General features: G+C 64.8%; 120 protein-coding genes and 3 pseudogenes (1 of these 123 cut by a window edge). 65 read left to right on the top strand and 58 right to left on the bottom strand.

Annotated features, from left to right (window positions below; translation table 11 throughout):
• The 3 genes from AC5ZFO_RS18530 to AC5ZFO_RS18520 form a co-directional block, all read right to left on the bottom strand.
• Positions 1–12, bottom strand: partial view of an SMI1/KNR4 family protein gene (locus AC5ZFO_RS18530; protein WP_282522175.1) — the start only. 468 nt of this gene lie to the left of the window's left edge; 12 of the gene's 480 nt are visible here — the first part of the coding sequence; the start codon lies at positions 10–12; its stop codon lies beyond the left edge, outside the window.
• A 346-nt stretch (positions 13–358) separates the two neighbouring features.
• Complete coding sequence (locus tag AC5ZFO_RS18525) at positions 359–1,129, bottom strand: alpha/beta hydrolase (protein ID WP_496122288.1); 771 nt, start codon at positions 1,127–1,129, stop codon at positions 359–361.
• Positions 1,130–1,294: 165 nt separating this feature from the next.
• A complete protein-coding gene (locus tag AC5ZFO_RS18520) occupies positions 1,295–1,420 on the bottom strand; it encodes a hypothetical protein (protein WP_282522428.1) in 126 nt (41 codons plus the stop codon).
• Between AC5ZFO_RS18520 and AC5ZFO_RS18515 the strand changes: the two genes are divergently transcribed.
• The 8 genes from AC5ZFO_RS18515 to AC5ZFO_RS18480 all read left to right on the top strand — a co-directional run bounded on the left by AC5ZFO_RS18515 (position 1,364) and on the right by AC5ZFO_RS18480 (position 9,979).
• Positions 1,364–2,308, top strand: coding sequence for an AraC family transcriptional regulator (locus AC5ZFO_RS18515; protein ID WP_282522417.1), 945 nt, complete (start codon positions 1,364–1,366; stop codon positions 2,306–2,308). The genes AC5ZFO_RS18520 and AC5ZFO_RS18515 overlap by 57 nt on opposite strands.
• Positions 2,309–2,567: 259 nt before the next feature.
• Positions 2,568–2,864, top strand: coding sequence for a hypothetical protein (locus AC5ZFO_RS18510; protein WP_282522177.1), 297 nt, complete (start codon positions 2,568–2,570; stop codon positions 2,862–2,864).
• Positions 2,865–2,965: 101 nt separating this feature from the next.
• On the top strand, positions 2,966–5,251 hold the full coding sequence (locus tag AC5ZFO_RS18505; RefSeq protein WP_282522178.1) for a hypothetical protein: 2,286 nt from the start codon (positions 2,966–2,968) through the stop codon (positions 5,249–5,251).
• A 242-nt stretch (positions 5,252–5,493) separates the two neighbouring features.
• Entirely contained in the window at positions 5,494–6,357 is an 864-nt protein-coding gene (locus AC5ZFO_RS18500) for an APH(6)-I family aminoglycoside O-phosphotransferase (RefSeq protein WP_282522179.1), read from the top strand.
• 118 nt (positions 6,358–6,475) lie between these two features.
• Complete coding sequence (locus AC5ZFO_RS18495) at positions 6,476–7,735, top strand: serine hydrolase domain-containing protein (protein ID WP_282522418.1); 1,260 nt, start codon at positions 6,476–6,478, stop codon at positions 7,733–7,735.
• A gap of 203 nt (positions 7,736–7,938) precedes the next feature.
• Positions 7,939–8,817 (top strand): AraC family transcriptional regulator, encoded by an 879-nt coding sequence (locus AC5ZFO_RS18490; RefSeq protein WP_282522180.1) that lies wholly within the window; start codon positions 7,939–7,941, stop codon positions 8,815–8,817.
• 137 nt (positions 8,818–8,954) lie between these two features.
• Entirely contained in the window at positions 8,955–9,617 is a 663-nt protein-coding gene (locus tag AC5ZFO_RS18485) for an SRPBCC family protein (RefSeq protein ID WP_282522181.1), read from the top strand.
• A complete protein-coding gene (locus tag AC5ZFO_RS18480) occupies positions 9,617–9,979 on the top strand; it encodes an ArsR/SmtB family transcription factor (protein ID WP_039149669.1) in 363 nt (120 codons plus the stop codon). Before AC5ZFO_RS18485 ends, AC5ZFO_RS18480 begins: the two co-directional genes overlap by 1 nt.
• Positions 9,980–10,091: 112 nt before the next feature.
• Here AC5ZFO_RS18480 and AC5ZFO_RS18475 read toward each other — a convergent pair whose 3' ends face one another.
• Positions 10,092–11,063 carry a LysR family transcriptional regulator gene (locus AC5ZFO_RS18475; protein ID WP_496122287.1) on the bottom strand — a complete coding sequence of 324 codons (972 nt, stop codon included), beginning with the start codon at positions 11,061–11,063 and terminating at the stop codon, positions 10,092–10,094.
• Between the two features lie 151 nt (positions 11,064–11,214).
• Here AC5ZFO_RS18475 and AC5ZFO_RS18470 point away from each other — a divergent pair, with 151 nt between their 5' ends.
• The 3 genes and pseudogenes from AC5ZFO_RS18470 to AC5ZFO_RS18460 form a co-directional block, all read left to right on the top strand.
• Positions 11,215–11,640 (top strand): hypothetical protein, encoded by a 426-nt coding sequence (locus tag AC5ZFO_RS18470; protein ID WP_282522183.1) that lies wholly within the window; start codon positions 11,215–11,217, stop codon positions 11,638–11,640.
• A 161-nt stretch (positions 11,641–11,801) separates the two neighbouring features.
• Positions 11,802–12,320 carry a DUF8737 domain-containing protein gene (locus AC5ZFO_RS18465; RefSeq protein WP_282522184.1) on the top strand — a complete coding sequence of 173 codons (519 nt, stop codon included), beginning with the start codon at positions 11,802–11,804 and terminating at the stop codon, positions 12,318–12,320.
• A gap of 42 nt (positions 12,321–12,362) precedes the next feature.
• A pseudogene (locus AC5ZFO_RS18460) lies at positions 12,363–12,521 on the top strand (GyrI-like domain-containing protein); the annotation flags it as partial.
• Between the two features lie 291 nt (positions 12,522–12,812).
• On the opposite strand, the gene AC5ZFO_RS18455 reads toward AC5ZFO_RS18460, so the two are convergent.
• Positions 12,813–13,322 carry a GFA family protein gene (locus tag AC5ZFO_RS18455; RefSeq protein WP_282522185.1) on the bottom strand — a complete coding sequence of 170 codons (510 nt, stop codon included), beginning with the start codon at positions 13,320–13,322 and terminating at the stop codon, positions 12,813–12,815.
• A 125-nt stretch (positions 13,323–13,447) separates the two neighbouring features.
• Positions 13,448–13,945 carry a peptide deformylase gene (locus AC5ZFO_RS18450; protein WP_282522186.1) on the bottom strand — a complete coding sequence of 166 codons (498 nt, stop codon included), beginning with the start codon at positions 13,943–13,945 and terminating at the stop codon, positions 13,448–13,450.
• A gap of 77 nt (positions 13,946–14,022) precedes the next feature.
• Here AC5ZFO_RS18450 and AC5ZFO_RS18445 point away from each other — a divergent pair, with 77 nt between their 5' ends.
• Both AC5ZFO_RS18445 and AC5ZFO_RS18440 read left to right on the top strand, forming a co-directional pair.
• The gene (locus AC5ZFO_RS18445; protein WP_282522187.1) at positions 14,023–14,607 is read left to right on the top strand and encodes a TetR/AcrR family transcriptional regulator; all 585 of its coding nucleotides are present in this window, start codon (positions 14,023–14,025) and stop codon (positions 14,605–14,607) included.
• 104 nt (positions 14,608–14,711) lie between these two features.
• Positions 14,712–15,289: pseudogene (locus tag AC5ZFO_RS18440) on the top strand (DUF308 domain-containing protein).
• 17 nt (positions 15,290–15,306) lie between these two features.
• Here AC5ZFO_RS18440 and AC5ZFO_RS18435 read toward each other — a convergent pair.
• Positions 15,307–15,768 carry a cupin domain-containing protein gene (locus AC5ZFO_RS18435; RefSeq protein ID WP_282522188.1) on the bottom strand — a complete coding sequence of 154 codons (462 nt, stop codon included), beginning with the start codon at positions 15,766–15,768 and terminating at the stop codon, positions 15,307–15,309.
• A 345-nt stretch (positions 15,769–16,113) separates the two neighbouring features.
• Between AC5ZFO_RS18435 and AC5ZFO_RS18430 the strand changes: the two genes are divergently transcribed.
• Positions 16,114–17,337: an MFS transporter gene (locus AC5ZFO_RS18430; protein ID WP_496122286.1), complete on the top strand. Its 1,224-nt coding sequence runs from the start codon at positions 16,114–16,116 to the stop codon at positions 17,335–17,337.
• 22 nt (positions 17,338–17,359) lie between these two features.
• On the opposite strand, the gene AC5ZFO_RS18425 is transcribed toward AC5ZFO_RS18430, so the two are convergent.
• Genes AC5ZFO_RS18425 through AC5ZFO_RS18410 form a run of 4 tightly spaced genes read right to left on the bottom strand, consistent with a single transcriptional unit; the run spans position 17,360 to position 19,572 of the window.
• Positions 17,360–17,746, bottom strand: coding sequence for an ester cyclase (locus tag AC5ZFO_RS18425; protein WP_282522190.1), 387 nt, complete (start codon positions 17,744–17,746; stop codon positions 17,360–17,362).
• A 54-nt stretch (positions 17,747–17,800) separates the two neighbouring features.
• Positions 17,801–18,673 (bottom strand): bifunctional helix-turn-helix transcriptional regulator/GNAT family N-acetyltransferase, encoded by an 873-nt coding sequence (locus tag AC5ZFO_RS18420; protein WP_282522191.1) that lies wholly within the window; start codon positions 18,671–18,673, stop codon positions 17,801–17,803.
• A gap of 52 nt (positions 18,674–18,725) precedes the next feature.
• Positions 18,726–19,139 carry a cupin domain-containing protein gene (locus AC5ZFO_RS18415; RefSeq protein ID WP_496122285.1) on the bottom strand — a complete coding sequence of 138 codons (414 nt, stop codon included), beginning with the start codon at positions 19,137–19,139 and terminating at the stop codon, positions 18,726–18,728.
• A 31-nt stretch (positions 19,140–19,170) separates the two neighbouring features.
• Positions 19,171–19,572: an Ohr family peroxiredoxin gene (locus tag AC5ZFO_RS18410; protein ID WP_282522193.1), complete on the bottom strand. Its 402-nt coding sequence runs from the start codon at positions 19,570–19,572 to the stop codon at positions 19,171–19,173.
• Positions 19,573–19,720: 148 nt separating this feature from the next.
• Between AC5ZFO_RS18410 and AC5ZFO_RS18405 the strand changes: the two genes are divergently transcribed.
• A complete protein-coding gene (locus tag AC5ZFO_RS18405; protein WP_282522194.1) occupies positions 19,721–20,191 on the top strand; it encodes a MarR family winged helix-turn-helix transcriptional regulator in 471 nt (156 codons plus the stop codon).
• A gap of 78 nt (positions 20,192–20,269) precedes the next feature.
• On the opposite strand, the gene AC5ZFO_RS18400 is transcribed toward AC5ZFO_RS18405, so the two are convergent.
• Both AC5ZFO_RS18400 and AC5ZFO_RS18395 read right to left on the bottom strand, forming a co-directional pair.
• Positions 20,270–20,425, bottom strand: coding sequence for a hypothetical protein (locus AC5ZFO_RS18400; protein ID WP_282522195.1), 156 nt, complete (start codon positions 20,423–20,425; stop codon positions 20,270–20,272).
• Between the two features lie 100 nt (positions 20,426–20,525).
• Positions 20,526–20,879 (bottom strand): MmcQ/YjbR family DNA-binding protein, encoded by a 354-nt coding sequence (locus AC5ZFO_RS18395; protein ID WP_282522196.1) that lies wholly within the window; start codon positions 20,877–20,879, stop codon positions 20,526–20,528.
• 69 nt (positions 20,880–20,948) lie between these two features.
• Between AC5ZFO_RS18395 and AC5ZFO_RS18390 the strand changes: the two genes are divergently transcribed.
• From AC5ZFO_RS18390 to AC5ZFO_RS18380, 3 genes are all read left to right on the top strand, one after another.
• On the top strand, positions 20,949–21,500 hold the full coding sequence (locus tag AC5ZFO_RS18390) for a carboxymuconolactone decarboxylase family protein (protein WP_282522197.1): 552 nt from the start codon (positions 20,949–20,951) through the stop codon (positions 21,498–21,500).
• A gap of 128 nt (positions 21,501–21,628) precedes the next feature.
• Entirely contained in the window at positions 21,629–22,255 is a 627-nt protein-coding gene (locus AC5ZFO_RS18385; protein ID WP_282522198.1) for a PadR family transcriptional regulator, read from the top strand.
• A gap of 19 nt (positions 22,256–22,274) precedes the next feature.
• Entirely contained in the window at positions 22,275–22,919 is a 645-nt protein-coding gene (locus tag AC5ZFO_RS18380) for an O-methyltransferase (protein WP_282522199.1), read from the top strand.
• Here the strand turns inward: AC5ZFO_RS18380 and AC5ZFO_RS18375 are convergent.
• The gene (locus AC5ZFO_RS18375; protein WP_282522200.1) at positions 22,900–23,133 is read right to left on the bottom strand and encodes a tautomerase family protein; all 234 of its coding nucleotides are present in this window, start codon (positions 23,131–23,133) and stop codon (positions 22,900–22,902) included. The two genes, AC5ZFO_RS18380 and AC5ZFO_RS18375, sit on opposite strands and share 20 nt — an antisense overlap.
• Before the next feature lie 117 nt (positions 23,134–23,250).
• Between AC5ZFO_RS18375 and AC5ZFO_RS18370 the strand changes: the two genes are divergently transcribed.
• The 10 genes and pseudogenes from AC5ZFO_RS18370 to AC5ZFO_RS18325 all read left to right on the top strand — a co-directional run bounded on the left by AC5ZFO_RS18370 (position 23,251) and on the right by AC5ZFO_RS18325 (position 31,586).
• Positions 23,251–24,144 (top strand): LysR family transcriptional regulator, encoded by an 894-nt coding sequence (locus AC5ZFO_RS18370; RefSeq protein WP_282522201.1) that lies wholly within the window; start codon positions 23,251–23,253, stop codon positions 24,142–24,144.
• Between the two features lie 344 nt (positions 24,145–24,488).
• Positions 24,489–26,144, top strand: coding sequence for an acetolactate synthase large subunit (locus AC5ZFO_RS18365; RefSeq protein WP_282522202.1), 1,656 nt, complete (start codon positions 24,489–24,491; stop codon positions 26,142–26,144).
• A gap of 210 nt (positions 26,145–26,354) precedes the next feature.
• Positions 26,355–26,702, top strand: coding sequence for a Lin0512 family protein (locus AC5ZFO_RS18360; RefSeq protein WP_282522203.1), 348 nt, complete (start codon positions 26,355–26,357; stop codon positions 26,700–26,702).
• 4 nt (positions 26,703–26,706) lie between these two features.
• Positions 26,707–27,398: pseudogene (locus AC5ZFO_RS18355) on the top strand (GNAT family N-acetyltransferase).
• A gap of 76 nt (positions 27,399–27,474) precedes the next feature.
• Entirely contained in the window at positions 27,475–28,659 is a 1,185-nt protein-coding gene (locus AC5ZFO_RS18350) for a serine hydrolase domain-containing protein (RefSeq protein WP_282522205.1), read from the top strand.
• 95 nt (positions 28,660–28,754) lie between these two features.
• Positions 28,755–28,964: a YgaP family membrane protein gene (locus AC5ZFO_RS18345; protein WP_282522206.1), complete on the top strand. Its 210-nt coding sequence runs from the start codon at positions 28,755–28,757 to the stop codon at positions 28,962–28,964.
• Positions 28,961–29,482, top strand: coding sequence for an RNA polymerase sigma factor (locus AC5ZFO_RS18340; protein ID WP_282522207.1), 522 nt, complete (start codon positions 28,961–28,963; stop codon positions 29,480–29,482). The genes AC5ZFO_RS18345 and AC5ZFO_RS18340 overlap by 4 nt, the downstream gene beginning before the upstream one ends.
• A gap of 3 nt (positions 29,483–29,485) precedes the next feature.
• On the top strand, positions 29,486–29,833 hold the full coding sequence (locus tag AC5ZFO_RS18335) for a carboxymuconolactone decarboxylase family protein (RefSeq protein WP_282522208.1): 348 nt from the start codon (positions 29,486–29,488) through the stop codon (positions 29,831–29,833).
• 28 nt (positions 29,834–29,861) lie between these two features.
• On the top strand, positions 29,862–30,527 hold the full coding sequence (locus AC5ZFO_RS18330; protein ID WP_282522209.1) for a DUF429 domain-containing protein: 666 nt from the start codon (positions 29,862–29,864) through the stop codon (positions 30,525–30,527).
• A gap of 354 nt (positions 30,528–30,881) precedes the next feature.
• Complete coding sequence (locus AC5ZFO_RS18325) at positions 30,882–31,586, top strand: glutathione S-transferase family protein (protein WP_282522211.1); 705 nt, start codon at positions 30,882–30,884, stop codon at positions 31,584–31,586.
• Position 31,587: 1 nt separating this feature from the next.
• Here the strand turns inward: AC5ZFO_RS18325 and AC5ZFO_RS18320 are convergent, their stop codons facing one another.
• From AC5ZFO_RS18320 to AC5ZFO_RS18310, 3 genes are all read right to left on the bottom strand, one after another.
• Entirely contained in the window at positions 31,588–32,370 is a 783-nt protein-coding gene (locus AC5ZFO_RS18320) for a sulfite exporter TauE/SafE family protein (RefSeq protein ID WP_282522212.1), read from the bottom strand.
• A 3-nt stretch (positions 32,371–32,373) separates the two neighbouring features.
• On the bottom strand, positions 32,374–33,006 hold the full coding sequence (locus AC5ZFO_RS18315) for a TetR/AcrR family transcriptional regulator (protein ID WP_282522213.1): 633 nt from the start codon (positions 33,004–33,006) through the stop codon (positions 32,374–32,376).
• A 215-nt stretch (positions 33,007–33,221) separates the two neighbouring features.
• Entirely contained in the window at positions 33,222–33,593 is a 372-nt protein-coding gene (locus tag AC5ZFO_RS18310) for a tRNA-binding protein (RefSeq protein WP_282522214.1), read from the bottom strand.
• Between the two features lie 104 nt (positions 33,594–33,697).
• Between AC5ZFO_RS18310 and AC5ZFO_RS18305 the strand changes: the two genes are divergently transcribed.
• Complete coding sequence (locus AC5ZFO_RS18305) at positions 33,698–34,051, top strand: ArsC family reductase (protein WP_282522215.1); 354 nt, start codon at positions 33,698–33,700, stop codon at positions 34,049–34,051.
• Between the two features lie 24 nt (positions 34,052–34,075).
• Here AC5ZFO_RS18305 and AC5ZFO_RS18300 read toward each other — a convergent pair whose 3' ends face one another.
• Entirely contained in the window at positions 34,076–34,768 is a 693-nt protein-coding gene (locus AC5ZFO_RS18300) for a PAS domain-containing protein (protein ID WP_282522216.1), read from the bottom strand.
• A 302-nt stretch (positions 34,769–35,070) separates the two neighbouring features.
• Between AC5ZFO_RS18300 and AC5ZFO_RS18295 the strand changes: the two genes are divergently transcribed.
• The 7 genes from AC5ZFO_RS18295 (at position 35,071) to AC5ZFO_RS18265 (ending at position 41,564) form a co-directional block, all read left to right on the top strand.
• Positions 35,071–35,826, top strand: coding sequence for an ABC transporter ATP-binding protein (locus tag AC5ZFO_RS18295; protein WP_014495850.1), 756 nt, complete (start codon positions 35,071–35,073; stop codon positions 35,824–35,826).
• Positions 35,819–36,565, top strand: a complete 747-nt coding sequence (locus AC5ZFO_RS18290) for an ABC transporter ATP-binding protein (RefSeq protein WP_282522217.1) — start codon at positions 35,819–35,821, stop codon at positions 36,563–36,565. The genes AC5ZFO_RS18295 and AC5ZFO_RS18290 overlap by 8 nt, the downstream gene beginning before the upstream one ends.
• 48 nt (positions 36,566–36,613) lie before the next feature.
• The gene (locus tag AC5ZFO_RS18285) at positions 36,614–37,834 is read left to right on the top strand and encodes an ABC transporter substrate-binding protein (RefSeq protein WP_282522218.1); all 1,221 of its coding nucleotides are present in this window, start codon (positions 36,614–36,616) and stop codon (positions 37,832–37,834) included.
• 72 nt (positions 37,835–37,906) lie between these two features.
• Positions 37,907–38,770, top strand: coding sequence for a branched-chain amino acid ABC transporter permease (locus AC5ZFO_RS18280; RefSeq protein ID WP_282522219.1), 864 nt, complete (start codon positions 37,907–37,909; stop codon positions 38,768–38,770).
• Between the two features lies 1 nt (position 38,771).
• Positions 38,772–39,740, top strand: coding sequence for a branched-chain amino acid ABC transporter permease (locus AC5ZFO_RS18275; RefSeq protein WP_282522220.1), 969 nt, complete (start codon positions 38,772–38,774; stop codon positions 39,738–39,740).
• A 156-nt stretch (positions 39,741–39,896) separates the two neighbouring features.
• Positions 39,897–40,541 carry a DUF47 domain-containing protein gene (locus AC5ZFO_RS18270; RefSeq protein ID WP_014495845.1) on the top strand — a complete coding sequence of 215 codons (645 nt, stop codon included), beginning with the start codon at positions 39,897–39,899 and terminating at the stop codon, positions 40,539–40,541.
• 15 nt (positions 40,542–40,556) lie between these two features.
• The gene (locus tag AC5ZFO_RS18265) at positions 40,557–41,564 is read left to right on the top strand and encodes an inorganic phosphate transporter (protein WP_008143644.1); all 1,008 of its coding nucleotides are present in this window, start codon (positions 40,557–40,559) and stop codon (positions 41,562–41,564) included.
• Here AC5ZFO_RS18265 and sugE read toward each other — a convergent pair.
• The gene (gene sugE, locus AC5ZFO_RS18260) at positions 41,557–41,871 is read right to left on the bottom strand and encodes a quaternary ammonium compound efflux SMR transporter SugE (RefSeq protein ID WP_282522287.1); all 315 of its coding nucleotides are present in this window, start codon (positions 41,869–41,871) and stop codon (positions 41,557–41,559) included. The two genes, AC5ZFO_RS18265 and sugE, sit on opposite strands and share 8 nt — an antisense overlap.
• A gap of 158 nt (positions 41,872–42,029) precedes the next feature.
• Between sugE and AC5ZFO_RS18255 the strand changes: the two genes are divergently transcribed.
• The 8 genes from AC5ZFO_RS18255 to AC5ZFO_RS18220 all read left to right on the top strand — a co-directional run bounded on the left by AC5ZFO_RS18255 (position 42,030) and on the right by AC5ZFO_RS18220 (position 50,963).
• Positions 42,030–43,649: a peptide chain release factor 3 gene (locus AC5ZFO_RS18255; protein WP_282522288.1), complete on the top strand. Its 1,620-nt coding sequence runs from the start codon at positions 42,030–42,032 to the stop codon at positions 43,647–43,649.
• A gap of 209 nt (positions 43,650–43,858) precedes the next feature.
• Complete coding sequence (locus AC5ZFO_RS18250; RefSeq protein ID WP_282522289.1) at positions 43,859–44,437, top strand: UCP034077 family protein; 579 nt, start codon at positions 43,859–43,861, stop codon at positions 44,435–44,437.
• A 167-nt stretch (positions 44,438–44,604) separates the two neighbouring features.
• Positions 44,605–45,189: an NnrU family protein gene (locus tag AC5ZFO_RS18245; protein ID WP_063983728.1), complete on the top strand. Its 585-nt coding sequence runs from the start codon at positions 44,605–44,607 to the stop codon at positions 45,187–45,189.
• 77 nt (positions 45,190–45,266) lie between these two features.
• A complete protein-coding gene (locus AC5ZFO_RS18240) occupies positions 45,267–46,859 on the top strand; it encodes a class I adenylate-forming enzyme family protein (protein WP_282522419.1) in 1,593 nt (530 codons plus the stop codon).
• Positions 46,860–47,025: 166 nt separating this feature from the next.
• Positions 47,026–47,679 carry a tetratricopeptide repeat protein gene (locus AC5ZFO_RS18235; RefSeq protein ID WP_496122283.1) on the top strand — a complete coding sequence of 218 codons (654 nt, stop codon included), beginning with the start codon at positions 47,026–47,028 and terminating at the stop codon, positions 47,677–47,679.
• A 44-nt stretch (positions 47,680–47,723) separates the two neighbouring features.
• Positions 47,724–48,278, top strand: a complete 555-nt coding sequence (locus AC5ZFO_RS18230) for a hypothetical protein (RefSeq protein ID WP_282522292.1) — start codon at positions 47,724–47,726, stop codon at positions 48,276–48,278.
• A 49-nt stretch (positions 48,279–48,327) separates the two neighbouring features.
• Positions 48,328–49,710, top strand: a complete 1,383-nt coding sequence (gene der / locus AC5ZFO_RS18225) for a ribosome biogenesis GTPase Der (protein ID WP_282522293.1) — start codon at positions 48,328–48,330, stop codon at positions 49,708–49,710.
• A complete protein-coding gene (locus AC5ZFO_RS18220; RefSeq protein WP_282522294.1) occupies positions 49,707–50,963 on the top strand; it encodes a TCR/Tet family MFS transporter in 1,257 nt (418 codons plus the stop codon). The genes der and AC5ZFO_RS18220 overlap by 4 nt, the downstream gene beginning before the upstream one ends.
• A gap of 95 nt (positions 50,964–51,058) precedes the next feature.
• Here AC5ZFO_RS18220 and AC5ZFO_RS18215 read toward each other — a convergent pair whose 3' ends face one another.
• The 7 genes from AC5ZFO_RS18215 to radA form a co-directional block, all read right to left on the bottom strand.
• A complete protein-coding gene (locus tag AC5ZFO_RS18215) occupies positions 51,059–52,285 on the bottom strand; it encodes an ABC transporter substrate-binding protein (RefSeq protein WP_282522295.1) in 1,227 nt (408 codons plus the stop codon).
• Positions 52,286–52,452: 167 nt separating this feature from the next.
• A complete protein-coding gene (locus tag AC5ZFO_RS18210; protein WP_282522296.1) occupies positions 52,453–53,631 on the bottom strand; it encodes an NHL repeat-containing protein in 1,179 nt (392 codons plus the stop codon).
• Positions 53,632–53,709: 78 nt separating this feature from the next.
• Positions 53,710–54,450, bottom strand: a complete 741-nt coding sequence (locus AC5ZFO_RS18205) for an SDR family NAD(P)-dependent oxidoreductase (RefSeq protein ID WP_282522297.1) — start codon at positions 54,448–54,450, stop codon at positions 53,710–53,712.
• A gap of 87 nt (positions 54,451–54,537) precedes the next feature.
• Positions 54,538–54,681 carry a hypothetical protein gene (locus tag AC5ZFO_RS18200; protein WP_282522298.1) on the bottom strand — a complete coding sequence of 48 codons (144 nt, stop codon included), beginning with the start codon at positions 54,679–54,681 and terminating at the stop codon, positions 54,538–54,540.
• 15 nt (positions 54,682–54,696) lie between these two features.
• Positions 54,697–56,202: an amidophosphoribosyltransferase gene (gene purF, locus AC5ZFO_RS18195; RefSeq protein ID WP_014495832.1), complete on the bottom strand. Its 1,506-nt coding sequence runs from the start codon at positions 56,200–56,202 to the stop codon at positions 54,697–54,699.
• A gap of 28 nt (positions 56,203–56,230) precedes the next feature.
• Complete coding sequence (locus AC5ZFO_RS18190) at positions 56,231–56,860, bottom strand: CvpA family protein (protein WP_011086837.1); 630 nt, start codon at positions 56,858–56,860, stop codon at positions 56,231–56,233.
• A 165-nt stretch (positions 56,861–57,025) separates the two neighbouring features.
• Positions 57,026–58,474, bottom strand: coding sequence for a DNA repair protein RadA (gene radA / locus AC5ZFO_RS18185; RefSeq protein WP_282522299.1), 1,449 nt, complete (start codon positions 58,472–58,474; stop codon positions 57,026–57,028).
• A gap of 202 nt (positions 58,475–58,676) precedes the next feature.
• Here radA and AC5ZFO_RS18180 point away from each other — a divergent pair, with 202 nt between their 5' ends.
• A complete protein-coding gene (locus AC5ZFO_RS18180; RefSeq protein WP_282522300.1) occupies positions 58,677–59,834 on the top strand; it encodes an ABC transporter substrate-binding protein in 1,158 nt (385 codons plus the stop codon).
• Positions 59,834–61,912 carry a putative bifunctional diguanylate cyclase/phosphodiesterase gene (locus AC5ZFO_RS18175; RefSeq protein WP_282522301.1) on the top strand — a complete coding sequence of 693 codons (2,079 nt, stop codon included), beginning with the start codon at positions 59,834–59,836 and terminating at the stop codon, positions 61,910–61,912. The genes AC5ZFO_RS18180 and AC5ZFO_RS18175 overlap by 1 nt, the downstream gene beginning before the upstream one ends.
• Before the next feature lie 6 nt (positions 61,913–61,918).
• Here the strand turns inward: AC5ZFO_RS18175 and AC5ZFO_RS18170 are convergent, their stop codons facing one another.
• The 8 genes from AC5ZFO_RS18170 to AC5ZFO_RS18135 form a co-directional block, all read right to left on the bottom strand.
• Positions 61,919–62,644, bottom strand: coding sequence for a sulfite exporter TauE/SafE family protein (locus tag AC5ZFO_RS18170; protein WP_282522302.1), 726 nt, complete (start codon positions 62,642–62,644; stop codon positions 61,919–61,921).
• Between the two features lie 104 nt (positions 62,645–62,748).
• A complete protein-coding gene (rpiB, locus tag AC5ZFO_RS18165) occupies positions 62,749–63,195 on the bottom strand; it encodes a ribose 5-phosphate isomerase B (protein ID WP_071914697.1) in 447 nt (148 codons plus the stop codon).
• A 68-nt stretch (positions 63,196–63,263) separates the two neighbouring features.
• The gene (locus tag AC5ZFO_RS18160) at positions 63,264–64,058 is read right to left on the bottom strand and encodes a transporter substrate-binding domain-containing protein (RefSeq protein WP_063983715.1); all 795 of its coding nucleotides are present in this window, start codon (positions 64,056–64,058) and stop codon (positions 63,264–63,266) included.
• 19 nt (positions 64,059–64,077) lie between these two features.
• The gene (locus AC5ZFO_RS18155; protein ID WP_282522420.1) at positions 64,078–64,836 is read right to left on the bottom strand and encodes an amino acid ABC transporter ATP-binding protein; all 759 of its coding nucleotides are present in this window, start codon (positions 64,834–64,836) and stop codon (positions 64,078–64,080) included.
• A gap of 1 nt (position 64,837) precedes the next feature.
• Positions 64,838–65,506, bottom strand: a complete 669-nt coding sequence (locus AC5ZFO_RS18150) for an amino acid ABC transporter permease (protein WP_282522303.1) — start codon at positions 65,504–65,506, stop codon at positions 64,838–64,840.
• Positions 65,507–65,513: 7 nt separating this feature from the next.
• Positions 65,514–66,197, bottom strand: coding sequence for an amino acid ABC transporter permease (locus AC5ZFO_RS18145; protein ID WP_282522304.1), 684 nt, complete (start codon positions 66,195–66,197; stop codon positions 65,514–65,516).
• Positions 66,198–66,207: 10 nt separating this feature from the next.
• Complete coding sequence (locus AC5ZFO_RS18140) at positions 66,208–67,107, bottom strand: NAD(P)-dependent oxidoreductase (RefSeq protein ID WP_282522305.1); 900 nt, start codon at positions 67,105–67,107, stop codon at positions 66,208–66,210.
• A 52-nt stretch (positions 67,108–67,159) separates the two neighbouring features.
• Positions 67,160–67,900 (bottom strand): FadR/GntR family transcriptional regulator, encoded by a 741-nt coding sequence (locus AC5ZFO_RS18135; RefSeq protein ID WP_282522306.1) that lies wholly within the window; start codon positions 67,898–67,900, stop codon positions 67,160–67,162.
• A 180-nt stretch (positions 67,901–68,080) separates the two neighbouring features.
• Here AC5ZFO_RS18135 and AC5ZFO_RS18130 point away from each other — a divergent pair, with 180 nt between their 5' ends.
• From AC5ZFO_RS18130 to AC5ZFO_RS18120, 3 genes are all read left to right on the top strand, one after another.
• Positions 68,081–68,398, top strand: a complete 318-nt coding sequence (locus AC5ZFO_RS18130; RefSeq protein ID WP_282522307.1) for a hypothetical protein — start codon at positions 68,081–68,083, stop codon at positions 68,396–68,398.
• 77 nt (positions 68,399–68,475) lie between these two features.
• On the top strand, positions 68,476–68,844 hold the full coding sequence (locus AC5ZFO_RS18125) for a GFA family protein (protein WP_248883013.1): 369 nt from the start codon (positions 68,476–68,478) through the stop codon (positions 68,842–68,844).
• A 101-nt stretch (positions 68,845–68,945) separates the two neighbouring features.
• Entirely contained in the window at positions 68,946–69,758 is an 813-nt protein-coding gene (locus AC5ZFO_RS18120; protein WP_282522308.1) for an SGNH/GDSL hydrolase family protein, read from the top strand.
• A gap of 121 nt (positions 69,759–69,879) precedes the next feature.
• Here AC5ZFO_RS18120 and AC5ZFO_RS18115 read toward each other — a convergent pair whose 3' ends face one another.
• Positions 69,880–70,650 carry an exodeoxyribonuclease III gene (locus AC5ZFO_RS18115; protein WP_282522309.1) on the bottom strand — a complete coding sequence of 257 codons (771 nt, stop codon included), beginning with the start codon at positions 70,648–70,650 and terminating at the stop codon, positions 69,880–69,882.
• A gap of 40 nt (positions 70,651–70,690) precedes the next feature.
• Between AC5ZFO_RS18115 and AC5ZFO_RS18110 the strand changes: the two genes are divergently transcribed.
• Positions 70,691–70,909: a cysteine rich repeat-containing protein gene (locus AC5ZFO_RS18110; protein ID WP_014495816.1), complete on the top strand. Its 219-nt coding sequence runs from the start codon at positions 70,691–70,693 to the stop codon at positions 70,907–70,909.
• A gap of 12 nt (positions 70,910–70,921) precedes the next feature.
• Here AC5ZFO_RS18110 and alr read toward each other — a convergent pair whose 3' ends face one another.
• Together alr and AC5ZFO_RS18100 are read right to left on the bottom strand one after the other, a co-directional pair.
• Positions 70,922–72,199 (bottom strand): alanine racemase, encoded by a 1,278-nt coding sequence (alr, locus tag AC5ZFO_RS18105; RefSeq protein ID WP_282522421.1) that lies wholly within the window; start codon positions 72,197–72,199, stop codon positions 70,922–70,924.
• A gap of 46 nt (positions 72,200–72,245) precedes the next feature.
• Positions 72,246–73,757 (bottom strand): replicative DNA helicase, encoded by a 1,512-nt coding sequence (locus tag AC5ZFO_RS18100; RefSeq protein ID WP_282522310.1) that lies wholly within the window; start codon positions 73,755–73,757, stop codon positions 72,246–72,248.
• Positions 73,758–74,809: 1,052 nt separating this feature from the next.
• Between AC5ZFO_RS18100 and AC5ZFO_RS18095 the strand changes: the two genes are divergently transcribed.
• The 3 genes from AC5ZFO_RS18095 to AC5ZFO_RS18085 all read left to right on the top strand — a co-directional run bounded on the left by AC5ZFO_RS18095 (position 74,810) and on the right by AC5ZFO_RS18085 (position 76,982).
• On the top strand, positions 74,810–75,799 hold the full coding sequence (locus tag AC5ZFO_RS18095) for a hypothetical protein (RefSeq protein WP_282522311.1): 990 nt from the start codon (positions 74,810–74,812) through the stop codon (positions 75,797–75,799).
• 107 nt (positions 75,800–75,906) lie between these two features.
• Positions 75,907–76,503 (top strand): TetR/AcrR family transcriptional regulator, encoded by a 597-nt coding sequence (locus AC5ZFO_RS18090; protein WP_028157568.1) that lies wholly within the window; start codon positions 75,907–75,909, stop codon positions 76,501–76,503.
• 11 nt (positions 76,504–76,514) lie between these two features.
• The gene (locus AC5ZFO_RS18085) at positions 76,515–76,982 is read left to right on the top strand and encodes a PaaI family thioesterase (protein ID WP_282522312.1); all 468 of its coding nucleotides are present in this window, start codon (positions 76,515–76,517) and stop codon (positions 76,980–76,982) included.
• 36 nt (positions 76,983–77,018) lie between these two features.
• Here the strand turns inward: AC5ZFO_RS18085 and rplI are convergent, their stop codons facing one another.
• The 4 genes from rplI to rpsF all read right to left on the bottom strand — a co-directional run bounded on the left by rplI (position 77,019) and on the right by rpsF (position 79,527).
• Positions 77,019–77,621: a 50S ribosomal protein L9 gene (gene rplI, locus AC5ZFO_RS18080; RefSeq protein WP_282522313.1), complete on the bottom strand. Its 603-nt coding sequence runs from the start codon at positions 77,619–77,621 to the stop codon at positions 77,019–77,021.
• A gap of 48 nt (positions 77,622–77,669) precedes the next feature.
• Complete coding sequence (locus tag AC5ZFO_RS18075; RefSeq protein ID WP_282522314.1) at positions 77,670–78,647, bottom strand: YybS family protein; 978 nt, start codon at positions 78,645–78,647, stop codon at positions 77,670–77,672.
• A gap of 128 nt (positions 78,648–78,775) precedes the next feature.
• Positions 78,776–79,015, bottom strand: a complete 240-nt coding sequence (rpsR, locus tag AC5ZFO_RS18070) for a 30S ribosomal protein S18 (protein WP_007592020.1) — start codon at positions 79,013–79,015, stop codon at positions 78,776–78,778.
• A 5-nt stretch (positions 79,016–79,020) separates the two neighbouring features.
• Positions 79,021–79,527 (bottom strand): 30S ribosomal protein S6, encoded by a 507-nt coding sequence (gene rpsF, locus AC5ZFO_RS18065; RefSeq protein ID WP_014495806.1) that lies wholly within the window; start codon positions 79,525–79,527, stop codon positions 79,021–79,023.
• Positions 79,528–79,874: 347 nt separating this feature from the next.
• Between rpsF and AC5ZFO_RS18060 the strand changes: the two genes are divergently transcribed.
• The 9 genes from AC5ZFO_RS18060 to gmk all read left to right on the top strand — a co-directional run bounded on the left by AC5ZFO_RS18060 (position 79,875) and on the right by gmk (position 88,482).
• The gene (locus AC5ZFO_RS18060) at positions 79,875–80,579 is read left to right on the top strand and encodes a TetR/AcrR family transcriptional regulator C-terminal domain-containing protein (RefSeq protein WP_282522315.1); all 705 of its coding nucleotides are present in this window, start codon (positions 79,875–79,877) and stop codon (positions 80,577–80,579) included.
• Between the two features lie 3 nt (positions 80,580–80,582).
• Positions 80,583–81,608 (top strand): fatty acid desaturase family protein, encoded by a 1,026-nt coding sequence (locus AC5ZFO_RS18055; RefSeq protein WP_282522316.1) that lies wholly within the window; start codon positions 80,583–80,585, stop codon positions 81,606–81,608.
• Between the two features lie 172 nt (positions 81,609–81,780).
• On the top strand, positions 81,781–82,740 hold the full coding sequence (fabD, locus tag AC5ZFO_RS18050) for an ACP S-malonyltransferase (RefSeq protein ID WP_282522317.1): 960 nt from the start codon (positions 81,781–81,783) through the stop codon (positions 82,738–82,740).
• Between the two features lie 13 nt (positions 82,741–82,753).
• A complete protein-coding gene (gene fabG / locus AC5ZFO_RS18045) occupies positions 82,754–83,491 on the top strand; it encodes a 3-oxoacyl-[acyl-carrier-protein] reductase (RefSeq protein WP_028147729.1) in 738 nt (245 codons plus the stop codon).
• A gap of 307 nt (positions 83,492–83,798) precedes the next feature.
• Positions 83,799–84,038, top strand: coding sequence for an acyl carrier protein (locus AC5ZFO_RS18040; protein ID WP_008130699.1), 240 nt, complete (start codon positions 83,799–83,801; stop codon positions 84,036–84,038).
• A gap of 108 nt (positions 84,039–84,146) precedes the next feature.
• Positions 84,147–85,412, top strand: a complete 1,266-nt coding sequence (gene fabF, locus AC5ZFO_RS18035) for a beta-ketoacyl-ACP synthase II (RefSeq protein WP_282522318.1) — start codon at positions 84,147–84,149, stop codon at positions 85,410–85,412.
• A gap of 125 nt (positions 85,413–85,537) precedes the next feature.
• A complete protein-coding gene (gene mltG, locus AC5ZFO_RS18030) occupies positions 85,538–86,815 on the top strand; it encodes an endolytic transglycosylase MltG (RefSeq protein ID WP_282522319.1) in 1,278 nt (425 codons plus the stop codon).
• A gap of 116 nt (positions 86,816–86,931) precedes the next feature.
• On the top strand, positions 86,932–87,819 hold the full coding sequence (locus AC5ZFO_RS18025) for a YicC/YloC family endoribonuclease (protein WP_282522422.1): 888 nt from the start codon (positions 86,932–86,934) through the stop codon (positions 87,817–87,819).
• A 3-nt stretch (positions 87,820–87,822) separates the two neighbouring features.
• Entirely contained in the window at positions 87,823–88,482 is a 660-nt protein-coding gene (gene gmk / locus AC5ZFO_RS18020) for a guanylate kinase (protein ID WP_028147733.1), read from the top strand.
• Here the strand turns inward: gmk and AC5ZFO_RS18015 are convergent.
• From AC5ZFO_RS18015 to lptF, 17 genes are all read right to left on the bottom strand, one after another.
• Positions 88,415–89,695, bottom strand: coding sequence for a hypothetical protein (locus AC5ZFO_RS18015; protein ID WP_282522320.1), 1,281 nt, complete (start codon positions 89,693–89,695; stop codon positions 88,415–88,417). The genes gmk and AC5ZFO_RS18015 overlap by 68 nt on opposite strands.
• Before the next feature lie 151 nt (positions 89,696–89,846).
• Entirely contained in the window at positions 89,847–90,359 is a 513-nt protein-coding gene (locus AC5ZFO_RS18010) for a hypothetical protein (RefSeq protein WP_282522321.1), read from the bottom strand.
• A gap of 28 nt (positions 90,360–90,387) precedes the next feature.
• Positions 90,388–91,731, bottom strand: coding sequence for a caspase family protein (locus AC5ZFO_RS18005; protein WP_496122282.1), 1,344 nt, complete (start codon positions 91,729–91,731; stop codon positions 90,388–90,390).
• 266 nt (positions 91,732–91,997) lie between these two features.
• Positions 91,998–92,219, bottom strand: a complete 222-nt coding sequence (locus AC5ZFO_RS18000; protein WP_282522323.1) for a hypothetical protein — start codon at positions 92,217–92,219, stop codon at positions 91,998–92,000.
• A gap of 61 nt (positions 92,220–92,280) precedes the next feature.
• Complete coding sequence (locus AC5ZFO_RS17995; RefSeq protein ID WP_496122281.1) at positions 92,281–92,457, bottom strand: hypothetical protein; 177 nt, start codon at positions 92,455–92,457, stop codon at positions 92,281–92,283.
• 36 nt (positions 92,458–92,493) lie between these two features.
• Positions 92,494–92,685, bottom strand: a complete 192-nt coding sequence (locus AC5ZFO_RS17990; RefSeq protein ID WP_282522325.1) for a hypothetical protein — start codon at positions 92,683–92,685, stop codon at positions 92,494–92,496.
• A gap of 106 nt (positions 92,686–92,791) precedes the next feature.
• A complete protein-coding gene (locus tag AC5ZFO_RS17985) occupies positions 92,792–93,007 on the bottom strand; it encodes a DUF6894 family protein (protein WP_282522423.1) in 216 nt (71 codons plus the stop codon).
• Positions 93,008–93,055: 48 nt separating this feature from the next.
• The gene (locus AC5ZFO_RS17980) at positions 93,056–93,766 is read right to left on the bottom strand and encodes a Crp/Fnr family transcriptional regulator (protein ID WP_282522326.1); all 711 of its coding nucleotides are present in this window, start codon (positions 93,764–93,766) and stop codon (positions 93,056–93,058) included.
• 242 nt (positions 93,767–94,008) lie between these two features.
• The gene (locus AC5ZFO_RS17975) at positions 94,009–94,242 is read right to left on the bottom strand and encodes a hypothetical protein (RefSeq protein ID WP_282522327.1); all 234 of its coding nucleotides are present in this window, start codon (positions 94,240–94,242) and stop codon (positions 94,009–94,011) included.
• Positions 94,243–94,316: 74 nt separating this feature from the next.
• Positions 94,317–94,484, bottom strand: coding sequence for a Flp family type IVb pilin (locus tag AC5ZFO_RS17970; RefSeq protein WP_282522328.1), 168 nt, complete (start codon positions 94,482–94,484; stop codon positions 94,317–94,319).
• 160 nt (positions 94,485–94,644) lie between these two features.
• Entirely contained in the window at positions 94,645–95,703 is a 1,059-nt protein-coding gene (locus AC5ZFO_RS17965) for an alcohol dehydrogenase (RefSeq protein WP_282522329.1), read from the bottom strand.
• A 22-nt stretch (positions 95,704–95,725) separates the two neighbouring features.
• Complete coding sequence (gene rsmA / locus AC5ZFO_RS17960) at positions 95,726–96,583, bottom strand: 16S rRNA (adenine(1518)-N(6)/adenine(1519)-N(6))-dimethyltransferase RsmA (RefSeq protein WP_282522330.1); 858 nt, start codon at positions 96,581–96,583, stop codon at positions 95,726–95,728.
• A complete protein-coding gene (gene pdxA / locus AC5ZFO_RS17955; RefSeq protein WP_496122280.1) occupies positions 96,583–97,617 on the bottom strand; it encodes a 4-hydroxythreonine-4-phosphate dehydrogenase PdxA in 1,035 nt (344 codons plus the stop codon). Before pdxA ends, rsmA begins: the two co-directional genes overlap by 1 nt.
• Positions 97,617–98,552, bottom strand: coding sequence for a peptidylprolyl isomerase family protein (locus AC5ZFO_RS17950; protein ID WP_282522332.1), 936 nt, complete (start codon positions 98,550–98,552; stop codon positions 97,617–97,619). Before AC5ZFO_RS17950 ends, pdxA begins: the two co-directional genes overlap by 1 nt.
• Positions 98,553–98,620: 68 nt before the next feature.
• Entirely contained in the window at positions 98,621–101,107 is a 2,487-nt protein-coding gene (locus tag AC5ZFO_RS17945) for an LPS-assembly protein LptD (RefSeq protein ID WP_282522333.1), read from the bottom strand.
• A complete protein-coding gene (lptG, locus tag AC5ZFO_RS17940; RefSeq protein ID WP_282522334.1) occupies positions 101,107–102,204 on the bottom strand; it encodes an LPS export ABC transporter permease LptG in 1,098 nt (365 codons plus the stop codon). The genes AC5ZFO_RS17945 and lptG overlap by 1 nt, the downstream gene beginning before the upstream one ends.
• Positions 102,201–103,370 (bottom strand): LPS export ABC transporter permease LptF, encoded by a 1,170-nt coding sequence (gene lptF, locus AC5ZFO_RS17935; protein ID WP_496122279.1) that lies wholly within the window; start codon positions 103,368–103,370, stop codon positions 102,201–102,203. The genes lptG and lptF overlap by 4 nt, the downstream gene beginning before the upstream one ends.
• A 341-nt stretch (positions 103,371–103,711) precedes the next feature.
• Between lptF and AC5ZFO_RS17930 the strand changes: the two genes are divergently transcribed.
• From AC5ZFO_RS17930 to AC5ZFO_RS17920, 3 genes are all read left to right on the top strand, one after another.
• Positions 103,712–105,211, top strand: coding sequence for a leucyl aminopeptidase (locus AC5ZFO_RS17930; RefSeq protein ID WP_282522336.1), 1,500 nt, complete (start codon positions 103,712–103,714; stop codon positions 105,209–105,211).
• A 6-nt stretch (positions 105,212–105,217) separates the two neighbouring features.
• Positions 105,218–105,670, top strand: a complete 453-nt coding sequence (locus tag AC5ZFO_RS17925; RefSeq protein ID WP_282522337.1) for a DNA polymerase III subunit chi — start codon at positions 105,218–105,220, stop codon at positions 105,668–105,670.
• 166 nt (positions 105,671–105,836) lie between these two features.
• Complete coding sequence (locus tag AC5ZFO_RS17920) at positions 105,837–106,325, top strand: hypothetical protein (RefSeq protein WP_282522338.1); 489 nt, start codon at positions 105,837–105,839, stop codon at positions 106,323–106,325.
• Positions 106,326–106,636 lie beyond the last annotated feature (311 nt).

The following is a 106,636-nucleotide window of genomic DNA, read 5'->3' as shown; positions in this document are numbered from 1 at the left end:
AAGGTAGTTCATTCGCACCTCTGGCACGGGCCGGGTCGGCGTCGCCTCCTGCCGCCCCGGTTCGATCTACGCCAAATTTCAGCGCGATGTAAGCTCGCTTTAATCGTCGGAGTACTCTATCATAGATTGTTCGAAGCTCCGGCCGTCATACCAGCAACGAGCGTCAAGAGCGGGCGGTGCGAAACCCATCGCGCTTGCAAAACGAGATTGATGGGTATCGCTGCGCTCTACCCATCCTAAGATCGACTGGCCCTTAACGCCGGTGCGCCGCCCGGAAGGTCATCGCGCAAGCAACCTCCCATTGTCCTCGACCAAACGTGGGGCTGCTCCCGACACCGACGTGCCGGGAGCAGGTTCGTCACTTCGCGAGCGCCGCCTTCTCGATCACCTCGGCGACTTGCTTCGCGTGGACGACGAGCGAGGCATGGCTGCCGGCGACGTCCGTCACCTGAGCCTTCATCCTGGCTGCGAACGACTTCTGGGCCTCGGGCGCGATGACCTTGTCCTTCGTGGTGATGACATCGAACGTCGGCTTGTCATGCCAGGCCGCAATGGTGACGGGGGCCTCGAACGCAGCGAGGCTCAATGGAAGCTGCGATTTGGCCAGGTGCTCGGCGATCTCAGGAGGAAGGTCAGCCGCGACCGCCGACGGAAACACCTTGGGATCGATGTACAGATTGCCCTTCGCATCAGGATGGATCGCGTTGCCGCCTTCGGTCGGTGGCCCGGCTTTGGCCAGCGACGCCAGGGATTCCCCGACGTCGGGCGCGAAGGCGGAGACGTAGACCAGCGCCGAGACCTTGGGATCATTGCCGGCTTGCGTGATCACCACGCCGCCCCAGGAGTGGCCGACCAGAACGGTCTTGCCGTCCTGCTTCGCGAGCGCCTGCTTGGTGGCATCGACATCAGCGGCGAGCGAGGTGAGTGGATTTTCCACGAGCGTGACGTTGTAGCCCTTCTTCGTCAGAATATCGGCAACGGGCTGCCAGCTCGTCGGGTCCACGAAAGCGCCGTGCACGAGCACGATGTTGTGGGCTGCTCCCTTGGGCAGCTCAGCGGAAGAAGCGGAGCCGGCCAAGGTCGTTCCGGCCAGGAGTACGGTGGCGGCTGAGAGAAGGATATTTAGCATTGATTGTTCCTGTTGATATGTCGGACGGAATAAGGTCCGGGGGAATGGACAGGCGTTTCCTGCAAGGTCGCGGTTTCTTCCATCCGCCGTTGGCGAAATGGTTGCCGCACATGACGTCGGCCCGCCGCGACATGACCTAGTTCGCGGGCTCCCGGACAGTAGGGATCAATCGTCCGGATGTTGTGTCCGACCGTCCACCGGACTAGCTTCGGCGGCATGGACATCCTCGCCCAAGTGCTCGATCGCGTTCGTCTCGGAGGGACGCTGCTCTTCCACTTCGAGCTCGGCCATCCCTGGAATCTGGAGCTGCCGGCGCGCCCCTACGCGTTGTTTCACTATCTCAGCCGGGGCTCCGCGACCCTCGCGCTCGAGCAGGGACAGGAAATCCAGATGACCGAGGGCGATTTCGTCGTCATCACACGCGGCGAGCCCCATGTGTTTTATTCGGATCGCCGGGCCAAGCCTTTGCAGATTGTGGACCTCGATCGATCGTCGGCACGTCTTGGCGTCGTTCGTCACGGCGGCCGTGCAAAGCCGCTCTCGACCATGATCTGCGGCAATTTCACCGTGTCGCGGCCCTCGTTCAGCAGCGTGCTGGAAATGCTTCCGCCCGTGCTTCTGTTGAAGCCGACGGCGGACGGTGGCTGGCTCGAAGCCATCCTGCGGCGCATGGTGAGTGAGTCCGCGCTCGAGCGTCCCGGCCAGCGCGTCGCGCTCTCACGCCTGACGGAAGTGCTGTTTGTCGAGGTGCTCCGAAGCTGGATCGCGTCTCTCAGTCCCGGACAAGGCGGCTGGCTCGGCGCCATATCGGACCCGCATATCGGACCGGCGCTCAAGTTGATCCACGATAACCCGGAGCGGCCCTGGACGCTTAACGACCTCGGCCAACGCGTGGGGCTCGGCCGCTCGGTATTTTCAGCGCGCTTCACCAAGCTCGTCGGCCAGTCCATGCATCGTTATGTGATCGAACGCCGGATGGCGGAAGCGGCGTTCCTGCTCGAAACCAGCGATGAGCCCATCGCACGGATCGCGAGCCAGGTCGGTTACGAGACAGCGGCGGCGTTTTCAAAACTGTTTCATCGACATCATGGCATGTCGCCCGGCCGCTACCGGACCGCTCAACGCCTTGATGGAAGCCAAGGACAACCGCACGGTGCGGAAGTGAACGTCTCCGATTGAACGAGCGTCAGTTGCTCGGCCGCGCTTTCATCTCGCTCTCATTGCCGGTGCTCAATTGTCGCACCTTCGGTGTGAAGCATCTCACACGCACGCTCGCGTCAATGCTGCGATAGAGTACCTGTTGTGATTGAACGTGGTGAATTTAGTCGATTTGACACACCCGTCATCACATCAGCCTCAAATGAGCTGCACACGCCAGAACGGCATGTTGAAATAGCCTCCAATCGGCCGCTCGGCCGATGAGAGCTATGGAGACACTATGGCTGACAAACACGAACAGAGCATGGTTGGTACGTGGACCAAATCCACGTCGGCTGCGTGTGCGGACAAGTATCCCGCCACTCTCACGTTCTCGACCGGCACCTACCGCGGCATGCGCGGCGAAGGGCAGGGCATGGTGTGGTGGGACGCGGGAATCTACCGTCTCGAAGATTCCAACACACTCGTCGTCGGGACGGCGACTGATGAACTTGTGACCTATCGCATTTCACTCAAGGCCGACCGATTTGAGTTTACGGATTCAGAGGGCTGTGTCGTGACCTATCGGCGCGCGTAGGACTGCGCACGCCACAGCTGACCGAAATAACGCGGGCGTACCCGCGAACGAGCCCGATGCTCACGTCGATCGCCTCCACCTTTCAACGAGGAGAAGACGACATGTGCAATTGCTCAGAGCATGAAGCGAGTGGCAGCCTTTCCAAGATGACCGCGGCATCGGTCGAGCCCGCGATGAAGCCGCAGGTCCCGCTGTCGCGCCAGATCAGCTTCAGCGACGAGGAGTCCGGCGATCAGCCGGCCTCAACCGATCTGCAGCCGTTTCCGCCGTTCAGGCTCTGCAGGCTCGACTTCCGCGAAGGCTGCTATCAGATCAACTTCAGGCCGACCGCGGGCTTCGTGACCTTCGAAGGCACGCTGCGCGTCGATCGCTCGGCGCCCGACGGCGGGGCGGATCATCTGATCGTCAGCGGCGATCTCTACTCGCGCCGGCCGGTGATCGGTCCGATCCCGCCGGTGGGGCCCGTGCTGCCGGTGGGCGACGCGGACGGAGATGAAGCGGCGGCGGATTCGGGACTGACGAGCCTCGCCGGTTCGCTCAGTGCGCTCGATGAACCCCTGATTCCGTTTCCGATCCGCAGGCCGCGGATCCCCATCTTCCCCCGCGCGCGCTATCATTCCTATCTCAGGGTGACCAGCGTGTCCGCGCCCGTCGCGGTCCCGCTGCCGAAGAAATGCGAGCTGACGATTGTCGCCGAGCAGTTCAATTACACGCAGCCGCCGGCCGGCCAGTTCAAGGGCACGTTCCCGGCTTCGCCGTCGCGCACCGTGACGATGAAGCTTGCAAAGGTGCCGGCGCCGTTTCCGTTCTCCCTGACCGGCGGGCCGTTCTACCAGGGCCGGCTGTTCGAGGGCGGCGTGGACAAGGGCAGCGTCACGCTCGCCTGGGTGTCGAAATTCTTCCGCCGCGCGACGCTGGAGATCGACACGCTGGTCGGAGCCGTCCGGCCCGCGCCGGTGCCTGACGGTGCCGGCGGCACCGAGTTCTTCGACACGGTCTTCGCGAAGACCGGCTGGCAGCTGTCGGTGGTGCAGGACCAGCTCAACGTCCCGGTGCCCGCAGGCGTGGTGGCGACCAATTGCTGGAGCTCTGCGGATCTGCACGCGCTGATGACGACCGTGCGCAATCCCGCGACGAATCTGGACACCGAATGGCACGTGCACATGATCGTGGTGCCTGCAAAACTCGGCTGCTCGCGCGGCATCATGTACGATCAGATCGGCGTTCCCCGCGAAGGCTGTGCCAGTTTCTCCGATGACGGCTATCCCGTCTCGGACTCCTCGAACTTCGGTCTCGCCGCGAACAAGAAGCAGCGCGACGTGCCGCGCGCGTTCCTGCGCAGCGCGACCCACGAGCTGACGCATACGCTGAACCAGATCCACCAGGAGCAGGAGACAGCGGCCGACAACTCGATCATGACCACGACGCCGAGCGTGGCGGACGTGCTCGGCGGTCCCGCGACCGGCGCGCCTGGCGTGTTCCCGGATCAGATCGCGCTCGCGCACAACACCAACGTCCGTCATCACCTCAACCACATGCCGGATCCGGTCATTCGTCCGGGCGGATGGCCGTTCGCAAGCTGGTTCCCGACCGGTGCGCCGCAAGCCGCCGACCGGCACGATTTCGAACCTTCCGAGCTGGCGCTGACGGTGACGGCCACCACCGACCGCGTCGCGCTCGGCCAGCCGCTGGATCTGACCTGGACGATGACGAACACCAGCGGCGTGTCGCTGCGCGCGCCGAACGACGTCAGCACCGAGGCCCTGTTCGCGTCGATCACCGTCACCGACGGCGAGGGGCGCGAACGCCCGGTCAGGCCCTTCGTGATCCTGTGCGAGCACGCGAAGCTGGCCGAGCTCGAGCCCGGCAAGAGCGTCACGGCTTCGGCGAAGGTGTTCTGGAGCACGGCGGGCTTCGCCTTCGAGAAGCCGGGCCGCTACCGCGTCGACGTCGCCGTGTCATGGTCGGCGCAGGGCGTGATGGTGGGCGTGCAGTCGGGGGTCGACGTGTTCGTCGACTATCCGACCAGCGCGAGCGACAACCATTCAGCCAATCTCGTGCTGCATCCCGAGGTCGGCAAATGGGTGGCGCTCGGCGGCGATGCCTATCACCTCGGTGAAGCGTGCCGGCGGTTGCAGGCGCTCAGCCAGACCGCCGCGCCGTCAGGCGCGCGCGCCGCAATGGCTGCGGCCGGCGACGATACGACCGCGCCGCGCGCGATCGACGGTTTTGCGGACATGCTGCCGGATCGCGCCAAGCTCGCCAAGTTGCGTCCCGAGTTGGCTGCAGAAACAGGCAGCCGTACGCCACGCGGACCGGCGCGAGCAGCCGCCCCAGGCCGCAAACGCGCGGCGAAGGCAAAGGGGCGCGCGGGGCGGAAGCGGTAAGCCGTTTCGCTGAAGCCCGGTGAAGACCGTTGGTGTCATGGACGAGCGCACCTGCGACTGTGTCGTCGCAGGTGCGCCGTCACCTCTGCCGACGGCGACGCGAAAGCGCGACTCTTTGGCCACGGGAAAGGAAAACGAAAACGTGGAAAGGGTATCGCTGCAACGAAACGGTGGCGGCCGGCCGCATTGTTGATCAAGTCTCGGCAGACAGAGCGCCGGACATGATCTCAGGTGATGACCCCATGGACTCGCATCCCCATATTCTGCCGCCAGTCGCAATTTGGCTTGAACGATGGCGTCTGGTTCCGGACGGGGCACTGCTGACCACCCATTCCAGCTGGGTTCTGCCGGTTCGACATGACGGCCGGCCTGCAATGCTCAAGGTTGCCCGTATTCCCGATGAGGGGGCGGGCTATCGCCTTCTGACCTGGTGGGACGGTCAGGGCGCTGCCAGGGTCTTTGCCTCGACCGCGGACGCTCTGCTGATGGAACGGGCCTCGGGAGCCGGCGATCTCGCGCAGATGGCCTGGTCGGGCCGGGACGACGAGGCATGCCGGATCCTCTGCGACACGACGGCGCGGCTGCACGCAACGCGGCCGGGCGCGCTTCCTGACCTGCACCCGCTGGAAGACTGGTTTCAGCCGCTCTTCCAGCTGGCCCCGGACCACGCGGCACTCGCGCCCGCCGCCGACATCGCCCGCGAACTCCTGGCCGCGCCACACGCCATCGGTCCGCTGCACGGCGACCTGCACCACGAGAATGTGCTCGACTTCGGTGAGCGGGGATGGCTGGCGATCGACCCGCACGGGCTCGTCGGCGAACGAACATTCGACTATGCCAACATCTTCACGAACCCCGATCTCAGCGATCCCAGCCGGCCGCTTGCGACCCTGCCGGGTCGACTGGAGGCCCGGCTGGATATCGTGGTCGCCGTGACGGGACTTCAGCCCGAGCGGCTGCTTCGCTGGATCGTTGCGTGGACGGGGTTGTCGGCAGCCTGGTTCATTGGCGACGGCGACGAGCAGGGCGCCGCTATCGACCTGACCATCAACGCAATCACTCGCCGCCTGCTCGATGAGCCTCGGCGCGCGAGTGCTCGCTCATAACGCGGACCCGCGCGAGCGGCCGCGCCAGGGCTGCACGGCCCCCCGGCGCAAACGCCGGATGTGGATCATGCCATCCCATGATACGTCATCCGCACCGCTGCCTCCGGAGTTCGTGTTCATGTCCGCCGCAACCGCCCCCAACCAACAGCCCGCGACTGCCACCGAATCCGACCCCGAAACGCTCGGCTGGATGAAGGGCTTTCCGCCGGCGCCGGAGCGGACGATCACCTTCCAGAACGGCTCGTTCCGCAGCTTCCCCGAGCTGCGCTGGGCCTGGAGCAATGTGCGCCAGCTGGTGCCGACCGTGAATGTCTGGCGTGGGGCAGGGCCTGCGTCCGTGTTGCCGCGGGAAGACCATGACATCGGCGCGGTCGCCTCGACCACCATGGACGGCCGGCCCATGACGTTCGCAAGAATGCTGGAGGAAACTTATGCCGACGGCATCGCCGTGCTGCATCGGGGCAAGCTGATCTATGAGCGCTATTTCGGCGCGCTGAAGCCGCATAAGCCGCATATCGCGATGTCGGTGACGAAATCCTTCACGGGCGTGCTGGCCGGCATTCTGGTCACCGAGGGCAAGATCGATCCGCAGGCACAGGTCACGGATTATGTGCCGGAGCTGAAGGCCAGCGCGTTCGGCGATGCGCGCGTGCACGAGGTCATGGATATGACCACGGGGCTCGAATACACCGAAATCTATACCGACAAAAATTCGCACGTCTGGGGCTTGCGGCGTGCCAACGGCATGGCGCCGATTCCGCCTGACTATGACGGTGCGACCAATATCTTCGATTTCCTCGTCGCGCAGACGAAGCAGGGCGAGCACGGCAAGGTCTTTGCCTACAAGACCGTCAATACCGACGTGCTGGCCTGGATCTGCCGGCGCGTCAGCGGCATGACGTTGTCCGAGCTTCTCTCCGAGCGCATCTGGACGCCGATGGGCGCGGAGGAGGACGCGCATTATCACGTCGATCGCATCGGTACCGAGAGCGGCGGTGGCGGCCTCTCGACCAGCTTGCGCGATCTCGCCCGCTTCGGTGAGACCATGCGCAATCACGGCCGCTTCAACGGCCGACAGATCGTGCCGTCACAGGTGGTCGAGGACATCGCGCGCGGCGGAGACCCCGAGAAGTTCAGGCCGGCCGGCTACAGCACGCTGCCGGGCGCGTCGTACCGCAATCAATGGTGGGTCACGCACAACGCCCACGGCGCCTATATGGCGCGCGGCGTTCACGGCCAGGGCATCTACGTCGATCCCAAGGCCGAGATGGTGATCGCGCGTTATGCGTCGCACCCCGTCGCGGGCAACGCCGCCAACGATCCCGTGACCCTGCCGGCGTACATGGCGCTGGCGAAGCAGCTGATGGCTGGCGGGTAACCGCGCACGACCTGGCATCCTCGTAGCCCGGATGGAGCGCAGCGTAATCCGGGACAGACCAGCCGCATCACGAGGCTGCACGTGTGGTAAGAATCCCGGATTGCGCTGCGCTCCATCCGGGCTACGGGGGCCCAAAACCGCAAGATCGGTCGAGCACTTCACGGCGATCCGCACCACACTAAAGCCGCCACGGAGGAGGGACGATGAAGGCGGCGCTGCAAAACTATCAGGACCGGATGCGGCGGGTGCTGGACCATATCGACCGGCATCTCGACGACGATCTGGACCTGGATACGCTGAGCAGCGTTGCAGCCTTCTCGAAATTTCATTTCCACCGGCAGTTCTCGGCGACCTTCGGGTTGTCCGTGCATCGCTATGTCCAGCTGGCCCGTATGAAGCGCGCTTCCTACCTGCTGGCCTACAGTGACGCCCCTGGTGTCACTGACATCGCGATGGACGCCGGTTACGACGCACCGGACGCCTTTGCCCGCGCCTTTCGACAACGGTTCGGGCAATCGCCGTCGTCGTTCCGCAACTCTCCCGACTGGGAGCCGTGGCTTGTGGCCTTCGGGCCTCTCGACAACGCGAGGAGCAAGCTCATGAAGACTTTTACTACCGACGACGTGACGATACGCGATGTGCCGCCGACGAAGGTCGCGATCATGGAGCATCGGGGCGACCCGGCGACGCTCGGCGACACCATCCGGCGGTTCATCGCGTGGCGAAAGAAAGCTGGCCTGCACCCCAGGACAAGTCCGACCTTCAATGTCTGGCGGTCCGAACGGCGTCCTTCCTCGCCCGCCGCTTACAGCACGGACCTCTGTGTCGGGACCGACCAGCCGATCGAGGCGAACGGCGAAGAGATCAAGGCCGGCGAGATCCCGGGCGGACGCTGCGCGGTGCTGCGGGTCGTCGGCTACACCGACAATCTGGAGCCCGCCGCGCTCTACCTCTATCGCGACTGGCTCCCGGCCAGCGGCGAGGAAGCACGCGACTTTCCGATCTATTGCCAGCGGCTGAGCTTCTTCCCGGAGGTGCCGGAGCACGAGACGGTTGCGGACGTTTTCCTGCCGCTGAAATAGCCCTCAGACGGCGGACGAACTGGCAATCAATTAATTCGCGCGCTGCACACAGCGGCACGGTCTCACTAATATAAGAGTTGACTTATATTAGTGAAGGCCGATACTCGCCATTGCGCGAAACGATGCGGAGGGATGCAATGGAAATCGACGTCGCCAGGGTCTTGGGGCTTGTCACGCGTTCGGTGAAGAATTTCGAGAAGGATGGAAAAGCAGCCAGCACGGTGACGCTGACGCGACTTTACGAGACCAGCGTCGACGATCTCTGGGACGCAGTGACCAGCCAGCAACGCATTCCGCGCTGGTTCCTGCCGGTCGAGGGAGACCTCCAGCTGGGTGGAAGGTACCAGCTGAGGGGGAACGCGGGCGGCACCATCACGGCATGTACGCCGCCGACGCATTTTGCAGCGACGTGGGAATTCGGCGGCGGGATGAGCTGGATCGACGTCAAGCTGGCAGCAGAACGAGATCAGGCGCGTCTGACGCTGGAGCACACCGCAATCATCGAGGACCATTGGAATCAGTTTGGTCCAGGTGCGGTGGGTATCGGTTGGGATCTCGCCATCGCGGGACTGGAGCGATATGTTGCGACCGGCGCATCGGTCGACCACGAGACGGCCGAGGCTTGGATGGGCTCTCCTGCCGGCAAGGAATTCATGACGACAAGCGGTGAATATTGGTGCGCGGCGCATGTCGCAAGCGGGGTCGATCCTGATACGGCGAAGCAGCGCTCCGACCGCACCATCGCCTTCTACCGCGGCGAGATGCCGCCTGACGTCGCACATCCGGGCGCAGGAAGCTGATGCACGTCTTCGAGGTCCTCGCCGATCCGGTGCGCCGTCGCATCCTCGAGCTGCTCGCTCCGGGGGAGATGGCGTCCGGTGAGGTCGTTGAAGTGATCGGGGCCGAGTTCGGGATCACGCAGGCGGCCGTGTCGCAGCATCTCAAGGTGCTGCGCGAGAGCGGTTTTGCGACAGTTCGGGCAGAGGCGCAAAGACGACTCTATTCGGTCGATGGTGCGGGGCTTCGGTCGGTGGATGCGTGGATCGGTCAGTTCAGGAATTTCTGGGAGCCGAAGCTGGACGCGCTGGCGACTGAGATCGCGCGCGGCAAACGGGAGCGTCGTCACGCGCCGATGACCAAACGGAGCGGGAAGAGGGCGTGAGCTCTATGATTTGGGATGGGTTTCGCTGCGCTCTACCCATCTGCCGCGCTCATCTGCCCAGCGCTATCGCGATGCGCGAGGCCAGCAGCTTGACCGTTCCGCGCTTTCCATATCAGCGCATTTTCGTCCCGCGCGTACGCTTGTCATCAACGTGAACGCGCGTTTTGCCGGCAGCGGCCGGGCGGGCCTTCACGTGATCGATGAAGGCTCTCAGTTTCGGCATCGTTTGATGACGGCTCGGATAGTAGAGAAATACGCCCGGCGCCATTGGCGCGAAAGACTTCAGGACCTGTACGAGCTTTCCCGTCTTCACCAGGCTGGCGGCGATCGGCGCGGGCACTTGCGCAAGTCCCATGCCTTCCACGGCGGCGCCAAGCATGGTGGGAAAGTCGTGAGCAATCAGCGGCCCCGAGACGATCGCTTCGACTGTCTTGTTGCCTTCGACAAGAGACCACGGCGCGATCGATCCGTTGCTGCGGCGAATGCGCAGGCATGCGTGCCGACGCAAGTCGTCGATACGCTCGGGCCGCCCGTGCCGGCGTAGATAGTCGGGGCTGCCGACGACCACGAACGGAAAAGGGGGCGTCAGCCGGACCGCGACCATGTCGGTGGCGATGAACTGGCCCATCCGGACGCCGGCATCAAACCCCTTGGCCGCGAGGTCGACCAATTCCTCGCCTGCGGCGATCTCCACCTCGACCTCGGGATAGGCCTGGCAGAAGGATGCGATCAGCGGCTCCAGCAGGATCGGTACCACCGCGCGCGGCACGGTGAGGCGCAACAGTCCAGTCGGTCGTTGCCCAAGATCGCGCGCAACCTCGCTTGCGGCGACGAGCTCCTCGAAAGCCGGTTTTGCGCGCGAGAGGAACCGCGCGCCGGCCTCGGTCAGGCCAACACTGCGTGTCGTGCGTATGAACAAAGCTGCGCCGACACGCGCCTCGAGCGCACGGACCGCCTGGCTGATGGCCGATGGCGTGACCCCGAGCTCCGCGGCTGCCCGGCGGAAACTGCGGTATTGGGCGACGCGCAGGAACGCTTCGACGCCATCGAGCGCGCCTTGTCTGACTGTGAAGTTCTGCTTCATAGCCTATCAACATTATCCCGAATAGTCGCTCGCGACAATCGATCGTATCTCTCGCTCGCAGATCGGGAGCGTCGCTGATGGCGGACATTTGCGACATCAGCGCCATCTCAGAGAACAAAGGAGACCGCCGTGGCTCCGGGAAGCGAAACCGATGAAAGTCATCCGTAAATTTGTCGTCATGCTCACCCTAACCCTGATGGGAGCGACTTCCATGACCGATCCATCCGTTGCCCAAGCACAAGCCATCTCACAAGCCATGTCGCCCACAACCACCGGGGTGATGGTGATCCTGACCGTGAAGGCTGGCGTCACGCGCGAGCAGGTCATGGCCGTCATGCCGGCTGAAATCCGGCAAACCGTGCAGCTCTATCTCGATGGGAAAATACGCGAGTGGTATTCGCGTGGCGATGGGCGCGGAGTTGTCCTCTTCGTCGATGCCAGGGATATCGCCGGGGCACACGCGATCATGGAAGACCTCCCATTGTCCAAGCAAGATCTGATGGACCACGAGTACATCGCAATCGGCCCGCTTTTGCCGCTCCGCTTGCTCATGGCCAATCCTGAGCGTCGGCAATAAGGGCGAGACCCGGATGGAGGACGGCCGATGACCACCGACGCTGCTCCCGCTGCGATCGTGCCGCCGCTTCGGGCCTGGCATAGCCTGCTTTGGACCGTCCCACTGACGGCACTGTGACGTGGTTGATCTGCGCGCTAGTCGCGATCTGATTGGAGGCCAACATGACGACAGAAACGCTCTTCCGGATACATCTTGCCCTCGGTTATGTCGCATGGCTACTTTGCTTCGGCACGTATGCCTGGCCCTGGCTCAGGTCGATGGACAGGCTCGACGCGCACCGTGCCATCGCCACTCTGCACAGCTTTCGCTTCTTCGGGCTCGTCTTCATCCTTCCCGGCGTCGTGAGCCCGGACCTCCCGGCTGGCTTCGCGGTGTTCGCTGCCTGGGGCGACTTCGCGACCGGGGTGCTGGCCATGCTGGCGCTTCTCACGGTGAGGATACGCACGCTCTTCTGGCTGTTCGTCGTCGCCTTCAATCTCGCAGGGGCGATCGACCTCGTCGTCGACTACTACAACGCCATCCAGGTCGGCCTTCCCGCGCATGCGGAGTGGCTTGGCTCAACCTACGCGATCCCGATCATCTACGTGCCGCTGCTGATGATCACGCACGTCACCGCATTCTATTTTCTGACACGCCCTCGGGTCGACGTCGGGGCCGTGGTACTGGCCGGCGCGGGCTGAGACGAACCAGGCCTCTCGTGCAAGGCGTCGTCGGCTACACCAGACAATCTGGAGCCCGCCGCGCTCCACCTTTATTGCGACTGGCTTCCGGCCAGCAGCGAGGAAGCGCGCGACTTCCCGATCTATTGCCAGCGGCTGAGCTTCTTCCCGGAGGTACCGGAGCGTGAGACGGTTGCGGACGTGTTTCTGCCGCTGAAGTAGCGCTCCCTTGTAGGATGGGTAGCGCGAAGCGAAACCGATCAATACCGCGCGTCGATCGCGATGGGTTTCGCTGCGCTCTCCCCATCCTGCGCGTTCTGCCTCAAGAACCCGTCCCCGTCACATGCACCTGAACCTTATCCTGAGAGCCCGCCACAGGCGGGCGTCTCGAAGGATGGCGTCAGGCGAGATAGGGGCCTGCATGGTTCGAGACGCGCTTCGCGCTCCTCACCATGAGGGTCTTCGAACCTTCGCTGCAAAGTTGCTAACCGGCGCTCTACCCATCGTGCGCGCTCATCTCCCCAGCGCCATCGCGATGCGCGAGGCCAGAAGCTTGACGATGAAGCCTGGCGAATAGCTTCGATAGCTCGGCACATCATCCGACAGCACGACGCCATCCGGTTTGAATTTCGTGCAAATCCGGGCCTGAAGCGGCGGGAGGTCGCCGTGAAATCGCGCCCGGTAGGCCGAGACCCAGTGCGGGCCTCGATCGAAATTCACGAACATCGCTGAATTGCAGCACGTCGCGACAACCCTGTTGGTCGGCGACGTGTCCTTCAGCTTACGAGGCTGCAAATGTTCGGCTCCCCTGGAGCATTCGAACCGGTCTTTGCGATAGAGCATATAGGCCGTCCCGCCGTCTGGATCGCGCACGGCGGGCGAATTCGGCAGCGCTTCGATCTGCGCTGCGCCGTTCTGGCAGTCGTCGCAATAGCAGGCGGCGCTGACAATCGGCTTGCCGGACGCTCGGACTTCGACGCTGCCGCAGGCGCATGTTGCGGTCATGGTAGGGGCGCTGGTCATGGGCTGGCATCTCATGGAGTTCGTGGAGGGTTTCAAGCTGCTTCAGCTCGTAGGACGGATGAGCGAAGCGGAATCCGACATTTCGGCGCGACGAAAATTGGCGGATTGCGCGTCGTTCACCCGCCTTACGGTCGCGACATCTTCTCGAACTTCTTCACCAGCCGCTCGCGCTTGAGCCGCGACAGCCGCTGGATCCAGAACATCCCATCAAGCTGGTCGATCTCGTGCTGGTGGCAGACCGCGCGCAACGCCTCCGATTCCTCGCTTTGCACGTTGCCGTCGAGATCCCAGTAGCTGATCCGCACGCGCGCGTGGCGCTGGACCTCGTCGTTGACGCCGGGCATCGAGACGCTGCCTTCCTTGTGCAGGATCATCTCGGGCGAGGCCCATGTGATTTCCGGATTGACGTAGATCTGCGGGCCCGCCTTGGCGTCGAGCTCGAGCACGACGACGCGCAAGGGCACGCCGATATGCGGCGCCGTGATGCCGATGCCGGGCGCGGCGCGCATCGTGTCCAGCAGGTCCGCTGCAAGCTCGCGCAGGCCCTCGTCGAAGGCGGTGACGGGGCGGGCGGGGATCGCGAGGCGGCGGTCGGGGTAGCGGACGATCGGGCGAATTGTCATGCAGGCTCCTACCACTCACGGATGGTTGAAGCACCCGTTCTTGACGCTCTACCAACTAGAAGGTAGTGAACTCCGCCATGACCAACGTTTCCTCGACGGCCGACGACATCCTGGCCTGCGCGCGCACCCTGATCATCGCGGGCGGCTATAACGGCTTCAGCTACGCCGACGTGGCTGACGTCGTCGGCATCCGCAAGCCGAGTATCCACCACCATTTCGCCAGCAAGGTCGATCTGGTCCGCACCCTCGTGTCGCGCTATCGCGCGGAAGCCGAGGCGGGACTGTCCGCGCTCGAACGCAATGTCGCGGACCCTCGCGAGCAGCTCAAAAGCTATGTCGGGTATTGGGAGGCGTGCATCAATGATGCGACGGCGCCTTTCTGCGTGTGTGCGTTGCTTGCTTGCGAGCTACCGATTCTGCCGGAGGAGGTGGCGCTTGAAGTCCGCGCGCATTTCCGTTCGCTCGCGTCGTGGCTGACCTCGGTGATGGAGCGCGGCAAGCGGAAGGGGCAGCTGCAGCTCTCCAGCGCAGCGAAGGTCGAGGCTGAAGGCTTCATGGCGACCATTCACGGCGCGATGCTGTCGGCGCGTGCCTATGGCGATCCAAAGATGTTCGGCGTGATCGCCGGGCCGCTGCTGGATCGGTTGTCCGCCAGGCACTGAAACATTTCGACGAGACGACAATGACACGCCCGCAGGCACGCTGGGGCGGAGGGCGACTTGTTGCGCGCGAAGACTACCATCTAGTAGGTAAAGGAGAAAGTGCAGTGACGCATCATCAATTGGATCTCGTTCGGGCCGACCGCGAGCAATGGCTGAAGCTCTACTACTTCATCCGGGCGGCGTTCTCCGTCGCCTGGGTCGTTGCCGCGTTTGCCGTCGGGCCGTCATCTGCGGCGATCGCCGGAGCCTTGCTCGTGCTCTATCCCGCATGGACGCCGCGGCGAATGTCGTGGACGCGCTCCGCAGCGGCGGCTTGAAACAAAACCGGACGCAGGCGTTCAACGTCCTAGTTAGCCTGGCGACCACCGTCGCGGTGCTCGTCACCTTGCAGATGAGCATGAACCTTGTGCTTGCCGTGTTCGGAGCATGGGCGATCCTGTCCGGCCTGCTCCAACTGGGGACGGCCATCCGGCGCTGGAAGAGTTTCGGCGCGCAGTGGGCCATGGTGCTCAGCGGTGGCCAGTCGGCCCTGGCCGGCGGCTTCTTCATCTTTCAGGCCACGACGCCGATGTCTCCAACGATCGCGAATGTCGCGGGCTACGCTGCAGTCGGCGCGATCTACTTCCTGGTCTCGGCGGTATGGTTGACCGTGACCGAGTGGCGGCGTGGCGCGGCCATGTGAGGCGTCGCTGTTGCCGTTCATTCGTGCGGATAAGGCGTGCCGTCCTTGTGCAGGAACCGGCCGCTGGAAGCCGGGCTCATCATGTCGACGTCGGAGCAGGTGATGAGGTCATCGGGCGAGCGCGAGCCGACTTCGAGGTAGACGGCCGTCGCATCGGACCGGTTGATCATGTGATGGCCGTTGCCGCTTCCCTTCGGGAAAGCGGCGCAGTCGCCGGCGTTGAGCACGGTGTCGCCCTCGTCCTCGACAAGCGTCAGCTCGCCTTCGAGCACATAGACGAACTCGTCCTCATGAGAATGCCAGTGCCGCTGGCTCGACCAGCCGCCCGGCGGCAGACGCATCAGGTTGACGCCGAAATCGGAGAGGCCACCGGCATTGCCGAGCCGCTTGCGGATGCGATCGGCGCAAGGGCCGGCGAAGGGCGCGGGATAGCCGGAGCCCTTGCGCGCCGGGACAGCAGCGATGTCGATCTTGGGCATGTAAATGTTCCGTTCAAATCAGCGCATCGCGCGCAGCGGACCGGTGACCGGCGCCATGATCGGCGTCCGTTTGTACGTGATGCAATGAGGCTTTCGGGATGATGACAGGATGCCAGTGTTTTGCCCGACGTGTCAAATTTCGGCCTGGCATCGCGAGTTCCCGATCATGCAATTTGGCCGCCCCGTAAGTCATTGATCCCGCGGGGGCTGGCTACTGTGCATGGGGTTGTTTTCGACATTTTTCTTGGCGGGCCGCAAAAGCCTGCTACGAAAAATGACGCGAGCCTGTCGGTCTCCGGCGTTTCCATTCGTCTTCCACCCAGACAGACCTGACGGGAGACCCAAATGAACGCTTCCTCCTATCGCTGGGTGATCGTTGCCGCGGGCGGCTTGCTCGGCTGCGTCGCGATCGGCGGCATGTTTTCGCTGCCGGTGTTCCTCCAGCCGATCGCCAAGGACACCGGCTGGTCGGTGACCGGCATTTCCAGCGCGATGACGATCGGCTTCCTGGCGATGGCCTTCACCAGCATGGCCTGGGGCACTGCGACCGACAGATTCGGACCGCTGCCGGTGGTGCTGACGGGATCGACCGTGCTGTCGCTCAGCCTGTTCGCCGCAAGTCATGCGACCTCGCTGCTGGCGTTCCAGGTCATGTTCGGCCTTCTGGTCGGCGCCTCCTGCGCGGCGATCTTCGCGCCGATGATGGCGACCGTCACCGGCTGGTTCGACACCCATCGCAGCCTGGCTGTGTCGCTGGTGTCGGCCGGCATGGGCATGGCGCCGATGACGATGGCGCCGCTCGCGGCCTGGCTCGTCTCCGGCCACGACTGGCGCACCTCGATGCAGATCGTGGCGCTGGTGGTCGGCGCCATCATGATCCCGGTCTCGTTCCTGGTGCGACGCCCGCACGCGCTCGCGCATGCCGCGGCCGCGCCTGCGGGCGAGAGCGTGCTGCAAGGGGAGATGTCGCTGGGCGAGGCGCTGCGTTCGCCGCAATTCATGATCCTGCTCGCCACCAACTTCTTCTGCTGCGCCACCCATTCCGGCCCGATCATCCACACCGTCAGCTATGCCGTGAGCTGCGGCATCCCGCTGATCGCGGCGGTGACGATCTACAGCATCGAGGGCTTTGCCGGCATGGGCGGCCGTATCGCCTTCGGGCTGCTCGGCGATCGTTTCGGCGCCAAGCGCGTGCTGGTGACGGGGCTGCTGTTGCAGGCGTTCGGCGCGCTCGCCTATGTCTTCGCGCAGCAGCTCGCGACGTTCTACGCTGTCGGCGCCGTCTTCGGCTTCATCTATGCCGGCACCATGCCGCTCTATGCCGTGCTGGTGCGCGAAAACTTTCCGCTGCGCATGATGGGCACGGTGATCGGCGGCACCGCGATGGCCGGCAGCCTCGGCATGGCGACCGGCCCGCTCGCCGGCGGCCTGATCTACGACGCGTTCTCCAGCTACGCCTGGCTCTACATCGCCTCCTGGGCGATGGGCCTCGGCGCCTTCCTGATGGCGATGAATTTCAGGCCATTCGCCAAGCCGCAAGGCGAGGCGGCTGCGGCGGCGGCGGCGTGAATGCGACCATCGAGGCGCAGCGTCAGAGCTGCGCCTCGATCGCCGCCTTGTCCACCACCGACCACACTTGCCAAATCTTTCGCGCGCGGAATTCGTAAGACACGTTCTCGCTGAAGGACACGCGTTTGCCGTTGACGGCAAGCCCAAGGAATGTCCCGACCGGCGAACAGTCGAATATCAACCGGGCAGCGATGTTGGGCGGATCGCATATCAGCAGCCCGATGTTGAACTGCAGATCCGGAATCTCGCGAAAGTCGTTCTCCAGCATCGCGCGATAGCCCGACAGCCCGAGCGGCCGTGCGTTGTGGCTGGCGTCATCGCTCACGAACTGTCCGAGCGCCGGCCAATCCTGCCGGTTCAGGCAGGCGATGTAGTCGCGGTAAATGCCGGCGAGGTCGTCTCTGGTCATATCGAAGCTCCCAAGGCTTCGATGATAACGCGGAAGAGGGGAAGTTGGCTCAGCTCAAAGCCGTTTCTCGAAGAACAGATCCGGGTAGGGATCATCGTTGAAACGCGGGATCTCGCGCCAGCCCGTGGTGCGGTAGAGCTGGCCGGCCTCGGCGAGCGCGCTGTTGGTGTCGAGCCGCAGCAGCGTGATGCCGAGGTCACGTGCGGCATTCTCGGCCGCATCCATCAGGCGCCGGCCGAGCCGCAATCCGCGCGCTGCAGGGGCAACCCAGAGACGCTTGATCTCGGCATAGCCGTGATCCGTTCCCTTCAGTCCGACGCAGCCGATCGGCAGCGTGTCGGACATCGCGACGACGAAGGTCCCGCGCGGGCGGCGCATGTCCTTGGCGTCAGGATCGCGCGACAGCGAGACGTCAAAACCCTGCTTGAAGCGGCGGCCGAGCTCGGAATAGTACTCGCGCAGGCAATAGCGTGCTTCTTCGCTCCGCGGATCCATCTCCTCCAGCGCGACGCGCTCGCGCGTCAATGCGGAGGCGATCAGGTCCATCGCCGCCAGCAGCGCGTCGCGCTGCGAATGCTGCACCAGGAAGCCTTCGGCCTGCGTATTCGACAGCGCCTCGTAGGCTGCGAACTCGCGCCGTCCCGCACGGGTCAACGTCGCGACACGGCGGCGCGCATCGTCCTCATGCGTCGTGGTCTCGACCAGCCCTTCGTCCTCGAGGCTGCGGAGCAGCCGGCTCATCAATCCGGAATCGAGCCCGAGATAGTCGCGGATCTCCGCCACGTCCGAGCGCCCATGTCCGATCGCATTGAGCACGCGCGCCGCCCCGAGCGGCCGGCCGCGCCCGAGGAACGAGGTGTCGAGTGCGCCGACGGCGGAGGTGACGGCGCGATTGAAGCGGCGGACGCGGGAGACGGGATCGAGCATGATATCTGACTTTAGTCAGATATTGTGTGCTGGTCAATCGAGACGGCCGGTCTCACTTCACCAGCGTCAGCAGCGGCTTGTCCTTGGCGACGATATAGGTCGCAAGCTCGCTCGCTTTGTCGCTGCCGACGTTCTTCGCCGCATGCACCGTTCCGGCCGGAATGAACAGCACGTCGCCTGCCCTAAGCGTCACCGGGGGCTTGCCCTCGACGTCGTATTCGATGGCGCCCGTCAGCACATAGATAATCTCCTCGCCTGGATGCGTGTGCCGGCCGAACGCAACTCCGGGCGCGAGGTCGACGCGAACCTGGACCGCCTCGCGACCGGCCGCGCTGAGATCATGGCGCTGGAGGTCGGTGCGCGTGACGCCGGCCGGCTGGGCTGCCGCCGGCAGGGTGAGAAGGTTGGTGGCGAGCACGGCGGCGCTCGCAAGCACGCGCAGGGTTCGTAATGGATAGGGGCTCATGGTCGGCTCCTGATGTTGGCTTGATGGCGGGTCAGACGAGGGTGGTGGTCACCTCGATGTTGCCGTGGACGGCCTTGGAGTAGGGGCAGATGCCGTGCGCCGCCTCGATCAGCTCCTGGGCGACCGTGCGATCGACGCCGGGAACGCTGACGTCGAGACGAGCCCGCAGGAAGAAGGCGCCGTTGGCGTTGCTCAGGTCGATCGTGGTGTCGACCGACGGCTCGCTCGGCAGCTTGACCTTGCGCTGGGCGGCGGCGAGGCCGAGCGCGCCGAGGTAGCAAGCCGACCAGGCGGCGGCGAACAGGTTTTCGGCAGCCGGGTGCGGCTGCGCCAGCTTGATATCGAGAGAGCCGTCGTTCGCGTGCGCGGCGCCGTCGGGGCCGGACGTGACGCGGGTCTTGCCGGTGAAGAGAAGCTTTGCAGCGGTGGTCATGGCAGATCCTTTCGGGTTTGATTTGTACCGCATCCGATCTAATCGGATGCGCGTTGAAATAAACCCGTCGCTCCGCCCGGTCAAGATCTTCCGATTTAATCGGATGCGATTTATATTGACCCTGAGATCACGAATTGCGGAGGTTCACGTGTCCCGTCCCGCCAAAGCCGCCGGCAAAGGCCGAAAACTGTCGAATTTCCTGTGCTTTGCCGTCTATTCGGCCAATCTGGCCTTCGGCCGCGCGTACAAGCCATTGCTGGACAAGGTCGGGCTGACATACACCCAGTACATCGCCATGGTGGCGCTGTTGGACGAGGACGAGCAGACCGTCAGCGCGCTCGGCGACAAGCTGTTCCTGGAATCCAACACGCTGACGCCGATCCTGAAGAAGCTCGAGCAGATCGGTTACATCAAGCGCCACCGCGATCCCGCCGACGAGCGGCAGGTGCGGGTGAGCCTGACGCCGGGCGGCCGAAAACTGATCGAACAGGATCTCGGCGAGTCCGTGATCGAGGCGACCGGCCTCGGCGATGATTTTCCGGTGGTGCAGAAGACGGTGAGCCGCTTGCGGGACAATCTGCTGCGCGCGACCGAAGCGGCCGGAGAGAAGAAGCGCTGAGCGGGCAGTGCCTTCCCGTTGGAAAAGTCGGAGGCGGCGTCCGCCTCCGACATAATCGCGAAGGAAAAGCGCGCGGCTCTAGTTGCAGACGGTGCGCGGAATCATCCAGGTCGCAAAAGTTTGCCAGAACCCGTCTTCGCGACGGCGCTGGTAGGCGACGAAGTCGTCGTCATCATCATCATGCACGAGTTCATAGCGATAAGTTTTGGCTGCAGTGGTGTTGGGCTTGCTCATGGAGCACTCCATCTCGAAAGGGCTTTGCTTCGAGTTAGGTGCGGTGCAGCACAACTCCAATGGGAGTACGATGATCAGCGCATCACGTTGTGGAGAGTGCTCAGTTCAGCCCGAGCGCCATGCGCGATTTGCGCGTGAGCTTTGCGACGATCAGGGCATGGGCCTGCGCCAGATAGGCGGTGAGTTCCGCATCGGGAAGTGCGTTGTTGCTGGCGAGCTGCACCCATTTGGCGCGCGCCAGATAGGGCGCCGGTCGTGCCACGCCGTGCTCGATCAGCATCGCATAGGCCATGTCCGAGACCTTGAACATGTAGCCGCCGGAGCCCGCGGCAAAGCCGCCGCCGAGCGCGAACATCTTGCCACCGACCTTGAACACGGAGGTGCCTTCCCACTGCACCACCTTGGTGGCCGCGGGCAGGCGCAGGCAGCGGGCTTCGAATGTCTTGGGTGTCATGCGCTCGCACTTGAGACGAAAGGCCCGCAATTATGGCAACATGCGTCTTCCAACCAGGGATGAACTGCCATGTCGCGCGTTTCGATCAAGACCAGGGACGATCTGCCGGAGGCGCTGAGGCCGTTGTGGGACAAGATGACGACCTACGGCGCGTTCGAGAACCAGGCCGGTGTCATGGCCCACCGCCTGCCGATCTTCAAGCATATGTGGTCGCTGCTGGTCGATCTTGCTGAAGAAGGCAATGTCTCGAAGCGCCACCTGGAGCTCGCGCTGGTCGCGGTCTCGCTGCTCAACAAATGCGACTATTGCGTCTCGCACCACGCGCCAAAGCTGGCGGTGCAGGGCGTGTCGGAGGAGGGCGCCGCGCGCCTCATCGATTACAAGGACCATCCCGAGCTCGATGAGCTCGACAAGCTCGTCGTCGAATATTCCATCGCCGTCACCAACAACTGGAACAAGACCCGCGATGAGATCTTCGCCCGCCTGCGCGCGCATTTCTCGGAAGCCCAGATTGTCGAGCTGACCTGGCGCATCGCGCTCTGCGGCGCCTTCAACCGCTTCAACGACATCCTTCAGCTCGAGGTCGAGCAGGGCGTTCCCCACAGCGAAGCCGCGGAGTAATCGGCCGCCGGCGGTGCTGGTCCCCCGAGCCGGGACCGGCGCCAAGGCGCCCGATCACAGATTTGTGGGTTGCGGGCGTTCTATCGCAAGTTATATCGTACGATATGTTTTACAAAAGGACGTACGATATGCACCACGGACGAGACCACAAAGACTTCCACTTCGGGCATTTCGCCCATTTCGTCATGGGCCGGCACGGCGGCGGGCGACGCTTCGGCCGCGGCGGGCACGGCTTCTTCGGGCGCGGCCCGGGTGGCGACTTCCCTGGCGCAAGGCGGCTGTCCTCGCAGGACCTCCAGCTCGTGATCCTGGCGTTGCTCGCCGAAAAGCCGGCTCATGGGTACGAGCTGATCAAGATCATCGAGGAGCGCTCCGATGGCTTCTACACGCCGAGCCCGGGCGTGATCTATCCGGCGCTGACCTATCTGGAAGAGGTCGGCCACAGCAGCGTCGAGCAGGACGGCGGTCGAAAGCTCTACAGCATCACGCCGCAGGGCGAGGCGCATCTCGCCGAGAACCGCGCCACTGCGGATGCGATCCTGCAAGCGCTGTCGCGGATCGGGCGCCGCATGGACGAGGTGCGCGAGGCCTTTGCCGGCGTCGGCGATCTCGATGCCGACGCCTCCGACGAATTGCACCGTGCCCGCCACAACCTCAAGCGCGCGCTGCGTTCCAGGCATGGCAGCGACTCCGCCGAGGCGCGCCGCATCGCGGCGATCCTGGATCGTGCTGCAGCGGAAATCCTCGGCAAATAACTGAGAGGCGAAGCAACACATGAATGATCGGCCCCACAGCCCGATTCAAGACCCACGCGTCAACGCCGTCCTCGCGCGCCTCCAAGGCGCGCGGCAGCGGCCGGCCGGCGGAGGGCCGCGCGGCTCCTTCAACAGCCGTGATCCCCACGCCTATGCCGAGCAGGGCTTTTCGATCCATCCCGAGCAAGGCGAATTGATCTACCTGTTGTGTCGCGGCCTGCGCGCCACGCGTGTGGCGGAGTTCGCGACCTCGGTCGGCATGTCCACGCTCTATTTCGCGGCCGCTATCCGCGACAATGGCGGCGGCGCCGTGATCGGTTCGGAGATCGTGCCGGCCAAGGTCGAGACCGCCAAACGCAATCTCGCCGAGGCCGGCCTTGCCGACTATGCCGAGATCCGCGAGGGCGATGCGCGAAAGACCTTGCGCGATCTCGGCGGCCCCGTCGATTTCGTCCTGATCGACGGCTGGCCGGGCGAGGGCGGTCCTTCGCTGGCACGCGAGGTGATCGAGATCGTCGCGACGCAGCTCCTGGTCGGCGGCTACGTCATGAACGACAATGCCGAGCCCGACTATCTCGATTTCATCCGCGATCCCAAAAACGGTTTCGTCTCGATGACGCTGCCGCTCAAGGGCGGCACCGAGCTCAGCCTGAAGGTGGCGTGACGGTCTCGCTGGCGCGATAGGCATCGGGAACGACGAACACCTCGTCGGCACGGCCATAGCCGCCGTCGCACACTTCCTCGATCAGCACCATCGTGTGCAGCCGCGCCGCCTCGCCAAAATAGTGGACGAACAGCGCGGTGAGGTTATGCACGATCTCGGCCTTCTGGCTGCGCGAGAGCGCGGCCTGGGGAATCTTGATATTGGCGAAAGGCATGATGGGTCTCTCCGTGTGATGCATCGTGGCTGGCATTGTTCGAGAATGCCCGATCGCCGCGACCGGATAATCGCGAAAAACTTGTCATCACTTGTCGGCTGTGGTGAACAATCGGCCATGGACCGATTTGACGCCATGCGCCTGTTCGTCCGCCTCGTCGAACGGCAGAGTTTTACGGCTGCGGCGGCCGATCTCGGCATTCCCCGCTCGACGGCGAGCGAGGTTTTGCGCGGGCTCGAGGCGCGGCTGGGCGCGCGCCTGCTCGAACGCACGACACGGCATGTCACGCCGACGCTCGACGGCGAGGACTATTATCGCCGCTGCGTCGCCATCCTCGCGGAGGTCGAGGAAGCCGAAACCACGATGCGCGATGCGCGACCGCGTGGCTTGCTGCGCATCGACGCACATCCTTTGCTGACCCGCACTTTCATCTTGCCGCACCTGCCGGAATTCCTGGCGCGCTATCCGCAGCTCGACTTGCAGATCGGGCAGGGCGACCGTCTGGTCGATCTCGTGCGCGAGGGCATCGATTGCGTGATCCGGTCGGGAGAGCCCGAGGACAGCGGGATGATTTTGCGCCGTCTCGGCACGGTCGAGGAAATCACCGTGGCGAGCCCGACCTATCTTGCGAGCCACGGCGCGCCCGCGACGCCGGATACGCTCGACGGGCATCAGATGGTCGCGTTCATCTCCTCGCGTACCGGCGATGTGCTGCCGCTGGAGTTTTCCGTCGCCGGCGGCTTGCGCAATGTCGTGCTGCCGAGCCGGGTTCGCGTCAACAATTCCGACACCATGGCCGATCTCGCGCGGCTCGGCTTCGGCCTCACGCAGGCGCCCCGCTATCGCTTCGCGGCGGATCTGGCCAGTGGTGCGCTGGTCGAGGTGCTGGCCGACTATCCGCCGTCGCCGACGCCGCTCTCCGCGCTCTATCCGCAAAACCGCCAGCTCGCGCTCCGCTTGCGCGTCTTCCTCGATTGGATATCAGGCATTTTTGCCGAGGCGAAGCTGTAAGGAGGCGTCGGTTGGCTTGCGCCGGATCTTAATCGTAGCCCGGATGGAGCGAAGCGCAAGCCGGGGCCTCTCGATCCGCGGGCGCGCCCCCGGATTACGCTTCGCTCCATCCGGGCTACGAGGCGAGTTGGTGAACGCAGCTTTTCCTCTTGCCTCGTCATTGCGAGCGCAGCGAAACAATCCAGAAGTCCGTCTGAGGAGACAGTCTGGATTGCTTCGTCGCAAGGGCTCCTCGCATGACGATGTTGGAGGCGTCGCACGCCTCTTTGTGAGTTGTGCTGTAGCCGCGAGCGGCTACCATGTGACCGCTCCCGACCACGGGACGCACAGCGAGCGGAGGCGACATGGAACGCAAGGCAAAAGGATCGGACCTGTTTGTCGCGGCGCTGGAGAACGAGGGCGTCGATCGCATCTTCGGTATCCCCGGAGAGGAAAATCTCGACCTCGTCGAATCACTGCGCACCTCCAAAATCGAGCTGGTCCTGACCCGTCACGAGCAGGCCGCGGCCTTCATGGCCGCCACGCACGGTCGGCTGACCGGCAAGCCGGGAGTGTGTCTCTCGACACTCGGCCCGGGCGCGCTCAACCTGTCCACGGGCGCCGCCTATGCCCATCTCGGTGCGATGCCGATGATTTTGATCACAGGCCAGAAGCCGATCATGAGCAGCCGGCAGGCGCGCTTCCAGATCGTGGACGTGGTTGCGACCATGAAGCCGCTGACGAAGCTCTCCCGGCAGATCATCAGCGCCTCCAGCATTCCGACCGTGGTGCGCGATGCCTTTCGCGTAGCGATGGAGGAACGGCCGGGGCCGGTGCATCTCGAGCTGCCCGAGGACATCGCGGGCGATGAAGTGCCGGCGGTCCCCGTGATCCCGGTCCATCCGATTGAAATTCCGGTCGCGCATCGCGCCGCGCTCGACCGCGCAGCCGAGATGATCCTGGCCGCAAGGCGTCCATTGGTGATGATGGGCGCTGCGACCAGCCGGCCGCGCTCGACCCACGGCATCTCCAGCTTCGTGCGGCGAACCGGCATTCCGTTTTTCACGACACAGATGGGGAAGGGCACGGTGCCCGGCGGCACCAATCTCTACATGGGCACGGCGGCGCTATCCGAGCGCGACTACGTCCATGACGCGATCGACGCGGCCGATCTGATCGTGGCGATCGGCCACGACCCGATCGAGAAGCCGCCCTTCATCATGGGGCCGTCGGGACCGAAGGTCATTCACGTCAGCTACACGCCAGCCAGCGTCGAGCTGGTCTATTTCCCCGATGCCGAGGTCGTCGGCGACGTCGGACCGAGCCTGGAGCTGCTCGCCGACCGGCTCGAAGGCAAGCTGCCGCAGGCGGCGGCGCTGTTGCCGTTGCGCGAGGAGATCCTCACGCACATCGCCGACCGCGCCACCGAGGCGCGCTGGCCGCCGACGCCGCAGCGCATCGTGCACGACATTCGCCAGGTGATCCCGGAGAATGGCATCGTCGCGCTCGACAACGGCATGTACAAGATCTGGTTCGCGCGCAACTACCGGACCCGCGTCGCCAACACGCTGCTGCTCGACAATGCGCTGGCGACGATGGGCGCCGGCCTGCCGTCGGCCATGATGGCCGCGATGCTCTATCCCGAGCGCCGCGTGCTCGCGGTCGCCGGCGACGGCGGCTTCATGATGAACAGCCAGGAGATGGAGACCGCCGTCCGCCTCAAGCTCAATTTGGTCGTGCTGGTGCTCGAGGACAACGCCTACGGCATGATCCGCTGGAAGCAGGCCGTCGATCACTTCGCCGATTACGGCATGACCTTTGGCAATCCCGATTTTGTCCTTTACGCGAAGGCCTACGGTGCCAAGGGACATCGCATCGACAGCATCGACAGCTTCGGCCCGACGCTCGATGCGGCCTTCAAGGAGGGCGGCGTGCATCTGGTCGTGATTCCGATCGACTATTCGGAGAATGTGCGCGTGCTGGTCGACGAGCTGCGGGCGCATGAGAAGTCGAAACTGTGATGTGATCGATGCTCTCGCTACACCCGTCATTGCGAGGAGCGTAGCGACGAAGCAATCCAGAGTCGTTCCACGGAGGCAGTCTGGATTGCTTCGCTGCGCTCGCAATGACGGAGTTCGTGGCGAGGCCGCAGCCCATATGACAACCGTACTTGTGTCGCGCACCCAGATCCCCGACACTCTTAATCACCCAACCAACCACAGGAATAAGACATGACTCGCGTTCGCTGTATCACCGAGATGGGCATGGGCGTCGACGTTCACGGCAGGGACGCCACCAAGGCGGCGAAGCGCGCGGTGTCGGATGCCATTAGGCATTCGAGCCTCGGCTTCTTCCGGATGATTGGGAAGACCGCGAACGATATGTTCGTCGACGTCACGATTGCGGTGCCCAACCCTGAGGCGGTGGACAAGGAAGCCGTTGCGATGGAGCTGCCCTACGGCACCGTGACGGTGACTGCGGTCAAGGGCGGGCTGGAGATTCCCTCGGCCACGGAAGTGGCCAACGACCCTATCCTCATCGCCAATGCGGCTGTCATCGTCAGCTTCGACAAGGACTAGGCCGGTGTCGGACAGCGATTTGGCGTTGCTGGATCATCCGATCTGGAGTGCGCTGACGACGAGCCAGAAGCATCTCGCGGAGGGCGGCCCGCGCGCGCTGCGCTATCCCCTCGATATGACGCCGTTTGCCGACATGGTCGACATGTCTGCGGCCAGCTTTGCGGCGCTCGGTGATCTCCTGGCAGGCTCGCAGGTTGCCGCGCTGTTCACGCCGGAGCCGGTCGACGTTCCCGCCGGCTTCAAGGTCGTGCTCGCCGAGACCGGCGAGCAGATGATCGGCTCGCCGGCCGACAGCCCACTTCGCGATGCCGAAATCGTCACGCTCGGCGCGGCCGACGTCGCCGCCATGATGGCGCTGACGGAGCTGACCAAGCCGGGCCCATTCGCGTTGCGCACCCATGAGCTAGGCACGTTTCTCGGCATCCGCGTTGGTAGAGAATTGGTCGCGATGACGGGCGAGCGGATGAAGCCGGGAAAGTTCGTCGAGATGACGGCCGTCTGCGTGCATCCGGACTATCGTGGGCGCGGCTACGCGCAGGCGCTGCTCGCGGCGGTCGCGCCCGGATCGAGGCGCGCGGCGAAATTCCGTTCCTGCACGTCTTCTCGAACAATACATCGGCGATCGCACTGTATCAGCGGCAGGGCATGCGCATCCGCCGCCGCCTGTATGTGACGGTGCTGGCGAAGCAGGGATGAGCTGCGCTATCCGGACGGGCTTCATATCCGGCCAATTCGCGCTATATCCTTTGCCAACCATAATTTGGGGAAACACATGGACGCCAGAACACCTGATTTTTCCGCCGCGCGGACGGCGATGCAGCGCTACGTCGATCAGGAGATCATTCCATGTGTGTCCTGGGCGGTGCTGCGGGGGCGCGATATCGTCGATCAGCACTGCGTCGGCTTCGCCGATCGCGAGGCAAAAGCCGCGCTGCGGCCCGACCACATTTTTCGCGCCTATTCCAACACCAAGATCTTCGTGACGTGCTCGATCATGCTGCTGGTCGAGGAGGGTCGCATCGGGCTTGATGATCCCGTCGAGAAATTCCTGCCGCAGCTCGGCAATCGCAAGGTGCTGAAGCAGGGTGCCTCGAGCCTTGCCGATGTCGAGCCGGCGAAGAGCCCGATCACGATCCGCCAGCTTCTGACCCACAGCTCGGGCCTCAGCTACGGCATTTTCGATCCCGGCACGGTGCTGTTCAAAGGCTATAACGAGGCGCGCGTGCTCAACCCGCTCACGCCGCTGACCGACATGATCGACAAGCTCGCCGATCTGCCGCTGTCCTATCATCCCGGTACGGGCTGGGAATACTCGGTCGCGACCGACGTGCTCGGCCGCGTGGTCGAGGTCGTCTCCGGCCACGCGCTCGACACCTTCCTCAAGGCGCGCATCTTCGATCGCCTCGGCATGGTCGATACCGGCTTCTCAGTGCCCGAGGCGCAGCAGGGCAGGCTGGTTGTGCTCTACACCGGCGCCGACGTGCTCGATCCGATGAAGCCGGGTCTGACGCGGGCCGACAATCTACCTTATCCGCAAGCCTATCGGCGGCCGTTTCCGCGGCTCTCGGGCGGCGGCGGTCTGGTGTCGACCTTGCCCGACATGCTCGCGCTGGTACGCGCGCTGCTACCCGGTTCGGATGCGCTGCTGAAGCCGGACACGCTGCGGCAGATGATGACCAACCAGTTGCCCGCGGGCCAGACCATCCGGTTTGCCAATCTCGGGCCGATTCCCGGCAAGGGCTTTGGTCTCGGCGGCGCCGTCACCTTTGCGCCGACGCCGTTCGATCCCCCGAATTCGACCGGCGAATTCCAGTGGGGTGGGCTTGCCGGCACCCATTGGTGGATTTGCCCGCAGGCCAACACCGCCGGCGTGCTGATGGCGCAGCGCCATATGGGCTTCTGGAATCCCTTCTTCTTCGAGTTCAAGCGCCTGGCCTATCAGGCGGTTGGAGGCTGATCGCGAAAAAATTGCCGGCGGCCGCGAATCCCTTCCGGCCTTCGCGCCCTCTTGATGGTCGAGGCATTTTGCTTCGGCTCATTTCGGAGGATGTGATGGCAATCTACAGGAAGAATATCGGCGGTCTGCATCAGGCGGTGCGGGTTGCGCTCGGAATTGCGGTTGCGGTTGCCGCATTCGTGTATCTCACCGGCGTCGCGGCGTGGCTGGTGGCGCTCGGGGGCGCAGGATTCGCACTGACGGGGCTCGTCGGCTATTGCCCGATGTGCGCGATGGCCGGGATCGGACGAGGAGGCGTGTCGTGAGTGCGGCGGCGATCTCGCTAGACCTGTTCGAGGCGGCACGGCTCGGCGATCCCCAGGCGATCGCGTCTCTGCTCGAGACGGCGCAGCCGGATATCCGCCGCTACGCACGCGCCACCTGCCGTAGCTCCGCGGATGCCGAGGATGCAACCCAGGAGGCGCTGTGGATCCTGTTCCGCCGTGTCGGCACGATCCGCTCGCTGGTCGCGCTTTCCGCGTGGCTGTTCAGCGTGGTCCGCCGCGAATGTCTGCGGCTCGCGCGCAAGGCGGGCTTCGCGCCATCGATCGACGACGGCGAGGCGGAGGCTCTGCTGCTGTCGCGATCCGAAGCCGATCTGCGGCTTGATGTGGCGGCTGCGTTTGAAGCGTTGCCAGCGCACTATCGCGATGTCGCGCTGATGCGCGACGTCAAGGAAATGACCATCGACGAAATCGCCGTCGCGCTCGGTGCGTCCAGGCAGACCGTGAAGGCGCGCCTGCATCGTGCCCGCGCCCTGATGCGCGAATATCTGACGAGGTGAGACATGACCGATTATCAAACGCCTGACGATCTGAAGTCTGTCCCCGCTTTCGTGGCGCTGGCGCCGGTCGAGGCCAACGCGTTCCTTGCGTTCAACCACGCGGTCGAGCGCAAGGACGGATTGATCCCGCCGAAATATCGCGAGCTGATCTCGCTCGCGGTCGCGCTCACCACGCAATGTGCCTATTGCCTCGACGTGCATACGGCGCAGGCAGCGAAGGCCGGTGCGACGCGGGAAGAAGTCGCCGAAGCGGCATTGATCGCCGCCGCCGTGCGCGCCGGCGGCACGCTCGGCCATGCGCTGCTGGCGCAGCGCTTGTTCGAGCGGCATCGCGGCGAGAGGGAAGCATAGATGTCTGGTCGACGTCGGGACGCATGATTTGCCAAGCTATCTCGGTCTCGATGGATTTCGCTTCGGCTGGGTAGCCGCCTGGATCGACGAGCGCGGCGATCATGGCTTCGACTATTCACCGGGCCTGAGGCGTTTGCTCGCGTTGCCACACGCGCGTGCGATGATCGACATGCCGATCGGATTGAATCCGAGCGGCTATCGCTTGTGCGACTTGCGCGCCCGCGAGCTGGTCGGCCCCGCCGTGTTTCTCGGCGCGCGCCGCGATCTCTGGACATTTCCCGACATGGCGGCAGCCAATCGCCACTATTGGGAGCGGGAAGGCGAGGGCAGGGGCGTGTCGGCGCAGCTCTGGAACATCAGGGACAAGATCAGGGACGTCGACGAGATCATGACGCCGGCGCGGCAGGCGACAATTGGCGAAGCGCATCCGGAATTGATTTTCTGGAATTTTGCAGGGCGAGTCCGTCTCCCGAAGAAGACGTCGGCGCAAGGTCGCGAGCAGCGCATCTCGTTGCTGGCGCAACGCGGCTTCACGCGCTTGGAGACATGGCTGACGCAGCGTCATGGCACCGGAATCGGCCGCGACGATCTCATCGATGCCTGTGCCTGCGCGGTCGCGGCCCGCGACAGCACAGAGTGTGTCGGCGGCGAAGAGATCGATCCGCGCGGACTGCGGATGGAGATCAATTATTGAGGTCGCAGCCTGGCGCGTCTCGATTCGGGATAAAGTGGTAATTTATTTGAGGCGTGCAGGAACTGTCGACGGTCGGCCCGCGTTCCCCGTGCGAACCGATGACGGAGAAGCTCGTGCGATGAAGGATGCTAGTCAGTTCGCGACCGCGATGCTCGCGCTCGTTTTCACCGGAGCGCTGCTGGTCACCGGGCAGCTTTTCATCGAGCAACGCGCGCACCGCGATATCGCGTACGCCGCCAAGCATCTGCTGCGGCCCTTGTAGTCCGGCTTCGATGCATGATCATTGCTCGGCCTTGCGCCGTTCGACGGCTCGCCTAGATTAGGCGGCATCTCACGAACGAAGCCGAGGTCCCGATGCCTGATCTGTCCGCCTTTCCCATCACCAAGCGCTGGCCTGCCAGGCATCCGGAACTGCTTCAGCTCTATTCGCTGCCGACGCCGAACGGCGTCAAGGTGTCGATCATGCTGGAGGAGATCGGTCTGCCTTACGAGGTCCACCTCGTGGACTTCGGTAAGGACGACCAGAAGACAGCGGAATTCCTCTCGCTCAATCCGAACGGCAAGATTCCGGCGATCCTCGATCCCAACGGTCCGGGCGGCCGGCCGCTTCCGCTGTTCGAGTCCGGGGCGATCCTGCAATACCTCGCCGAGAAGACCGGCAGGCTGCTGCCGGAGGACGCCGCGCGCCGCTACCAGGCCATCCAGTGGTTGCATTTCCAGATGGGCGGCATCGGGCCGATGTTCGGCCAGGTCGGCTTCTTCCACAAATTCGCCGGCAAGGATTTCGAGGACAAGCGGCCGCTCGACCGCTATGCCGGCGAGGCCAAGCGTTTGCTCGGCGTGATGGAGACGCATCTTTCCGGACGGCAGTGGTTCATGGATGACGACTACACCATCGCCGACATCTCCATGCTCGGCTGGGTACGCAATCTCATCGGCTTCTACGGCGCCGGCGATCTCGTCGAGTTCAGCCAGTTCAAGTCGGTCGGTGCCTGGCTCGAACGGGGGCTGGCGCGTCCTGCCGTGGAGCGCGGGCTGAACATTCCGAAGCGGCCGTAGATCAGGTCAGCGCCTTATGCGTCATGTAGAGCGCCATCACCGAGATGAGGGCGATCATGACCCTGTGCAGCACCGCTTTGCTGACGCCATTGGCCGCGCGTGCGCCGAGATCGGTGCCGATCCAGAGGCCGGCGAGAATCCCGATGATGGCCGGCCAGCCGACCATGAGCCCCTTGCTCCAGTAGATCCAGGCCGCCGGAATGTTGGTCGGGATGACCGAGAAGATGAGGCTGACGAGTTGCGCCTGGTGCTGCGGGACGCGTAGGCCCGCGGCGAGGCCGACGGTGATCGCGAGCCCGCCGCCGATGCCCATGAAGCCGGAGGAAAACCCGGCAAGCGCGCCGATGAGGAGCAGGGGGAGCCAAGGCAGTTCGTCCCGGTCAACGGTCGCGTGGCTCCCGTCCTTGCGGTCACGGCGCAGGATCAGAAGGGCGATCAGCGCGACGAGATAGACGACGTAGGTCCATTGCAGCACCGAGTCGGAGACCGCCGCCGCGGCGTAGCCGCCGCCCGCACCGCCGACGAGAAATCCGAGGCCGATCCAGGCGATCCATTGCAGCGGGCTGCGATTGCCGCCCTGCCAGTAGCGGCGTACGCCGGCGAGGCCAGTGGGCGGAACCTGCGTGATCAGCGACGTCCCCTGGGCGACATGCTGCTCCGCGCCGAGCAGCAGCACGGTGAAGATGACGAGCCCGCCGCCCGGGCTCGTTCCCATGAAGCCCGATGTCAGCCCGCCGACGAGACCGACGCCGATGCCTGCGAGGAGATCGTGGATCCAGGACATCGCTTACGTCCTGGTTCGCCGCTTGATGTCGGGTCTGGTCGTGCGAAATCCTTCGATCACGCCGCGGACGGCCATCATGCAGGCCTCGATGTCAAAATCCTCGCCCCAGCATTTCTGCAGCACGAAGCCCTGGAAGATCGCGATGAGCACGCGCGCGATCGCATCGGCGCCGAGGTCGCGCTTGATCAGGCCGTCATGCTGGCCGCGCTCGACCAGCGCCACGATCAGCGCGCGCGGCATGTCGATGCCTTCGACGACGCTGGTGCGGACGCGGCGGTTGCGCAGGGCCTCCGCCCAGCCATGGATGCCGACGCGACGCCGCGCTTCGCCGGCGGGATCGGTGAGCCATTGCGCGTAGACGCGGATCAGCGCGTGAAGTCCTTCGATCGGATCGCCCGATCCCTGCGCCACCGAGTTGAGCACGGCCTCGCGACGATGCCGGTCGTCGGCGAGCGCCTCGATCAAATCGTCCTTGCTCTGGAAGTAGAGATAGACCGCGCCATGGCTCAAGCCCGACCGTTTGACGATGTCGGCCATGCCGGTCTGGTGGAAGCCTTGCTCGGCGAAGCAGGCGAGGGCCGCTTCGAGGATCTGCTGCCGCCTTCCTTCGCGTTGCTTGTCGCTGATCTTGGGCATTTTGGCCGTCCATAAATAACTGACAGATCGGTCGTTTTGACCATTTGCCTGATACGGCTCCTACAAAGCCGGGCGTTAATAAAAAACGATCAGTCAGTCATTTTTATTATCAAAGGCGATTCTGGTCAAGTCCTGACGGTCAGGGAACAGGAGGATCAAACCATTGCCGGGGGGCTGTGGCGGAGGTGATGGCGACCCGGCCGGCAATCGCGCGGCTAGAACAGCCGTCCGCCGTTCGGCACAGGCTTGCTCGGCTGCACCAGCACGACCTTGCCCTCGGCATCGGGGAAGCCGAGCGTCAACACCTCCGAGACAACCGGGCCGATCTGGCGCGGCGGGAAGTTGACGACGGCCGCGACCTGCTGCCCCACCAGCGTCTCGAGCGGATGATTTTCGGTGATCTGGGCCGAGCTCTTGCGCACGCCGATCGCAGGGCCGAAGTCGATCCACAGCCGCCAGGCCGGCTTGCGCGCCTCCGGGAACGGTTTTGCATCGACGATGGTGCCGACGCGGATATCGACCGCGAGAAAGGTGTTGAAGTCGATGGTTGGCGACACGGCCGCGGCGGGATCGTGAGTGACGTGCATTGATGTGTCCGTTCGGAGAGCGAGGTTCGTTCGCAATGTTGTCGCGCGAACCGGAGTTTCGTACAACGCTGCAGTCATCCAACGACGCATGCGCGAGGAAGGTCTTGCCCAACATCATCTACGGTATCAAGAACTGCGACACCATGAAGAAGGCGCGTGCCTGGCTCGACGCCCATGGCGTGGCCTACGGGTTCCACGACTACAAGGCGGCGGGCGTCGAGAAGGACAAGCTGAAGCAGTGGAGCGACAAGACTGGCTGGGAGACGCTGCTCAATCGCGCCGGCACGACCTTCAAGAAGCTGCCGGATTCCGACAAGGAAGGCCTCACCGAGAAGAAGGCGCTGGCGCTGATGCTAGCGCAACCATCGATGATCAAGCGGCCGGTGCTCGAACTCGGCGGCAAGCTTCTGGTCGGCTTCAAGCCGGACATCTATGCCAAGGAAGTCAAGGCCAAGTAGGTCGGCGCCAAATCGCGCTAAGCGCTAGTTCAGTTCGACGATCTCGGTGGTGACGCCGGGCTGGTCGGCGAACTCGACGACGTCGGCCGCAGCGATCCGGCCGGGAGCGCGATGGAAGAGATCGCGGTCGATCACCGCGCGCAGTTTCGGGCGCGGCAGCGCGTCATTTCCGCGCATCAGATTCTTGATCTCGAAGCCGCCGTCCTCGCAGAACGTCTTGAGCGAGGCGATGACGTGGCAGACCTTGCCGTCGGTCTGGAACGGCAGCAGCAGCCGTTCATAGGCAACTACGCGGCCATAGACGTCGTCGACGTCGGCCACGCTGTAGACCGGAAGGCCGCGCGCCACGCATTCATGATAGATCGGCATCACGAAGGGTGCGAGGCGCGGCCCGATATAGTCGTCGAGCAGAACGCCCTTGCCGGTATGTCCATAGGCGCGCGAGATGCGCGTACCTTCGCTCTGGATGATGAGGCGCGGCACCGGTGCAGAAATGTCCACCGTATAATAGATCAGATCGGACAGCTCTTCCTCGAGCCGCGCGGGCTGATACTCCCAGATCGCCGGCACCATCTGCCCGCGCGCATAAAGTCGCAGCCACGTGTTCAGGAGATCACGCTGCCTGATCGACTTGACGACGGAAGAAGCGGCGCTCGCGAAATCCAAGGCAAACTCCAAGACAATATTCCCGACGCATAAAACCCGCGCATGATCCATGCGGCGGGAAAATTTTCTATGAAGGCTGGCGCGCGGGATGAAAGACCGTTAACGACGGCTTGATGACCGGTGCCTTGCGAACCGGGAGGCCGGGCAGGCGACATCAAAACACGTCCGACTAAGGGAGCATAAGCCTCCCGGCCGGAGACCTGATCTGCTCAGCTTTCCACCTTGCCTAACCCCCGTCACCTCCGGCATATTCCGCGCCCGGAGGCGACGTTCCGGGACAGGCTCCAAGGCCCCCGGAAAGCCGAAGTAGCTAAGGACAGCCACGCGTATTGTGCGGGCAGGGGGAAATCTGTTTGGCCGATGAGTTCATTCTCGAAACGGAAGGCTTGACCAAGGAGTTCGCGGGCTTCTTCGCCGTCCGCGACGTTGCGCTCAAGGTTCGCCGTGGGAGCATTCACGCGTTGATCGGCCCGAACGGGGCGGGCAAGACAACGTGCTTCAATCTTTTGACCAAGTTCCTCAAACCGTCCGCCGGCAAAATTCTGTACAAGGGGCAGGACATCACGGCGATGGCGCCGGCCGACGTGGCACGCCTGGGACTGGTGCGATCATTCCAGATCTCGGCGGTATTTCCGCATCTCACCGCGCTGGAAAACGTTCGCGTCGCACTCCAGCGCCAGCACGGCAGCTCCTTCGATTTCTGGCGCTCCAAGTCCGTGCTCAACCGCTTCAACGATCGCGCGCGTGAACTGTTGAACGATGTCGGCCTCAGCGAGTTTGCCAATACGCCCGCGGTCGAGATGCCCTATGGACGCAAGCGCGCACTGGAGATCGCAACCACGCTCGCGCTCGACCCGGAGATGATGCTGCTGGACGAGCCGATGGCGGGCATGGGCCACGAGGACATCGACAAGATCGCGGCGCTGATCAAGCGCATCTCGGCGAAATATACCATCCTGATGGTCGAGCATAATCTGAGCGTCGTCGCCAATCTCTCCGACATCATCACCGTGCTGACCCGTGGGCAGGTGCTGGCGCAAGGCCACTACAGCGAGCTCACCAAGGACGAGCGCGTCAAGGAAGCCTATCTGGGAGCCGGTCATGCCTGAGACTGCAATCGCGGACGCTCCCGCAAAAGCCGCAACCGGCGGCAACATCCTCCAGGTCCGCAACCTGGAAGCATGGTACGGCGAGTCCCACATCCTGCACGGGATCAATTTCGACGTGAACGCGGGCGAGGTGGTCACGCTGCTCGGCCGCAACGGCGCCGGCAAGACGACGACGCTGAAGTCGATCATGGGCATCATCGGCAAGCGGACCGGCTCGGTGAAGTTCAACAATCAGGAGATCATCCGCGCGACCTCCGACAAGATCGCGCGGATGGGCATCGCGTTCTGCCCGGAGGAACGCGGCATTTTCTCCAGTCTCGATGTGCGGGAGAATTTGTTGCTGCCGCCGGTGGTTCGCCCGGGCGGATTGCCGCTCGAGCAGATCTTCGATCTGTTTCCGAATCTGAAAGAACGTCTCAACAGCCAGGGCACCAAGCTGTCCGGCGGTGAGCAGCAGATGCTCGCGATCGCGCGCATCCTGCGAACCGGCGCGAGCTTCCTGATGCTGGACGAGCCGACCGAAGGTCTTGCGCCTGTCATCATCCAGCAGATCGGCCACACCATTGCGCGGCTCAAGAAGGAGGGTTTTACCATCCTCCTGGTCGAGCAGAACTTCCGGTTCGCATCCACCGTCGCCGACCGCTATTACGTGGTCGAACACGGCAAGATCATTGACGGATTTTCCAACGCGGAGCTTGCCGCCAACATGGACAAGCTCCACACCTATCTCGGCGTCTAAGACGGCCAAGCGTCAAACGGCCACGAGAAAATTCACGAGGGAAGTAGCATGAAAAAGTCGATTGCGTCGTTTCTGCTCGGCACGGCGTTGGCCGTCACAACGGCTGGCGTAGCCTTTGCGCAGGACAAGTCCGTCAAGATCGGTGCGCTGTCCGATCAGTCCGGCCTCTATGCCGACCTCGGCGGTCCCGGCTCGACGCTCGCCGCCCAGATGGCCGTCGATGATTCCGGCCTTGCGGCGAAGGGCTGGAAGATCGACATCATCTCCGGCGATCACCAGAATAAGCCCGACATCGGCACCGCGATCGCGCGGCAGTGGTTCGACGTCGAGAAAGTCGACGTCATCGTCGACGTGCCGAACTCCGGCGTGGCGCTTGCCGTCAACAACGTCGTCAAGGAAAAGAACGGCGTCTACATCAACTCGGGCGCGGCGACCTCGGATCTGACCAACGCGCAGTGCTCGCCCAATACCGTGCACTGGACCTACGACACCTACATGCTGGCCCACACCACGGGCCAGGCTCTGGTGAAGGCCGGTGGCGACAGCTGGTTCTTCCTGACCGCGGACTACGCCTTCGGTGCGGCGCTCGAGCGCGATACCACGGCCGTGGTCACCGCCAACGGCGGCAAGGTCGTCGGCGGCGTCAAGCATCCGCTCAACACGCCGGACTTCTCGTCCTTCCTGCTTCAGGCGCAGGCGTCCAAGGCCAAGATCATCGGCCTCGCCAACGCCGGCGGTGACACCACCAACTCGATCAAGCAGGCGGCCGAGTTCGGCATCGTCAAGGGCGGCCAGAAGCTCGCGGCGTTGCTGCTATTCCTCACCGACGTCAAGGCGATCGGGCTTGAGACCGCGCAGGGCCTCAACTTCACCGAGACCTTCTACTGGGACATGAACGACCAGACCCGGGCGTTCTCCAAGCGCTTCGCCGCGAAGATGAAGAACAATGCCCCGCCCACCATGGTGCAGGCCGGCGTCTATGCGGGCGTACGTCACTATCTCAAGACGCTGGAAACGCTCGGCGGCAATCCCCATGACGGCGTCAAGGTCGTCGAGAAGATGAAGTCGATTCCGACCGAGGACGACCTGTTCGGCAAGGGCGAGATCCAGCCGAACGGCCGCACCATCCACAATGCCTATCTGTTCGAGGTGAAGAAGCCCTCGGAGTCCAAGGGGCCGTGGGACTTCTACAAGCTGGTCGGCACCGTGTCGGGTGACCAGGCTTTCACGCCGCTCTCCGAGAGCAAGTGCGCGCTCTTGAAGAAGTAAGATGACCGCCCGCAGGCCATCAGGCCTGCGGGCGATTTTCAGGGAACGCCGAAGGGACCGGGTGCGGGATCGATGCAGGCTCTTTACGCTCAGCTACTGGTGGGATTGATCAACGGCTCGTTCTACGCGCTGCTCAGTCTCGGGCTTGCCGTGATCTTCGGCATGCTCAACATCATCAATTTCGCCCACGGCGCGCTCTACATGATGGGCGCGTTCGTTGCCTATTTCCTGCTGAGCCTCGGCGGCATCAACTACTGGTGGGCGCTGCTGATCGCGCCTGTTATCGTCGGCATCTTCGGCATGATCCTGGAACGGACCATGCTGCAATGGCTGACCGGGCTCGACCACCTCTACGGTCTGCTCCTGACCTTCGGCATCGCGCTGATCGTGCAGGGTGTGTTCCAGAACTATTTCGGCTCCTCCGGTCTGCCTTATGCCATTCCGGACCAGCTCAAGGGCGGCATGAATCTCGGCTTCATGTTCCTGCCGATCTATCGCGGCTGGGTCGTCATCTTCTCGCTGGTGGTATGTATCGCCACCTGGTTCCTGATCGAGAAGACCCGGCTCGGTGCCTACCTGCGCGCCGCCACTGAAAATCCGACACTGGTCCGCGCCTTCGGCATCAACGTGCCGCGCATGATCACGCTGACCTACGGTCTTGGCGTTGGCCTTGCGGCGCTCGCGGGCGTGCTCTCGGCACCGATCAACCAGGTGCGGCCGTTGATGGGCGCCGACCTCATCATCGTCGTGTTCGCGGTGGTCGTGATCGGCGGCATGGGATCGATCATGGGCTCCATCATCACCGGCTTTGCGCTCGGTGTGATCGAGGGCCTGACCAAGTATTTCTACCCCGAGGCCTCCAACACCGTCGTGTTCGTGCTGATGGTGCTGGTGCTCTTGGTGAAGCCAACGGGATTGACGGGAAGGGCGGCCTGATATGACAGCCTTGACGGACGACACGCTGCCGGTGACCCCGCGCGCCATTCGAGACGAGATGATCGTATTCGTCATGATGGCATTGCTGCTGGCCGCAGTGCCATTCAGCGGCATCTACCCGTTCTTCGTGATGCAGGCGCTGTGCTTCGCGCTGCTTGCCTGTGCTTTCAACCTCCTGATCGGCTATGGCGGCTTGCTCTCGTTCGGCCACGCGATGTTCCTCGGCACGGCGGGCTACTGCAGCGCGCATGCACTGAAGGTGTGGGCGCTGCCGCCGGAGCTCGGCATCCTCGTCGGAATCGTCGCGGCTTTCGGGCTCTCGCTCATCACCGGCTACATCTCGATCCGCCGCCAGGGCATCTACTTCTCGATGATCACGCTGGCGCTGTCGCAGCTGCTTTACTTCATCTACCTCCAGGCGCCATTCACCCATGGTGAGGACGGCATCCAGGGCATTCCGCAGGGGCGCATGTTCGGCGTGTTCGATCTCTCGAAGCCGACGGTGCTTTATTATGTCGTGCTGGTCGGCTTCCTCGCCGGCTTCCTGCTGATCTACCGCATCATCAACTCGCCGTTCGGCGAGGTGCTGAAGGCGATCCGCGAGAACGAGCCGCGCGCGATCTCGCTCGGATACCGGACCGACCAGTACAAGTTCCTGGCGTTCGTCCTGTCGGGCACGCTGGCCGGCTTCGCCGGTTCGCTGAAAGTGTTCGTGGCGCAGAACGCCTCGCTCACCGATGTGCACTGGTCGATGTCGGGCGAGGTCGTGCTGATGACGCTGGTCGGCGGTCTCGGCACCATTTTCGGTCCCGTGGTCGGCGCCTTCGCGATCATCGCCATGCAGCAATATCTGGCCGGCTTCGGCCAGTGGGTGACGGTGATCCAGGGCTCGATCTTCGTGGTCTGCGTGCTCACCTTCCGTCGCGGGGTCATCGGCGAAATCGCCCATTACTTCCGGCGTTCACTATAAGCTTTTGATATTGCACCAATTTCATTGGCGCCGGAATCCGGTGGATGATCCGACTCCGCGGGCGTGAGATGACACGCGCGCGGAGCGGAAATGGTCTATGACAGTTTTGTGACGGCCAGTTCGGGCCGGGCCATTTCCAACCGGTAACCTATCCCCATGATGCGATGGTTTCGCGCTTTCCTTCCCAAGGAAGAACGGTTCTTCGACCTGTTCGACCGCCATGCACAGACCGTGATCCAGGGCTCGATCGCGCTCCAGGGCATGCTCAACGGGGGCGAGGAGACGCCGGTCTACTGCCAGCGCGTCAACCAGTTCGAGAACGACGCCGACAACATCACCCGTGAGGTGCTGACGGCTGTGCGCCGCACCTTCATCACCCCCTTCGACCGTGGCGACATCAAAAATCTCATCACCTCGATGGACGACGCCATCGACCAGATGCAGCAGACGGCCAAGGCCGTGATGCTATTCGAGGTCCGCACCTTCGAGCCGCCGATGCGGGAGATTGGCGGGCTGCTGATCGAATGCGCCAATCTCGTGGGACGCGCGTTGCCGCTGATGCAGTCGATCGGCCCGAACGTCGCGATGCTGACCGCGATCACGGAAGAGCTGGGCAAGCTGGAGGGCCGGGTCGACGATCTCCATGACATCGGGCTGAAGGAGCTGTTTCTCAAGCACCGCGATGGCAGCGCGATGGATTTCATCGTCGGCGTCGAGATCTATGACCATCTCGAAAAGGTGGCCGACCGTTTCGACGACGTCGCGAACGAGATCAACAGCATCGTCATCGAGCAGGTTTAGGGCAGGGGTCGCGCCGTGGATGCTGCGCTCGGACTTCCTGTCCTCGTCGGCTTGATCGCCGTCGCGCTGCTGTTCGATTTCCTGAACGGCCTGCACGACGCCGCCAATTCGATCGCGACCATCGTGTCCACCCGCGTGCTGCGGCCGCAATTCGCGGTGTTGTGGGCCGCATTCTTCAATTTCATCGCCTTCATGGTGTTCGGGCTGCATGTTGCCCAGACCATCGGCACCGGCATCATCGATCCCGCGGTGGTCGATGCCCAGGTGATCTTCGCGGCCCTGGTCGGTGCGATCGTCTGGAACCTCGTGACCTGGGGGCTCGGCATCCCGTCCTCCTCCTCGCACGCGCTGATCGGCGGCCTCGTCGGCGGCGGCATGGCCAAGGCTGGGATCTCGGCGGCGGTGTGGAGTGGTCTGTCCAAGGCGGTGCTTGCGATCGTGCTGTCGCCGCTGGTGGGTTTCCTGCTCGCGATGATGCTGGTCGCGATCGTGTCCTGGCTCTCGGTGCGCTCGACGCCGTTCGCGGTCGATCGCGCTTTCCGTATCCTGCAATTCGCTTCCGCCTCGCTCTATTCGCTCGGTCATGGCGGCAATGACGCCCAGAAGACCATGGGCATCATCGCCGTGCTGCTGTATTCGCAGGGGCATCTCGGCGGCGAATTCTCGGTGCCGTTCTGGGTGGTGCTGTCCTGCCAGGCTGCGATGGCGCTGGGCACGCTGATGGGCGGCTGGCGCATCGTCCGCACCATGGGCCTGCGCATCACCAAGCTGACGCCGATGCAGGGCTTTTGCGCCGAGACCGGCGGCGCCGCGACGCTGTTCATGGCGACCTTCCTCGGCGTTCCCGTCTCGACCACCCACACCATTACCGGCGCGATCGTGGGCGTCGGTGCGGCCCGCCGCGTCTCGGCGGTGCGTTGGAACGTCGCGAGCTCGATCGTCTATGCCTGGGTGATCACGATCCCGGCCTCGGCCATTGTCGCGGCGCTGACCTGGTGGGCGGTCCAGATTTTCGTCAGGTGACGAATTTCAGCCCAGCAATGCCGGCGACGATCAGCCCGATGCTGGCGAGGCGGAACGCCGTGGCCGGCTCGCCGAACAGAATGATGCCAAGCGTGGCGGTACCGACCGCGCCGATGCCGGTCCAGACCGCATAGGCGGTTCCGACGGGCAGCGATTTGAGGGCGATTCCAAGCAGGATGACGCTGCCGGCCATCGCCGCGAGCGTGATGACGGACGGAACAAGCTTGGTAAAACCCTCGGTGTATTTCAGGCCGATCGCCCAGGTGATCTCGAGAAGACCGGCGACGAACAGGATGCTCCAGGCCATGACGACCCTCCATTCAAGGCAGGGTCGTCCCCGCGGCGGATATGCTGATGAGGGGGGAGGCCGTCCTCCCCGGGAACGGATATGGGGCTGGCCGAAGGGCTCCGCAATCACCACATGAGGCTTGATCAGGCCCATTTTCCCTGCCAAACGCTCCCGCCATGTCCGACATCGCCATATCAGCCGACTCGCCGGCCCGTTCCCCGCTTGCCACCGAAGTGGCGCGGCGGCGCACCTTCGCGATCATCTCCCACCCGGACGCGGGCAAGACCACGCTGACCGAGAAGCTGCTGTTGTTCGGCGGCGCCATCAATCTCGCCGGCCAGGTCAAGGCCAAGGGCGAGCGGCGCAACACGCGTTCGGACTGGATGAAGATCGAACGCGAGCGCGGCATCTCGGTCGTGACCTCGGTCATGACCTTCGAGTTCGAGGGTCTCGTGTTCAATCTGCTGGACACGCCGGGCCATGAGGACTTTTCGGAGGACACCTACCGTACGCTCACGGCGGTCGACTCCGCTGTCATGGTGATCGACGCCGCCAAGGGCATCGAGGCGCGCACCCGAAAGCTGTTCGAGGTGTGTCGTCTTCGGGATATCCCGATCATCACCTTCATCAACAAGATGGACCGCGAGAGCCGCGACGTGTTCGAGCTGCTCGACGAGATCGAGAAGACGCTGGCGCTCGACACCACGCCGATGACCTGGCCGGTCGGCCGCGGCCGCGATTTCCTCGGCACCTATGATGTTGTCAACGGTGGCGTTCGCCTGCTCGAAGGCGGCGGCGCCAAGACCGGCGCGGCGCAGCAGATCGAGATCGCCGAGCTCGGCAAGCTCAACGCCAACCTCGATGTCGGCGCGGTCAAGGACGAGCTCGAACTCGTCACCGAGGCCTCAAAACCGTTCGAACTCGCCGCGTTTCGCGAGGGCCATCTGACGCCGGTCTATTTTGGCAGCGCGCTGCGCAATTTCGGCGTCGGCGACCTTCTCGAAGGCCTCGGCAAGTTTGCGCCGGAGCCGCGCGCGCAGGAGAGCGACCAGCGCAAGATCGAGGCCACTGATCCGCGCATGAGCGCCTTCGTGTTCAAGATCCAGGCGAACATGGATCCGAACCACCGCGACCGCATCGCCTTCGCGCGCCTGTGCTCCGGCAAGCTCAGCCGCGGCATGAAGGCCAAGCTGGTACGCACCGGCAAGAGCATGCCGCTGTCGAGCCCGCAATTCTTCTTCGCACAGGACCGTTCGGTCGCGGACGAAGCCTTCGCCGGCGACGTCGTCGGTATTCCCAATCATGGCACGCTGCGCATCGGCGATACCCTGACCGAGGGCGAGGATTTCACCTTCGTCGGCGTGCCTAGCTTCGCGCCGGAAATCGTCCGCCGCGTGCGTCTCACCGACGCGATGAAGGCGAAGAAGCTGAAGGAAGCGCTTCAGCAGATGTCCGAAGAGGGCGTGGTGCAGGTGTTCCGCCCGCGCGACGGCGCACCGGCGCTGGTCGGCGTGGTCGGCGCGCTGCAGCTTGACGTGCTGAAGGCACGGCTCGACGCGGAATATTCGTTGCCGGTCGAGTTCGAGGTCAGCGAGTTCCAGCTCGCGCGCTGGGTCTCATCCGAAGATCGCAAGAAGCTCGACACTTTCATCGCCGCTAACACCTCGAGCATCGCCGACGATGTCGACGGCGATCCCGTGTATCTGGCGAGAAACGAGTTCTATCTCGGCTACGCCAGGGAACGCGCCGAGGGGATCGAGTTCACGAACGTCAAGGACGTCAAGAAGAAGGGGTAGGGGCCACACTCCGCTGTCATTCCCCGCGAAGGCGGGGAATCCAGTACGCCGCAGCCTTTCGATTCCATCACCGCCGTCTCGGAGTACTGGGTCGCCCGGTCGAGCCGGGCGACGACACCGGAGCCAAACGCAAGCATGTGAACGGCCGCGGGCTTGACGCGTTCGTTGTCGATGCCACGTTGGTTCGTGTAGCATTGTGAGCTCGCATCATGTGGCGCGGCATCCTGGTTTTCCTCCTGCTGGCGATATCGACGGTTGCCGCCGATGCGCAGCGTCGCCAGATCAATCCGATCCCGTTTTCGCATGAGCCGTGCAGCGTGCTCGACGGCCGGCCCTGCACGCCGTACTACTGCAGCCCGCTCGAGCCCGGCCCCTGCATTCCCGAGATCGATTATCCCTATGGTCAGAACCTCCAGCTCACGATTCAGAGTGTGCCGGCGGAGGCTGATCGCGCCAAATACCGGAAGCCGGATCACGATCTCGATACGATCGGCGATCTCTTTGCCGAGCTGCGCACCTGCTGGTCGCCACCACCGGACAATGCGCGCGCGGGCATGCAGATGGCGGTGCGCTTCAGCTTCAACAAGGCGGGCGGCATGATCGGTCCGCCGCAGCTGACCTATGCGACCGCGGGCGTCCCGGCCGACACCCGAACGACCTATCTCAACGCGATCAATTCATCGCTGAAAGCCTGCCTGCCACTCAAATTCACCAGCGGCCTCGGGGGCGCGCTGGCTGGGCGTCCGATCGCGATCCGCTATGTCGATAATCGCGAGCTTGGAAAATAGCTCCATCGCCTCATCCTGAGGAGCGCGCTTGCGCGCGTCTCGAAGGATGAAGGTCGCGGCTGTTGCGACAGCCGGGCCTGCACGCCTCAGCATGAGGCGTGAGAGTTGCGACCCGCGCCCAATCGATGATACGCCATAGGCGGGGCGCTGGTTGAGGGGAGGATGTCGTGGGTCTGCTGGTCATGATCCTGGGGCTGATGCTGTTTTTTGCGGCCCATGTTTTCACAACGAAACGCGAGGCGCGCGCGCAAGCGATCGCGAGACTGGGCGAGGGGACCTACAAGATCCTCTATGCCGCGGTCTCGCTTGCGGGACTCGCGCTGATCATCTGGGGCTTTGCCCATTATCGCGCTGCCGGAATGATCCCGGTTTGGGAGCCGCCGGTCGCATTCAAGCACATTACAGTCGCGCTGATGCTGCCCGCGGTCATCCTGGTGGTGGCGTCCTACTTGCGCGGGCGCATCTATGCGACGCTGAAGCATCCGATGCTGGCGGGCATCAAATTGTGGGCGGCCGCGCATCTGCTCGCCAATGGCGATCTCGGCTCCATCATCCTGTTTGGCTCATTCCTGGGCTGGGCCGTGTATGACCGCATCTCGCTGAAGCATCGCACCGATGGCGGCGGCCCGCCTATTCCGGTGGGTGGCGTCACCAATGATCTGATCGCCGTTGCAGTCGGTGTCGTCGCTTATCTCGCGCTGGCCTTCGCGTTCCACCCGGTAGTGATCGGCGTTCCCGTCATGGGAGGCTGACGACAGCCGATCAGCGCAAGACCGTTTCGCGCAGCCATGCGCGGAAGGTGACAAAGCAACAAGCCGAGGGCATTCCGATGGACTGGTCGCAATCTCAGATCCCGCCGATGCGCTTCGAGGCGCGCTTTGGCGATCGGGTGGTGCCGGCCTTCAGCGATCGGCCGGCGAGCCTGTGGGCGATGATCGCGGACGCCTGCGCCCGCAATCCGGATGGCGAAGCGCTGATCGCAGGCGATGTCCGGTTGAGCTGGCGGCAGGCGGTGGAGCAGGCCGCGCGGATCGCGGCCGGCTTTCGCAAGCTCGGCCTGCAGCGTGGCGACCGCGTCGCGATCCTGCTCGGCAATCGCATCGAATTTCCGCTGCTGCTGTTTGCCGCCGCGCATGAGGGGCTGGTGACGGTGCTGCTCGGCACGCGCCAGCAGAAGCCCGAGATCGGCTACGTCCTCGCCGATTGCGGCGCCAGGGTCCTGATCCATGAAGCAGGGCTCACCGGGCGGCTGCCCGATGCGCGTGACGTCCCCGATGTCATCCACCGCATCGCCGTCGACAGCGATCAGGCCCTGTCGCGTTTCGCCGTGCTCGCCGACAACGTCCCGGCACCGGCGCCGGTCGAGATCGGCGAGGAGGACACCGCGATGATCCTCTACACCTCGGGCACGACGGGCAAGCCGAAGGGCGCGATGCTCGCCCATTGCAACATCGTTCATTCCTCGATGGTGTTCGTCTCCTGCCTGCAATTGACGGAAGCGGACCGCTCGATCGCTGCGGTGCCGCTCGGCCACGTCACCGGCGTCGTCGCCAACATCACGACCATGATCCGCTGCGGCGGCGCGCTGATCATCATGCCGGAATTCAAGGCCGCCGATTATCTCAAGCTCGCCGCGCGCGAGCGCGTCACCTACACGGTGATGGTGCCGGCGATGTACAATCTCTGCCTGCTCCAGCCCGATTTCGACAGCTACGATCTCTCGAGCTGGCGCATCGGCGGCTTTGGCGGCGCGCCGATGCCGGTCGCGACCATCGAGAAGCTCAAGACGACGATTCCCGGCCTGAAGCTCGCGAACTGCTACGGCTCGACCGAGACGACGTCGCCCTCGACGATCATGCCGGGCGAGCTGACCGCGAGCCACATCGACAGTGTCGGCTTGCCGTGTCCCGGTGCCCGCATCGTCGCGATGGGAGCGGATGGACGCGAGCTACCGCCTGGCGAGATCGGCGAGCTCTGGATCCAGAGCGCCTCCGTCATCAAGGGCTACTGGAACAACCCGAAGGCCACCGCCGAAAGCTTCACGGGCGGATTCTGGCATTCCGGCGATCTCGGCTCGGTCGATGCGGAGGGGTTTGTCCGCGTGTTCGACCGGCAGAAGGACATGATCAATCGCGGCGGGCTGAAGATCTATTCGGCCGAGGTCGAGTCCGTGCTGGCGGGCCACCCCGCCGTGGTCGAGAGCGCGATCATTGCCAAGGCTTGCCCGGTGCTGGGTGAGCGCGTCCACGCCGTGGTGGTGACGCGCGCGCCGGTGGCCAGCGAAGCCTTGCGCGCCTGGTGCGCGGAGCGGCTGTCCGACTACAAGGTCCCCGAAACCATGGCGATCACGTCCGATCCGCTGCCGCGCAATGCCAATGGCAAGGTGCTGAAGCGGCAGCTGCGGGAGCTCCTGGGAACCTGAGCCGGGCAGGCGGCTCCGGGCTATCCCGGGTGGTTAACGCCTTGATTGGGCTCGCTTTGCCTTGCCAGCGCCATATCGTTAGGGTACCCCGCCGCCACGTGGGGGACGGGATTCCTGACGCGAACGCATTGGCGCGCGCACCCGGACGGGTATGGGATTAGCATAAGTGTCTGAATTATTTGACGAAGTCGACGAGGAAGTACGTCGCGAACAGCTCAAGAAGCTGTGGGACAAGTATTCGATCGTCTTCATCGCCCTGATGGTGCTGATCGTGGCCGCCGTCGGCGGCTGGCGCGGCTACCAGTATCTGGAGGGCAAGCAGGCCGCCGAGGCCGGCGCCGCCTTCGAGAAGGCCGCTGAGCTGTCCGACCAGGACAAGCACGCGGAGGCCGAGGCCGCCTTCACCGAGCTCGCCGCCAAGGCTCCCTCGGGCTATCGCACCCTGGCGCGGCTGCGTGCCGCGGCCGAGGCAGCGCCCCGCGATCCCAAGGCGGCCGCCAAGATGTTTGACGACATCGCCGCCGATCGCAGCATCGGTGGTGAGTGGCAGGATCTGGCGAAGATCCGCGCCGCCGGCTTGCTGGTCGACAGCGCGTCCTATGCCGACATGCAGCAGCGGCTGGAGTCCTCCGCCGCGCCCAAATCCACGTTCCGCCACAGCGCTCGCGAGTTGCTGGCGCTATCGGCCTGGCGCAACAACGACATGACCGCGGCCCGCAAATGGCTCGACGCGATTGCCGAGGACGGCGAAACGCCGCCCGGTTTGCGCTCACGCGCCGAGGCGCTCCAGGCCCTGCTGCCGCCCGTCGCCAAAAGCTGACCAAGAGCTGACCTTCGGGCTCTCTGACGTAGACGAGACACAAGATGCGCCGCACGCCCCGCTTGATCGCAGCCGCCGTCCTGATCGCCTTCACGGGCATCCTGGGCGGCTGCTCCAGCTTCGATCCAAGCGACATGCTCGACTTCCTCGACACCAAGAAGAAGCTGCCGGGCGACCGCAAGCCGGTCTTCCCGGAGGGCGTTCCGGGCCTCGAGCAGGGCGTGCCGCGGGAGATGTACAAGGGCGCAGCACAGCAGCCGCAGCCTGATCCGAACGCACCAGCCGTCGCGGCTCTGCCCGCCGAGCCGCCGCCCGAGGCCAAGCCGGCAAAGGGTGCCAAGGCGAAGAAGACCAAACAGCCTGCCAGCACCGCGGCCGCGCCCGCTGAGGCGCCGGCGGCCGAGGTCGACGGCGAGGCCCAGCCGGAGGCCGCGCCGCCCGCGGCCGCTCCGCAGCCCAAGCAGAAGATCGTGCGCAAGCGCACCACCGCCCCGCCGCCGGATCAACCCGTCCAGCAGGCGCAACCGACCCAGACCACCCAGCAGCAATCGCAGGGAGCTTTCCCGGCACCGATGCCGAGCGGCAGCTTTTCGCGCTGATCACTTCATTACATTGACAGGCGCGGCCTTCGCAGCGCACGAATGACCGATGTCCTTCACGATTGCTATTATCGGCCGGCCAAATGTCGGCAAATCGACGCTGTTCAACCGCCTGGTTGGGCAGAAGCTCGCGCTCGTCGATGACCTGCCGGGCGTCACCCGCGACCGCCGCGAGGGCGAGGCCAGGCTCGGCGATCTCGAATTCACCATCATCGATACCGCCGGCCTCGACGAGGGCGCCAAGGGCTCGCTGACCGCGCGCATGCAGGAGCAGACCGAGGCCGCGATCGCACAGGCCGACGCGCTGTTCTTCGTCATCGACGCCCGCATCGGCCTGACGCCCACCGATCGCGCCTTCGCCGATTTCGCCCGCAAGGCCGACAAGCCGGTGCTGCTGGTCGCCAACAAGAGCGAAGGCAAGCACGGCGATGCCGGCGCGATGGAGGCGTTTGCGCTCGGCCTCGGCGATCCCATTCAGGTCTCGGCCGAGCACGGCGAAGGCATGGGCGAGCTGTATGACGCGCTCCGCGAGTTGATGCCGGAGCCTGTCGACGAAGATGAAGCCGAGGACGACGAGCCGCTGACCGAGGAGGAGGCAGCGACGCGTCCGATCCGCGTCGCCATCGTCGGCCGGCCCAATGCCGGCAAGTCGACGCTGATCAATCATCTGCTCGGCGAGGAGCGCCTGCTGACGAGCCCGGAGGCCGGCACCACGCGCGATTCCATCGCGGTCGAGATCAACTGGAAGGGCCGCGATTTTCGCGTGTTCGATACCGCAGGTCTGCGCCGTCGCTCGCGCATCGAGGAAAAGCTGGAGAAGCTCTCGGTCGCCGACGCGTTGCGCGCGGTCCGCTTTGCCGAAGTCGTCGTGATGATGATGGATACGCAGAACCGCTTCGAGGAGCAGGATCTGCGCATCGCCGATCTGATCGAGCGCGAGGGCCGCGCGGTCGTGCTCGCCGTCAACAAATGGGATTTGATGGAGACCAAGGGCGGCGGTGCCATCTCGGGCCTGCGCCGGGATGCCGACCATTGGCTGCCGCAGATCAAGGGCGTTCCGATCGTCGCCGTATCAGGTCTGATGGGCGAGGGCATCGATCGGCTGATGCAGGCGATCCAGGACGCCTACGCCGTCTGGAACAGGCGCGTGCCGACCTCCGCGCTCAATCGCTGGTTCGAGCAGGCCGTGCAAGCCAATCCGCCGCCGGCGGTGTCCGGCCGACGGCTCAAGCTGAATTACATCACGCAGAACAAGGCGCGCCCGCCGAGCTTCGTGCTGTTCTGCTCGCGCGCTGACGCGGTGCCGCAGTCCTATCTGCGCTACCTGACCAATTCCATGCGCGAGACCTTTGAGCTGCCGGGCACGCCGGTGCGCATCACCCTGCGCGAGAAGGCCAATCCCTTCGCGCACAAGCGCAAGCGGCCGTCGTGAGCGACGGCGCCGGCGAGGCGATGGCGCAGGGCACGGCGCCAGTCCGGCGCGGCGCGGTCGCCTTCATCTTCGTCACCATCCTGCTCGACATGCTCGCGCTCGGCGTGATCATGCCGATCCTGCCGAAGCTGATCGAGAGCTTCGTCGACAACGACACCGCGCATGCGGCCCGCATCTTCGGCCTGTTCGGCACCGCCTGGGCGCTGATGCAGTTCGTGTTCTCGCCGGTGCTCGGCGCGTTGTCGGATCGCTTCGGACGGCGGCCGGTGGTGCTGCTGTCGAATTTCGGGCTCGCCGCCGACTATGTGCTGATGGCGCTCGCGCCGTCGCTGCTCTGGTTGTTCATCGGCCGGGTGATCTCGGGCATCACTTCGGCGAGCATTTCCACCGCCTTTGCCTATATCGCCGACATCACGCCGCCGGAGCGGCGCGCGGCGATTTTCGGCCGGATCGGTGCTGCCTTCGGGGCCGGCTTCGTCCTGGGCCCGGCGCTCGGTGGTTTGCTCGGCGATATCGATCCGCATCTGCCGTTCTGGGCGTCGGCGGCTTTGAGCTTCGCCAATGCGCTGTATGGGCTCTTCGTCCTGCCGGAATCGCTGGCGCCGGAGCGGCGCGCGCCGTTCCGCTGGACCAGCGCCAATCCGGTCGGAGCGCTGCACTTGCTGCGGTCCAACGCGGCGCTGGCCGCGTTATCCATCGTCAACTTTATCGCACAAGTCGCGCATGTCGTGCTGCCCTCGACCTTCGTGCTCTATGCGACCTATCGCTACGGCTGGGATTCCAAGACCGTGGGTCTGACGCTCGCGATGGTCGGCATCTGCGCCATGGTGGTGCAGGGGCTCGCGATCGGCCCGATCGTGCGCGTGCTCGGCGAGAAGAATACGCTGGTGCTCGGTCTGTGCTGTGGCGCGATCGGCTTCGTGATCTTCGGCGCCGCGCCGACCGGGCCGCTGTTCTGGATCGGCATTCCCGTGATGTCGCTGTGGGGCATCTCGGGGGCCGCCATGCAATCCTTGATGACGCGGCTGGTCGCGCCGGATCAGCAGGGCCAGTTGCAGGGCGCGACCGCGAGCGTGCAGAGCGTGTCGCAGCTCGTCGGGCCGTTCCTGTTCACGCTGACGTTTTCCTATTTCATCGGCGCCAGCGCGCCGTGGCATCTGCCCGGCGCGCCATTCCTGCTCGCGGCGGTGCTGATGGTGCTATGCGTGGCGATCGCGATGCGGACGCTGGCTGCGACGAAGACGGTCTCGTAGGGTGGGCAAAGCGAGCCTGCCCACCGTTTCTTTCAATCGCGGAGAGATGGTGGGCACGGCGCTCACGCGCCTTTGCCCACCCTACGATATCGCGCTTATTTCTTCACCAGCGGGCACTCGCTGTCCTTGAGCGGCTTGGCCGCGTCTTCGGCCGAAATGGTCGAGACCAGCTTGTAATAGTCCCACGGTCCCTTCGACTCCTCGGGCTTCTTCACCTCGAACAGATAGGCCGGAATGATGCGGCGGCCGTCCTCGCGGAGCGGGCCCTTGCCGAACAGCGGATCGTCGGTCGGGATTTCCTTCATCTTGGCGACGACCTTGGCGCCGTCATGCGGATTGCCGCCGAGAGCCTCGAGTGCCTTCAGGTAATGCAGGATGGCCGCGTAGTTGCCGGCCTGAGTCATCGACGGCATCGCCTTGTTGGTCACCTTCTCCTGGAAGCGCTTCGAGAAGGCGCGGGTGCCTTCGTTAAGGTCCCAGTAGAAGGATTCGGTGAAGGTGAGGCCGTGCGCGGTCTTGAGGCCAAGCGAGTGGACGTCGTTGATGAAGAGCAGGAGCGCGGCGAGTTTCTGGCCGCCCTCGACGATGCCGAACTCGGCCGCCTGCTTGATCGAGTTGGTGGTATCGCCGCCCGCATTGGCAAGACCGACGATCTTGGCCTTTGAGTTTTGCGCCTGCAGCAGGAAGGACGAGAAGTCGGACGTGTTGAGCGGATGCTTGACGCCGCCGAGCACCTTGCCGCCGTTCGCGGTGACGACCGCGCTGGTGTCACGTTCGAGCGCGGCACCGAAAGCATAATCCGCGGTCAGGAAGAACCAGCTGTCGCCGCCGGCCTTGGTCAGCGCCTTGCCGGTGCCGTTGGCGAGCATGTAGGTGTCGTAGGTGTAGGAGATGGTGTTGGCGTTGCAGGCCTTGCCGGTGAGGTCGGCGCTGGCGCCGCCATTGTTGAGCAGGACTGCGTTCTTTTCCTTGGCGACGTTGCTGACGGCCAGCGCGACGCCGGAGTTCGGCGTGTCGGCGATCACGTCGACTTTCTGGGTATCGATCCACTGCCGCGCGATGTTGACGCCGACGTCAGGCTTGTTCTGGTGGTCGCCGCTGATGACCTCGATCTTCCAGCCCTTGGCGGCCAGACCGGAATCCTCGACCGCCATCTTGACGGCCACCACGGCGTTGGGCCCGCCGATGTCGGCGTAGAGGCTGGACATGTCGTTGAGCACGCCGATCGTGACGGTCTTGTCCTGGGCGTAGGCGGATGATGCGAAACCGAAAGCAGCGCAGGCAAGAAGAGCCGCGGAGCGGCGCGCGAACGTCGTCGTCATAAAGGGTTTCCTCCATTGTCAAATATGCGGACGGCTCTCTTGCGGAGCCTTGTTCCGGCTGATCGCTCTACCGTGTCCCACGGTCTGCGGCAATGCGCCTAAAGCCGGATGACGCTGCGGCGTAGCGTCATCCGTCGGTTAACTTTTGGGTAAAATGCGTCGAGACGCTATTTCAGCGCGTCCGAGGTCAGCTTGAATTTCTGGATGCGCTTACCGGTATCGACCTCGGCGGTATAGACGTTACCCTTGGCGTCGACCGCCATCGCATGCACCCAGTGGAACTGCCCGGCATTGCGGCCGTTGTGGCCGAAGCCGCCGACCACGCTGCCGTCGTCGCGCTTGATTATCCGGATCTCGTTGTTTTCGCCGTCGGCGCTGAGCAAATAGGTCTGCTTCGGATCGGGCCAGATCGCGAGGTCCCACACCGCGCCGTTGCCAAGGGTGTTCCTCTCGAAGAAGAACTCCTTCACGAAGGTGCCATCCTTTTTGAACACCTGGATGCGATTGTTGATGCGGTCGCAGACGTAGACGAGACCGTCATTGGCGAGCTTCACGCAGTGGACGGGATTTCCGAATTGCTGGGAGACGGGCGCCTTGGGATCGTACGCCGCCTGCTTGCTGTCGTCGGGCTTGTTGCCGTAGGCGCCCCAGTGCCGCTTGTAGGCGAGCGTCGTCGCATCGAACACGATGACGCGGCGGTTGCCGTAGCCGTCGGCGACGTATATTTCGTTCGCCTCCTTGTCGATCGCGGTTTCAGCGGGCTTGCCGAGCTGCGTGGTGTCGTTGCTGCCGAGGCTCGGCGCGATCTTGCCGATCTGGGCGACGAACTTGCCGTCGAGCGTGAACTTCAAGATGGCGTTGTCGTTGTCGGCGTTGCCGCCGACCCAGACGAAGCCGCGCTCGTCGATCTCGATGCCGTGCTCGCGGCCGACCCATTCATAGCCTTCGCCGGGACCGCCCCAGGACCGCAGCAGATTGCCGTCGGTGTCGAATTCGAGCACGGGAGGCGCCGACACGCAGCACTTCGAGCGCGGTGGGTTGAGGCTCGCGCCCTTCTCGTCATCGGTGAGCGAGCGCGGACGATGGATCACCCAGATATGGCCCTGCCAGTCGACGGTGATGCCGCCGACCTGACCGAGGATCCAGTTATTCGGCAGCTGTTTTGGCCAGGAGGCATCGACCGCGAAGGTCGGGACGTCGCCCGCAGTCGCCCTGCCTGGAAGCACGAACGCGATGGCTGCAATCAGGATGGAGAAGGCGTGAGAGACTCGTACGAGCGCACGGCCGAGCCTTGTACGACCAAGCCTTGTACAGACAAGCCCTACGCGATCATGCCACGGCGCCATGGCAACCTCCCTTTTTTGGCTTGCGGCTTGCTGCCGCTTGAGCGCGGGCAGTCAATCGCGGGGAGGCACGCGAGTCAATCAGGCCGGCGAACGGAAGCTCATCAAGGCGCGCGTCTTGTAGTCGTAGAACTTGCCGGTTTCGGTCCAGTCAGGCGCGCACATCGGCACGATGAATTCGGCGACCTGTTCGGGCGTGTCGAGCGTCGCCGGATCTTCGCCCGGCATCAACGTGGCGCGCATGCGGGTGCGGATCGGGCCCGGGTTGAACAGATTGACACGGAGCGGCGTATTCGCGGTTTCCTGCGCCCAGGCGCGGGCCAGCGTTTCCAGCGCGGCCTTGGAGGCGGCGTAGGGGCTGACATAGGCGGTGGCCTTGTTGGCGGCGCCCGAGGTGATGAACACGGCCCGGCCGGCATCGGACTGCTTCAGCAGTGGTTCCATGCAGCGGATCAGCTGGAAGTTCGCGGAGACGTTGACCGCCATCACGTCGGTGAAAGCTTTCAGTTCGATGTGGCCGACCGGCGAGGAGGGGCCGAGCACGCCGGCATTGCCGACGAGGATGTCGAGCTTGCCATAGCGTTCGTGCAGGCCGGCGCCAAGCCGCGCGATGCCGTCGGAATCGGTGAGGTTGAGCGGCACCAGCGTGGCGCTGCCGCCGTCTTTCCGGATCTCGTCATCGAGCTCTTCCAGCCCGCCCTGCGTGCGCGCGACAGCGACGATATGCGCGCCGGCTTTGGCCAGCGCCCTGGCCGTGGCGAAGCCGATGCCGCGCGAGGCGCCGGTGACGAGAGCGATGCGATTGGCGAGGGGTTTTGTCATGTCCGTGTATCCACGTCTTCGCGGCGGGTTTTACAGACATGGATAACCGGGACAAGCCCGGCATGACAGAATTATTGCCTTTGAGCTTTAGCTGTCGCCGCCCAGCTGCATATTGTCGTTGTTAGTCCCGTTTCCCGAGCCGTCGGGTGTGACCTTCGTACCCTGCCTGAATGCAAAGACGATGAAGCCGACCAAAAGCCCTCCGCAGAGAATGGCGATGGCCAGTTGCATCGTCGCGGTCTTTCGTCAGCTCGCCTCGGCCAGCAGCGACAGCTGCCGCGGCTGCTGCTCGGTCTGGGTCTGGTCGGTGAGGTGGGTCGGATACGCCCCGGTGAAGCAATGATCCGAGAATTTCGGATTGGCGGGGTCGCGGCCGGGCTCGCCCATGGCGCGGTACATGCCGTCGATCGACAGGAAGGCGAGCGAGTCGGCGCCGATGATCTCGCGCATCTCCTCCAGCGAATGCGTCGCCGCCAGAAGGCCGCCGCGATCCGGCAGGTCGATGCCGTAATAATCGGGATAGAGGATCGGCGGCGAGGCGAGGCGGAAATGCACTTCCTTGGCGCCCGCATCGCGCATCATGCGCACGATCTTCTTCGAGGTGGTGCCGCGCACCAGCGAGTCGTCGATCAGGATGATGCGCTTGCCTTCGATCGCGGCGCGGTTGGCCGAATGCTTCATGCGCACGCCGGACTCGCGGATCGCCTGCGTCGGCTGGATGAAGGTGCGGCCGACATAGTGGTTGCGGATGATGCCGAGCTCGAACGGCACGCCGGAATGCTGGCTGTAGCCGACCGCGGCGGGCACGCCGGAATCCGGCACCGGCACGACGACGTCGATCGGCACATGGCTCTCGCGCGCGAGCTGCGCACCAAAGGCCTTGCGCACTTCGTAGACCGAGCGGCCGTGAACGATGGAGTCCGGACGGGAGAAATAGATGTATTCGAAGATGCAGGGGCGCGGCGCCATCGGCGGGAACGGCTTGTGGATGTCCTGGCCGTTCTCGTCGAACACGATGACTTCGCCGGGCTCGATGTCGCGAATGAAGCGCGCGCCGATGATGTCGAGCGCGCAGGTCTCCGAGGTCAGGATCGGGCAACCGTCGAGCTCGCCGAGCACCAGCGGGCGGATGCCGCGTGGATCGCGCGCGCCGACCAGTTTCTTGTTGGTCAGCGAAACCAGCGCATAGGCGCCTTCGATCTCACGCAGGGCGTCGATGTAGCGCTCGATGAAGCGGCTGCGCCTGGAGCGCGCGACCAGATGCAGGATCACCTCGGTGTCGGTGGTCGACTGCATCATCGCGCCGTTCTTCACGAGCTCGCGGCGCAGCGTCAGGCCGTTGGTGAGGTTGCCGTTGTGGGCGACCGCAAGGCCGCCGGCATTGAGCTCGGCGAACAGCGGCTGCACGTTGCGCAGGATGGTGGCGCCGGTGGTGGAGTAGCGGACATGGCCGACGGCCATATTGCCGGGCAGGCGGTCGATCACCTCGCGGCGGGAGAAGGTGTCGCCGACGAGTCCGAGGCGGCGTTCCGAGTGAAAGCGGCTGCCGTCGTAGGAGACGATGCCGGCGGCTTCCTGGCCGCGATGCTGGAGGGCGTGGAGGCCGAGCGCGGTGATGGCGGCGGCGTCAGGGTGGCCATAAATGCCGAAGACGCCGCATTCCTCGCGGAGCGTATCGCCCTCCAGGTCGTCCTGAAGCTCTAGCGCGGCCGGGCCGAGATCACGTTGGGCGTCCTGGTCAGGGTGTCGCATCTCGTCCGCGCCTCTCTTTAGGGCCTAATCAACGCGCCGCAGGTTTCTCGATCAGCTTCTTGAGGCTGTCACGAGCAGGTTTACTGTATCCGTCGCCACTGCCCGAAGGCTGCTGCTCGGAATCAGCTTGATCATCATCTGGTTTGTTTTTCTTGAATCTCTTCAAGATGGTGTTCTCGGGGTCGTCAGGCAAGAGGGCCATCAGCCAATCGCCGGTTCCCTGGAGCACCACGCGGGATTTTGCCCCCGTGACCCAGTCCGGACGCTGCTTGTCCGGCACCAGCCAGGTGAAGAACAGGAACGCGACCACGACGATCAAAAGCCCGCGAGCGAGGCCAAACAGGAAGCCCAGGGTGCGGTCCAGCGCGCCGATGCGCGAATCCAGGATCATGTCGGAGATCCGGACCGTGATCACGGAGACCACGACCAGGGTGCCCACGAACACGCCGGCGACCACGACGACGCTCGCGACCGTGTCGTTGTTGAAATAGGTCTTTGCGGTCGGCAGCAGCTTCGAGAACGAGTACAGCGTCACGATCGCCGCAGCGCCCCAGGCCGCGATCGACAGGATTTCACGCATGAAGCCGCGGACCATGGCGAGCAGGCCCGAGATCAGCATCACACCGAGCAGGATCAGGTCGAGGAGTGTTACTGGCATCGGCTGGTCGGGTCCGCTCGTACTTCAAGGTGCTCAGCGAATCGGTGTTTGGCCGTGGCCTTAAGTGAGGGCCAGACGGCGTTCCCGGCAAGGCCGCAACCACGCAATCCCATGCTGCTTTTGTGACGGCTGTATAGCGGCGGGGGCGGAGGACGTCACCTCCACCTAACCCTCTCCACGGCGGAATCTTGCCGGTGTGGCATTTTTCTCCGCCGGCGGGCTCTGTTCGCCGCGGCGAGAGCCCCGGGCCGCGATCTCGGCCACCAGCGTCGTCAGGCTGTTGATCGCGTTCAGGGACAGTCCGGCGTCGCCGCCAGCATCGCCGCCCCGGGCCGATTCGGGCAGCACGGCGCGCTTGAAGCCGAGCTTGACCGCTTCCTTGAGCCGGGCCGGGGTCTGCGCCACCGGGCGGATGACGCCGGAGAGCGAAATCTCGCCGAAATAGACCGCATCGGTGGGTAACTGCGCATTAACCAGGGATGAAACCAGTGCGGCCGCGGCGGCCATATCGGCCGCCGGCTCGTGGATGCGCAGGCCGCCCGCGACGTTCAGATAGACGTCGTGGCCGGACAGCTTGACCCCGCAATGGGCCTCCAGCACCGCCAGCACCATGGAGAGCCTGCTCTGATCCCAGCCGACCACGGCCCGGCGCGGGGTGCCGAGCGAGGTCGGGGCCACCAAGGCCTGCAATTCGACCAGAACGGGCCTCGTGCCCTCGATGCCCGCGAAGACTGCGGTGCCCGGCGTGCCCAGATCGCGCTCGGACAGGAACAGTTCGGACGGATTGGTGACCTCGCGCAGGCCAAGGCCGGTCATCTCGAACACGCCGATCTCGTCGGTCGGGCCGAAGCGGTTCTTCACGGCGCGCAGGATGCGGAATTGCTGCGAACCTTCGCCCTCGAAGGACAGCACCGCATCGACCATGTGCTCGACCACGCGGGGGCCGGCGATCTGGCCGTCCTTGGTGACATGGCCGACCAGGATGATGGCCGCGCCGGTCTTCTTGGCGAAACGAATGAGCGCCTGCGCCGAGGCGCGCACCTGGGTGACCGTGCCGGGCGCGGATTCCACCGTGTCAGTCCACATGGTCTGGATCGAATCGATCACGATCAGCCGCGGCACCGCGCCTTCCGACAGCGTCGAGACGATGTCCTCGACCGAGGTCTCGGCCGCAAGCTGCACCGGCGCGTCCGACAGCCCGAGGCGCTCGGCGCGCAGGCGCACCTGGGCGACCGCCTCTTCGCCGGAGATGTAGACGATGCGGTGGCCGGCGCGCGCCATCATGCTGGTGGCCTGCGTCAGCAGCGTCGACTTGCCGATGCCGGGATCGCCGCCGACCAGCAGCACCGAGCCGCGGACGAAGCCGCCACCGGTGACGCGGTCGAGCTCGGTCATGCCCGAGGACAGGCGAGGAGCGTCCTGGGTCTTCCCCGACAGGCTCTCCAGCGCAAACGTCCGTCCCTTGCGCTTGGAGCGGATCGAGACCGGCACGCTGCCGGACGTATCCTCCTCGGCAAGGGTGTTCCACTCGCCGCAGGATTCGCACTTGCCCTGCCAGCGGTTATAGGCCGCGCCGCAGTTCTGGCAGACGAAGGAAAGCGTGTTCTTGGCCATGGGGACAGCGAGTCGTGGGTTTCAGGTTTGCTGATAGCACGGAATGACGGGTGGAGACGGCGATCGCCAGCATCCCCATTAGCCCAATTCAGCGCAGCCGATACACCCTTTGTTAGCTCTACGCCGCCGCGCCGCTCCGGACTTTGCCAAATGTTAGCGGACGCGGGTCCAGGTTCGAAACCAATACGGGATGGCGAAACGAATGACGGTAGTCTTGCGGATAATGCTCGCTGTGGGCATGGCCTGCGGCTTTCTTATGCCGGTTGGCGGCGCCGTTGCGGCCGACGCCGGGCGTCTCAATATCGTTTTCGTCAACCCCGGCAAGACCGGCGAGGTCTACTGGGACATGGTCGCGCAGACCATGCAGGCCGCGGGCCGCAAGCTCGACGCGCATGTCGAGGTGCTGACCAGCGAGCGGAACTACCGCACCATGCAGGAGCTTGGCTTCGGCGTGGTGGCACGCGCCGACAAGCCGGACTTCCTCATCCTGTCGAACGAGGAATCCGCCGCCGTTCCCATCCTGGAGGCGGCCGAGGCCGCCGGGGTCAAGACGCTGCTGCTCTCGAACCCGCTGATCGGTGACGACGCCGCGCGCCTCGGACCGCCCCGGCAAAAGCTCAAGACCTGGCTCGGTGACATCACGACGGATCTCCAGACCGCGGGCGCGAGGATGGCCAATGCCCTGATCAGCGCGGCGCGCGCCGAGAAATGGCAGAGTCCGGACGGCAAGATCCACATTCTCGGCATCGGTGGCGACGAGATCACGCCGGCCTCGATCGCCCGCAACGCCGGTCTCAAGCTCGCGGTGGAGGCCGCGCCCGATGTGGTGGTGGACCGGATGCTGTTCGCCAACTGGACCCAGTCGGAGGCAGAGCAGGTCACCAGGAATTATCTGAGCTGGGCCGCGCGCAAGGAAATCCGGCCTGCCGGCATCTGGGCCGGAAACGATCCGATGGCGCTTGGCGCGCTTCGCGCGGTGGTCGCTGCCGGCCTCACGCCCGGCCGAAACATCCAGCTGGTTGGCCTCAACTGGTCGGAGGACGCGCTGCGCGAGATCAAGGCGGGCCGTCTGCTCATGACCGATGGCGGACATTTCCTGCTCGGCGGCTGGTCGATCGTCCTCCTGCGCGACTACGCCGACGGCTGCGATTTCGCGGCCGCATCGCCCCGCGTCGAGGCCAAGACGTCGGCGATCACGCGCGACAATCTCGCTGCGGTCGGAGACCTCATCAAGACGCGCGCCTTCGATCGGATCGATTTCGCGCGCTTCAGGGCGAGGGCAGGGCGCTGCGGCCAGTACGATTTCTCCATCGATGCGCTCATCTCTTCGCTGACGCTTCCGGAAGGCGCTGCCGACTGATGCGAAACGGTGACGACATGACCGACCCGGATCGCAAGCAGCAAGCGGCGGCGCCGTCGCGCTCGCGCTCGGTGGTCCGCGCGATGCTCTGGGCCACCGTGCCGGTGCTGCTCGTGGTGCAGCTGCTCGCCTCCGCCGGCGTCGAGGCATCGAGCTTCTGGTCGCAGATCAGGCAGCTCGACGCGCGCATTGCCCGCACGGCCGAGAGCCGCGCCGAGCTGATCGCCGAGCCGCTCTGGAAGATGCGCTACGATCAGGTCACGAGCGTGCTCAACGAGATCATGCACGACGAGACCATTGCCGCGGCGGCCGTTTATGACGACACCGGCGTCGCGATCGCGCGGGTGGTGGCGCGGCCGGCGGACCAGGCGGTATCGGAAGTCTCGCGTCCGATCCGCTACAGCAACGGCAACATCGCCGTGCAGGCCGGCCGTATCGCGATCGCCTATTCCTATGCGACGGTCTACGCGGACACGGGCGGCCGGCTAATGTTGCTGCTGGTGGTCGGCCTGCTCGCAACATTTGCCACCCTGATCGCGATGCGGATCTCGGCCAACATCTTCATCGGCAGGCCGCTCACCGCAATCATGTCGGCGATCCAGCGCAGCAAGCAGGACGGGCGAGCCTATCCGGCCGACATCAAATCGACGAACGAGTTCGGCCAGCTCGCGCGTGCCTTCAACGCCATGCAGCACACGACGTCCGGGGCGCTCGATCGGCTCGGCCACATGGCCGCGCACGATCCGCTCACGGGCCTGCCCAACCGTCGCTCGCTGTCCGAGCATCTGGTGACCCTGAGCGGCGATGCCGGCTCGCCGGACTCGCTGATCGCCTTCTGCTTCATCGATCTCGACGACTTCAAGGGCATCAACGACACCTTCGGCCACGACGCCGGCGACAAGTTCCTGGTGCACATCTCCGAGCGCCTTGGCGATGCGGTCGAACCGCAGGATTGGGTCGCCCGGCTCGGCGGCGACGAATTCGTCGTCATCCGCCCCGAGGTCAGCAATGAAGCGACCGCTCAGGCATTCGCACGCCAGCTGTTAGATGCGATTTCCGAGCCGATCCGGCTGCACGACAAGCAGGTCGTGCCGCGCGCCAGCATCGGCCTTGCCGTGCGCCGCGCCGGCGATCCCGAGCTGTCGCATTTGCCGGCGCTCGCCGACATCGCGCTCTACCATGCCAAGAGCAAGGCGCCCGGCACGGTCGCCGTGCTCGACGAAGCGCTTCAGCGCGACTACCGCCGCCGCCGGGATCTCGAGCTCGCCATTCCCACAGGCTTCGCCGAGGGGCAGTTCGAGGTCTGGTATCAAAGCCAGGTCGACCTCGAGAGCCAGGCCGTTGTCGGCCTCGAGGCGCTGATCCGCTGGCGCCATCCCGAGCTTGGCTTGATCGGTCCCGGCGAATTCCTGCCGCTGATCGAGCGCAGCGGCAACAATGCGCGGCTGACGCGCTACGTGCTGACCGATGCCTGTCGCGCGCTGCAGCGACTGGCGTCCGCCGGCAGGTCGCAGATCCGGATCGCGATCAATCTGCCGCCGTCCGAGCTCGCCGACCATTCGCTCGCTGCCGAGCTGCGCGCGACCTGTGCGCGTTTCAGCGTTGCGGCCTCATCGCTGGAGCTCGAGATCACCGAGGGCTCGCTGATCAACAACATCGCCAGCGCCTCCGAGACGCTGCACCGCCTGCGGCGCCTGGGCGCAACGATTGCGCTCGACGATTTCGGCACGGGCTACAGCTCGCTCGCACATCTCAGGCGGTTCCCGCTCGACAAGGTCAAGATCGACAAGGCCTTCATCAGCGAGATCCCTGACAGCGCGGAAGACAAGGCGATCGTCGGCGTCATCGCCTCGCTCGCCGGCACGCTGGGGCTGACGCTCGTCGCGGAAGGCATCGAGCGGCCCGAGCAGGCCGACGCCATGCGCGAGATGGGCGTGATGCTCGGGCAAGGGTATCACTACCATCGGCCACAGCCGCTCGACGCCGTACTGCAATGGCTCGAAAAGCAGGCGGTGCCCACTGAGACGAGCCGCGTGCTCGCCGACAGCCCCTCGATCGCGCCCGAATTCGCCGCCTGAGCGCGATTAGGGCTGCGTTGCGTTCCAGAGCATGGAGAGCCCGGCCGCGATCATGATCGCGTCCATCACCAGGCGGAACATCTCCGGCTTGAGATGCAGCACGAAGCGTTTTGCGATGAAGGCGCCCGACATCAGCGAGGAGCCCGCAACCAGCCCCTTGATGAAGACGTCCTGCGTCAGCGCGCCGAAACGTTCGAAGGTCACGGACTTCGCGAAGTAGAGGCCGAGTGAGGAAGCCGCCTCGGTGGCGAGGAAGGCGCCCTTCGACAGGCCGTAGAACAGGAACAGCGGCACGCTGAGCGGGCCGGTCGAGACCACGATGCCGGTGAGATAGCCGATGACCGCGCCGCCGATCGCGAGGTGCCAAAGATTGGCCTTGAGGTCGTGCCGCGCCAGCCAGTGCCGCACCGGCACCATCGTGATCAGGAAGATGCCGATGGCGAGATCGACGGCGTGCGAGGGGAGCGCGAGCAGCGTGCGTGCGCCCAGCACGGCGGCCGGAATGCCCGTCACCGAATAGGCCGCGCAGGCCCGCCAGTCGACCTCGCGCCACCAGGCCAGGATCCGGGAGAAATTCGCCATGACGGAGGCGACCGCCATGATCGGCACCGCTTCCTTCGGCCCATAGGCATAAACCAGCACCGGCATCAGCATGATCGACGACCCCGTGCCGACGATGCCTGAGACGGTGCCGGCGATCAGGCCGACGATGAGGACGAAGAGAAAGGCCAAGGTGCTCTCCACGAATCGGGAGAGTTTAGCCGTGGCCGGCGATGCGGGCGATCCATTCCGGGCGAGGGAACCGATCGCTCAGCGCGTGCGGTCCGGGCAGGCCGTCAGCCTTGCTCATCCATGACGCGCAGCTTCTCGACGCGGCGGCGAAAGTCCTCGTCCGTCGAGAACTCGGCGGAGAGATAGGACGAGACCAGATCCACGGCGAGCCAGGCGCCGACGATCTGCGCGCCGATGCACATGACGTTGACGTCGTCATGCTCGACGCTCTGATGGGCGGAATGAACGTCGTGGCAGACCGCGGCGCGGATGCCCTTCATCTTATTGGCCGCGATCGAGGCGCCGACGCCGGTGCCGCACACCATGATGCCGCGTGCGGCTTCGCCCGACGTCACCTTCTGAGCCACGGCCCGCGCGATGTCGGGGAAGTCCACCGGCTTGTCGTCATGGGAGCCGACGTCGACGATGTCGTGGCCGAGGCTGCGGATGTGATCGATAACGGTCTGCTTGAGCGGCCAGCCGGCGTGGTCGGATCCGATGACGAGACGCATGTGATGTCCTTCTTGATTTTACATTGGCCGTGACAGCCGCTTCGCGGCTGTCACGATTTTCCCTGGTTTCAGCTGCGCATGTCGGGCGGCAGCTCGACCCCGTGGAATTTCTTGTAGATCGCGTTGAGCTTGCCGTTCTTGACGTTCTCGGTGATCCAGGCGTTGAGCTTGTCCATCAGGCGCTGCTCACCCTTCTTCAGGCCGATCGCGAGGTCGAAGGTCGCCAGCGGAATCCGGGACTCGAACACACGCGACGGGTTCTTCACCCCGATCTGGTTGATGATCGTCGCCGACGAGGCGACGCAGTCGACCTGGCCGGAGACGGCCGCCGTCACCATCGTGGCGTCGTCGTCGTAGCGCGAGATCTTGAGATCCTTGTCCTTCATGTTGGACAGGGTGGTGTCCTGCGTGGTGCCGCGGGAGACGCCGATCGGCTTGTCCTTCAGGTCGGGCCAGTCCTTGACGGTCGAGGATTTCAGGCAGCCGACATCGGATTGCAGCGTCGCATAGCGCTTGGTGAAGTCGATGACCTTGGCACGATCGGGCGTCACCGACAGGGTCGAGATGATGATGTCGGCCTTGCCGGTCAGGACGTTAGGGATGCGGGTCGCGCCGGTGGTCTGGATGAATTCGAGCTCGAGCCCCCAATCCTTGGCGAGCAGTTGCGCCACTTCGACGTCGGAGCCGGTCGGCTTCATGCTGCTGTCCATCATGCCCGAGGGCGGAATGGCGACGTCCGTCGAAATGCGGATCTTCTTGGCCTGCGTGATGTCGTCGAGCAGGTCGGCCGACGCCGGCGTGGCTGATATCATGACGAGGCCGAACAGCGCGGTGGCGGTCCCCAGCAGTGTCTTGTTTGTCATCCTTGGTTCTCCTCTCCTGTTATGATTTTAAGTTTCCAGTGCCCACGAATTGCGTGAGTTCGGGCGTCGCCGGCGACGTCAGGATCGAGGCGGGGCCGGTCTCGTGGACCTTGCCGCGATGCATGAAGACGATCCGGTCGGCGATGCCTTTGGCAAAGCCCATCTCGTGGGTGACCATCACCATGGTCATGCCGTCCGCCGCGAGTTGCTCGATCACCTTCAGCACCTCGGCGGTAAGCTCGGGGTCGAGCGCGGAGGTGACCTCGTCGAACAGCATCACTTTCGGCTGCATCGCGAGCGAGCGGGCGATGGCCGCGCGCTGCTGCTGTCCGCCGGAGAGCTGCTCGGGATAGGCGTGCAGCTTCTCCTCTAACCCGACCTGCGCGAGCACTTTTCGGGCGAGGTCCCTGGCTTGCGAGGTGGCCATGCCCTTCACGGCGCAGGGGGCGAGCGTGATGTTCTGTTCGATCGTGAGGTGAGGAAACAGATTGTAGCTCTGGAACACGATGCCGACGTCCTGGCGCAGCGCGCGCAGATCGACATCGGGACGATCGACGCGATGCCCGCACACCACGATCTCGCCGCCGTCGACCTTCTCGAAGCGGTCGATGCAGCGCAGCGCCGTGCTCTTGCCGGAGCCGGAGCGGCCGATCAGCGCCAGCACCTCGCCGCGCTCGACGGCAAAGGAGACGCCATCGAGCACCCGGAGCGGGCCAAAGCTCTTCTGCACGTCGCGAAGCGACACGATCGGTTCGGAGGAGGAGGGGTTTTGCTGCATGTCAGGCTGGTGCGAGGTTGGACCTGCCACGCCCCATCCGCCGTTCCAGCTTCTGGCTGAACAGGGACAGGGGATAGCACATGGCGAAATAGACGACGGCGATGATCGCGTAGATGGCGAACGGCTCGAACAGCGAGTTGTTGACGATCTGGCCCGACCGCATCAGCTCCACGAAGCCGACCACGGAGGCCAGCGAGGTGTTCTTGATGATCTGCACCATGAAGCCGACGGTCGGCGGCGTCGCGATGCGGATCGCCTGCGGCAGGATCACCTTCATCATGCGCTGGGTGCGGCTCAGCGCGAGGCCTTCGGCGGCCTCCCATTGCGGCTTCGGCACCGACTGGATGCAGCCGCGCCAGATCTCGCCGAGATAGGCCGAGACATAGAGTGTGAGCGAAGCGCCGGCGGCAGCTAACGCCGAGACCTTGAGGCCGATCGCCGCGAGGCCGAAATAGCCGAGGAACAGGATGACGAGGAGCGGAGTTCCCTGGATCAGCTGGACATAGACGCCGCTGGCGATCCGCACCGATTTGAGTGGCGAGATGCGCGCCAGCGCGATCACAAAGCCGACGATGCCGCCGCCGATCAGCGCGATCACGGACAGGCCAATCGTCCACAGCGCGCCCTGACCGAGGAACATCAGATGATTGATGTTGAGATGTCCGCCCATGGTCATCTCACAACGGTGTGCCGAGCCGGCGCCGGCGCGGAAACAGCACGAGGCCGAGGCCCCAGAAGCCCGCGCGCATCACCAGCGACAGGATGACGTAGAGCACGGCGACGATGATGTAAGTCTCGAACGCGCGATAGGTGTCCGACTGGATGTAGTTGGCGACGGCGGTGAGTTCCTCCGCCGAGATCTGCGAGCAGACCGAGGAGGCCAGCATCAACAGCACGAACTGGCTGGTCAGCGCCGGATAGACCTTCTCGATCGCCGGCAGCAGGATGATGTGCCAGTAGATTTGCAGTCGCGACAGCGCCAGCCCTTCGGCGGCCTCGATCTGTCCGCGCGGGATCGCTTCGAAGCCGGCGCGCATGATCTCGGCGGTGTAGGCGCCGACATTGATCGTCAGCGCGGCCACGGCCACCGTGAAGGCGGAGAATTTCAGCCCCAGGCTGGCGAGGCCGAAATAGACCAGAAAGATCTGGACCAGCAGAGGCGTGTTGCGGATGGTCTCGACATAGACTTTGCAGGCGCCCGCGATCAGCGGGCTCCGTGCCCCGCGGCCGACGGCTGCGAGCGTGCCGAACAGGGCGCCGAGCACCGTCGCGAAGGCCGCCAACTCCAGCGTCAGCGCCGCGCCGGCCAGAAAATTCGGCCAACGCTCCAGCACCGCGGGAAAGTCGAGTTGGAGGCTCATCGTATCGGCTTCAGCCCGTCACCTGGTTGGTCATGCGGTCATAGACGCGGAACAGCGCCTGGTTACCGTTGCTGCCTTCGCCATGCGCGCGTGCGTCCACGTACTGGCTGGTGACGAGCGCGGTTCCGGGCAACGGCACGCTCAGCGCCTGTGCGTGCTCCTGCACCAGGCGGAGGTCCTTGAGCTGGAGATCGATCCGGAAGCCGGCGGAGACGTCGCCCGCGATCATTGCGGGGCCGAGCTTGTCGAGCATCCAGGAGGCGGCGGAGCCACCGAGCAGAACGCGACGCAGCAGATTGAGATCGATGCCAGACGCGCGCCCGAGCGCGAGCGCCTCGCAGATCGCCTGGATGTTGATACCGCAGATCAGCTGATTGCAGAGCTTGACGGTTTGCCCCGCACCGGCCGCGCCGACATGCGTGATGGTCGTGCCCATTGCGCGGAAGAACGGCTCGGCCTGCGCGAAGGCCGCCGCATCGCCGCCGGCCATGATCGAGAGCGCAGCGTTCTTGGCGCCCACGGGCCCGCCAGAGACCGGCGCGTCGATGAAGCTGACGCCGACCTTTTGCAGGTCGGCATGGATGCGGCGGACGGCGACCGGCGAGATCGTGCTCATGTCGACGATCAGCTGGCCGGGCGGGGGAGACTTCAGGAGACCGTGCTCGCCGTAAACGGTCGCCTCGACGTGGGGCGTATCGGGCAGCATGGTGATGACGATCTCAGCGCCTTGCGCGGCGTCGGCGGGGCTGTTGGCGCCGGCCGCGCCTTCCTTGACGCTGTCGGCCAAGGCGGCTTCGTTGAGATCGAAGACGCGAACCGCATGCCCGGCCACCAGGAGGTTGCGCACCATCTCGCGGCCCATCGTGCCGATGCCGATGAAGCCGACATTGCCCTTGTCGTTCCGTCCCATGTCAGTCGTCCGTTTCTTGGTTGATTGGTTTCTTGCTTGTTGGCTGCCGCGATCAGCCTGAGGCGCTGGTCCTGTCGATGTCCCCGACGACGGCGCGCCTGCGATATTCGTCGCCGATGGCAAAATGCTTGCGCAGCGTCGCATCCGCTCGCTCGGGGTCGCGCGCGATGATCGCGTCGAAGATGCGCCGGTGGTCGTCGATCAGGTACGTCTTCATCGACGGGAAGGCCTGCACCAGCTCGCGGCGGCTGCGATGCGAATGCGTCAGCAGTCCCGCCAGCGAGCCGTGCAAGACCATCAGTGTTTCTGAATGCGAGGCCACGACGATGGCGCGATGGAATTCGAAGTCGGCCATGCCGCCGGCATCCGCCTCGTCGATCGTCTCTCCGATCTTCGCGAGCGCACGCTGCAGGCGTTCGAAATCGGCAATGTTGGCGCGCTCGCAGGCGAGGCGGATCGCCTGACACTCGATCGCGACGCGCGCCTGCATGACGTCATCGAGCATGTCCGCCTGCTGGGCGAGCGCGAAGGTGAAGAAGTCGTTCAGCACCGAGACGTCCGGCTGCGTCACCACGGTGCCGATGCGGTCGCGGATCTCGACGATGCCGAGCACGGTGAGGGCGCGCAGTGCCTCGCGGACGATCGGCCGGCTGACGCCGAGGAGGGTTGCCAGCTCGCGCTCGGAAATCAGGCGGTCGCCGGGCTTGAGCGAGCCCGCAAGAAGGCGTTCGCGCAGGAAGGCGAACACCTTCTCGAACCCTTTTTCGCCTTCGGCGGCCCGCTTCAGTTCCATCCCGGTCTCTTTTTGGTCTGATCTTGGTCAGACCAGTAGGCTAACCAGAGCGCCGGCGTCAAGAGCCTTGGTTAATCGCGGGTGTCGCAGGCGCGGCCAATCCGATCGGTTCCCCGGCCGGATCCTTCAAATTTGAGGCGTATTGATCCGAGCGTTCACTCAAAGAATTTGAGGTCCGCGATGCCCGATCATCATTCTTTCTCCGCCCTCGACCGTCATGCGGCGCTCAGCGGATCTGACAACGGCTTTCCCTGGTTTGCGAGCACAATGCTCGCGGTCGAAGCGAGCGAGGTGGTGCGGCTGCGCTGCGAGAAGCTCAGCCACGGCGATGCGGCCGCCGGGCAGGAGGCCATGCTGATGGTGAGCGAGAAGATCGCAGCGGCTTTCGAGGCGGCAGCGAACCTGCTCGCCGGAGCAACACCAGCCGCCATCGTCCAGCGCTATCGCGAGCACGTCGCCGCGAACGCCAGGCGGCTGTCCGCGACTGAGGCTCCATGACGGAGTTGCGCTGCTGACAGCATGTTGGCAGCAGGGGCAGGCTACGACCATCTCCTGACAAAACGGGGAGCGGGTCCATGCCGATCGAGGCAAGCTGTCATTGCGGTGAGACGGTGTTCGAGGTGACGGAGGTGCCGGCGAGCGTAACGCGCTGCACCTGCTCACTCTGCGCCAAGCGGGGCGCGTTGTGGGCCTATTACACGCCGGCGCAATTTCGCCTGCTGTCGCCGCCGGAAAATGTCGCGACCTATCTCTGGGGCAGCCGCACGGTCAAACATCATTTCTGCGCGAGCTGCGGCTGCGGCACCTATTCGGAGTCGCCTGACTGGTCGACCGGCAAGCCCGATTTCGACAATCCCAAGGTTGCCGTGAACGCGCGCCTGTTCGACGATTTCGATCTCGAGGCCGTGCCGGTGAACATGATCGACGGCAGGAATTTGTGGTGAGCATGCAGGGCTAACGCATGTCCGCTGCGCGTCTGTGACGTTGAGGCCATTTTAAAAAGCTGATCTGGTCCGGCCCCGGAGAAAAAGGGGAGGAAGCCACGATGCGTCTTTTTGCGCGAGTGATGCTCGTAATGTGTCTGGTCGTTGCAGCTGGCTTCGACGCGCAGGCGCAGACCAAACCGAAGGTCACGACATCAGGACCTGACTTCCCCAAGGCCGCGCTGTTCGTCGGCAACAGCTTCTTCTACTACAACAACGGCATGCCCGGACACCTCTCCTTCATGGAGCGGGCTGCGGATGCCGAGAACAAGGCGGCGTACCGCAACACCATGGCCACGATCGGCGGCTCCGGCCTCGACTGGCACGACATGGACAATCTGCTGCGGCCGGGCGGCATCGGCGCCTATTCCTTCGACGAGCAGAACAACGTCGTCTTCAACAAGCCGGGCAGGCAGTTCGATGCCGTCGTGATGATGGATTGCAGCCAGTGCCCGATCCATCCGCAATTGAAGGACGCGTTCACGACCTTCGTCAAGAAGGATAGCGAGATCGTCCGTGCCCACGGCATGCGGCCGGTGTTTTTCATGTCCTGGGCCTATGCCGACAAGCCGGAGATGACGGAAGCGTTGGCCGAGGCCTATACGCTCGCCGGCAATGCCAATGATGCGCTCGTGATCCCCGCAGGCCTCGCCTTCGCGCGCGTCCGCAAGCTCCAGCCGGAACTCAATCTGTATGCGCCGGACAAGCGGCACCCGAGTCCGGCGGGCACGTATCTGGCAACCTGCGTAACACTCGCCGCGCTGACCGGGCGTTCGCCGGTCGGTAATTCCTACACGATGGGGCTCGACCCCGAGACGACGCAGCTGCTGCAAAAGGCAGCGTGGGATACGGTACAGGAATATTACGGGCGTTGAACTCGGGTGATTTCGTAGGGTGGGCAAAGGCGCGCTTGCGCCGTGCCCACCATCTGTCTGCATAAGCAAATTTGGTGGGCACGCTTCGCTTTGCCCACCCTACGGCACTACGGGATCATCGCTATTTCAGCACCACCCACGCTGGCGCGTGATCGCTCGCCCCATCCTCGCCACGCACATTCTTGTCGACACCCGCCTTGGCCAGCCGCGAGACCAGGGCAGGGCTGAGCAGGAGATGATCGAGCCGCAGGCCCGCATCGCGCGGCCAGCGGTTTCGCTTGTAGTCCCAGAACGTGTAGATGCGTTTCTCCGGATTCAGTTCGCGGATCGCATCACACCAACCCTGTTCGACCAGCGACGCGAACGCCGCGCGGCTCTTCGGCTGGATCAGCGCATCCTTGTCCCATGAGCGCGTCGGATAGATGTCGATCTCATCAGGCGCGACGTTGTAGTCGCCGGCGAGCACCACGGGCAGATCCTGCTTGATGAAGGTCTTGGCGTGGCGCTTGAGGCGTGCGAACCACTCGAGCTTGAAGTCGAATTTCGGCCCCGGCTGCGGATTGCCGTTCGGCAGGTAAATGCTGGTGACGATGATTCCGCGCACGGCGGCCTCGATGTAGCGGGCTTCGCGATCATCAGGCTTTCCCGGCAAGCGATCGCGGGTGAGAATGGGCTCGGCATTGCGGGCGAGGATGGCGACGCCGTTCCACGTCTTCTGTCCACACCACACCGCGCCGTAGCCGGCCTTTTCGATGGCCGCCGCCGGAAATTCGCCATCACTTGCCTTCAATTCCTGAAGCGCGACGACATCGGGCTTGGCCGCGCGCATCCATGCCAGCAAATTGGGCAGGCGGCGGTTGATGTTGTTGATGTTGAATGTCGCGATCTTCATGTAGAGCTAATAGCTCCTGCCTTCCGTCACCGGAGATACAATGTCCAAGTTGAGCTTTGCTGCTTTCGTCGTCGTTGTCGCGATCTCCGGAGCGGCTTCGGCACAATCGTCCGATCCGCGCGGCGCGTGCAAGGCGGACTATGACAAATTCTGCGCCGGCATCGCGCCCGGTGGCGGCAAGATCATCGCCTGCCTCAACGCCAAGCGCGATCAGCTTAGCGCGACGTGCAAGGCGGCGCTGGACAGTCGGAAGAAGTAAGCGGCGAGTTGCTCAGCTCGGCAACGGCGGCGGGCTCGCGGGCTGCTCGATCGGCGGGGGCGAGGGCGGCTGCTCGGCCGTCGGCGCGGGCTCCGGCTTGACCAGCGGCTCCACCTCATTGCCGCCCTTGTAGACGCGGGCGTAGCGGTGGCCGAGGCTGGTCAGCACCTCGTAGCCGATCGTGCCGAAATGATGCGCGAGCTCGTCGACGGTGATGCCCTCGCCGAGCAGCGTCACCATGTGGCCGCGCCGCGCCGCATTCGGGGCCAGGTCGGTGATGTCGATCGCGATCAGGTCCATCGACACGCGGCCCGCGACCGGGCAGCGCTTGCCGGCGACAACGACCTCGGCGCCGCGGGTGCCGTCATTGGAGCTGGCGGCGCGAAAATAGCCGTCGGCATAGCCGACCGCGATGATCGCGAGCTTTGTCGGCCGCCGCGCAGTCCAGGTGCCGCCATAACCGACGGTCTCGCCGCGCTCGACATTGCGGGTCTGCACGATGCGCGCCTTGAGGTCGACCACGGACTGCATCGGGTTGTCGGCCTCAGGCGTCGGGTTGACGCCGTAGAGCGCTGCGCCCGGCCGAACCAGGTCGAACTGGAAGGGCGCGCCGAGGAAGATTCCGGAGGAATTGGCGAGCGCAGCGGGCACGCCGGAAAATTCGCTGGCGATACCGCGGAAGGTCGCCAGCTGTTTTGCATTCACGGGACTGTTGAGCTGCTCGGCCGAGACCAGATGGCTCATCACCAGCGCGATGCCGTGATCGCCGGCGTTGATGCGGGGGATGATGGCCTGCGCCTCCGCAAGCGTCAGCCCGAGCCGGTTCATGCCGGTATCGATGTGGATCGCGGCGCCCCCGGTCCAGCCGGTGCGGCGGCAGAACACGTCCCATTCGGCGAGCTCGTTGAGATCGCCGATCACCGGACGGCAATTGATCCTGGCGTAGTGCTCGCCGGTGTTCTGGAAATAGCCGCCGAGCACGTAGATCGCGGCCTCCGGCACGGCTTCGCGCGCAGTGCGCGCTTCCTCGATGGTGGCGACGAAGAAGGTCTTGCAACCGGCCTTGCTAAGGGCCCGCGAGACCTGTGCGGCGCCGCAGCCATAGGCATCGGCCTTGATCACGGCCGAGCACTCGGCCGGCACCGCCGTCTTCTCGAGCTTGCGCCAGTTGGCGATGATGGCGTCGAGATCGACGGTGAGCACGCCGCCATAGGCTGCGAGCGCGGCAGCCTGATTGGCCTCCGCGGAGAGGAGGCCAGCTTGCGGGATCATTTTCGGGTCGGACGCCATTGTCATGGCGTCGTTTTACGCAAGAGGCTGGTCCGGTTCAAGGAATTCAGTAGTCGTTGCTGCTGCGAGCCGGCAGCTGACTGTCAGGCGCGAGGTCGCCGAACCGCGTGACCGAGGCTTCGAACGCCAAATCGACAGTGCCTGTCGGGCCGTGGCGCTGCTTGCCGATGATGACTTCGGCCTTGCCGTACGCAAGGTCCATGTCCAGGCGCCATTTCTCGTGCTCGGGCGTGCCGGGGCGCGGCTCCTTCATCGCGAGGTAATATTCCTCGCGGTAAACGAACAGCACGACGTCGGCGTCTTGCTCGATTGATCCGGATTCACGCAAGTCGGAGAGCTGCGGCCGCTTGTCCTCGCGGGATTCGACCTGGCGTGAGAGCTGGGACAGCGCGATGACCGGAACATTGAGCTCCTTGGCGAGCGCCTTCAGGCTGGTCGTGATCTCCGTGATTTCCTGCACGCGGCTGTCGCTGGCGCGCTTGCCTGAGCCGGAGAGCAGCTGGATGTAGTCGATCACGAGCAGATCGAGGCCCTTCTGGCGCTTCAGCCGGCGCGCGCGCGCCATCAGCTGTGCGATCGAAAGGCCGCCGGTCGCGTCGACATAGAACGGCAGCGACTGCAGCTCGATCGAGACCTCCCGGATCTTGTCGAAATCGGCTTCCGAGATGCCGCCGCGGCGGATGTGGGAGGAGGAAATGCCGGTGCGCTCGGCCACGATACGCGTGGCGAGCTGGTCGGCCGACATTTCGCAGGAGAAGAAGCCGATCACGCCGCCATTGGCGGCCTTCATGGTGCCGTCAGCCTGGACCTCGGCGACATAGGCCTTGGCGACGTTGTAGGCGATGTTGGTCGCCAGCGAGGTCTTGCCCATGCCGGGGCGTCCGGCCACGATGATCAGGTCGGAGTGCTGGAGGCCGCCCATCTTGGTGTCGAGGTCGCGCATGCCGGTCGAGATGCCGGACAGCTTTCCATCGCGCTGGAACGCTTTGGCCGCGAGATCGACCGCGACCGCCAACGCCTGCGAGAATTTCTGGAAGCCGCCGTCATAACGGCCGGATTCGGCGAGCTCGTACAGGCGGCGCTCGGCGTCCTCGATCTGCGCCCGCGGCGCGAAGTCAACCGGCGCGTCATAGGCGACATTGACCATGTCCTCGCCGATGCCGATCAGGTCGCGTCGCAGCGCAAGATCGTAGATGGTGCGGCCGTAGTCCTGGGCGTTGATGATGGTGGTCGCTTCCGCCGCGAGCCGCGCCAGATATTGCCCGATGGTCATGCCGCCGACATCGGTGTCGGCGGGGAGGAACGTCTTCAGCGTCACGGGCGTGGCGATCTTGCCCATCCGGATCAGGCTGCCGGCCGTCTCGTAGATGGTCTGATGCAGCGGCTCGAAATAATGCTTCGGCTCGAGGAAGTCGGAGACGCGGTAGAAGGCGTCGTTGTTGACCAGGATCGCGCCGAGAAGGCTCTGTTCCGCCTCGATATTATGCGGCGCGCTCCGATACGCGGGAGTTCCGGGTTCGGGCGCGAGTTTGAGGACGTTCGAATCAGTCAGGGCCATGGTCGAGGGTTAGCAATTTTCTGGGCGGATGCGGGGCCGGGATAAAGCGCCGCCTCGAGCCAAAGCGGAAGCAAAAGCTGGCCGCTATCAACCGCTCAGTTAAAATGGTGGATGATTAGCAGCCGCAGCACGCGCCGCGCTTGACGGTTTTTGCGGAACTCGCCCGTCCCGGAAGCGGCCGTGACCGTGCCACGGAAAAATCCGGGTGACATGAACCAAATGGATTGGCGCGCAGACGTATCGAGAAGCGCGCGAAATGACGCACGCCGGGAGCTTTGGGCTCGGATTCAGACCAGCAGGAGGTAGACCAGCGCAACCAGGGCCGCTCCGACGCCGGTGGCGATCAGGGCGTAATCGGTGCGGAGGTCGTCCTGCACGTCGAATGAGGTTTGGGTCCGCTTGCTCATGGCGACGGTCTAAGCCGACCCCGACAAGACTTATGTGAAACAGATCACATCTCCCCGGATTCTTTCGGGGTACGACCCGGAACAGGCAGGCGGTCGCGGGGTTATCTCCCGCCACCAGGGAACGAGGCGAGCGATGCGGCCAGAACGGCAGCACCAGAATTGGCGAAGCGAGGCGGGCAGCCGGCTTTGGCTGTCCGGGCTGGTCGCGGCCATGCAGCACGCCGAGCGGCCCGAAGTGCGGCGCGAGCCTGTCTCGCCCGAGACCCTCGCGAACCTGCGGGCGCAACTGGCGTTGACGGCCTCGTCCCGGTCCTCCCAGATATCGACCCTTCGTCACTAGGATTCATTCACCACCAGCGTCGGGCCCGGGTTCGGCGCCTCTTGCGCACGATGACGGGTGTCTGCGGCGTCGTGACTTTGCGACGATGTGCCGCTTCCGACAGGTGGCGCGTCGTCTCACGAGGCCACCGGCATTCGAACGAGCTGCAGCGCTATTGCGCTGTGATCCAGCCGATATTCCAAAAGCGTTAATCACATCCTTGCGTGTGGAGGCTGCTTCCATTCGCGGCTCAATCCGCTAAAAGGTGACCCGCCGCCGCGCCCTATGCCGGCTGCATTCGCGTAAATTCAATGGAGATGATGGGAATGTCGAGCCGAGCGCTCAGCCTCGCGACGGTATTGCTTCTGATCGGCTTCGGCGCGACCGATACCGTCCTTGCGCAGGCGACGAACCTCGAGGCCGGCAAGGCCCCATCCCAGCTTTTCGCGCAGACCTGCAGTGCCTGCCACAAGAGCCCGCGCGGCCTGCTGAAGACGGTGGCGCCGGGCTCGCTGCCGGGTTTCCTGCGTCAGCACTACACCACCAGCTCCGACATGGCCGGCGTGCTCGCGTCTTATCTCGTCTCCAACGGTGCCACCGACACCCGCTTCCAGGCCAAGGACGGCAAGGACAAAAAGGACGGCGCCAAGGAGAAGGAAGCCAATACCGCGCCGGACCATCAGGGGCGCCGGCAGCGCTCCCAGGACGCCGCCAAGCCGGACGGCGAGGCCGCCGCTCCCGCGCCCGAGGGCGCCCGTCAGAAGCGCGCGGCGCGGCAACCCGAGGAGGGATCGAAGGAAGGTGCGAGGCCCGAGGGCCAGGCAGCGCCCGAGGGACGCAAAGCCAAGCGTCGCGGCAAGCCCGGGACCGAGGAAGCACCGAAGGTCGACGCCGCCGCGCCGGCCACTGAAGATAAGAAGAGCGAGCCGAAGGCCGAGACCAAGCCCGACACGGCCAAGCCTGACACGGCCAAGGTCGAGCCCGGCCGTGACGAGGCGAAGCCCGAGACCAAGCCGGCAGAGAAGCCGGCTGAGGCCAGGCCTGATAGTGCCAAGGTCGAGCCGCGCGGCAGCGATACGCCGGCGCTGCGGCCCGATCCGGTGCCGCAGGTCACGCCGGCTGCGCCGTCTGCCGCCGCGAAGCCCGCCGAGTCCAAGCCGGTGGAGGAGGCTGCCCCCAAGCCTGCCGCGAACTCCGTGAGCTCCGAGCCGGCAACCAAGTCGCAGGAGCCTGCACCGCCCGCGACCGCTGCGGCCCCGCCCGCGGCGGGGGCCGCCGACTCGTCCGGTCCGCCCACACCGCCGATTTCGCGTTAAGCGAGCCAGATTTTCCGTCGATCGCGAAGGCCGCACGCATCGCGGCCTTCGCATCGTCTTGACCGCAATTAGAGTGTTACTCTAGAGTAATGCTCCAGGAGGCGTCGATGACGACGAGCGTGCGTGACGACCTGTTGGCGGCCGGGCTTTTCGTGTTCGACCGCGTCGGCTTCGAAGCTGCGACGGTGGCAGCGATCCGGGCCCGGGCACGCGCCTCCAACGGCAGCTTCTTTCATGTCTTCGGATCGAAGAAGGAACTGGCGGGTGCGCTGTTCCTTGAGGTGCTCAGGCACTATCACGCCGCAGTGCTGGCCGCGCTCGATCCGATGCCCAGTGCCGGGCAGGGCATCGATCGGCTGATCCGGGCCCATCTCGACTGGGTGGTGTCGAGCCGGCGCGAGGCCCGCTATCTCTTCGAGATCTCGCGCAGCGAATGGGGCGAGGACGTCCGCGACGCCCAGCGCGCGCAGAATGCGCGCCTTGCCGAAGGCATCGAGCGCTGGCGCGCACCGTTGGTTGCCGGCGGCGAGCTTTTGCCGATGACGCCGGTGATGTTCGTCAGCCAGCTCATCGGCCCTGCCCAGATCTTCTGCCGCGCCTTTCTCTCGGGACGTGACCGCGCCGATCCGCGCAGCGAAGCCGACACGCTTGTCGCCTGTGCCAACCGTGCGCTGCGGCCACCCGATCGCATCCACAAGCAATAAGGAGAAGCCGCATGCGAGCCGAAGCAGATCCCGAATTCGCAGCCGTAGCCGAGCGCATCCACGCCAATGTCGGCCGGCAGGGTTTTATGAGCCTGGTGGGCGCCGAGCTCTCGGAATTGTCGCGCGGCACCTGCACGATTGCGGTCGCGCGCCGGCCCGAGCTGCTCCAGCAGCACGGCTTCTTCCATGGCGGCGTCACCGCCTTCCTGGTCGACAACGCCACGACCATCGCAGCGGCGACCTCGCGCGGTCAGCCGGCGTTGACGGCGGAATACAAGCTCAATCTGTTGTCGCCGGCGGTCGGCGAGAAGCTGATCTGCCGGGCCAGGGTGATCAAGCCGGGCCGCCAGGTTTCGGTGGTCGCAGCCGACGTTTTCTGCGTCAGCGACGGCGTCGAGAAGCACACGGCAACTGCGCTCGCCTCGATCGCGATGCTGAGCGAGGACGTCGGCGCCAAAACGAAAAGCCCGGCCGCCTGAGGCGGCCGGGCGTCGCAACCTGCGCGAACGCGGGTCTTACTTCTCGGTCTCTTCCGCAGCCGGCGCCGGTTCGTCGTCCTGCTGGGCTTCCGGATCGAAGAACTCGCCGGCGGCGGCGATCGCTTCGGCGGCCGCATCGCGGTCCTCGTTGCGGGTCGAGATGTCCTCGCCGCGGTTGATGCGCTCGGCTTCGTCCTGGCTGCGCGCAACCGTGACGCTGACCTCGACCTCGACCTCGGGGTGAACCGCGACCGTGATGGTGTGCTTGCCGATGGTCTTGATCGGCGCGTCGAGCTGCACCTGCGGGCGGTCCAGCGAAACACCGTCAGCTTCGAACGCCACGACGACGTCACGCACGGTGACCGAGCCGAACAACTGGCCGGCTTCCGAGGCCTGACGGATCACGATGATGTTCTTGCCCTCGATCTTCTCGGCGATCTTGGACGCCTCGCCCTTCGATGCAAGGTTGCGGGCCTCGAGGTCGGCCTTCATGCCGTCGTACTTGGCGCGGTTGTCGGCGGTGGCGCGCAGCGCCTTGCCGCGCTTGAGCAGGAAATTGCGGGCATAGCCGTCGCGAACCTTCACGACTTCGCCCATCTGGCCGAGCTTGCTCACGCGTTCCAGCAAAATGACTTCCATATTCTTTCTCCTTCGAAGTGTTGAGTGAGTTGGGTTTTGGGGTTGAACTCAAGAGGTCGGCAGCGGCGGTGGCTGGCGGCTGCGCAGGAAGCGCTCGCGGAAGCCGAACACGGCGTCCGCGAGGCCGAGGATCACCATCGCGATGACGGGCCAGCCGAACACCACGACGACGGCATAGGTCGAGCCGAGCCAGAAGGTGCGGCTTTTCAGCGCCAGCGTCAGCGTATGCAGTACGGCAAAACCGGTCAGCGCATAGCCCATCATCAGGGCCGCCGTCGTGATCTGCGCGACCATCGCGAGCAACCCGCTGGTGAAGCAGAACGCGAGCGCGATGCAGAGCGCCACCAGCGTCATCGGTGGCAGCTCGGCCGTCATCATGTCCGGCCACGGACGCAGCAGGCGGCCCGATGTCGCCGTTATCCTGGCGCTGAGCCAGAGATTGAGGGTGAGCGTCATCATCGCGACGACGGTGGCGGCAGCCGGAGCGATGAGCACCAGTGCGTCGACGAACTGACCGGCTTCGCCTGATGTCTGCGGGTCGGCGGTGCGGAGCAGGCGCATCAAGCCGCGCCGCAGCGTGCCGGTGATGGTCTCGGCATCAGTGCCGAGCGTGAGCAGGGCGGCGATCGTGGTCAGCGCGGCGAAGCCCGCGATCCACAGCAGGATGCGGCCGACCGGATACCATTCGAGCTCGGGCTCGGCCGGCGGCTCGGTGGCGGCTTCCGGCGCGACGGGAGAAACCCGCCGGCTGAGCAGGACGAGATGGCCGAGCCACCACGCGGGCAGCGCGACGGTGACGGCAAAGGCGATGCAGTAGGGCAGGCCGAACAGGGCCCCGAGGCCGATCGCGGCTGCGATGCCGCCGAGGCTCGCGCAAAGCGGTCCCCAGCCGATCGAGGCGACCATCAGCGGCAGCGGTGCGAGATAGAACAGGACGAGCGAGATCAGCGCGCCCGACACGATCGAGGCGAACATCAGGGCCGACGCAGCGCCGGCGACCAGGGCTATCAGTCCAAGAGTCATCATCAGCTGTCCCGCTCCCTTCGAGCGGTTAGAGGCATCTCGCCCCAACCATCGGCGACCGGACGACCCGGAAGCCTTATGAAACCAAAAAAGCGCGGCCGGCGGCGATGTCGCCGCCGGCCGAATTCGTCTTAGCGAATGACGTAGGGCAGCAGGCCCAGGAAGCGCGCGCGCTTGATGGCGCGGGCGAGCTCACGCTGCTTCTTGGCCGACACCGCGGTGATGCGGCTCGGCACGATCTTGCCGCGCTCGGAGACGTAGCGCATCAAGAGCTTGGAGTCCTTGTAGTCGATCTTCGGAGCATTTGCGCCCGTGAACGGGCAGCTCTTGCGACGACGGAAAAACGGACGGCGTGCACCAGCTTCAGCCATTGATCTTACTCCGCATCCGGCGTTGTCGTTTCAGCTTCGTCGCGCGGACGGCGCGGACCGCGGTCACCGCGGAAGCCACCACCGTCGCGATCGCCGCCACGGAAACCACCCTCGCGGTCGCCACGGAAACCACCGCCTTCGCGATCGCCACGGAAGCCGCCGCCACGGTCGTCACGCTCGCGGTCACGGTCGGCCTTGCGCATCATCGCCGACGGGCCTTCCTCGAGCTCCTCGACGCGGACGCTGAGATAGCGGATCACGTCTTCGCTGATGCGCTCCTGGCGCTCGATCTCGGCGATCGCCGCGGACGGCGCGTCGATGTTGAGCAGCACGAAGTGCGCCTTGCGGTTCTTGTTCATGCGGTAGGTGAGGGAGCGAACGCCCCAATTCTCGGTCTTGGTGACCTTGCCGCCGAGACCTTCGACGATGCCGGTCATCTGCGCAGTCAGCTCTTCGACCTGCTGCGTGCTCGCGTCCTGGCGCGCGAGAAAAACATGCTCATAGAGAGCCATAATGGTCCTTTCCTCATGTTGGCGCATCGCCCGGCGTCAAGCCCTTAAGAGGCCTTCGGAAAGGACTCTGGGATTAAGCTCAGAAGGCGGAAACACGGGACGACGGGCCGACTGGCCCTGCCACACCAAAATCACGAATGATTTGCTGAGACCGTCCGTTCAGCTCCCGGCCGGGGTCTGCGGATGGCGCGCTTATACGGATTTTGGCCGGCTTTGCAAGGTTGGAGGGCCGTGTTTTCGGCTCCGGATGGTTCCGGTGCGGGCAGCGGGACCGGGTCTGCCCGGACCATACCAGCTTGATTTATTTGTTTGTATAGCATACAAAGAAATCGACGCGGAGGACCCCAATGGCGGAAAAGTCGGTCCATGAGCCGTTCGAGGCGGCTGGCGACCCCAAGCATGCGGCACGGGCCACACGTTCGGCCGGCCGCAAGATGAGGTCGCTGCTGCTGGATGCGGCCAGCCCGCTGTTCAGGGAGCGGGGACTGTCCGGCACCGCAATCACCGACATCGCCGCCGCCGCGGACGCGTTCCCGAGCCAGATCACCTATTACTTCCGCACCAAGGAGGCGCTGTTCGTCGAATGCGCCTGCCGCGAGCTGCTGTATCTGGCGCGGGCGACGGAGCAGGCGGCGCTGAAAGCGCGCACGCCGCGGGACTACACCCGTGCGCTGGCCGAGACCGTGACGGCGAGCGATTCGGTCGCCTTCTTCGCCGAGGCGCTGACGCTGACCCGGCGGCGCCAGGATCTAGCGCCGCTGGTCGAGCGCACCATCGAGCGCCTGCACGGTGAAGGCGCACGCGCCTATGCGAGCCAGGTCGCACGGCACGGCTGGCGCTCCCTGCGTGCGCCCGACGAAAGCTCGCGGCGGTTCTGGGCCGTCGCCATCGGCGTCATTCTCGAGGGGTACGCCATGGGCCGGTCGCCGGATGAATTATGCGCCGAGATGCTGCGTGTGCTCGGCGAGCAGGCGAAATCAGCCAGCGACACGGCGCGGCTCCGTCTGGTCGACGAGCGCGACGCATCTGGCAGTTCGAATGAGGAGGGTTAGGCCATGACCGCACTTCGCATGCGTGCCCGCGATTTCCTGACCGACGACCAACTCGCCGACGTACGACAGCGCGTGACCTGGAAAGGCGTCGCGCTGATCGTCCACGCCTGGGCGCTCATTGTCGCGGCGATCGCTTTGGTGGCGTGGTGGCCCAACCCGATCACCTACCTTCTCGCCGTTGCCATCATCGGTTCGCGCCAGCTCGGGCTCGCGATCCTGATGCATGACGGCGCGCATGGCTGCCTGTCCGCCGACGAGAAGACCAATCTGGCCCTGAGCCAATGGTTCTGCGCCTATCCTCTCTTCGCGGAGACGCGCAGCTATCGGCGCTACCACCTTCAGCATCACGCGCGCACCCAGCAGGAAGACGATCCCGATCTCGTGCTGTCGGCGCCGTTTCCGATCACCAAGCTGAGCTATCGCCGCAAGTTCATTCGCGACATCACCGGGCAGACCGGCTACCAGCAGCGCAAGGCGCAACTGCTCAATGCGCTCGGGCCGAAGGACTGGACGTTGCGGCAGCGCGCTGCGCATTTCTGGGAGAAACTCGGCCCGCAATGCCTCGCCAATGCCGCGATGTTCGCAGCGCTCGCGGCAGCCGGCGTGTGGTGGGCCTATCCGCTGCTATGGCTGGTGCCGCTGTTGACCTGGATGATGGTCATCACCCGGATCCGCAACATCGCCGAACACGCCGTCGTGCCCGACAGCAGCGATCCCTTGCGCAACACCCGCACCACGCATGCGAATTTTTTCGAGCGGCTGTTCATCGCGCCGTACTACGTGAACTATCACCTCGAGCATCATCTCTTATTCTATGTGCCCTGCTACAATCTGCCGAAGGTGCATCGGTTGCTGAGTGCGAGCCGGCACGCCGGCCGCATGGAGGTGCAGCCGGGCTACACCGCGGTGCTGCGGCTGGCGACCGCGAAACCGGACTGGGATGACCGGCCGGGGCAGCTCGTGAACAGCGCGCGCCGCGCGCAGGCAGGGGCCGCGGTCGACGCCAATCAGACCAATGGTGGATTCTAGAGCCAGCGTTCCCCGTTAAATCCCGGGCGAAGTTCCTATCTTGGCTTGACATTCCAGCCCCGGACAGTGTCTACGGCCCCCTTTGGAGCATGATCCGGAACCATGGCCTAAGGCCGTGCGTCATCGGCTGCCGGTTCTCGCAGGGATCACGCCCGACAAGCAGGGAGCGCCGATGACGGCAGCATTCACATTTCCGGGGCAGGGGTCCCAGGCGGTTGGCATGGGCAAGGCCCTGGCCGACGCCTTTCCGGTGGCGCGCGCCGTATTCGACGAGGTCGATGCCGCGCTTGGGGAGAAGCTGACGGCGATCATCTGGGATGGTCCGGCAGAAACGCTCCAGCTGACACAGAACGCCCAGCCGGCGCTGATGGCGGTATCTGTCGCCACCCTGCGCGTGCTGGAGGCCGAAGCCGGGTTTTCCGTGGGACGGGACGCGGCCTTCGTCGCCGGCCATTCGCTCGGTGAATATTCGGCGCTGGCTGCGGCCGGCAGCCTGACGATCTCGGATACTGCGCGGTTGCTTCGCACCCGCGGTCTCGCAATGCAAAAAGCCGTGCCGGTCGGCGCCGGCGCGATGGCCGCTCTCCTTGGTCTCGACTACGAGGCCGCCATGGAGGTCGCAGGCGAGGCGGCACAGGGCCAGGTCTGCCAGGCCGCCAACGACAATGGCGGCGGGCAAGTGGTCGTCTCCGGCGACAAGGCTGCGGTCGATCGCGCCGTCGAGATCGCCAAGACCAAGGGCGCCAAGCGCGCAATGCTGCTGCCGGTGTCCGCACCGTTCCATTGCAAGCTGATGCAGCCCGCCGCCGACGCCATGGCGGAGGCGCTGGCGAAGGTCACGATCAAGGCGCCGGCGGCGCCGCTGGTGTCGAACGTGCTGGCGAGCGCCATCAGCGATCCCGACGAGATCCGTCGCCGCCTGGTCGAGCAAGTCACCGGCACGGTGCGCTGGCGCGAGTCGGTTGCCTATATGGCAGGGCAGGGTGTCAACCGCTTCTTCGAGATCGGCGCTGGCAAGGTGCTGTCTGGTCTCGTCAAGCGCATTGCGGACGGCGCTGTCGGCGTGTCGGTCAGCGGGCCGAACGACGTTGCCGCTGCCAAGGATGCATTGGCCGCTGCGAAGCAGGCCTGAAGGAGTTTTTTCAATGTTCGACCTGACTGGCAAAAAGGCGCTCGTCACCGGCGCGACCGGCGGCATCGGCGGCGCGATCGCGCAGGCGCTGCACGCGCAGGGTGCTACCGTTGCGATTTCCGGAACGCGCAAGGAAGTGCTGGATGAGCTTGCCGGCAAGCTCGGCGAGCGTACCCACGTGCTGCCATGCAATCTCTCCAAGGCCGACGAGGTCGAGGCGCTGGTGCCCGCCGCGGAAGCCGCGATGGGGCAGGTCGACATTCTCGTCGCCAATGCCGGCATCACCCGGGACAATCTCTTCGTCCAGCTCCGTGACGAGGACTGGGAGGAGGTCATCAACATCAATCTGACCTCGACCTTCCGCCTGGCGCGCGCCGCGACCAAGCTGATGATGCGCAAGCGCTTCGGCCGTATCATTGCCATCACGTCGATCGTCGGCGTCACCGGCAATCCCGGGCAGGGCAACTACACGGCATCGAAGGCCGGCCTGATCGGCATGATCAAGACGCTCGGTGCCGAATACGCCAAGCGCGGCGTGACCGCGAACTGCATCGCGCCGGGCTTCATCAAGACGCCGATGACCGATGCGCTCAACGACAAGCAGCGCGAGACGATTCTGGCCAAGGTTCCGGCCGCCCGCCTGGGGACGCCGGAGGACATCGCAGCCGCCGCCGTCTACCTGAGTTCGAACGAAGCGGCCTACGTCACGGGACAAACCATCCACGTCAACGGCGGCATGGCCATGATCTGACGTCTCCTTCCGCACTGCCCACAAGGACGGTGCGGAATGCGGCAAACGGCCGTTTCCGGTGCGAAATGAGGCTTGTAGTCAAGGCAGTTGAAGTATGATAACCGGACGCTCAACGGATGGGCAAAGAACGCCATTGCAGGTTTTTGAAACCCTGTATATTGGCGATGCGGAGCCTTGGCCGTCTCGCCGGGCCTGCATCGGTTAAGATGGGGCCAATCAAAGTTCGTAAGCGAAGGCAGTCAACGACCACGACGGCTCGTATCGTCCCGGGGGGTCGGGTCTACAGGGAACAACACGAGGTTATGCAATGAGTGACATTGGCGAGCGGGTTAAGAAGATCGTGGTCGAACACCTTGGTGTTGAACCCGAGAAGGTTGTCGACGCTGCGAGCTTCATCGACGACCTCGGCGCCGACAGTCTGGACACCGTCGAACTGGTGATGGCGTTCGAAGAAGAATTCGGTTGCGAGATTCCGGACGACGCCGCGGAGACGATTCTCACCGTCGGCGACGCCACGAAGTTTCTCGAGAAGAACGCGAAGAGCTAAGGCTCTTCATTTTCGCGGGGACAACATTGAAACCGGACGGGCCGCTGACCAGCGGTCAGCCGGTTTCTTGTTATTGGCCGTGAATCTTTCGATGCGGAGTTTTCGGACATGAGGCGGGTTGTCGTCACTGGTCTCGGCATGGTGTCGCCGCTCGGCTGCGGCGTCGAACCGACCTGGAAACGCATCCTCAACGGCGAAAGCGGCGCACGCAGGATCGAGAGCTTCGATGTCTCCGATCTCCAGACCAAATACGCCTGCACCGTCGTGCGCGGCGACGGTACGAACGATACGTTCAATCCCGATACCTGGATGGAGCCGAAGGACCAGCGCAAGGTCGACGACTTCATCATCTTCGGCATGGCCGCAGCCGGCCAGGCGCTCGATGATGCCAACTGGCATCCCGAGACCGAAGAGGACAAGTGTGCGACCGGCACCATGATCGGTTCCGGCATCGGCGGCCTTACCGGCATTGCCGAAACCGCGATCCTCCTGAAGGAGCGCGGACCGCGCCGGGTGTCGCCGTTCTTCATTCCGGGCCGCCTCATCAATCTTGCCTCCGGCTACGTCTCGATCGCGCACGGCCTGAAGGGGCCGAACCATTCGGTGGTCACGGCCTGCTCGACCGGCGCACATGCGGTGGGCGACGCCGCCCGCCTGATTGCGCTGGGCGATGCCGACGTCATGGTTGCCGGTGGCGCCGAGTCGCCGATCAGCCGTATCGGCATTGCCGGCTTCAACGCCGCGCGCGCGCTCTCGACCGGCTTCAACGAAACGCCCGAGAAGGCATCGCGTCCCTACGACAAGGATCGCGACGGCTTCGTGATGGGCGAGGGTGCCGGCGTCCTCGTCCTGGAAGAACTCGAGCACGCTCAGCGCCGCGGCGCCAGGATCTACGCCGAGGTGATCGGCTACGGTCTTTCGGGCGATGCCTATCACATCACCTCGCCGTCGCCGGATGGCGATGGCGGCTTCCGCAGCATGTCGGCAGCGCTCAAGCGCGCCGGACTCACGGCATCCGATCTCGACTACATCAACGCCCACGGCACCTCGACGCCGCTCGGCGACGAGATCGAGCTCGGTGCGGTCGAGCGGCTGCTCGGCAACGCCGCTTCCAAGGTCGCGATGTCCTCGACCAAATCCTCGACCGGCCATCTCCTCGGTGCCGCCGGCGCGATCGAGGCGATCTTCGCCATTCTCGCGATTCGCGATAATGTCGTGCCGCCGACCATCAATCTGGACAATCCGTCGGTCGAGACTGCGATCGATCTCGTGCCGCACATTGCGAAGAAGCGCGAGGTCAACGTCGCGTTGTCGAATTCTTTCGGTTTTGGCGGTACCAACGCGTCGGTGATCTTCCGCCGCCTGGTGCATTAGTTTACGTTTGAAACGAATCCACCGTTTTGCCGTATTCGGCGATAGTCATACCCCGTGGGCGCGTGCATTGGCTCGGCAAGCGATTGCCTGGCCGCGATTGAACCGGCAGGATTCAGGTTGCTTCGATGAGTGAAAGGCCGCCCATTTCGCCCCGGAGTCCGCGGGCAGCGCTGGAGCCCGAGCAGGTCCCGCCGCCGCCGAGGCGATCGGACCGGGCGCGCAATCCCTTCGTGATCGTCGGCAACGCCATCATCACCCTTCTGCTGATCGCCATGCTGGGCGCCGGCGGCGTCTACTATTACGGCCGGCAGGTGCTCGAGGCGGCGGGGCCGCTGAAGGAAGACAAGATCGTCAACATCCCGCAGCGGGCCGGCAAGCGCGACATCGCCGAGACGCTGAACCGGGAAGGCGTGACCGACGTCAATCCCTGGGTGTTCATCGCCAGCGTCGCCGCGCTGAAGGCGAGCTCGGACCTGAAGCCGGGTGAATATTCGTTCCAGAAGAACGCCTCCTTGCGCGACGTCATCGCCACCATCGTCGAGGGCAAGGTGGTGCAGCATTCCGTCACGATCCCGGAAGGCCTGACCTCTGAGCAGATCGTGGCGCGGCTGTCCGACAACGACATCTTCACCGGCAGCGTCCGTGAGCTGCCGCGCGAAGGCACGCTGCTGCCGGAGACCTACAAGTTCCCGCGCGGGACCCCGCGTGATCAGGTGATCCAGCGCATGCAGCAGGCGCACAAGCGCGTGCTGGCCGAGATCTGGGAGCGCCGCAGCCAGGACACTCCTGTGAAATCTCCGGAGCAACTGGTGACGCTGGCCTCGATCGTCGAGAAGGAGACCGGCAAGCCGGACGAGCGCAGCCGTGTCGCTGCCGTCTTCGCCAACCGGCTCAAGCAGAAAATCAAGCTGCAGTCCGATCCGACCATCATCTACGGCCTTGTCGGCGGCAAGGGTACGCTCGGCCGTCCGATCAAGCGCAGCGAGATCACGCAGCCTTCGCCCTACAACACCTATGTGATCGAGGGACTGCCGCCCGGCCCGATCTCCAACCCCGGCCGCGCCTCGCTGGAAGCCACCGCCAACCCGGCCCGCACCCGCGACCTCTATTTCGTCGCCGACGGCACCGGCGGGCATGCCTTCACTGAGACCTACGACGCGCACCAGAAGAACGTCGCGAAACTCCGCGCGATGGAGAAGCAGATCCAGAACGACACGGTCGAGCCGGCCGAGGATGCGCAGCCGCCGGCGGCCGCCGCGCCCGGCGCGGCCGCGGATCCGCCGACCGCGACCACGCCGGCGCGGCCCAATCAGCAGAAAAAGCCGCCAGCCGCTCGCCCCGCTGGTCCCGCGCCCGCCCGTCAGGGCGCCGTGCAGCCGTCGCCGCCGGTGGTCCAGCGCTAGGTTCGCGCAGACCTGCCTGCGGGACTTTGTGGATTCCACTTTCCTGCAAAATAGTCTTAAGATTCGCGTGGCCTGATGGGCCTCGCGAATCCTGTGTGTCCGGAGAAATTGACCTGATGGCGCTGTCGTCCATGACCGGCTTTGCCCGAAGCCACGGCGCTAGCGGGCCGTATACGTTCGAATGGGAATTGAAGTCGGTCAACGCCAAGGGCTTTGACCTCCGGGTGCGGTTGCCGCAGGGGTTCGACGAGCTCGAGGCCCACGCCAAGAAACGCGCCGGTGAGCTTCTGTCGCGCGGCACGGTCTACGCCAATCTCAACGTCAAGCGCGCCAACGCCGCAGCCTCGGTCCGCGTCAACGAGGACGTGCTCAATGCCGTCCTGAAGGCGGCTACGATGATCGCCGGCAAGGTCGATGCGGTCGCGCCGAGCGTCGACGGCCTGCTCGCCATCAAGGGCGTCGTCGAGGTCGCCGAGCCCGAGGGTGACGAGGAGGAGGACAAGGCCGCGCGTGCCGCCGCCGCGGAGGCCTTCGACAAGGCGCTCGCCGATCTCGTCGAGATGCGCAAGCGCGAGGGCACGTCGCTCGGGCAGATCCTGACCCAGCGGGTCGACGAGGTCGAGTTGCTGGCGAGGAAGGCGGAAGCCGCGCCGGGCCGCAAGCCCGAGGCAATCAAGGCGAGGCTCGCCGAGCAGATCGCAACCCTGCTCGACACCTCCGACCGTTTCGATTCCGACCGCCTGATGCAGGAGGCGATCCTGATCGCCACCAGAGCCGACATCCGCGAGGAGCTCGACCGCATCGCCTCCCACATCGCGCAGGCGCGCGAGCTGATCGGCAAGGGCGGCCCGATCGGCCGCAAGCTCGACTTCCTGGCGCAGGAGTTTCACCGCGAGGTCAACACCTGCTGCTCGAAGTCGAACGACATCGAGCTGACCAATACGGGCCTGGCCATGAAGAATGTGGTCGAGCAATTCCGCGAGCAGGTCCAGAATCTGGAGTGATCGATGACGACGGGCGGTCACGGAACTGACGGTGTCGAGCGGCGTGGATTGATGTTCGTGCTGTCCTCGCCGTCGGGTGCGGGCAAGACGACGCTGTCGCGTCTGCTGATCGAGCGCATGACCGGCCTGCGGATGTCGGTCTCCGCGACCACGCGGGCGATGCGGCCCGGCGAGGTCGACGGCCGCGACTATCTGTTCGTCGACAAGGCCAGGTTCGACGCGATGGTGAAGGGCGACGAGCTGCTGGAATGGGCGACCGTGTTCGACAACAGCTACGGCACGCCGCGTGCGCCGGTCGAAGCGGCGCTGTCGGCCGGGCAGGACGTGCTGTTCGACATCGACTGGCAGGGCACCCAGCAACTCCGCGAGAAGGCACGCGCGGACGTCGTCAGCGTGTTCATTTTACCGCCCTCGGCCGCCGATCTCGAGAAGCGGCTGCATTCGCGCGCGCAGGATTCCGACGAGGTGATCCGCAAGCGCATGAGCCGCGCCAGCCACGAGATGAGCCACTGGGCCGAGTACGACTACATCGTCATCAACCACGCGGTCGACGAGGCGTTTGCCGAGGTGCAGTCGATACTGAAGGCCGAGCGCCTCAAGCGCGAGCGGCGGACTGGCCTCGTTGGTTTCGTACGAGGTTTGCAAGGCCAGCTTCAAGGTTAGGCTTCGAGAGGCGCGGTCCTTCCTGCGCCAGCCGTTCCAGCATCGCCGTGATCACGTCGACGTCGACGGCGTCCTCGATCTGCAGATCGTCGGCGCGATCGGCCGGCACTTTGTCATTGATGTCGTTGGCCGTGAGCCGGGGGCCCGATGCCTCGATCTCGAACTCTCCTTTGAACATGTCGGCCTCGTCGAGCTCTGCGACCTCGTGGCGGGCTTGGGGCGCTCGCTGATCGACGACATCGATCAAGCGATCGATCGCCTGGAGCTGCGCGGCCTTGATCTGCGCAGCCTTGGGCTGCGCGGCTTCGCGCTGGGCAGCTTGGGGACGCGCGGCCGCCTGGGGACGGACGGCATCGAAATCCACCGGGCGCGGTTGCTGCGCGCGCGACGCGGCAGTCGGCATCGCCTCGAGCCAGGGCGCGCGGCCGTCGTCGTGCGGCTCCCGATTGTCCCAGTTGACGCGGCGATGGTCAGCGGCCTGGACGCGGATGCGTCGTCTGCCCGCGAAGCGATAGACGATGCTGGCGAGGAGGCCGGCGAGCGCCAGCGCGCCGCCGATCACGAGCAGTAGCGTCTGGAGCGAGCCGGTCGCTTTATCGGTGGTTGCATCTGCCGCGGCAAGCGCGACCGGGGCGGGGGATTTTGACGGCTTTGCGCTCGGCGGTGCGGGCGAGGCGACAGGAGCGGGCGCAGCTTGCGGCGCGGGCGACGTGGCCGCGGCGGAGGCATCGGGCCAGCGCGTGGCGACCGCGGGCTGCTGCGCGTTGCTGTCGGCGGAGGGAGTGGCAGCTTGTTGCATCGGCGCTGGTTTCGCTGGCGCGGGCGCATTCGGCGTCGCCGGCGCGGCATTGCTCTGCGGCGTCAGATATTCGGCGCGTGCGTCCTGCACCGGGTGCTGCTGCGGCGGAGCTGAATCTGCCGTCGGTGCATCGGGCGCAGCCTGCGCGGTCTGCACGGCCTTGGCGCTGTCCTTGACGCTATCCTTGCCGCCTTCGGCGCGCAGATACCAGCATTGCCGCTTGGTCCCGCGCTCCAGGCGATAGTACCAATGCTGCCCCTGCGGCGCGACGCCCTTTGGCGAGGCGAGGCAGTCGCCGGCGGCATTTGCCGTGCTCGTTGCCTCCGGCGCATTCTGCGACACGGCGGCCAGTGGCGCGCCGGCGATGATGCTGCCGACAAGCGCAGATATGAACTTCGCGGTGCGGTTGCCCATCCTGGTCTCCCGATTACGCATAACGCAACTCTTTACCTTCCCTTTGTCATCAAAGACTTGGGTGGCAATGAGCCGCAAATCCGGAGAGGATGTGGCTTGAATCGGGCCCGCGCGGCGTTCGTTCCGCCGCGAATTCAGGCGTTTTCGAGGGCTATTGCTTCGCCGAACTCCAGGTTCCGCCGCAGCCGTCGGAGCGGCGCCACGTTCCGGAACCACTGCGGCCCGAGAGCCGGCCCGTGCTGGTAAAGGTCACGCCCTGGCCCTGGCCGAACGTGCTGACCGAGCCCCCCTGGCTGACGGTTCCGCGAACGCCTTCGCCGATGATCTTGCCCGAGCTCACGACGACTGCGCCGCTCGTGCTGCCGCCGCAACCAACGCTGACGACCGCCCAGGCGCCGTCGAAACCGCCGCCGCCACCTCCACCGCCACCTCCGCTTCGCCGAGGCGACGAGCGTTCCTCGGTCGCCGGCTTGCTCCGGCGTGAGGGCGCGGCCGGCTCGGCCGAGCGGCCTGAAGAAGGATCCTGGCGCGAGCCGGACAGCGATTTCTCGTCATTGCCGATCGAGCCGCCGGCGCTGCCGGATTGCGCGAGGGCGGACGACGAGGCGAGGGCGAGGTTGAGGAGGGACGCAAGGGTGATCGTGCGGACGACGGCATTGGGCATGAGGAAACTATCCGAAATGAAAAAGGTATCAGCGGCCGGAGCCGTCGGCGCAGACGGATCCGATAATGCGGCAAGCTTTGCCAGCCTTGCCGCATTCGTCAAGCGCGGCATCCCTGGCGTGCTGGATGCTGTCGCGCTGGACCAGCGACCAGGATTTGTCGGAAATCGCGAACGCGCCGCAGCGGTTGCCATAGAAGGAGAGCTCGATCGGACATTTGGCGCCGGCGCAATTGCCGCGCGCATCCGCCACCGCGGCGCGCCGCGAGGCGTGGTTCCACGATATGCCCCATTTACTGCTGTCGGGCCCGTACACGATCGAGCCCCACGGCTTCAGATCCTCCATCTTGCGCATCCGCAGCAGCAGGCCTTCGGTTGCTTCGCCCGTCGGCGCCATCGAGATCCGCTGCTGGAGCTTCGTGATCGCGCGGGTCAGTCCATCGGGCGTGTCAGGATCGAAATTGAGCTCGTAAAGCCGCTCGCTCAATTCGCTCAGCAGCGCGGCATCGCGCAGCGGCACGCGATCGGGATCGGCGCGTAGCCGATCCGCCGGCAGCGGATCGGGCTGCATCGCCGCGACCTGCGGCGGCGGGCTTTGCGTCGGCGGCACGAAATAGAAGGTGCCGTCGATCGGCGAGGACGACACCCAGGGCTGCTGCGCGCCTGATGTGGCGCGCTTCACGGCGAGGCCGACCTGGTTGAAGGTCTGGAACACGTCGAGGCCCGCGGTCCTAACCGTCGCCGCCAGCGCCTTGGTGTAGGGGCTGTGGCCGTCGCTGCCATCCTGCGCGACGTTGCCGGGCTGCGTAGCGTAGGAGATCAGCGTGCCCTCCGGCGCGCGCATCGGCGCAAGGCCGCCGTCGGAGGATCGCAGGCCGCGTGAGCCAAACGGGTTGTTGCGGCAGGCGTCGAGGATCACGAGGTTGAGGCGCGTGCCCGATCCCTGCATCTGCCGCAGCACGAGGTTGACGTCGGTCATCTGGAAGTCGACATCGGCCTCGCGCGTCGGATTGGCGCCGACGGGCACGAGATAGTTGGAGCCGGCGACCTGCACGCCGTGGCCGGCATAATAGAACAACGCGACGTCGGCGCCCTGGACCTGCCGGCCAAAGCTCTGCACCGCGATGTCCATCGCGGCCTTGTCGAGATCGAGCTGGGCGCGCCCGCCGACCAGCGTGAAGCCGAGCGCGCCAAGCGTCTCCGCCATCAGGCTCGCGTCCTTGGACGGATTGTCGAGCGGCGTGATGTTCTTGTACGCGGAGTTGCCGACAACGAGCGCAATGCGCTTCTCGGCCGAGGCCGGCGCAGCCGCGACAAGCAGGGCCGCGGCCAGCGCCGCCAGCCCCACGACGCGATTGAAAATCCTCGCGCGCATGAAAACCCCCAAAGCGAAAACTCTTCAAGGCAATGACGCCAATCTACCAGCCCGGCGCCCCGGCGAAAAGCGGTGCGACATTCTGTGCAGGGCAGTCGCCTAGGACTGTTAAAGGCCGTCATGGCCGGGACAAGAGCGGCGTTGACCAAGTGATGGGTTTCGAAAGGGCTCTACCACCCTGCGGACCACGCGCGCATGCTGGAATGACGAGGGATGGATCGGTGTTTTGACACGCGCAGGTGTGACGGGGGCGAGGGCGCGAACGCCTACTTCCACGACCGCGTCAGCATCAGCGCCAGACACCCCAGCGCAGTGCTGATGAGGCCCACCATCGCGTAGGACTGCGCGAACACGCCGGTCTGGATGAAGACCTGGCAGGCGATGGCGATGCAGATTGCGGCCAGCAGTAGGCAGGCGCAGCCGACGATGGTCGACAAATAGCGTATCGCGGTTGCGACGGGCCTTGCTGGTGATGCGGGATCGTTCATGCACGGTTACAACGGCGCGGCCCGCGGCGGGTTCCTCCGCCGCGGCGTGTGCGCAAGACCATCAGGCGCGGGCGCAGCAATCGACGAGTGCGCGCCAGATGCGCTTGACTTCGATGGCCCGCTGCAGCTCAAGGACGTGGTTCTCGCTTGCAGGAGAGGAGATGTCCTTCAGGCGTGATTGACGTGGTGCGATCCAGCGCTCGGATATCGGATCGTACCATTTGCCGAGATTGACCAAGTTCGTGTCTCCTCTCTTCGATCCCCCTGGTTTTGACTATCCCATGCGCCTGTTCGTGGTGTTCTGGGTGATGTTGCCGTGCTCGGCCTGCTCGCGAATGTTCTGCTTCTCGTCGTCGCGATGGCCCTTCGTGGTGTCGAGCGGAACTGACGGCGCGCTGCCGGGACCCTTGTGGCTCTGGTTCTCCTCGGGAACAGGCTTGACCGTTTTCGTCAGCGGCTTCGTCATGGGCTTTGACTCCGTCGTTGCCTCACGAGATGCCAACGCACGGGACATTCGCGACGTTCCAACTGGTGGTCTGATGTGATCGGTGCGGCGGCGACGGGAAGGGCTGTCAGCGAAACCGACGTGTCACCATTGCAAGCACGAAAACAGGCTCGCTTCCGTCAAACACGCTGAGCGTCCAGCTGTCGCCGGGGCGCAGCGCATGCTCGACGTCGCGGGAGAGACGGACCGCTTCGCGCCAGGCGGCATCGTCGTCGAGGAGCGTTTCACCGGTCGTGTCGGTATGAGGTTGCTGGCCCTCGAAATGAAAGAAGTACCGCGGCATGTCGGGCAATGCGGATCACGCGAATATGTTCCGGCTGCGCGGATCGTTCTAGCCCGCCGCGCGTCCCAGCACTTCGCGAAAGTGCTTCTTCACCGCGCCGTTGCAGGTGCAGGCGCTCGTCTCGAGCGCCGGCGCATCGAGAATCAGGATGGCACCGCGGCGGGTCGCGAGGATGCGCCTGGCCTTGAACGTCTGGATGACGCGGCTGGCATAGCTGCGGGAGACGCCGAGCATGCCGGCGAGCTGCTCATGGGTGAGGCGGATTTCGTCGCTGCCGATATGCTCCCGGGCCGCGATGATCCATTTCGCCGCGCGTTGCTCGATCGAATGCGCCGCGTTGCAGGCCGCGGTCTGGAGCAGCTGTGCGAACTGGCAGGCTGCGTAGCGCGAAAAACTCTCGTGCAGGCTGGGCGATCGCTGCTGCGCCTGCTCGAGCGCGCGCAGCGGCAGGCGAACCAGCGTGCCGCCGACCTTCACGACGACGCGGGAAAAGGCCAGCGACGGACTGCGGCCTGCGGAAAGGCCGACCCCGCCCTCGCTGCCCACCAGGAGACTTTCGACCTCGCGGTCATCCTCAACCGGCACCGCGAACGATACGAACGCAGGGCCGCAGGGGAAGTGGACGACGGAGATGCCGTCACCAGCGTGATGCAGAACGTGGTTCGCGGCGACCTCGACCGATTGCAGATGCGGAGCGAGCAGCTCGAAATCCTGGGCGCTGAGCGTTCGCAGCAGATCGTTCCTGGGCCGGCCGGTCACGCTTCTTGTCTCTGGCTCTTCGTTGGGCTGGGAATCGGCGTCTCTGGGAAAAACCCTACGTTTCCGCGCAGGAACCGACAGTTCCAAAGTGAACACAAGTGTTTGCGGGAAACCGAAAAGTTCGCAGCAGCGAGGCGTCGCGCCGTCCAGCGTTGCCCGCAGGACACGCTGCGAACTTTGTTCTCATCCGGAGAACTACGGAATTTCCAAATGAGCCAGCGCGTGTGAGGTGCCGCAGGCCCTTATCGGAGACGGATCTGGCGTTCGGCCGGGCGGCTTTGGGCCACCTGCTTGCGGTAAGCATCGATCGCCTTGTTGGCGAGCACCAACTGCCGGCGCTCACCTTTCCTGACCTGCGCTTCGATGGCATCCAGGATGGTGTTCGCGGTCTCGTCCGGAGGTCCGAGCTCGCCGCTCTGCTCCAGGAAGCTCCAGGCGATGAAGAATGCGCTTTCGACGGTGCAACGAATGGACATGCGCTGCCAACGCGGTGTGGCCGCAGCCGTTCCGCGCGCAGCGACGTGCTTCCAGTGAGCGGGCAGGGTTCGCGCTATTTCAGCGAGGTGCTGATCGAGCCGAATTTCAACTTCAACGACGAGCCGAGATTGTTGATCACGGCGATGATCGCGAGCGCGATGCCGGCTGCGATCAGGCCGTACTCGATCGCAGTAGCGCCGGTTTCATCGGCCAGGAAGGCGGATGGTCTGCATGGCCCCACCAGAATTCCAACGACAAAGCTGGCGAGGACTTTAATTCGCTGCGTGCCGGTTTCCCTATTTGGAACCGGGGCTTGCGTCAATTTCGGGTTAATTCGGCGGAGGAAAACGCGGCGGCGAGACTTCGCCCCGCCGCCAAGCCTGTCTGGATTTTCCCGCGCGTCAGTTCTTCAGCACGATGCGGCCGACGACCTTGCCGGCGCGCAGTTCGTCGATCCATTTCTGGACGTCGCCCATCGGCTCCTCGCGCATCGGCGTCGGCTTGATCTTGCCGGCGCGGGCAAGCGCCATCAGCTCCTGGGCCTCGGTGAGCGTGCCGACCATGAAGCCTTCGATGGTCATGCGCTTGTAGACCCATTGCACCATCGGCAGCGTGAACTGGCCGCCCATCAGGCCGGACACCACGATCTTGCCGCCGCGTGCGGCGACGGCCACCGCAAACGCCATCGATTTCTCGTTGCCGGCGAAGTCGACGATCTCGTCGAAGCCGCCCTCGGTCTCTTTCAGGATGCGCTTGATCACGTCGGGCTCGGACGGATCGTAGGCGCCGGCTGCGCCGTTCTTCAGCGCGGTGTCGCGCGCTGCCGGCGAGAGATCGGCGACCGTGATCGGCTGCTTGAACATCGCCTGCGCAAATGACAGGCCCATCATGCCGACGCCGCCCAGCCCGATCAGCAGCAGATTGCGCTGGCGCGGACGGTCGACCAGGCGCTTGAGCGCGCCATAGGCAGTCACGCCGGAGCACATCAGCGTGGCGGCCTGGTTGACGGGCAGGGGATCGTAGTCGAGCAGGTACTTTGCGTCGGGCACCAACACGTGGGTGGCGAAGCCGCCGTCCATGGAGACGCCGAGGAAGCGCTGTTTCGCACAAAGATTCTCGTCGCCATTGGCGCAGTCGCGGCACTGGCCGCAGCCGATCCACGGGAAGACCGCCTTCTTCGCTCCGACCAGGCCGGCCGGCACGTCAGGGCCGACTTCGTCGACCACGCCCGCGATCTCGTGGCCGAGCGTGAACGGCAGCGTCATGCCGCGCGTGGTGTCGAGCTTCTTGCCGCCGCCGAGATCGGCATAGCCGTCCTGGATGTGCAGGTCGGAATGGCAGAGGCCGCAGCGCTCGATGCGCACCAGCACCTCGCGGCCTTGCGGCTTCGGCGTGTCGACGATGGTCTCGCACAAGGGCGCATCGAACTTGACCAGGGACTGCCGACGCATCAACGCCATATTCCTTCCTCCGAAATTCCTGTTATCCAGCTTGCTTTCGTATATCCGCCAATTCACGCGCCATGGCAACAAAGCCTGATATTGGAATGGTCTCGGCACGCCGCGTCGCATCGACACCTGCGGCCGCGGCAAGGCGAGCGGGATCCGCTTGAAGCGATTTCAGGCTTTGCCGCAGCATTTTTCGGCGCTGCCCGAAAGCGGCGGCTGCAACCTGTTCGAGCAGCTTGCGATCACAAGGCAGGGGCTCTGCGCGCGGCACCAGCCGCACGACGGAGGAGGTGACCTTCGGCGGCGGCACGAAGGCCGACGGCGAAATGTCGAACAGGATTTTTGTCTCGCAGCGCCAGTTGGCGAGCACGCCGAGGCGACCATAGGCCTCCTCGTCCTCGCGCGCGACGATGCGCTCGCCGACCTCGCGCTGGAACATCAGGACCATCATGTCGTACCAGGGCGGCCAGGGGTCGGTCGTGAGCCAGCCGATCAGGAGCTGGGTCGCGATGTTGTAGGGCAGGTTCGCGACGATCTTTGCTCTTTCGCCATTGAGCAGCGGACGCGGGTCGAAGGTCATGGCATCGCCATGCACGATCTCGAGCCGGCCGGGATAGTGCGTGGAAATGTCCTCTAACGCAGGGATCGCGCGCTCGTCATGCTCGATGGCGATGACGCGTTTGGCGCCGAGCGCGAGCAACGCGCGCGTCAACCCGCCCGGGCCGGGACCGATCTCGACGATGGTGGAGTCCTCGAGCGGCGCGGCGGCACGCGCGATGCGCGCGGTGAGATTGAGGTCGAGCAGGAAGTTCTGCCCCAGCGATTTGCGTGCCGACAGTGCGTGCTGGCGAATGACCTCGCGAAGCGGCGGGAGGTCGTCGATCGCGCCCATCAGCTTTGCGCAGCCGCCATGCGGCTTGCGAGCTTGAGCGCAGCGATCAGGCTTGCCGGATTGGCCTTGGCCGTGCCGGCGATGTCGAAGGCGGTGCCGTGATCGGGCGAGGTGCGGATGAAGGGCAGGCCGAGCGTGACATTGACCGCGTCGTCGAAGGCGACCGTCTTGATCGGGATCAGCGCCTGGTCGTGATACATGCAGACCGCGCAGTCATAGGTCGCGCGCGCCGCCTCGTGGAACATGGTGTCGGCAGGGAGCGGTCCCTTCGCCTCGATGCCGTCCTTGCGCAGAACCTTGAGCGCTGGCGCAATCACGGTCTGCTCCTCGTGGCCGATCGAGCCGTCCTCTCCGGCATGCGGGTTGAGGCCGGAGATCGCGATGCGCGGCCTTTCGATGCCGAAGCGGGATTTCAGCTCGGTCGTGACGATGCGCACGGTCGAGACAATGAGCTCGCTGGTGAGCTGGGCCAGCGCATCGCGCAAGGAGACGTGGATGGTCACGGGCACCACGGCGAGCCGCGGCGACCACAGCATCATCACCGGCTGCGGCACGCGGCCGTTCTCTGCGGCAAGCTCGGCGAGGTATTCGGTGTGCCCGGGATGGCGGAAGCCTGAGCGGTAGAGCACGCTCTTGGCGATCGGGTTGGTGACGACGGCGCTGGCGCGGCCTTCACGGACATCGGTGACCGCCTGCCGGATCGAGGTGAGCGCGGCCGGTGCGCTCGCGTCATCGGGCTTGCCGGGCTCGGCTGTCGCACTCTCACCCGTTGCGACCACGGGCAGGGCCTCGGTGAAGGCGGCTGCAGCCTCGCCGGCGCTTACCGAGGCAATCCGGATATCGGCGCCGAGGGCCTTGGCGCGGCGGGCGACGAAGGCCTCGTCGCCGAGCAGATAGAAGGCGGGCAGGTTCAGTTCGCGGCGTCTGAGCCAGGCTGCGATCGTGATGTCGGGGCCGATGCCGGCGGGCTCTCCCAGGGTCAGGGCGAGGGGCTTCGAAGGCTTGATGGAAGGTTCTAAGGCGAAGTTGGCCATCAGCGGTTGCGATATTCGATCATCGCCGCTTTCCGGAGATCATCGAGATAGGCCTTCTGGGTCTTCTCGTATTTCTCCGAATACATCTTCTCGCGGACCTCGCGCTTTTTCGGCGTGTCGATCATGGTCGGCTTGCGCGAGCACAGCACGACCATCTCGATGCCCGCCTTGGTGACCTCCGGCGCGGTCAGGTGGCCGATCTGGGTGTCGTCGAGCACCTTGCGAAGCGCCTCGGGCAGTTCCGCGGTGGTCTTGGTGACGGTGTCGCGGATGGTGGCGTTCGGCGTCGAGCGGAACAGCGAATTGGCTTCCTCGCAGCTTCCGACACGCGAGCGATAGCTCTCGGCTTCCTTCTGCCGCGTCTCCAGGAACGCCGGGGACGAGCCGCGCGGCACGATCAGCACGATCGGCTGCATCTTGTACTCGGTGCCCTCGATCTGGAGCTTGTCGCCGGTCTGGGCCTGCACGGCCTGCGCGACGTCGCGCTCGCCGACCATCAGCTTCTCCTTGAAGCGTCCGCGTACGAGGCTGGTCCAGACCATCTCGGCCTTCATGCGGCCCTTCAGCGTCTCGGGGCGGACGCCCTTGACCTCGAGCGACTTGGTGAGCTGATCCGGCGTGATTCGCATGCGCTGCGCCATGCCCTCGTAGGACTGGTTGATGTCGGAGATGCCGGGGTCGACGCCGTATTTCTTGCCTTCCTTGAGCTTCACCTTGTCGTCGATCAGCTCGTTGATGACGTCCTGGCGGCTGGGGGTCTTCTGCGTGGTCAGCTGGTCGAGCTTGGAGCGCTGCTCGATGTCGAAATCGGTGATCGGGTCGCCGTTGACCATCACGACGATGTTCTGCGCGCGCGACGGCGCGGGCAGGCCGGTGAGGATCAACCCGGCACCGATGGCGAGGAGGAGGCGAAAAACAGGCAATTGGGTCGTCATGATTATCGCTCGCATGTCAGCCGGGATGAGCTCGCTCTCGGGAGAGCCCGGCCGTCATTTCAGACGGTTCATTGGTAGCCGGCGGACGAGCTGGACCCGGTCGAGGTCGCCAGCGTGCGCAGGCCGATCTGGAACATGAACGCGTGGTTCAGCACGGGCGGCGCCGTGCCCGCAGAGTAACTATACGAAGTTACATAGTTCACGCCGAGCACGAAGCAATCGTCGACATAGCCCGCTCCGAGCACATACTGGTTGAGCTTGTTGGCCTCGAGGTCCCAGCGCGCCGAGCCGGTCACCACCCAATTGGCCGCGACCTTGATCGAGCCCGAGGTCAGGATGCCCTCGCGCCGCGTCAGATAGCCGAGCTCCGGCTGCTCGGCGTAATTGCCGTACATCATGCTGACCGACCAGCGATTGAAGTTGGCGCGGCCTTCCGCCTCGAAGCGCTGCACGTTCCAGGTCTGCTCGTCCATGCGGGAGCGGACGCTGAACGTGTAGGTGCTGTTGGGTGAGTAGCTGGCGCTCGCCACGTAATCCGAGCGCGGCTTGTCGAGGCCGGAATCAAGGCCGGTGTTGATGGTGTCCTGGACCGTGTAGGAGTTCAGGCCGAACAGCTGGTAGGACTGGCCGAACAGCACTTTGACGGCGCCGCCCTTGTCGAACTGCGTGGTGGACTGCACGCCGACATTGGCGCGGCCGCCGCCCTCGACGCGGTCGTAACCGGAGAACTTGTCGACGCTGAACAGGTTCGAGGTGTCGAACACCATGCTCTGGGCGTCCTCGTTCGGGAACCTGCCGGCGTAGGTCTCGTTCGGCCGGATGATGATCTGCGCGATCGGCTCGATGGTGGTCGAGCCCCAGGGCTGAACGTTGATGAAGGGATAGCGGTATTCGAGGCCGACCGTCGGCATCAGGCGGAACGCCTGAGTGTCGCCGACCGGCAGGTAGTTCGACACGCCCGGCTGGTTGGAGATCGAGGCGTTGACCGCGTCGGCGCGGAGGATGGCGAACGGCGTCCAGATCTCGCCGAACGGGTCGGTGAAGGACTTGCGCCACTGCGCTTCCGCCGTGAGGCGGGTGTAGGTGCCGGGGACGCCGCGCAGCAGGCACTGCGACGGCGTGCGCGCGAGCGGATCGGCCGACGTCGTCGTGCACAGGCTGGCGGTATTGGCGAGCGTGGTGATCGGATCGAACACCGCGGTGTCACGCGACAGGTTCGTGAAGTTGGTCTTGTAGCTGAACTCGCCGCCGAACACCGGATAGTTGAGCACGTTCGAATAGTCGATCACGGGATAGACGATCGGCACCTGGCTCTGGTTACCCGAATAGCTCAGCCAGTACATCGTGCGCGCATCGAAGAAGCTGCGATTGCCGACGCCGGTCAGATAGAGCTGCGACAATGCGTCGGTCGGCAGATACAGGAACGAGCCCAGCGGATCGCGGTATTGCGACAAGCGGTAGTCCGAGAAGAAGTAGTAGTCGGACATGACGACGCCGTCCCAGCCCCAGACCCACTTGTCGTTCAGCGCGAACTGACCCTTGGTGTCGACGGCGCCGCGGAACTGGCGGTCGCCGGGCTGGCCGGCGAGTGCGCCGGGGTCGAGCTGGTCGATGCCGTAGACGCGGATCTGGTAGGCGCCGTCCATCAGGCGCTGGCGGTACTCGGCCTGGAACAGCACGCCCTGCTTTGAGGTGATGCGCGGGCTGAAGGTCATGTCCATATCGGGTGCGATCGCCCAGTAGAACGGAACTTCGACGCCGTAGCCGAACGGCGTGTTCGACGTGAAGCCCGGCATCAGGAAACCGGTCTTGCGCTTCACGGTCGGGTCGGGCGTCGAGAAATAGGGCATGTAGGCGATCGGCACGCCGAAGAATTCGAGCTGTGCCGTCTCGAAATACAGCATCTTCTCCTGCTGGTCGTGGATGATGCGGGCACCCTTGACCTGCCACAGCGGCGGCTTCTTCGGATCGTCCTTACACGGCGCGCAGGCCGTGTAGACGCCGTTCTCGAACACCGTGTAGTTGCCGCTGGAGCGGTCGGCGCGGCTCGCGGCCATGCGGGTCTGGTCGGCGGTGTCCACGCGCAGCGAATCGACGAAACCGTCGCGGTAGTCGTCGGAGAGATCCAGGATCTCGGCATAGGTGATCTTGCCGTCGGCATCCGTCATGCGGACGTTGCCTTCGGCATGCAGCCGCTTGGTCTTCTGGTCGTAGATGACCTTGTCGGCCTCGACGCTGGTGCCGTTGTAGAACAGCTGGACGTTACCGACCGCGGAGACGCGCGAATTGTTGTAGTCGTAGTCGACCTCGGTCGCCTGAACCAGCATCTGGTTGTCGTTGGCGACCCTCGGCGGCTTCGGACGCGGCGGCAGCGGATTGTAGGTGAAGCTCTGAGCGGAGGCCGGCGTCACGGCGGCAACATCCATCAGCCCGCCGAGCGACGCCACGGCGGCGACAGCCAGCAGGAGCCTGCGAATGGACAAGCCGAATCCGTTCGCGCGCACCACAGTACGCCGCGTCAAGCGAGACACGAGCCCTCGATGGACGGCAGTCACTAACCGTCCTCCTGATACAACAAGGCCAAAAAGCCGGTGAGGCCGCCCACCACCGCGGGCAACCACGCCGCAGCGATCGGATGCATCAACTCAGCCTTGCTCAAGTCTTCAGTCACTTTCGACAGAACGTAGAGCAGAAAGCCTGCGCCCACGCCACTCAAAACCATCTTCTGCACGCCGCCCATCCGGAAGAAGCGCAACGACACCGAAGCCGCCAGCATCACCATAGCGGCCAGCAAAAACGGCTGTGCCAGGAGCTTGTGATACTGGAGTCGATAGCCGGCTGTCGCGAACCCCGAGCTCTCGGAGGAGCGGATGTAGCTCGGTAGTTGCCAAAAAGACACAGTCTCGGGTGTGGAAAAGCTGTTGCGGATCTGGGCTTCGGTCAGCGTCGTCGGAATCTCCAACGTCGCCTGGTCGATCGGCGGCGAATCCAGCGAGAAGCGGCGCACCGATTTGAACTGCCAGTGACCGGATTCCAGCGCCGCCTCGCGCGCCTCGATCCGTTCCTTGAAATGCCAGTCCGTATCGAATCGGAACAGGGTCAGGCCGGTCAGCCGTACGCCCTGCTGCTCGCTGCGCGCCGCGTTGATGATGACCTGGCCGTCATTGGTGACCTGGTTGAGCCAGAAGCCGGAGGCGTCCTGGATGCCGCCGCCGGGGGCCGAGCCGAACAGCTCGGCTTCCATGCGCTTGGACAGCTCGCGCAGGTTCGCCGACATCGGATTGTAGGCGACGGTGGCGATCACCCCGATCAGGAGTGCGCTGCCGAGGGCCGGCGAGATGAATTGCCATGCGGAGATGCCGGCGGCGCGCGCGACCACGAGCTCGAGCCGGCGGGAGAGGGCGAGATAGCAGGTCATGGCGCCGATCAGCATGCAGAACGGCGTCAGCTTCTCGAGCAATTGCGGGACCCGGAACAGCGAAGTCTCGGCCACCATGATCGCGGAGGCGGATGCGAGCCCTGAGGTCTTGCGCACCATCTCGATGTAGTCGACCAGCACCAGCAGCAGGAAGATGCTCGCGAACACGCCGAGCGCCGCGACCACGAAGCGTCCGGCGAAATAGCGCCCGAGGGTGTTGGTGAGCATGCTCATGCGGCGGCCGGCCGTCCGAACAGCCGCGCGATACGCGCGTTCGACCTGTTGATGGCCTCGATGAGGCGGGGCGGCGGCTCGACCACGATGCCGCCGATGATCATCCACAGCCCGACGCCGATGGCGCCCAAAACCATCGCGTATTGGAACAGCACCGGGCCCGGCGACTTCACCGCCATCACCGAGCAGGCGAATCCCGCCATGCGCAGGCCGAACACGGCGATCACGGAGCCGCCGATCGAGAAGTTGCGGCTCTGGCGCGTGGTGCGCGGCGCGCCGAGGAAGGCGAAGGTCAAAACGGCAAAGGCGAAGGGATAGATCGGCGCCAGCAGGCTGTCGTGCAGAGCCGAGCGGAACTGGCCGGGAATCTGCTTGTAGACCGGATCGTCCTCGGACGGGGAGAACAGCTCCCAGAGATAGCGCTCGCGGATGCCGAGGGTGACGTCGTGACCCTGGCCCGAGAACTTCGACATGTCGAAGCCGTAGCGGCCGAACGCCACCAACGCGGGATCGCGCTTGCCGGCCTCGAAGCGCTGGAGATTGCCGTCCTTGAGCACCAGGAACGAGCCGTTGTCGTTCTTCACGACCTCGCCATGCTCGGCGACGATCGAGACGCGCTCGTTGGGATCGCGGCGATCGTCGATGAATATCCCGGCGAGGATGCCGCCGGGCTGGCGTTCGCGGATCCGGATCGTGAGGTTCTTGTCGAGCTGGGCGAAGCGGCCGGGCTGGAGGATGTTGGTGAGCACGTCGGCGGTGATCTCGGCGTCCCACTGCTTGATCCGCCGCATGCCGTCGGGGGCCAGGTAGGCCGCGATGAAGGCGACGAGCAGCGCCACGACACAGGTGGCGTAGAAGAACGGATAGAACAGCCGGAACGGCGAGAAGCCGGCGGCATTCATCACGATGATCTCGGAATCGGTCGCGAGCTTGTTCAGCGTGTGCGAGATCGCGATCATCAGCGCGATCGGCGAGATGATCAGGACCAGCGCCGGCACGACGAGGCTGGTGATGCCGAGGAAGGTCAGGATGGTCTGACCCTGGCTCGTCATCAGGTCGATGCCGCGCAACGCCTGCGTAATCCAGATCACGCCGGTGAGGCTGACCAGGACCATCGCAAACGACGCTAGCGTCGTGCGGAAGATATACCTATCGATTGACCCCATGCGCTACCGCACGAATCCCCACCAGCGCCCCAATGCAGGCCGGAAGTCCGGCTGCCCAACCAATCCCCGATCAGGGGATCCCCAAGGTCGGCCAACCACCTCTACCACCGGCTTACTCTCTCACTACCATCCCTTTGATCCATCAACAAAATGGCTGCCCCGTGGCACCGTCAATATATGGTTAATATTTCCCTCGTTGTGGCCCGGCGGCCACGGGGGTGCTTGGCAGCCACCGGGCCGGTGGCCCATAGTGGGGAAAGTCCAGTGAATCGTCGTTCAGCTCCGGCCCGAGGCCGGGTCCGTCGAGCGGCGAAAAGCCCGATGTTTTGAAGGAGTTACCCATGTCCGATGCCATCAAGGTCGGCTTTGTTCCGTTGTCTGCTGCCGCCCGTGGCATCCTGGTCGTGTTCTGCGACGACACTTTGAAGCTCGGCCCGGCGACGGCCAAGGCGCTCGGCGGCGCCACTGAGCTGGTCAAGCGGGCGGCCTCCGCCGCCGGGTTCAAAGGCAAAAGCGGCGCCGCGCTGGACATCCTGGCACCGGAGGGGGTGAAGGCCACCCGCCTCGTTGTGATCGGCGCCGGCAAGGCGGCGAGCCTGAAGGCGAACGACTTCCTCAAATTCGGCGGCGTGGCGGCGAGCAAGCTTTCGGCCGCGGCCGCTGCCATGACCATCGTCGCGGAACTGCCCAATGGCGCGATGACCAGCGAGCAGGCGGTTGCGATCGCCTCGGGCCTGCGGCTGCGCGCCTACAAGTTCGATCGCTACAAGACGAAAAAGAAAGACGGCGAGGAGGGCGGCTTGCGCGCCGACGTCTCGCTTGCGGTCGGCGATGCCATCGCGGCGAAGAAGGCGTTTGCCTCGGCCGGCCATGTCGTCGACGGCGTGATCATCGCGCGCGACCTCGTCAACGAGCCGCCGAACGTGCTTTTCCCCGAGGAGTTCGCGCGCCGCGCGGCCCTGCTCCGCAAGCTCGGCGTCAAGGTCGAGGTGCTCGATGTCAAGGCGATGGACAAGCTCGGCATGGGCGCGCTGCTCGGTGTCGGCCAGGGCTCGACGCGGCCGAGCCGCACCGTGATCATGCGCTGGGACGGTGGCAAGAAGGGCGAGGCGCCGGTCGCCTTCGTCGGCAAGGGCGTCTGCTTCGACACCGGCGGCATTTCGATCAAGCCGGCCGGCAGCATGGAGGACATGAAGGGTGACATGGGCGGGGCCGCCTGCGTCGTCGGCCTGATGCACGCGCTCGCCGCGCGCAAGGCCAAGGCCAACGTGGTCGGCGCCATCGGCCTCGTCGAGAACATGCCCGACGGCAATGCGCAGCGGCCGGGCGACATCGTCACCTCGATGTCCGGCCAGACCATCGAGATCATCAACACCGACGCCGAAGGCCGCCTCGTGCTGGCCGACGTGCTCTGGTACGTGGCGAAAAAGACCAAGCCGAAATTCATGGTGGATCTGGCGACGCTGACCGGCGCGATCATGGTCGCGCTCGGCACCGAGCATGCCGGCATGTTCTCCAACAATGACGAGCTCGCCGACCGTCTGCTCGCGGCCGGCATCGAGAGCGGGGAGAAGGTCTGGCGCATGCCGCTCGGCCCCGAATACGACAAGCTGATCGATTCCCAGTTCGCCGACATGAAGAACACCGGCGGCCGCCATGGCGGCTCGATCACCGCGGCGCAGTTCCTGCAGCGCTTCGTCGACGGCACTCCCTGGGCGCATCTCGACATCGCCGGCACCGCGATGGGCGCGCCGAAGACCGACATCAACCAGAGTTGGGGAAGCGGCTATGGTGTCCGTTTGCTCGACCGTCTGGTCGCCGACCACTACGAGCGCAAATGATCTGAGATGACCGAAGTGCTTTTCTACCATCTGCAAAACATGACGGTGGAGAGCGTGTTGCCGCCGCTTCTCGAGAAATCGCTCGAGCGCGGCTGGCGCGTCGTGGTGCAGTCGACCTCGCCGGAGCGCGCCGACGCGCTCGACGCGCATTTATGGACCTATCGCGACGATTCCTTCCTGCCGCACGCGACATGGCGCGTGAACGATGCCGCCGATCAGCCGATCGTGCTGGCGATCGAGGAGGACAATCCCAACGGCGCCAATGTCCGCTTCCTGGTCGACAACGCCGCGCTGCCGCAGGACGCGCAGGGCTATGAGCGCATGGTGCTGCTGTTCAACGGCGACGATCCGGACGCGCTGGCGTTTGCCCGGAGCGCCTGGACGGATTGCAAGGCGCGGGGATTTGATGTCACCTATTGGCAGGCCGACGAACGGGGCCGTTGGCAGCGCCGGAATTAGCGATCGTTTCCAATTAATGATAATTTGCACTTTTCGGGCGATGCTGGCTTTTGTCACCTTCGTGCCGCAAAGTGATGTTGGGACAATCGCTTAGGGCCGGTCCTTCATGCGGGGAATTTAGTTTATCGTGCGACATCAAAAGCTTCCCAGCTCGCTCATAGTTGCGTTGGCTGCCGTAGCACCGCTGCTCGCGGGCTGCTCGGGGACCGATCTGTTGTCCAAGGATGCCCAGTGGTTCAACACGCCGAGCCGCCTGTTCATCAAGAGCATCTCAATCGAATCGCCGCCGTTGACCCCCGACAAGCCCGTGACGGCCGGGGATCTGGTCAGCGCCGACGGCGCCTGTCCCGGCATGACGCCGCCCCCCGGGCCGGCTGACGCCAATGCTTCGACGACGGCGCCGGCGCCCATGGGCGGCACGGTCGCGCTCGGTCACACCGAATGCGACGTGGTGCGCGGCATCGGCGCGCCCTCGACCGTCAATCTCTCCAGTGATGCCGCCGGCCGGCGCGTTGCCGTGGTCACCTGGAGCACCGGTCCGCGCGCGGGCATCTACACCTTCACGTCCGGCCGCCTGTCCTCGATCGAGGGCACGCCGGAAGCGCCTGTCATGCCGAAGGCGACCAAGCCGAAGCCGAAGAAGAAGTCGGCGTAAGGCGAACTCTCGTGCCCCGGACGCGCTGCAGCGCCACCAGCGCGTTCACGCGCGTCTTCGACGCGCCATCAGCGCGTTCACGCGCGTCTTCCACGCATTATGCGCTGCTGCGCCGAGCCGAGACCTGGTCTCTCTCGATCCAGTCTCTCTCGGTCATGGGCCCCCGGCTCAGTAGCGCACCACTATCGTGCTGCGCTACGTCCGGGCACGAGAGCAACGATCCAGGTTTGCGTACTCATCTGTGGACGCCCCGCCAGATGCAAGCGGTTTTTGAGGAAGATTGGCACGTAGTCGGATGCTGCCATCTGTCC

The sequence above is a fragment of the Bradyrhizobium sp. Unk1 genome (assembly GCF_059512345.1).
Note: the sequence above shows the minus strand (reverse complement) of the source record. Positions and strands in the feature narration are given on the sequence as shown.

Excerpts from the sequence above, each read along its gene's own strand:
- AC5ZFO_RS18525 (WP_496122288.1), bottom strand. The coding sequence starts at position 1,129 with ATGCTAAATATCCTTCTCTCAGCCGCCACCGTACTCCTGGCCGGAACG.
- AC5ZFO_RS18520 (WP_282522428.1), bottom strand. The coding sequence starts at position 1,420 with ATGGCCGAGCTCGAAGTGGAAGAGCAGCGTCCCTCCGAGACGAACGCG.
- AC5ZFO_RS18510 (WP_282522177.1), top strand. The coding sequence starts at position 2,568 with ATGGCTGACAAACACGAACAGAGCATGGTTGGTACGTGGACCAAATCC.
- AC5ZFO_RS18505 (WP_282522178.1), top strand. The coding sequence starts at position 2,966 with ATGTGCAATTGCTCAGAGCATGAAGCGAGTGGCAGCCTTTCCAAGATG.
- AC5ZFO_RS18500 (WP_282522179.1), top strand. The coding sequence starts at position 5,494 with ATGGACTCGCATCCCCATATTCTGCCGCCAGTCGCAATTTGGCTTGAA.
- AC5ZFO_RS18495 (WP_282522418.1), top strand. The coding sequence starts at position 6,476 with ATGTCCGCCGCAACCGCCCCCAACCAACAGCCCGCGACTGCCACCGAA.
- AC5ZFO_RS18490 (WP_282522180.1), top strand. The coding sequence starts at position 7,939 with ATGAAGGCGGCGCTGCAAAACTATCAGGACCGGATGCGGCGGGTGCTG.
- AC5ZFO_RS18485 (WP_282522181.1), top strand. The coding sequence starts at position 8,955 with ATGGAAATCGACGTCGCCAGGGTCTTGGGGCTTGTCACGCGTTCGGTG.
- AC5ZFO_RS18480 (WP_039149669.1), top strand. The coding sequence starts at position 9,617 with ATGCACGTCTTCGAGGTCCTCGCCGATCCGGTGCGCCGTCGCATCCTC.
- AC5ZFO_RS18475 (WP_496122287.1), bottom strand. The coding sequence starts at position 11,063 with ATGAAGCAGAACTTCACAGTCAGACAAGGCGCGCTCGATGGCGTCGAA.
- AC5ZFO_RS18470 (WP_282522183.1), top strand. The coding sequence starts at position 11,215 with ATGAAAGTCATCCGTAAATTTGTCGTCATGCTCACCCTAACCCTGATG.
- AC5ZFO_RS18465 (WP_282522184.1), top strand. The coding sequence starts at position 11,802 with ATGACGACAGAAACGCTCTTCCGGATACATCTTGCCCTCGGTTATGTC.
- AC5ZFO_RS18455 (WP_282522185.1), bottom strand. The coding sequence starts at position 13,322 with ATGACCAGCGCCCCTACCATGACCGCAACATGCGCCTGCGGCAGCGTC.
- AC5ZFO_RS18450 (WP_282522186.1), bottom strand. The coding sequence starts at position 13,945 with ATGACAATTCGCCCGATCGTCCGCTACCCCGACCGCCGCCTCGCGATC.
- AC5ZFO_RS18445 (WP_282522187.1), top strand. The coding sequence starts at position 14,023 with ATGACCAACGTTTCCTCGACGGCCGACGACATCCTGGCCTGCGCGCGC.
- AC5ZFO_RS18435 (WP_282522188.1), bottom strand. The coding sequence starts at position 15,768 with ATGCCCAAGATCGACATCGCTGCTGTCCCGGCGCGCAAGGGCTCCGGC.
- AC5ZFO_RS18430 (WP_496122286.1), top strand. The coding sequence starts at position 16,114 with ATGAACGCTTCCTCCTATCGCTGGGTGATCGTTGCCGCGGGCGGCTTG.
- AC5ZFO_RS18425 (WP_282522190.1), bottom strand. The coding sequence starts at position 17,746 with ATGACCAGAGACGACCTCGCCGGCATTTACCGCGACTACATCGCCTGC.
- AC5ZFO_RS18420 (WP_282522191.1), bottom strand. The coding sequence starts at position 18,673 with ATGCTCGATCCCGTCTCCCGCGTCCGCCGCTTCAATCGCGCCGTCACC.
- AC5ZFO_RS18415 (WP_496122285.1), bottom strand. The coding sequence starts at position 19,139 with ATGAGCCCCTATCCATTACGAACCCTGCGCGTGCTTGCGAGCGCCGCC.
- AC5ZFO_RS18410 (WP_282522193.1), bottom strand. The coding sequence starts at position 19,572 with ATGACCACCGCTGCAAAGCTTCTCTTCACCGGCAAGACCCGCGTCACG.
- AC5ZFO_RS18400 (WP_282522195.1), bottom strand. The coding sequence starts at position 20,425 with ATGAGCAAGCCCAACACCACTGCAGCCAAAACTTATCGCTATGAACTC.
- AC5ZFO_RS18395 (WP_282522196.1), bottom strand. The coding sequence starts at position 20,879 with ATGACACCCAAGACATTCGAAGCCCGCTGCCTGCGCCTGCCCGCGGCC.
- AC5ZFO_RS18390 (WP_282522197.1), top strand. The coding sequence starts at position 20,949 with ATGTCGCGCGTTTCGATCAAGACCAGGGACGATCTGCCGGAGGCGCTG.
- AC5ZFO_RS18385 (WP_282522198.1), top strand. The coding sequence starts at position 21,629 with ATGCACCACGGACGAGACCACAAAGACTTCCACTTCGGGCATTTCGCC.
- AC5ZFO_RS18380 (WP_282522199.1), top strand. The coding sequence starts at position 22,275 with ATGAATGATCGGCCCCACAGCCCGATTCAAGACCCACGCGTCAACGCC.
- AC5ZFO_RS18375 (WP_282522200.1), bottom strand. The coding sequence starts at position 23,133 with ATGCCTTTCGCCAATATCAAGATTCCCCAGGCCGCGCTCTCGCGCAGC.
- AC5ZFO_RS18370 (WP_282522201.1), top strand. The coding sequence starts at position 23,251 with ATGGACCGATTTGACGCCATGCGCCTGTTCGTCCGCCTCGTCGAACGG.
- AC5ZFO_RS18365 (WP_282522202.1), top strand. The coding sequence starts at position 24,489 with ATGGAACGCAAGGCAAAAGGATCGGACCTGTTTGTCGCGGCGCTGGAG.
- AC5ZFO_RS18360 (WP_282522203.1), top strand. The coding sequence starts at position 26,355 with ATGACTCGCGTTCGCTGTATCACCGAGATGGGCATGGGCGTCGACGTT.
- AC5ZFO_RS18350 (WP_282522205.1), top strand. The coding sequence starts at position 27,475 with ATGGACGCCAGAACACCTGATTTTTCCGCCGCGCGGACGGCGATGCAG.
- AC5ZFO_RS18345 (WP_282522206.1), top strand. The coding sequence starts at position 28,755 with ATGGCAATCTACAGGAAGAATATCGGCGGTCTGCATCAGGCGGTGCGG.
- AC5ZFO_RS18335 (WP_282522208.1), top strand. The coding sequence starts at position 29,486 with ATGACCGATTATCAAACGCCTGACGATCTGAAGTCTGTCCCCGCTTTC.
- AC5ZFO_RS18325 (WP_282522211.1), top strand. The coding sequence starts at position 30,882 with ATGCCTGATCTGTCCGCCTTTCCCATCACCAAGCGCTGGCCTGCCAGG.
- AC5ZFO_RS18320 (WP_282522212.1), bottom strand. The coding sequence starts at position 32,370 with ATGTCCTGGATCCACGATCTCCTCGCAGGCATCGGCGTCGGTCTCGTC.
- AC5ZFO_RS18315 (WP_282522213.1), bottom strand. The coding sequence starts at position 33,006 with ATGCCCAAGATCAGCGACAAGCAACGCGAAGGAAGGCGGCAGCAGATC.
- AC5ZFO_RS18310 (WP_282522214.1), bottom strand. The coding sequence starts at position 33,593 with ATGCACGTCACTCACGATCCCGCCGCGGCCGTGTCGCCAACCATCGAC.
- AC5ZFO_RS18300 (WP_282522216.1), bottom strand. The coding sequence starts at position 34,768 with ATGGATCATGCGCGGGTTTTATGCGTCGGGAATATTGTCTTGGAGTTT.
- AC5ZFO_RS18290 (WP_282522217.1), top strand. The coding sequence starts at position 35,819 with ATGCCTGAGACTGCAATCGCGGACGCTCCCGCAAAAGCCGCAACCGGC.
- AC5ZFO_RS18285 (WP_282522218.1), top strand. The coding sequence starts at position 36,614 with ATGAAAAAGTCGATTGCGTCGTTTCTGCTCGGCACGGCGTTGGCCGTC.
- AC5ZFO_RS18280 (WP_282522219.1), top strand. The coding sequence starts at position 37,907 with ATGCAGGCTCTTTACGCTCAGCTACTGGTGGGATTGATCAACGGCTCG.
- AC5ZFO_RS18275 (WP_282522220.1), top strand. The coding sequence starts at position 38,772 with ATGACAGCCTTGACGGACGACACGCTGCCGGTGACCCCGCGCGCCATT.
- AC5ZFO_RS18270 (WP_014495845.1), top strand. The coding sequence starts at position 39,897 with ATGATGCGATGGTTTCGCGCTTTCCTTCCCAAGGAAGAACGGTTCTTC.
- sugE (WP_282522287.1), bottom strand. The coding sequence starts at position 41,871 with ATGGCCTGGAGCATCCTGTTCGTCGCCGGTCTTCTCGAGATCACCTGG.
- AC5ZFO_RS18255 (WP_282522288.1), top strand. The coding sequence starts at position 42,030 with ATGTCCGACATCGCCATATCAGCCGACTCGCCGGCCCGTTCCCCGCTT.
- AC5ZFO_RS18250 (WP_282522289.1), top strand. The coding sequence starts at position 43,859 with ATGTGGCGCGGCATCCTGGTTTTCCTCCTGCTGGCGATATCGACGGTT.
- AC5ZFO_RS18240 (WP_282522419.1), top strand. The coding sequence starts at position 45,267 with ATGGACTGGTCGCAATCTCAGATCCCGCCGATGCGCTTCGAGGCGCGC.
- AC5ZFO_RS18230 (WP_282522292.1), top strand. The coding sequence starts at position 47,724 with ATGCGCCGCACGCCCCGCTTGATCGCAGCCGCCGTCCTGATCGCCTTC.
- der (WP_282522293.1), top strand. The coding sequence starts at position 48,328 with ATGTCCTTCACGATTGCTATTATCGGCCGGCCAAATGTCGGCAAATCG.
- AC5ZFO_RS18215 (WP_282522295.1), bottom strand. The coding sequence starts at position 52,285 with ATGACGACGACGTTCGCGCGCCGCTCCGCGGCTCTTCTTGCCTGCGCT.
- AC5ZFO_RS18210 (WP_282522296.1), bottom strand. The coding sequence starts at position 53,631 with ATGGCGCCGTGGCATGATCGCGTAGGGCTTGTCTGTACAAGGCTTGGT.
- AC5ZFO_RS18205 (WP_282522297.1), bottom strand. The coding sequence starts at position 54,450 with ATGACAAAACCCCTCGCCAATCGCATCGCTCTCGTCACCGGCGCCTCG.
- AC5ZFO_RS18200 (WP_282522298.1), bottom strand. The coding sequence starts at position 54,681 with ATGCAACTGGCCATCGCCATTCTCTGCGGAGGGCTTTTGGTCGGCTTC.
- purF (WP_014495832.1), bottom strand. The coding sequence starts at position 56,202 with ATGCGACACCCTGACCAGGACGCCCAACGTGATCTCGGCCCGGCCGCG.
- AC5ZFO_RS18190 (WP_011086837.1), bottom strand. The coding sequence starts at position 56,860 with ATGCCAGTAACACTCCTCGACCTGATCCTGCTCGGTGTGATGCTGATC.
- radA (WP_282522299.1), bottom strand. The coding sequence starts at position 58,474 with ATGGCCAAGAACACGCTTTCCTTCGTCTGCCAGAACTGCGGCGCGGCC.
- AC5ZFO_RS18180 (WP_282522300.1), top strand. The coding sequence starts at position 58,677 with ATGACGGTAGTCTTGCGGATAATGCTCGCTGTGGGCATGGCCTGCGGC.
- AC5ZFO_RS18175 (WP_282522301.1), top strand. The coding sequence starts at position 59,834 with ATGCGAAACGGTGACGACATGACCGACCCGGATCGCAAGCAGCAAGCG.
- rpiB (WP_071914697.1), bottom strand. The coding sequence starts at position 63,195 with ATGCGTCTCGTCATCGGATCCGACCACGCCGGCTGGCCGCTCAAGCAG.
- AC5ZFO_RS18160 (WP_063983715.1), bottom strand. The coding sequence starts at position 64,058 with ATGACAAACAAGACACTGCTGGGGACCGCCACCGCGCTGTTCGGCCTC.
- AC5ZFO_RS18155 (WP_282522420.1), bottom strand. The coding sequence starts at position 64,836 with ATGCAGCAAAACCCCTCCTCCTCCGAACCGATCGTGTCGCTTCGCGAC.
- AC5ZFO_RS18150 (WP_282522303.1), bottom strand. The coding sequence starts at position 65,506 with ATGGGCGGACATCTCAACATCAATCATCTGATGTTCCTCGGTCAGGGC.
- AC5ZFO_RS18145 (WP_282522304.1), bottom strand. The coding sequence starts at position 66,197 with ATGAGCCTCCAACTCGACTTTCCCGCGGTGCTGGAGCGTTGGCCGAAT.
- AC5ZFO_RS18140 (WP_282522305.1), bottom strand. The coding sequence starts at position 67,107 with ATGGGACGGAACGACAAGGGCAATGTCGGCTTCATCGGCATCGGCACG.
- AC5ZFO_RS18135 (WP_282522306.1), bottom strand. The coding sequence starts at position 67,900 with ATGGAACTGAAGCGGGCCGCCGAAGGCGAAAAAGGGTTCGAGAAGGTG.
- AC5ZFO_RS18130 (WP_282522307.1), top strand. The coding sequence starts at position 68,081 with ATGCCCGATCATCATTCTTTCTCCGCCCTCGACCGTCATGCGGCGCTC.
- AC5ZFO_RS18125 (WP_248883013.1), top strand. The coding sequence starts at position 68,476 with ATGCCGATCGAGGCAAGCTGTCATTGCGGTGAGACGGTGTTCGAGGTG.
- AC5ZFO_RS18120 (WP_282522308.1), top strand. The coding sequence starts at position 68,946 with ATGCGTCTTTTTGCGCGAGTGATGCTCGTAATGTGTCTGGTCGTTGCA.
- AC5ZFO_RS18115 (WP_282522309.1), bottom strand. The coding sequence starts at position 70,650 with ATGAAGATCGCGACATTCAACATCAACAACATCAACCGCCGCCTGCCC.
- AC5ZFO_RS18110 (WP_014495816.1), top strand. The coding sequence starts at position 70,691 with ATGTCCAAGTTGAGCTTTGCTGCTTTCGTCGTCGTTGTCGCGATCTCC.
- alr (WP_282522421.1), bottom strand. The coding sequence starts at position 72,199 with ATGGCGTCCGACCCGAAAATGATCCCGCAAGCTGGCCTCCTCTCCGCG.
- AC5ZFO_RS18100 (WP_282522310.1), bottom strand. The coding sequence starts at position 73,757 with ATGGCCCTGACTGATTCGAACGTCCTCAAACTCGCGCCCGAACCCGGA.
- AC5ZFO_RS18095 (WP_282522311.1), top strand. The coding sequence starts at position 74,810 with ATGTCGAGCCGAGCGCTCAGCCTCGCGACGGTATTGCTTCTGATCGGC.
- AC5ZFO_RS18090 (WP_028157568.1), top strand. The coding sequence starts at position 75,907 with ATGACGACGAGCGTGCGTGACGACCTGTTGGCGGCCGGGCTTTTCGTG.
- AC5ZFO_RS18085 (WP_282522312.1), top strand. The coding sequence starts at position 76,515 with ATGCGAGCCGAAGCAGATCCCGAATTCGCAGCCGTAGCCGAGCGCATC.
- rplI (WP_282522313.1), bottom strand. The coding sequence starts at position 77,621 with ATGGAAGTCATTTTGCTGGAACGCGTGAGCAAGCTCGGCCAGATGGGC.
- AC5ZFO_RS18075 (WP_282522314.1), bottom strand. The coding sequence starts at position 78,647 with ATGATGACTCTTGGACTGATAGCCCTGGTCGCCGGCGCTGCGTCGGCC.
- rpsR (WP_007592020.1), bottom strand. The coding sequence starts at position 79,015 with ATGGCTGAAGCTGGTGCACGCCGTCCGTTTTTCCGTCGTCGCAAGAGC.
- rpsF (WP_014495806.1), bottom strand. The coding sequence starts at position 79,527 with ATGGCTCTCTATGAGCATGTTTTTCTCGCGCGCCAGGACGCGAGCACG.
- AC5ZFO_RS18060 (WP_282522315.1), top strand. The coding sequence starts at position 79,875 with ATGGCGGAAAAGTCGGTCCATGAGCCGTTCGAGGCGGCTGGCGACCCC.
- AC5ZFO_RS18055 (WP_282522316.1), top strand. The coding sequence starts at position 80,583 with ATGACCGCACTTCGCATGCGTGCCCGCGATTTCCTGACCGACGACCAA.
- fabD (WP_282522317.1), top strand. The coding sequence starts at position 81,781 with ATGACGGCAGCATTCACATTTCCGGGGCAGGGGTCCCAGGCGGTTGGC.
- fabG (WP_028147729.1), top strand. The coding sequence starts at position 82,754 with ATGTTCGACCTGACTGGCAAAAAGGCGCTCGTCACCGGCGCGACCGGC.
- AC5ZFO_RS18040 (WP_008130699.1), top strand. The coding sequence starts at position 83,799 with ATGAGTGACATTGGCGAGCGGGTTAAGAAGATCGTGGTCGAACACCTT.
- fabF (WP_282522318.1), top strand. The coding sequence starts at position 84,147 with ATGAGGCGGGTTGTCGTCACTGGTCTCGGCATGGTGTCGCCGCTCGGC.
- mltG (WP_282522319.1), top strand. The coding sequence starts at position 85,538 with ATGAGTGAAAGGCCGCCCATTTCGCCCCGGAGTCCGCGGGCAGCGCTG.
- AC5ZFO_RS18025 (WP_282522422.1), top strand. The coding sequence starts at position 86,932 with ATGGCGCTGTCGTCCATGACCGGCTTTGCCCGAAGCCACGGCGCTAGC.
- gmk (WP_028147733.1), top strand. The coding sequence starts at position 87,823 with ATGACGACGGGCGGTCACGGAACTGACGGTGTCGAGCGGCGTGGATTG.
- AC5ZFO_RS18015 (WP_282522320.1), bottom strand. The coding sequence starts at position 89,695 with ATGGGCAACCGCACCGCGAAGTTCATATCTGCGCTTGTCGGCAGCATC.
- AC5ZFO_RS18010 (WP_282522321.1), bottom strand. The coding sequence starts at position 90,359 with ATGCCCAATGCCGTCGTCCGCACGATCACCCTTGCGTCCCTCCTCAAC.
- AC5ZFO_RS18005 (WP_496122282.1), bottom strand. The coding sequence starts at position 91,731 with ATGCGCGCGAGGATTTTCAATCGCGTCGTGGGGCTGGCGGCGCTGGCC.
- AC5ZFO_RS18000 (WP_282522323.1), bottom strand. The coding sequence starts at position 92,219 with ATGAACGATCCCGCATCACCAGCAAGGCCCGTCGCAACCGCGATACGC.
- AC5ZFO_RS17990 (WP_282522325.1), bottom strand. The coding sequence starts at position 92,685 with ATGACGAAGCCGCTGACGAAAACGGTCAAGCCTGTTCCCGAGGAGAAC.
- AC5ZFO_RS17985 (WP_282522423.1), bottom strand. The coding sequence starts at position 93,007 with ATGCCGCGGTACTTCTTTCATTTCGAGGGCCAGCAACCTCATACCGAC.
- AC5ZFO_RS17975 (WP_282522327.1), bottom strand. The coding sequence starts at position 94,242 with ATGTCCATTCGTTGCACCGTCGAAAGCGCATTCTTCATCGCCTGGAGC.
- AC5ZFO_RS17965 (WP_282522329.1), bottom strand. The coding sequence starts at position 95,703 with ATGGCGTTGATGCGTCGGCAGTCCCTGGTCAAGTTCGATGCGCCCTTG.
- rsmA (WP_282522330.1), bottom strand. The coding sequence starts at position 96,583 with ATGGGCGCGATCGACGACCTCCCGCCGCTTCGCGAGGTCATTCGCCAG.
- pdxA (WP_496122280.1), bottom strand. The coding sequence starts at position 97,617 with ATGGCCAACTTCGCCTTAGAACCTTCCATCAAGCCTTCGAAGCCCCTC.
- AC5ZFO_RS17950 (WP_282522332.1), bottom strand. The coding sequence starts at position 98,552 with ATGACGACCCAATTGCCTGTTTTTCGCCTCCTCCTCGCCATCGGTGCC.
- lptG (WP_282522334.1), bottom strand. The coding sequence starts at position 102,204 with ATGAGCATGCTCACCAACACCCTCGGGCGCTATTTCGCCGGACGCTTC.
- lptF (WP_496122279.1), bottom strand. The coding sequence starts at position 103,370 with ATGGGGTCAATCGATAGGTATATCTTCCGCACGACGCTAGCGTCGTTT.
- AC5ZFO_RS17930 (WP_282522336.1), top strand. The coding sequence starts at position 103,712 with ATGTCCGATGCCATCAAGGTCGGCTTTGTTCCGTTGTCTGCTGCCGCC.
- AC5ZFO_RS17925 (WP_282522337.1), top strand. The coding sequence starts at position 105,218 with ATGACCGAAGTGCTTTTCTACCATCTGCAAAACATGACGGTGGAGAGC.